At 72.3% G+C, this 111484-nt stretch carries 106 protein-coding genes, 7 tRNA genes and 1 pseudogene (1 of these 114 running past the window's edge); 35 read left to right on the top strand and 79 right to left on the bottom strand.

Annotated elements, in window-relative coordinates:
- Positions 1–1345, bottom strand: the 5' portion of a protein-coding gene (thrS, locus tag RIU97_RS32150; protein ID WP_404961041.1) for a threonine--tRNA ligase. Its footprint begins 632 nt before the window's first position; 1345 of the gene's 1977 nt are visible here — the first part of the coding sequence; the start codon lies at positions 1343–1345; its stop codon lies off the left edge, out of view.
- Positions 1346–1629: 284 nt separating this feature from the next.
- On the opposite strand from thrS, the gene RIU97_RS32145 reads away from it, so the two are divergent.
- Complete coding sequence (locus tag RIU97_RS32145) at positions 1630–2127, top strand: GNAT family N-acetyltransferase (protein WP_404961040.1); 498 nt, start codon at positions 1630–1632, stop codon at positions 2125–2127.
- A 44-nt stretch (positions 2128–2171) separates the two neighbouring features.
- Here RIU97_RS32145 and RIU97_RS32140 read toward each other — a convergent pair whose 3' ends face one another.
- Together RIU97_RS32140 and RIU97_RS32135 are read right to left on the bottom strand one after the other, a co-directional pair.
- The gene (locus RIU97_RS32140; RefSeq protein ID WP_404961039.1) at positions 2172–3413 is read right to left on the bottom strand and encodes a hypothetical protein; all 1242 of its coding nucleotides are present in this window, start codon (positions 3411–3413) and stop codon (positions 2172–2174) included.
- A complete protein-coding gene (locus RIU97_RS32135; RefSeq protein WP_404961038.1) occupies positions 3413–4015 on the bottom strand; it encodes a DUF4365 domain-containing protein in 603 nt (200 codons plus the stop codon). Before RIU97_RS32135 ends, RIU97_RS32140 begins: the two co-directional genes overlap by 1 nt.
- Before the next feature lie 207 nt (positions 4016–4222).
- Here RIU97_RS32135 and RIU97_RS32130 point away from each other — a divergent pair, with 207 nt between their 5' ends.
- Positions 4223–4948, top strand: a complete 726-nt coding sequence (locus RIU97_RS32130; protein WP_327412935.1) for a 3'-5' exonuclease — start codon at positions 4223–4225, stop codon at positions 4946–4948.
- 61 nt (positions 4949–5009) lie between these two features.
- Here the strand turns inward: RIU97_RS32130 and RIU97_RS32125 are convergent.
- Positions 5010–5081, bottom strand: a tRNA-Val gene (locus RIU97_RS32125).
- Between the two features lie 128 nt (positions 5082–5209).
- On the opposite strand from RIU97_RS32125, the gene RIU97_RS32120 reads away from it, so the two are divergent.
- Positions 5210–7555: an SCO7613 C-terminal domain-containing membrane protein gene (locus RIU97_RS32120; RefSeq protein ID WP_404961037.1), complete on the top strand. Its 2346-nt coding sequence runs from the start codon at positions 5210–5212 to the stop codon at positions 7553–7555.
- Between the two features lie 47 nt (positions 7556–7602).
- Here RIU97_RS32120 and RIU97_RS32115 read toward each other — a convergent pair.
- Together RIU97_RS32115 and RIU97_RS32110 are read right to left on the bottom strand one after the other, a co-directional pair.
- A tRNA-Val gene (locus RIU97_RS32115) sits at positions 7603–7674 on the bottom strand.
- Between the two features lie 46 nt (positions 7675–7720).
- Complete coding sequence (locus tag RIU97_RS32110; protein ID WP_404961036.1) at positions 7721–8257, bottom strand: TIGR02611 family protein; 537 nt, start codon at positions 8255–8257, stop codon at positions 7721–7723.
- A gap of 177 nt (positions 8258–8434) precedes the next feature.
- Between RIU97_RS32110 and RIU97_RS32105 the strand changes: the two genes are divergently transcribed.
- Positions 8435–8848, top strand: a complete 414-nt coding sequence (locus tag RIU97_RS32105; protein WP_030011909.1) for an SsgA family sporulation/cell division regulator — start codon at positions 8435–8437, stop codon at positions 8846–8848.
- Between the two features lie 197 nt (positions 8849–9045).
- Entirely contained in the window at positions 9046–9666 is a 621-nt protein-coding gene (locus RIU97_RS32100; protein WP_361765792.1) for a CGNR zinc finger domain-containing protein, read from the top strand.
- On the opposite strand, the gene RIU97_RS32095 is transcribed toward RIU97_RS32100, so the two are convergent.
- Entirely contained in the window at positions 9607–9780 is a 174-nt protein-coding gene (locus RIU97_RS32095) for a hypothetical protein (protein WP_327412940.1), read from the bottom strand. The two genes, RIU97_RS32100 and RIU97_RS32095, sit on opposite strands and share 60 nt — an antisense overlap.
- A gap of 135 nt (positions 9781–9915) precedes the next feature.
- The gene (locus RIU97_RS32090) at positions 9916–10374 is read right to left on the bottom strand and encodes a hypothetical protein (RefSeq protein ID WP_404961035.1); all 459 of its coding nucleotides are present in this window, start codon (positions 10372–10374) and stop codon (positions 9916–9918) included.
- 176 nt (positions 10375–10550) lie between these two features.
- Here RIU97_RS32090 and RIU97_RS32085 point away from each other — a divergent pair, with 176 nt between their 5' ends.
- The gene (locus RIU97_RS32085) at positions 10551–11045 is read left to right on the top strand and encodes a DsbA family protein (RefSeq protein ID WP_404961034.1); all 495 of its coding nucleotides are present in this window, start codon (positions 10551–10553) and stop codon (positions 11043–11045) included.
- 3 nt (positions 11046–11048) lie between these two features.
- Here the strand turns inward: RIU97_RS32085 and RIU97_RS32080 are convergent, their stop codons facing one another.
- The 3 genes from RIU97_RS32080 to RIU97_RS32070 are packed head-to-tail and all read right to left on the bottom strand — an operon-like array spanning position 11049 to position 13835.
- The gene (locus RIU97_RS32080; protein WP_404961033.1) at positions 11049–11891 is read right to left on the bottom strand and encodes a GNAT family N-acetyltransferase; all 843 of its coding nucleotides are present in this window, start codon (positions 11889–11891) and stop codon (positions 11049–11051) included.
- A gap of 43 nt (positions 11892–11934) precedes the next feature.
- A complete protein-coding gene (locus RIU97_RS32075; protein WP_404961032.1) occupies positions 11935–12756 on the bottom strand; it encodes an aminotransferase class IV in 822 nt (273 codons plus the stop codon).
- The gene (locus tag RIU97_RS32070; RefSeq protein WP_404961031.1) at positions 12753–13835 is read right to left on the bottom strand and encodes a chorismate-binding protein; all 1083 of its coding nucleotides are present in this window, start codon (positions 13833–13835) and stop codon (positions 12753–12755) included. The genes RIU97_RS32075 and RIU97_RS32070 overlap by 4 nt, the downstream gene beginning before the upstream one ends.
- A 180-nt stretch (positions 13836–14015) precedes the next feature.
- On the opposite strand from RIU97_RS32070, the gene RIU97_RS32065 reads away from it, so the two are divergent.
- From RIU97_RS32065 to RIU97_RS32045, 5 genes are all read left to right on the top strand, one after another.
- Positions 14016–14088: transfer RNA gene (locus RIU97_RS32065), tRNA-Gly, on the top strand.
- Positions 14089–14127: 39 nt separating this feature from the next.
- A tRNA-Cys gene (locus tag RIU97_RS32060) sits at positions 14128–14201 on the top strand.
- Position 14202: 1 nt separating this feature from the next.
- Positions 14203–14274: transfer RNA gene (locus RIU97_RS32055), tRNA-Val, on the top strand.
- A 19-nt stretch (positions 14275–14293) separates the two neighbouring features.
- A tRNA-Val gene (locus RIU97_RS32050) sits at positions 14294–14365 on the top strand.
- A gap of 52 nt (positions 14366–14417) precedes the next feature.
- Positions 14418–14489: transfer RNA gene (locus tag RIU97_RS32045), tRNA-Val, on the top strand.
- 203 nt (positions 14490–14692) lie between these two features.
- Here RIU97_RS32045 and RIU97_RS32040 read toward each other — a convergent pair.
- Positions 14693–14878, bottom strand: coding sequence for a hypothetical protein (locus RIU97_RS32040; protein ID WP_327412946.1), 186 nt, complete (start codon positions 14876–14878; stop codon positions 14693–14695).
- A gap of 551 nt (positions 14879–15429) precedes the next feature.
- Here RIU97_RS32040 and RIU97_RS32035 point away from each other — a divergent pair.
- Together RIU97_RS32035 and RIU97_RS32030 are read left to right on the top strand one after the other, a co-directional pair.
- On the top strand, positions 15430–16608 hold the full coding sequence (locus RIU97_RS32035; protein ID WP_404961030.1) for a protein kinase domain-containing protein: 1179 nt from the start codon (positions 15430–15432) through the stop codon (positions 16606–16608).
- A gap of 170 nt (positions 16609–16778) precedes the next feature.
- On the top strand, positions 16779–17732 hold the full coding sequence (locus RIU97_RS32030; protein ID WP_404961029.1) for an IS481 family transposase: 954 nt from the start codon (positions 16779–16781) through the stop codon (positions 17730–17732).
- 174 nt (positions 17733–17906) lie between these two features.
- Here the strand turns inward: RIU97_RS32030 and RIU97_RS32025 are convergent, their stop codons facing one another.
- From RIU97_RS32025 to RIU97_RS31990, 8 genes are all read right to left on the bottom strand, one after another.
- The gene (locus RIU97_RS32025) at positions 17907–18716 is read right to left on the bottom strand and encodes a TrmH family RNA methyltransferase (RefSeq protein ID WP_404961028.1); all 810 of its coding nucleotides are present in this window, start codon (positions 18714–18716) and stop codon (positions 17907–17909) included.
- Between the two features lie 42 nt (positions 18717–18758).
- A complete protein-coding gene (cobA, locus tag RIU97_RS32020; protein WP_404961027.1) occupies positions 18759–19976 on the bottom strand; it encodes a uroporphyrinogen-III C-methyltransferase in 1218 nt (405 codons plus the stop codon).
- Positions 19977–20319: 343 nt separating this feature from the next.
- Positions 20320–23484, bottom strand: coding sequence for a nicotinate-nucleotide--dimethylbenzimidazole phosphoribosyltransferase (gene cobT / locus RIU97_RS32015; protein WP_404961026.1), 3165 nt, complete (start codon positions 23482–23484; stop codon positions 20320–20322).
- Positions 23485–23758: 274 nt separating this feature from the next.
- Positions 23759–24961 carry a precorrin-6y C5,15-methyltransferase (decarboxylating) subunit CbiE gene (cbiE, locus tag RIU97_RS32010; RefSeq protein WP_404961025.1) on the bottom strand — a complete coding sequence of 401 codons (1203 nt, stop codon included), beginning with the start codon at positions 24959–24961 and terminating at the stop codon, positions 23759–23761.
- 76 nt (positions 24962–25037) lie between these two features.
- Positions 25038–25727, bottom strand: a complete 690-nt coding sequence (locus tag RIU97_RS32005; RefSeq protein ID WP_404961024.1) for a GNAT family N-acetyltransferase — start codon at positions 25725–25727, stop codon at positions 25038–25040.
- A 298-nt stretch (positions 25728–26025) separates the two neighbouring features.
- The gene (locus RIU97_RS32000) at positions 26026–26889 is read right to left on the bottom strand and encodes a MetQ/NlpA family ABC transporter substrate-binding protein (protein ID WP_404961023.1); all 864 of its coding nucleotides are present in this window, start codon (positions 26887–26889) and stop codon (positions 26026–26028) included.
- A gap of 110 nt (positions 26890–26999) precedes the next feature.
- On the bottom strand, positions 27000–27668 hold the full coding sequence (locus tag RIU97_RS31995; RefSeq protein ID WP_404961022.1) for a methionine ABC transporter permease: 669 nt from the start codon (positions 27666–27668) through the stop codon (positions 27000–27002).
- A complete protein-coding gene (locus tag RIU97_RS31990) occupies positions 27665–28720 on the bottom strand; it encodes a methionine ABC transporter ATP-binding protein (RefSeq protein WP_404961021.1) in 1056 nt (351 codons plus the stop codon). Before RIU97_RS31990 ends, RIU97_RS31995 begins: the two co-directional genes overlap by 4 nt.
- Positions 28721–29301: 581 nt before the next feature.
- On the opposite strand from RIU97_RS31990, the gene RIU97_RS31985 reads away from it, so the two are divergent.
- Both RIU97_RS31985 and RIU97_RS31980 read left to right on the top strand, forming a co-directional pair.
- On the top strand, positions 29302–29670 hold the full coding sequence (locus RIU97_RS31985) for a hypothetical protein (RefSeq protein WP_404961020.1): 369 nt from the start codon (positions 29302–29304) through the stop codon (positions 29668–29670).
- Positions 29663–30085: a hypothetical protein gene (locus RIU97_RS31980; protein WP_404961019.1), complete on the top strand. Its 423-nt coding sequence runs from the start codon at positions 29663–29665 to the stop codon at positions 30083–30085. Before RIU97_RS31985 ends, RIU97_RS31980 begins: the two co-directional genes overlap by 8 nt.
- A gap of 50 nt (positions 30086–30135) precedes the next feature.
- Here RIU97_RS31980 and RIU97_RS31975 read toward each other — a convergent pair whose 3' ends face one another.
- The 3 genes from RIU97_RS31975 to RIU97_RS31965 all read right to left on the bottom strand — a co-directional run bounded on the left by RIU97_RS31975 (position 30136) and on the right by RIU97_RS31965 (position 32487).
- Positions 30136–30642, bottom strand: coding sequence for a GNAT family N-acetyltransferase (locus RIU97_RS31975; RefSeq protein ID WP_319723282.1), 507 nt, complete (start codon positions 30640–30642; stop codon positions 30136–30138).
- Positions 30643–30679: 37 nt separating this feature from the next.
- Positions 30680–31252 carry an RNA polymerase sigma factor gene (locus tag RIU97_RS31970; protein ID WP_404961018.1) on the bottom strand — a complete coding sequence of 191 codons (573 nt, stop codon included), beginning with the start codon at positions 31250–31252 and terminating at the stop codon, positions 30680–30682.
- 71 nt (positions 31253–31323) lie between these two features.
- Positions 31324–32487: a glycerophosphodiester phosphodiesterase gene (locus tag RIU97_RS31965; RefSeq protein ID WP_404961017.1), complete on the bottom strand. Its 1164-nt coding sequence runs from the start codon at positions 32485–32487 to the stop codon at positions 31324–31326.
- 327 nt (positions 32488–32814) lie between these two features.
- Here RIU97_RS31965 and RIU97_RS31960 point away from each other — a divergent pair, with 327 nt between their 5' ends.
- Positions 32815–33444, top strand: coding sequence for a lysophospholipid acyltransferase family protein (locus RIU97_RS31960; RefSeq protein WP_319723276.1), 630 nt, complete (start codon positions 32815–32817; stop codon positions 33442–33444).
- A gap of 3 nt (positions 33445–33447) precedes the next feature.
- Here RIU97_RS31960 and RIU97_RS31955 read toward each other — a convergent pair whose 3' ends face one another.
- The 3 genes from RIU97_RS31955 to RIU97_RS31945 form a co-directional block, all read right to left on the bottom strand.
- Entirely contained in the window at positions 33448–34923 is a 1476-nt protein-coding gene (locus RIU97_RS31955) for a membrane-associated oxidoreductase (RefSeq protein WP_404961016.1), read from the bottom strand.
- Positions 34924–34992: 69 nt separating this feature from the next.
- The gene (locus RIU97_RS31950) at positions 34993–36537 is read right to left on the bottom strand and encodes an MFS transporter (RefSeq protein ID WP_404961015.1); all 1545 of its coding nucleotides are present in this window, start codon (positions 36535–36537) and stop codon (positions 34993–34995) included.
- Positions 36534–37085: a TetR/AcrR family transcriptional regulator gene (locus RIU97_RS31945; protein ID WP_404961014.1), complete on the bottom strand. Its 552-nt coding sequence runs from the start codon at positions 37083–37085 to the stop codon at positions 36534–36536. The genes RIU97_RS31950 and RIU97_RS31945 overlap by 4 nt, the downstream gene beginning before the upstream one ends.
- Before the next feature lie 89 nt (positions 37086–37174).
- Here RIU97_RS31945 and RIU97_RS31940 point away from each other — a divergent pair, with 89 nt between their 5' ends.
- Positions 37175–37690: an HAD domain-containing protein gene (locus RIU97_RS31940; RefSeq protein ID WP_404961013.1), complete on the top strand. Its 516-nt coding sequence runs from the start codon at positions 37175–37177 to the stop codon at positions 37688–37690.
- A gap of 122 nt (positions 37691–37812) precedes the next feature.
- Here RIU97_RS31940 and argH read toward each other — a convergent pair whose 3' ends face one another.
- Together argH and RIU97_RS31930 are read right to left on the bottom strand one after the other, a co-directional pair.
- Positions 37813–39240, bottom strand: coding sequence for an argininosuccinate lyase (argH, locus tag RIU97_RS31935; RefSeq protein WP_404961012.1), 1428 nt, complete (start codon positions 39238–39240; stop codon positions 37813–37815).
- A 125-nt stretch (positions 39241–39365) separates the two neighbouring features.
- Positions 39366–40559 carry an argininosuccinate synthase gene (locus RIU97_RS31930; protein ID WP_404961011.1) on the bottom strand — a complete coding sequence of 398 codons (1194 nt, stop codon included), beginning with the start codon at positions 40557–40559 and terminating at the stop codon, positions 39366–39368.
- A gap of 166 nt (positions 40560–40725) precedes the next feature.
- Here RIU97_RS31930 and RIU97_RS31925 point away from each other — a divergent pair, with 166 nt between their 5' ends.
- The 3 genes from RIU97_RS31925 to RIU97_RS31915 are packed head-to-tail and all read left to right on the top strand — an operon-like array spanning position 40726 to position 43547.
- Positions 40726–42267: a hypothetical protein gene (locus RIU97_RS31925; protein WP_404961010.1), complete on the top strand. Its 1542-nt coding sequence runs from the start codon at positions 40726–40728 to the stop codon at positions 42265–42267.
- Positions 42268–42272: 5 nt separating this feature from the next.
- Positions 42273–42854, top strand: coding sequence for a pyridoxamine 5'-phosphate oxidase family protein (locus RIU97_RS31920; protein ID WP_404961009.1), 582 nt, complete (start codon positions 42273–42275; stop codon positions 42852–42854).
- 6 nt (positions 42855–42860) lie between these two features.
- Positions 42861–43547 carry a L,D-transpeptidase gene (locus RIU97_RS31915; RefSeq protein WP_404963026.1) on the top strand — a complete coding sequence of 229 codons (687 nt, stop codon included), beginning with the start codon at positions 42861–42863 and terminating at the stop codon, positions 43545–43547.
- Here RIU97_RS31915 and RIU97_RS31910 read toward each other — a convergent pair.
- From RIU97_RS31910 to RIU97_RS31875, 8 genes are all read right to left on the bottom strand, one after another.
- A complete protein-coding gene (locus tag RIU97_RS31910) occupies positions 43534–44439 on the bottom strand; it encodes a hypothetical protein (RefSeq protein WP_404961008.1) in 906 nt (301 codons plus the stop codon). The genes RIU97_RS31915 and RIU97_RS31910 overlap by 14 nt on opposite strands.
- A 65-nt stretch (positions 44440–44504) precedes the next feature.
- Positions 44505–45041: an arginine repressor gene (locus RIU97_RS31905; RefSeq protein WP_383572968.1), complete on the bottom strand. Its 537-nt coding sequence runs from the start codon at positions 45039–45041 to the stop codon at positions 44505–44507.
- A 7-nt stretch (positions 45042–45048) separates the two neighbouring features.
- Entirely contained in the window at positions 45049–46254 is a 1206-nt protein-coding gene (locus RIU97_RS31900; RefSeq protein ID WP_404961007.1) for an acetylornithine transaminase, read from the bottom strand.
- Positions 46251–47207, bottom strand: coding sequence for an acetylglutamate kinase (gene argB / locus RIU97_RS31895; protein ID WP_404961006.1), 957 nt, complete (start codon positions 47205–47207; stop codon positions 46251–46253). The genes RIU97_RS31900 and argB overlap by 4 nt, the downstream gene beginning before the upstream one ends.
- On the bottom strand, positions 47204–48376 hold the full coding sequence (gene argJ, locus RIU97_RS31890; RefSeq protein ID WP_404961005.1) for a bifunctional glutamate N-acetyltransferase/amino-acid acetyltransferase ArgJ: 1173 nt from the start codon (positions 48374–48376) through the stop codon (positions 47204–47206). Before argJ ends, argB begins: the two co-directional genes overlap by 4 nt.
- Positions 48373–49401, bottom strand: a complete 1029-nt coding sequence (argC, locus tag RIU97_RS31885; RefSeq protein ID WP_404961004.1) for an N-acetyl-gamma-glutamyl-phosphate reductase — start codon at positions 49399–49401, stop codon at positions 48373–48375. Before argC ends, argJ begins: the two co-directional genes overlap by 4 nt.
- 271 nt (positions 49402–49672) lie before the next feature.
- A complete protein-coding gene (locus RIU97_RS31880) occupies positions 49673–50248 on the bottom strand; it encodes a histidine phosphatase family protein (RefSeq protein WP_404961003.1) in 576 nt (191 codons plus the stop codon).
- Positions 50249–50322: 74 nt separating this feature from the next.
- Positions 50323–51750: a PLP-dependent aminotransferase family protein gene (locus RIU97_RS31875; RefSeq protein ID WP_404961002.1), complete on the bottom strand. Its 1428-nt coding sequence runs from the start codon at positions 51748–51750 to the stop codon at positions 50323–50325.
- Here RIU97_RS31875 and RIU97_RS31870 point away from each other — a divergent pair.
- Both RIU97_RS31870 and RIU97_RS31865 read left to right on the top strand, forming a co-directional pair.
- Complete coding sequence (locus RIU97_RS31870; protein WP_404961001.1) at positions 51749–52654, top strand: DMT family transporter; 906 nt, start codon at positions 51749–51751, stop codon at positions 52652–52654. The genes RIU97_RS31875 and RIU97_RS31870 overlap by 2 nt on opposite strands.
- A gap of 57 nt (positions 52655–52711) precedes the next feature.
- Entirely contained in the window at positions 52712–52909 is a 198-nt protein-coding gene (locus RIU97_RS31865) for a DUF1918 domain-containing protein (RefSeq protein ID WP_327412978.1), read from the top strand.
- 1 nt (position 52910) lies between these two features.
- Here the strand turns inward: RIU97_RS31865 and RIU97_RS31860 are convergent, their stop codons facing one another.
- Positions 52911–54158 (bottom strand): glycoside hydrolase family 10 protein, encoded by a 1248-nt coding sequence (locus RIU97_RS31860; RefSeq protein ID WP_404961000.1) that lies wholly within the window; start codon positions 54156–54158, stop codon positions 52911–52913.
- 159 nt (positions 54159–54317) lie between these two features.
- On the opposite strand from RIU97_RS31860, the gene RIU97_RS31855 reads away from it, so the two are divergent.
- A complete protein-coding gene (locus RIU97_RS31855) occupies positions 54318–55190 on the top strand; it encodes a 3-hydroxybutyryl-CoA dehydrogenase (RefSeq protein ID WP_404960999.1) in 873 nt (290 codons plus the stop codon).
- A gap of 84 nt (positions 55191–55274) precedes the next feature.
- On the opposite strand, the gene RIU97_RS31850 is transcribed toward RIU97_RS31855, so the two are convergent.
- From RIU97_RS31850 to infC, 10 genes are all read right to left on the bottom strand, one after another.
- Complete coding sequence (locus RIU97_RS31850; RefSeq protein WP_404963025.1) at positions 55275–55802, bottom strand: NUDIX hydrolase; 528 nt, start codon at positions 55800–55802, stop codon at positions 55275–55277.
- Between the two features lie 62 nt (positions 55803–55864).
- Positions 55865–57205 (bottom strand): transcriptional regulator, encoded by a 1341-nt coding sequence (locus RIU97_RS31845; protein WP_404960998.1) that lies wholly within the window; start codon positions 57203–57205, stop codon positions 55865–55867.
- Positions 57206–57522: 317 nt separating this feature from the next.
- Positions 57523–58551, bottom strand: a complete 1029-nt coding sequence (locus tag RIU97_RS31840; protein WP_404960997.1) for a PP2C family protein-serine/threonine phosphatase — start codon at positions 58549–58551, stop codon at positions 57523–57525.
- 151 nt (positions 58552–58702) lie between these two features.
- Complete coding sequence (gene pheT / locus RIU97_RS31835; RefSeq protein WP_404960996.1) at positions 58703–61231, bottom strand: phenylalanine--tRNA ligase subunit beta; 2529 nt, start codon at positions 61229–61231, stop codon at positions 58703–58705.
- Entirely contained in the window at positions 61231–62358 is a 1128-nt protein-coding gene (gene pheS / locus RIU97_RS31830; protein WP_030706150.1) for a phenylalanine--tRNA ligase subunit alpha, read from the bottom strand. The genes pheT and pheS overlap by 1 nt, the downstream gene beginning before the upstream one ends.
- Before the next feature lie 151 nt (positions 62359–62509).
- On the bottom strand, positions 62510–63769 hold the full coding sequence (locus tag RIU97_RS31825; RefSeq protein ID WP_404960995.1) for an ATP-binding protein: 1260 nt from the start codon (positions 63767–63769) through the stop codon (positions 62510–62512).
- Positions 63770–63824: 55 nt separating this feature from the next.
- Positions 63825–64685 carry a TrmH family RNA methyltransferase gene (locus tag RIU97_RS31820; protein WP_404960994.1) on the bottom strand — a complete coding sequence of 287 codons (861 nt, stop codon included), beginning with the start codon at positions 64683–64685 and terminating at the stop codon, positions 63825–63827.
- Between the two features lie 283 nt (positions 64686–64968).
- Positions 64969–65355: a 50S ribosomal protein L20 gene (gene rplT, locus RIU97_RS31815; RefSeq protein ID WP_007263143.1), complete on the bottom strand. Its 387-nt coding sequence runs from the start codon at positions 65353–65355 to the stop codon at positions 64969–64971.
- 102 nt (positions 65356–65457) lie between these two features.
- Entirely contained in the window at positions 65458–65652 is a 195-nt protein-coding gene (gene rpmI / locus RIU97_RS31810) for a 50S ribosomal protein L35 (RefSeq protein WP_030012385.1), read from the bottom strand.
- A 104-nt stretch (positions 65653–65756) separates the two neighbouring features.
- Entirely contained in the window at positions 65757–66476 is a 720-nt protein-coding gene (gene infC, locus RIU97_RS31805) for a translation initiation factor IF-3 (protein WP_404960993.1), read from the bottom strand.
- Positions 66477–66801: 325 nt separating this feature from the next.
- Between infC and RIU97_RS31800 the strand changes: the two genes are divergently transcribed.
- Positions 66802–67179 carry a DUF1844 domain-containing protein gene (locus RIU97_RS31800; RefSeq protein WP_351303530.1) on the top strand — a complete coding sequence of 126 codons (378 nt, stop codon included), beginning with the start codon at positions 66802–66804 and terminating at the stop codon, positions 67177–67179.
- Positions 67180–67301: 122 nt separating this feature from the next.
- On the opposite strand, the gene RIU97_RS31795 is transcribed toward RIU97_RS31800, so the two are convergent.
- Genes RIU97_RS31795 through RIU97_RS31785 form a run of 3 tightly spaced genes read right to left on the bottom strand, consistent with a single transcriptional unit; the run spans position 67302 to position 70087 of the window.
- Positions 67302–68042 carry an SseB family protein gene (locus tag RIU97_RS31795; protein ID WP_404960992.1) on the bottom strand — a complete coding sequence of 247 codons (741 nt, stop codon included), beginning with the start codon at positions 68040–68042 and terminating at the stop codon, positions 67302–67304.
- Between the two features lie 21 nt (positions 68043–68063).
- A complete protein-coding gene (mycP, locus tag RIU97_RS31790; RefSeq protein ID WP_404960991.1) occupies positions 68064–69287 on the bottom strand; it encodes a type VII secretion-associated serine protease mycosin in 1224 nt (407 codons plus the stop codon).
- Positions 69284–70087, bottom strand: a complete 804-nt coding sequence (locus tag RIU97_RS31785) for a hypothetical protein (RefSeq protein ID WP_404960990.1) — start codon at positions 70085–70087, stop codon at positions 69284–69286. The genes mycP and RIU97_RS31785 overlap by 4 nt, the downstream gene beginning before the upstream one ends.
- 143 nt (positions 70088–70230) lie before the next feature.
- Between RIU97_RS31785 and RIU97_RS31780 the strand changes: the two genes are divergently transcribed.
- Positions 70231–71433 carry an amino acid deaminase/aldolase gene (locus RIU97_RS31780; protein ID WP_404960989.1) on the top strand — a complete coding sequence of 401 codons (1203 nt, stop codon included), beginning with the start codon at positions 70231–70233 and terminating at the stop codon, positions 71431–71433.
- Here the strand turns inward: RIU97_RS31780 and RIU97_RS31775 are convergent.
- The 4 genes from RIU97_RS31775 to RIU97_RS31760 all read right to left on the bottom strand — a co-directional run bounded on the left by RIU97_RS31775 (position 71430) and on the right by RIU97_RS31760 (position 76382).
- Positions 71430–72713 (bottom strand): haloacid dehalogenase-like hydrolase, encoded by a 1284-nt coding sequence (locus RIU97_RS31775; protein ID WP_404960988.1) that lies wholly within the window; start codon positions 72711–72713, stop codon positions 71430–71432. The genes RIU97_RS31780 and RIU97_RS31775 overlap by 4 nt on opposite strands.
- Before the next feature lie 85 nt (positions 72714–72798).
- On the bottom strand, positions 72799–73593 hold the full coding sequence (locus tag RIU97_RS31770; protein WP_351302849.1) for a 3-oxoacyl-ACP reductase: 795 nt from the start codon (positions 73591–73593) through the stop codon (positions 72799–72801).
- A gap of 5 nt (positions 73594–73598) precedes the next feature.
- On the bottom strand, positions 73599–74990 hold the full coding sequence (locus RIU97_RS31765) for an aldehyde dehydrogenase family protein (protein WP_404960987.1): 1392 nt from the start codon (positions 74988–74990) through the stop codon (positions 73599–73601).
- A 27-nt stretch (positions 74991–75017) separates the two neighbouring features.
- Positions 75018–76382, bottom strand: a complete 1365-nt coding sequence (locus tag RIU97_RS31760) for a glutamine synthetase family protein (RefSeq protein WP_404960986.1) — start codon at positions 76380–76382, stop codon at positions 75018–75020.
- A 77-nt stretch (positions 76383–76459) separates the two neighbouring features.
- On the opposite strand from RIU97_RS31760, the gene RIU97_RS31755 reads away from it, so the two are divergent.
- The 3 genes from RIU97_RS31755 (at position 76460) to RIU97_RS31745 (ending at position 79595) form a co-directional block, all read left to right on the top strand.
- A complete protein-coding gene (locus tag RIU97_RS31755) occupies positions 76460–77206 on the top strand; it encodes an FCD domain-containing protein (protein WP_319730251.1) in 747 nt (248 codons plus the stop codon).
- Between the two features lie 147 nt (positions 77207–77353).
- Positions 77354–78835: an ethanolamine permease gene (eat, locus tag RIU97_RS31750; protein ID WP_404960985.1), complete on the top strand. Its 1482-nt coding sequence runs from the start codon at positions 77354–77356 to the stop codon at positions 78833–78835.
- A gap of 52 nt (positions 78836–78887) precedes the next feature.
- The gene (locus RIU97_RS31745) at positions 78888–79595 is read left to right on the top strand and encodes a gamma-glutamyl-gamma-aminobutyrate hydrolase family protein (RefSeq protein WP_404960984.1); all 708 of its coding nucleotides are present in this window, start codon (positions 78888–78890) and stop codon (positions 79593–79595) included.
- Positions 79596–79725: 130 nt separating this feature from the next.
- Here the strand turns inward: RIU97_RS31745 and RIU97_RS31740 are convergent, their stop codons facing one another.
- Positions 79726–80649: a LysR family transcriptional regulator gene (locus RIU97_RS31740; protein ID WP_404960983.1), complete on the bottom strand. Its 924-nt coding sequence runs from the start codon at positions 80647–80649 to the stop codon at positions 79726–79728.
- Positions 80650–80719: 70 nt separating this feature from the next.
- On the opposite strand from RIU97_RS31740, the gene RIU97_RS31735 reads away from it, so the two are divergent.
- Positions 80720–81844: a TDT family transporter gene (locus RIU97_RS31735; protein ID WP_404960982.1), complete on the top strand. Its 1125-nt coding sequence runs from the start codon at positions 80720–80722 to the stop codon at positions 81842–81844.
- 39 nt (positions 81845–81883) lie between these two features.
- Here the strand turns inward: RIU97_RS31735 and RIU97_RS31730 are convergent, their stop codons facing one another.
- Both RIU97_RS31730 and RIU97_RS31725 read right to left on the bottom strand, forming a co-directional pair.
- The gene (locus RIU97_RS31730) at positions 81884–82609 is read right to left on the bottom strand and encodes a helical backbone metal receptor (RefSeq protein WP_404960981.1); all 726 of its coding nucleotides are present in this window, start codon (positions 82607–82609) and stop codon (positions 81884–81886) included.
- Between the two features lie 4 nt (positions 82610–82613).
- A complete protein-coding gene (locus tag RIU97_RS31725) occupies positions 82614–83162 on the bottom strand; it encodes a helix-turn-helix domain-containing protein (protein WP_404963024.1) in 549 nt (182 codons plus the stop codon).
- 274 nt (positions 83163–83436) lie between these two features.
- Between RIU97_RS31725 and RIU97_RS31720 the strand changes: the two genes are divergently transcribed.
- The 4 genes from RIU97_RS31720 to RIU97_RS31705 all read left to right on the top strand — a co-directional run bounded on the left by RIU97_RS31720 (position 83437) and on the right by RIU97_RS31705 (position 88191).
- A complete protein-coding gene (locus RIU97_RS31720) occupies positions 83437–84342 on the top strand; it encodes a 5'-3' exonuclease H3TH domain-containing protein (RefSeq protein WP_404963023.1) in 906 nt (301 codons plus the stop codon).
- A gap of 49 nt (positions 84343–84391) precedes the next feature.
- The gene (locus RIU97_RS31715) at positions 84392–85231 is read left to right on the top strand and encodes a siderophore-interacting protein (RefSeq protein WP_404960980.1); all 840 of its coding nucleotides are present in this window, start codon (positions 84392–84394) and stop codon (positions 85229–85231) included.
- A gap of 406 nt (positions 85232–85637) precedes the next feature.
- A complete protein-coding gene (locus RIU97_RS31710) occupies positions 85638–87173 on the top strand; it encodes a serine hydrolase (RefSeq protein WP_404960979.1) in 1536 nt (511 codons plus the stop codon).
- A 19-nt stretch (positions 87174–87192) separates the two neighbouring features.
- Entirely contained in the window at positions 87193–88191 is a 999-nt protein-coding gene (locus tag RIU97_RS31705; RefSeq protein ID WP_404960978.1) for a pseudouridine synthase, read from the top strand.
- A 128-nt stretch (positions 88192–88319) separates the two neighbouring features.
- On the opposite strand, the gene RIU97_RS31700 is transcribed toward RIU97_RS31705, so the two are convergent.
- The 13 genes and pseudogenes from RIU97_RS31700 to RIU97_RS31640 all read right to left on the bottom strand — a co-directional run bounded on the left by RIU97_RS31700 (position 88320) and on the right by RIU97_RS31640 (position 100562).
- Complete coding sequence (locus RIU97_RS31700; protein WP_404960977.1) at positions 88320–88982, bottom strand: TetR/AcrR family transcriptional regulator; 663 nt, start codon at positions 88980–88982, stop codon at positions 88320–88322.
- A gap of 90 nt (positions 88983–89072) precedes the next feature.
- Entirely contained in the window at positions 89073–91913 is a 2841-nt protein-coding gene (locus RIU97_RS31695) for a DEAD/DEAH box helicase (RefSeq protein WP_404960976.1), read from the bottom strand.
- Positions 91914–91968: 55 nt separating this feature from the next.
- A pseudogene (locus tag RIU97_RS31690) lies at positions 91969–92187 on the bottom strand (diacylglycerol kinase family protein); the annotation flags it as partial.
- 15 nt (positions 92188–92202) lie between these two features.
- Positions 92203–93159, bottom strand: a complete 957-nt coding sequence (gene tatC / locus RIU97_RS31685; protein WP_404960975.1) for a twin-arginine translocase subunit TatC — start codon at positions 93157–93159, stop codon at positions 92203–92205.
- A 48-nt stretch (positions 93160–93207) separates the two neighbouring features.
- On the bottom strand, positions 93208–93501 hold the full coding sequence (tatA, locus tag RIU97_RS31680; protein ID WP_404960974.1) for a Sec-independent protein translocase subunit TatA: 294 nt from the start codon (positions 93499–93501) through the stop codon (positions 93208–93210).
- 168 nt (positions 93502–93669) lie between these two features.
- Complete coding sequence (locus RIU97_RS31675) at positions 93670–93870, bottom strand: hypothetical protein (protein WP_327413008.1); 201 nt, start codon at positions 93868–93870, stop codon at positions 93670–93672.
- Positions 93871–93896: 26 nt separating this feature from the next.
- Complete coding sequence (locus RIU97_RS31670; RefSeq protein ID WP_327413009.1) at positions 93897–94124, bottom strand: hypothetical protein; 228 nt, start codon at positions 94122–94124, stop codon at positions 93897–93899.
- A gap of 14 nt (positions 94125–94138) precedes the next feature.
- Positions 94139–95107, bottom strand: coding sequence for a WYL domain-containing protein (locus tag RIU97_RS31665; protein ID WP_327413010.1), 969 nt, complete (start codon positions 95105–95107; stop codon positions 94139–94141).
- Between the two features lie 136 nt (positions 95108–95243).
- A complete protein-coding gene (locus RIU97_RS31660) occupies positions 95244–96200 on the bottom strand; it encodes a helix-turn-helix transcriptional regulator (RefSeq protein WP_404960973.1) in 957 nt (318 codons plus the stop codon).
- 120 nt (positions 96201–96320) lie between these two features.
- Positions 96321–96713, bottom strand: a complete 393-nt coding sequence (locus RIU97_RS31655; RefSeq protein ID WP_319730908.1) for an FKBP-type peptidyl-prolyl cis-trans isomerase — start codon at positions 96711–96713, stop codon at positions 96321–96323.
- Positions 96714–96741: 28 nt separating this feature from the next.
- A complete protein-coding gene (locus tag RIU97_RS31650) occupies positions 96742–97683 on the bottom strand; it encodes an FKBP-type peptidyl-prolyl cis-trans isomerase (RefSeq protein WP_404960972.1) in 942 nt (313 codons plus the stop codon).
- 115 nt (positions 97684–97798) lie between these two features.
- Positions 97799–99160, bottom strand: coding sequence for a Pup--protein ligase (gene pafA, locus RIU97_RS31645; RefSeq protein WP_030016332.1), 1362 nt, complete (start codon positions 99158–99160; stop codon positions 97799–97801).
- Between the two features lie 139 nt (positions 99161–99299).
- Positions 99300–100562, bottom strand: coding sequence for an MFS transporter (locus tag RIU97_RS31640; RefSeq protein WP_404960971.1), 1263 nt, complete (start codon positions 100560–100562; stop codon positions 99300–99302).
- A gap of 135 nt (positions 100563–100697) precedes the next feature.
- On the opposite strand from RIU97_RS31640, the gene RIU97_RS31635 reads away from it, so the two are divergent.
- Complete coding sequence (locus RIU97_RS31635) at positions 100698–101696, top strand: LacI family DNA-binding transcriptional regulator (RefSeq protein ID WP_404960970.1); 999 nt, start codon at positions 100698–100700, stop codon at positions 101694–101696.
- An 81-nt stretch (positions 101697–101777) separates the two neighbouring features.
- Here RIU97_RS31635 and prcA read toward each other — a convergent pair whose 3' ends face one another.
- From prcA to arc, 6 genes are all read right to left on the bottom strand, one after another.
- Entirely contained in the window at positions 101778–102542 is a 765-nt protein-coding gene (prcA, locus tag RIU97_RS31630) for a proteasome subunit alpha (protein ID WP_351295700.1), read from the bottom strand.
- A gap of 46 nt (positions 102543–102588) precedes the next feature.
- The gene (prcB, locus tag RIU97_RS31625) at positions 102589–103428 is read right to left on the bottom strand and encodes a proteasome subunit beta (RefSeq protein WP_030016344.1); all 840 of its coding nucleotides are present in this window, start codon (positions 103426–103428) and stop codon (positions 102589–102591) included.
- Entirely contained in the window at positions 103380–103613 is a 234-nt protein-coding gene (locus tag RIU97_RS31620) for an endonuclease VII domain-containing protein (protein ID WP_404963022.1), read from the bottom strand. Before RIU97_RS31620 ends, prcB begins: the two co-directional genes overlap by 49 nt.
- Before the next feature lie 393 nt (positions 103614–104006).
- Positions 104007–104219 (bottom strand): ubiquitin-like protein Pup, encoded by a 213-nt coding sequence (locus RIU97_RS31615; protein ID WP_030016348.1) that lies wholly within the window; start codon positions 104217–104219, stop codon positions 104007–104009.
- A 184-nt stretch (positions 104220–104403) separates the two neighbouring features.
- The gene (gene dop / locus RIU97_RS31610; RefSeq protein WP_404960969.1) at positions 104404–105915 is read right to left on the bottom strand and encodes a depupylase/deamidase Dop; all 1512 of its coding nucleotides are present in this window, start codon (positions 105913–105915) and stop codon (positions 104404–104406) included.
- Positions 105916–106177: 262 nt separating this feature from the next.
- Positions 106178–107944 (bottom strand): proteasome ATPase, encoded by a 1767-nt coding sequence (gene arc, locus RIU97_RS31605; RefSeq protein WP_319730019.1) that lies wholly within the window; start codon positions 107942–107944, stop codon positions 106178–106180.
- A 264-nt stretch (positions 107945–108208) separates the two neighbouring features.
- Here arc and RIU97_RS31600 point away from each other — a divergent pair, with 264 nt between their 5' ends.
- The gene (locus RIU97_RS31600) at positions 108209–108529 is read left to right on the top strand and encodes a ferredoxin (protein WP_404960968.1); all 321 of its coding nucleotides are present in this window, start codon (positions 108209–108211) and stop codon (positions 108527–108529) included.
- A 4-nt stretch (positions 108530–108533) separates the two neighbouring features.
- Here RIU97_RS31600 and RIU97_RS31595 read toward each other — a convergent pair whose 3' ends face one another.
- From RIU97_RS31595 to RIU97_RS31585, 3 genes are all read right to left on the bottom strand, one after another.
- The gene (locus tag RIU97_RS31595; RefSeq protein ID WP_404963021.1) at positions 108534–109076 is read right to left on the bottom strand and encodes a hypothetical protein; all 543 of its coding nucleotides are present in this window, start codon (positions 109074–109076) and stop codon (positions 108534–108536) included.
- Positions 109077–109356: 280 nt separating this feature from the next.
- Positions 109357–110253 carry a tRNA (adenine-N1)-methyltransferase gene (locus RIU97_RS31590; protein WP_030016358.1) on the bottom strand — a complete coding sequence of 299 codons (897 nt, stop codon included), beginning with the start codon at positions 110251–110253 and terminating at the stop codon, positions 109357–109359.
- Positions 110254–110271: 18 nt separating this feature from the next.
- Positions 110272–111471: a site-2 protease family protein gene (locus RIU97_RS31585; RefSeq protein ID WP_404960967.1), complete on the bottom strand. Its 1200-nt coding sequence runs from the start codon at positions 111469–111471 to the stop codon at positions 110272–110274.
- Between the last annotated feature and the right edge of the window lie 13 nt (positions 111472–111484).

The following is a 111484-nucleotide window of genomic DNA, read 5'->3' as shown; positions in this document are numbered from 1 at the left end:
CGACGAACTTCTCCGGGTCCTTGGTCGACAGCTCCAGGTAGAAGTCGGTCAGACCGTAGTCGCGGAGCAGGTTCAGCACGAAGGTGAGGGTGCGGTCGAGCTCCTCCGCCATCTGCTCACGGGTGCAGTAGATGTGCGCGTCGTCCTGGGTGAAGCCCCGGGCGCGGGTCAGGCCGTGCACCACGCCCGACTTCTCGTACCGGTACACGGTGCCGAACTCGAACAGGCGCAGCGGCAGTTCGCGGTAGGAGCGGCCGCGCGCGTCGAAGATCAGGTTGTGCATCGGGCAGTTCATGGGCTTGAGGTAGTAGTCGGTACCACCGTCGAGCTGCATGGGGGGGTACATGCCCTCCGCGTACCAGTCCAGGTGGCCGCTCTTCTCGAAGAGCGCGCCCTTGGTGGCGTGCGGGGAGTAGACGAACTCGTAGCCCTCCTCCTCGTGCCGGCGGCGCGAGTAGTCCTCCATGGTCCGGCGGATGATGCCGCCGCGCGGGTGGAAGACGGCGAGGCCGGAGCCGATCTCGTCCGGGATGGAGAAGAGGTCCAGCTCGTTGCCGAGCTTGCGGTGGTCGCGCTTCTCGGCCTCGGCGAGGAAGTCGAGGTGGGCCTTCAGCTCCTCCTTCGACGGCCACGCGGTGCCGTAGATGCGCTGAAGCATCGGGTTCTTCTCGCTGCCGCGCCAGTAGGCGGCGGCGTTGCGCATGAGCTTGAAGGCCGGGATGTTGCGGGTGGTGGGCAGGTGGGGACCGCGGCAGAGGTCCTTCCAGCACAGCTCGCCGGTCTTCGCGTCCAGGTTGTCGTAGATGGTCAGCTCGCCGCCGCCCACCTCGACGTTCGCGCCGTCGTCGGTCGACGCGGAGCCCTTGATGCCGATGAGCTCCAGCTTGTACGGCTCGTCGGCGAGCTCCTCGCGGGCCGCCTCGTCGGTGACGACGCGGCGGGAGAAGCGCTGGCCGCGCTTCTGGATCTCCTGCATCTTCTTCTCGACGGCCTTCAGGTCCTCCGGGGTGAAGGGCCGGGCCACGTCGAAGTCGTAGTAGAAGCCGTTCTGGACCGGCGGGCCGATGCCCAGCTTGGCCTCGGGGAAGAGCTCCTGCACGGCCTGCGCCATGACGTGCGCGGTCGAGTGGCGCAGGATGTTGAGGCCGTCCTCGGAGGAGATCTCCACCGGCTCGACGGTCTCGCCGTCCTTCACCTCGTACGCGAGGTCCTTGAGCTCGCCGGCGACACGCGCGGCGACGATGGTGCGCTCGCCGGCGAAGAGCTCCGCCGCCGTAGTGCCCGTGGCCACCACGCGCTCGTCCCGCTCGGAATCGCGTTGGATGATCACACGGACGTCTGACACCGGTCTCTCCTGAACTCTGGGGGTGCGCGAGCGAACACTGCGCGCCTGAATCGTACCGAGCGGAGTGGCTGCGCCGCTAAACGGTTACGGCGCGGGCCCGCCGGGCCCGCCTCCCCCGGCCGGCCCGGGGCCCGCGCGACCGCCCCGGGCTCCGCCCCGGGCTCCGCCCCCAACCCTCCCCCAGACTCCGTCCGGGGGGACCCCCACGCCTCAGACGCCGGCTGGGCTGGATCGTGCGGGCCACCCCGGAGTGTCCCGCACCCGCCCGAAGTAGCCTGGGCGGCATGCCGAACCCACGGATCCGCCCGCTGGACCTGACCGACGACGCCGCCGCGGCGGCCGTGCACCGGATCGGGCGGGCGGCGTACGCGGTGGAGGCGGAGCTGATCGGCTTCGACGGCATCCCGGCGCTGGGCGAGAGCCTCGCGGAGATGCGTGCGCAGGAGCTGAACTGGGTCGGCGCCGTCTCCGAAGCCGGGGAGCTCGCCGGTTTCCTCGCCTGGGAGGAGGAGGCCGACGGCGGCATCTCGATCGACCGTCTCTGCGTGGCCCCTGCCTGGTTCCGCCGGGGCGTCGCCTCCCTCCTGCTCCGCCACGCCCTGACCGGCCTCTTCCCCGGCCGCCCCGTCACGGTCACCACCGGCGCCGCCAACACCCCCGCGGTCTCCCTCTACGCACACCTGGGCTTCACCCGCGGCCCCGACTTCTCCCCCGCCCCGAACCTGACGATGGCCGCTTTCTGTTTCAACCCGGCCGCACAGTCCAGCCCCGCCGGCGTTTGAGGCGCGGGGGTCTGGGGCGGAGCCCCAGCAGCAGCGCCGCACGCCTACTCGTCGGCCTCGAGCACATCCGCAGGATCGAACGCATCGTCCAGCGCCTTCATCAGCCGGTCCCGCTCGACCTCGTCCAACGGCACCGGCGTCACATCCGTCGCATCCGTCAGGCGACGGAAGCCGCCCCGCCGCTGCAACCGCCCGCTGACGCGGATCGGCAGGCCCACCAGGTGCGCGTGCCCCGCCACCCGGTACGCCTCCTCGTCCAGCGCGGCGCGTACGTACGGGACCTCCGCTCCCGCGAGGACCCGCAGCCGGACCGTGCCCCCGCCCCCCGGAGCGGAGCGCCGCATCCGGACCACCGCCCCCGCGATGCGGACCTGGACGGCCGGCTCGTCCCGGGTGTACCGCGCCGCCGCCTCCCGCAGCACCGGCAGGTCGCCCGGCGAGAACTCCACCGGCTCCGGCCGGGCCGCGCAGCCCGCCGGGACCCCGGCCGCCGGCGCCCAGGCGAGCGCGATCCGTGCCCCCTCCGTGCCCCGGACCAGCGCGATCAGTGCCTCGGCCAGTTCCCGGCTGACCCCGGCCCGTACCGCGGCGTCGAAGGCCTCCATGCCACCGGTGGCCCGCTGGTAGTCCACGGCTTCGCGTGCCGCGTGCAGGGCGTGGTGGAGCCGGGCCACGGTGCCCCGGCCGCCGTCCACCGGTACGTACGCGGTCAGGCGCCGGCCGCCCGGGTGCGGGCCCACCAGGACCCCGTCCAGGGCCCGTTCGGCCTTGGCCCGGTGCCGGGCCCCGTAGTACCCGGCCCGGCCCCGTTCGGCCAGGGCCCCGGCGAGGAGGAGCTGCCGGGCGGCCGAGCGCAGCTGTTCCTGCACCGTCCACGCGGCGTCGCCCTGGAGTCCGTACGCCCCCTGCGGGATCTCCCGGTCCCAGTGGATCTCGTCGCTGGGCACGCTCAGCCCGTAGAGCACCTCCCGCGCGGAGGGCAGGCCGCTGCGCGAGAGGGCGGTGATCGCCTCTTCGAGCAGGTCGGCGCAGTCGGGGAAGGTGCGGCTCTCGGGGACGAGCAGGCTGGTGGCGGCGCGGGCCGTCGGGTGCGTGGCGGGCGGGGTCCAGCGCCCGTACCGGCCGGCGGCCCCGCCCCGGCGCAGCCAGCCGTGGCGGTGCAGCAGCGCGCCGAGCACGGCCGGATCGACCTGTGCGGGGTCGGGGGCGGCGGGGTGCGCGGAGTCCGTGAATCCGCCGTAGTCCGGGGACGGCAGCGGTTCCAGGTTCGGCGAGTGCCAGTGCATCAGGGTGTCCCTCCCGACCCGACCCGGGTCATGATCTCGCACAGCGCCCGGTCGTCGAAGATCCGCGTGGTCGGGATCCGTACGGTGGTCCGGCGGCGGCCGGTCACCGGGTGTCCGGCGAGATTGGTCCAGTAGCAGCAGTGCCGCAGGTCGAGGCGGTCGTGCCCGGCGGCGAGCCACTGGTCGCGCTCCCGCGGGACGAGCATCACGACGAGGATCTTGTGGACGGCGACCGGGGTGCGGGCCAGTTTCACCAGGTGCTCGTTCTCGAGGGTGAAGGCGAAGGTGGGCCCGGCCGGCCGGGGCGGTATCTGGTAGGTCGCCTTCAACTGCACCTTGATGGTGACCTCGTCGTCGACGACGTGCTCGGGGGCGCCGTGGCTGACGTGCCAGTCGATGCCGTTGTCCGGAAAGGGCTGGGAGAGCGAGCAGCCGGCCGCGGCGGCCACGGCGTGCAGGTATCCCACCTGAAGGGTTTCCATGCAGGCGGTGGTGGCGAGTGTGCCGCGCAGCGGTCCGGTCCGCGCGTCGTCCGGTGTTCCGGTCCGCGGATCGATCTGCCCCGCCAGCACCCCGCCCGGTTCGGGCTGCGCGAGCGCCATGGCCGGCTCCCCATGCCTTACGGGCTCTGCCGTCGGTGGTGGGTGGGGTGACGACCGGTCATGTGTACGGCCCCCCATGGATGTTGTCTCCGCACCCGGGTCCCCGCAAACGGCGTACGGGGCAAACAGCCCGGGTATCACCGATGCGGGCGAAGGTGGCGTGATCCAGGTGCGCCCCATCTGCCGACCGGGGACGAGGAGTTCGCCATGACACGCTGGTACGAGGGCCCGCTGGCCGCATTCGACACGGAGACCACCGGGGTGGACGTCGAGCAGGACCGGATCGTGTCCGCCGCGCTCATCGTGCAGGAGTGTGCGGGGGGCCGGGTCCGCACCACGCGCTGGCTGGTCAATCCCGGCGTTCCGGTGCCCCCGGGGGCGACGGAAGTGCACGGGCTGACCGACGAGCACCTGCAGCGTCACGGGCGCTGGCCGGCGCCCGTGGTGGAGGAGATAGCCCGTGCGCTCGGGGAGCAGCAGGTGGCCGGCCGGCCGGTGGTGGTGATGAACGCGCCGTTCGATCTGACGCTGCTGGACCGGGAGTTGCGCCGGCACCGGGCCTCGTCGCTGGCCCGGTACCTGGACAACCGGCCGCTGACGGTGCTGGATCCGCGGGTGCTGGACAAGCACCTGGACCGCTACCGCAAGGGACGGCGGACACTGACGGACCTGTGCGCGCACTACGGGATCGAGCTGGAGGGCGCGCACGACGCGGCGGCGGACGCGATGGCCTCGCTGGAGCTCGTACGGGCGGTGGGGCGCCGGTTCGCGGCCCGGCTGGAGCGGCTGTCGCCGGCGGAGCTGCACACGCTGCAGGCGGTCTGGCACGCGGCGCAGGCGCGGGGCCTGCAGGCGTGGTTCGCGCGGCAGGGGACGCCGGAGCCGGTCGATCCGCACTGGCCGCTGCGGCCGGACCTGTCGACGGCGGCCTAGGGCGCACGGTCCCGTACATGCGGAAGGCCGGTCCGTCTTTCGACGGACCGGCCTGTCCCGGTGGGCGATACTGGGATCGAACCAGTGACCCCTTCGGTGTGAACGAAGTGCTCTCCCGCTGAGCTAATCGCCCGGGAACGCACCGAATAATACAGAAGCCTCGGGGCTGGTTCAAACCGCTTCCCTCCCGCTGCGTACTCAGAGCGGATCTGAGTACGTACGCCCATGTCTTGACGGCGTGACCGGCGCCACACTCCCGGTATGAACAACCCTCTGCCGCCGGCCGAAGAGCTGGCGCTCATCGACCGTGAGCTGGTGCAACTCGACGCCCGGCGGCTCCACTTGCTGACCCGCCGGGACTGGCTGCTGCGCATCCTCCAGCAGCCGGGGCCCGCCCCCGCCCCCGCCGGCTGGGGTTCCGCCCTGCCCGCCGGGCGGCCGAAGGAGACCTCGGCCCCGAGCGCGCAGAACGTGCTGCTCACCCTGGGCGCCGTGCTGCTGGCCGTGGCCGCGCTGGCGTTCACGCTGGTCAGCTGGGGGTCCATGGGGATCGCCGGGCGCTCGGCGGTACTGGCCGCGGTGACGGCGGCGGCGCTGGCCGCACCCGTGCCGCTGCTGCGCCGGGGGCTGCGGTCGACGGCTGAGTCGGTCGCCGCGGTGGGGCTGCTGCTGACGGTGCTGGACGCGTACGCGCTGTACGCGGTCGGCATGCCGGACGCCGACGGCACCGGGTACGCGGCGGGTGCGGCCGCGGTGCTGGCGGCGGTGTGGGCCGGGTACGGCTCGGCCCTGCGGAAGCTGCGGCTCCCGCTGCCGGCTGCGGTGCTGGCGGCGCAGTTCCCGCTGCCGCTGGCGGCGCTGGCCGCGCAGGCGGGCCCGCTGGAGCTCGGCTGGGCGCTGCTGGCGACGGCGGTGCTGGACGCGGCGCTCGCCCTGCGGGTGCGGGCGGCGGCGGTCCCGGCGGCCGTGCTGGCGGCGGTGGCGCTGCTGATCGGGGTGGCCGAGTCGTGGTCGGCGGCCTCGGTGGCGCAGGCGCTGGTTCCGGGGGCGCTGCTGCTGGCGGGCGCGGCCCTGGGCACGGCGGCGGCCTGGCGGGAGCCGCGCGCCTGGGTCGCCGCGCTGGCGGCCGGCCTGGCCGCGGTGGTGGCGCTGGGCGGGCTCGCCCGGCCGGCTCTGACGGATTCGGTCCGGGACGGCGCGTGGGTGGCGCTGGTGCACCTGCTGGTGGCGCTGCCGCTGCTGGCGGCGGTACGGGCCTCCGCGCTCCCGGCGGCGGTGCGGCGCGGCCTGGCGCGGGCGGGGGTGGCGGTGGCCGCCCTGGTGGCGCTGTCGGCCGGCGCCGCGGTGGTTCCGACGCTGCTGGCCCGGCTGCGGGTGCTGGAGGAGGTGTGGGCGGTGACCACTCCGGCCCCGGCTCCGTACGCGCCGGGTGCGGCGGGTGTGCTGATCCTGCTGACGACGGCGGGGGCGGCCTGGTGGCTGTCCCGGGTGCTGGCGCGGCCGGAGCCCGGGGTGGTGGCGGTGGTCCTGGCCTGGGCGGGGCTGTTCACGGCTCCGGTGCTGCTCGGGTTCCCGGCGGCGGCGGTGTTCGCCGCCCAGCTGGCGGTCACGGGCGCGGCCGGGGTGTTCGCCCTGCGCTCCCCCGCGCGCGGCGCCGGGATCGCGGCGGCCGTGTGCGCGCTGGCCGGGGCCGCGAACGTGTCCCTGGGCGCGCTGGACGGCCGGGTGGCGACCTTCGCGGTGTGGGGGCTGCTGGGCGCGGCCTGCGCGGCGGGAGCGGCGTACGGGACCGCTCCGCGCCGGGTCCGCTCCGCGGCGGCGGTGTGCGCCGTCGGGTACGCCACGGCGCTGCTGGTGGCGGCGGCCGCGGTGACGGACCTGGCGGTGGTCTGGTGGGCGCTGCCGGTGCTCGCGGTCCCGGCGCTGGCGGCGGCTTCCGGGCCGCGGCTGGGCGGCGTACGGGTGCCCGTGGAGATCGCGGCGGCCGTGGCCGGCGTCCTCGCGGTGGCCCTGTCGGCCGGGCGTCCGGGGACGCTGGCGCTGGTCCTGGCGCTGGCCGGGACGGTCTGTGCGGGGGCCGCGGTGCGCCCGGAGCGGCGCGCGGTGGGCTGGGCGGCGGGGGCGCTGTTCGCGGCGGCCACCTGGGTCCGGCTGGCCGACGCCGGGGTCACGACGCCGGAGGCCTACACGCTGCCGGTGACGGTGCCGGCCCTCGTGGTGGGCTTCCTGCGGCGCCGCAGGGACCCGCAGGCCTCGTCCTGGACGGCGTACGGCCCGGGGCTGGCGGCGACCCTGCTGCCGAGCCTGCTGGTGGCCCTGGACGACCGGAGCTGGGTGCGCCCGCTGCTGCTGGGGCTGGCCGCGCTGGCCCTGACCCTGATCGGCGCCCAGCGGCGGCTGCAGGCCCCGCTGCTGCTCGGCGGCGCGGTGCTGGCGGTGGTGGCGGTGCACGAGCTGGCCCCGTACGTGGTGCAGGTCGCGGGGGCGCTGCCGCGCTGGGTGCCGCCGGCCCTGGCGGGCCTGCTGCTGCTGGCGGTGGGGGCGACGTACGAGAAGCGGCTGCGCGACGCCCGGCGGCTGCGGGACGCGATCGGACGGCTGCGGTAACGCCAGAGGCCCGGAGACTGTGAAAGTCTCCGGGCCTCTGGTCCGGGTGGGCGATACTGGGTTCGAACCAGTGACCCCTTCGGTGTGAACGAAGTGCTCTCCCACTGAGCTAATCGCCCGGACGCACCGCAAACATTACCGCATGTCAGCGGTGCTCCCTGACCATCACTGGTCCTTGAGGTTCCAGGGCAGGACGAGCCCGTACTTCCACAGGTAGAAGCCGATCAGCGCGCCCGCGATGACGAGGCCCGCGCTGGTCAGGATGATGTTGCGGCGGCGGACCTTCGGGTCGAGCGCCTTCTGTGCCGCTTCGGTGACCTTGCGCTTGGTCCAGCGCAGCACGAGGTGGGCCCAGGCGAACTCGGTCGCCCAGATCGCCAGGCCCGCGAAGATCGCGACCCAGCCGGGGCCGGGCAGGACGAGCATGGCCACACCGGCCGCGATCACGGCGAGGCCGACGACGAAGACGCCGACCTGCCAGCTGAGGTGCAGGCCCTTGCGGGCCTTGATGAAGGCGGGCGCCTTCGAGACGTGCGGCGCCTCCGCCGCGGCCCCCTCGGCTTCCGCGGCCTCGGCGGCTGCCGGGCCCTCGGCGGCTCCCGGGCCCTCGGCGGCTGCCGGGCCCTCGGTGGCTCCCGTGGCGTGCACGGCGGATTCCTCGGCGGCGGACTCGTTGGCTCCGCGGTCACTCCCCGTATTCATGAGGTCGAATCTACCGGAGCCGGAAGCACACGTGAATGGTGGTTTGGATCCGCCGTCCGAGGGACCCAGAGGTCCGCAAAACGGTCAGAGGGGTTTACAACGGCACCGTAGGTGGCATGTCGATTTCGCCGACGTGCGAATCCCCGAGCGCACACTGAGCGAAAGGCCCTGGCGCTTATGAACACCACGGTCAGCTGCGAGCTGCACCTGCGCCTCGTTGTGTCGAGCGAGTCCTCACTGCCTGTTCCCGCGGGCCTGCGGTATGACACGGCCGACCCCTACGCCGTGCACGCCACCTTCCACACCGGCGCCGAGGAGACGGTCGAATGGGTATTCGCCCGCGACCTCCTCGCGGAGGGTCTCCACCGGCCCACCGGTACCGGCGACGTCCGCGTCTGGCCGTCCCGCAGCCACGGTCAGGGCGTCGTCTGCATCGCCCTGAGCTCACCGGAGGGAGAAGCACTGCTCGAAGCACCCGCCCGAGCACTCGAGTCGTTCCTCAAGCGGACGGACGCCGCGGTTCCACCCGGGACCGAACACCGGCACTTCGACCTCGACAAGGAGCTCTCCCACATCCTGGCCGAAAGCTGAGCCAGGCCTACAGCCGCTCGACACCGTCCGACTCGGGGCGACGGTGCGGGTCGGACAACCACATACGGCAGTGCCGGCGCTGTTCCCGCGGGATCCACCCGCGAGGACGGCGCCGGTGTGCGTGGGGGGACCCGCTATTGTCGGGCGGCAGCGGCGGCGCCTCCCGTCGCCGCAGGCCCGGCCCCTAGGGAGACCCCGTGCAGATCCCCCACGACACCCGTCGCGCGCTCGACGTCGTCGTCGCGCTGGTGAACACCGCGGCCGAGGCGGACCAGCCCGACGGACTCTCGGACGTCGGCTCGCTGCGCGGCTTCGTCCAGGAGTACGCGATCAGCGACGTCGGCGAGCTCGGCGCCCGCGACCTGGCCGGCGTCCGGACCGTGCGCGCCAAGTTCGCCCAGGTCTTCGCCGCACCGAACCCCCGTGCGGCCGCCGCGTTGATCAACGAGCTCGTGGACACCGCGGGCACCACCCCGCAGCTGACCGACCACGACGGCTACGACTGGCACGTCCACTACTTCGCGCCGGGCGCGTCGGTGGACGACCACCTGGCGGCCGACGGCGGCATGGCCCTGGCCTTCATCGTGGTCTCCGGCGAACAGGAACGGCTGCGCCGCTGCGAGGCCCCGGACTGCCGGCGCGCCTTCGTGGACCTGTCCCGCAACCGCTCCCGGCGCTACTGCGACAGCCGGACCTGCGGGAACCGGCTGCACGTGGCGGCGTACCGGGCCCGGCGCAAGGAGGCCGACGCGGGCCTGTCAGAGCATGAAGAGGTCGTGCACGGCGGCGAGCAGCAGCAGGATGCCGATCACCGCTAGGAAGATCATCAGGGGTGGCTGGGAGAGCGCGAAGAGGCAGCCTCGCGGCTCCTCCACGACGGGGGCGGGTACCGGCACGGGCACCGAGGGCTCACTCTGCGATGTCTCGAGCATGTCGGGGCGATGATGACGCAGCGGGCCGCCGTCCGCCCCCCAACACGCCAACAACCGCGCGGCAGTTCGCCCGAACTCGTGGACCGGGCGCCCTGTGACCCCTCCCGGGGGCGTCCTCCGGATCGGTCCCGGGAGTCAGATGCCGTGCTTCTTGAGGATGGCCTCGATGTCGGAGAAGTCTTCGGCGGGAGCCGCGGCCGCCGGCTTGCGGCTGGGCGCGGGCGCGCTCTGCGCACCGGCTCCGGCGCCGAGGGACGGCGCGGAGGCGGCCGGGGCCACGGCCTCCGGGGCCCGGCTCCCCTTGACCTTCTTCTTCGCGGGCTCCCCGGACTCGCCGAGGCGGCGGCGCTCGACGGCCCGGGTGGTGACGAGGAGCAGCCAGGCCAGCGCCAGCAGCCCGAAGCCGGCCCAGACGGACGGCTTGAAGACCATCGAGGACACCCACTCCACGACGCCGGTCAGGACGAGGCCGATGGGCACCAGCGCGTACGCGGTGATCCGCGCGGCGGCCAGGAAGCGCTTGCGGTAGGCGGTGAGCGCGGCGATGCCCAGGCCCGCCGCGGACACCGCGGAGCAAATGGTCTCGGCGAGCATGCGGTCCTCCGGACTGTCGGCGGCAAGGCGATCTGTCCCTATCCATCCTGCACCGCCGGTCGCCGCGGGGGCCAGGTCCGCAGCCTCCCCCGGACGGATCTCCGGGACATCTCCGGGTCGCGCCTCCTCCCTGGGTCCCGGTCGGTGGGCGCGGCGGGGGCTGGGAGACTGTCCGTATGACCGATTCCGTGATCCTCGACGTCTGGTGCGAGCTCCAGTGCTCGGACTGCCACCGCGCCCTGGACGACGTACGCGCCCTGCGGGCCCGCTACGGCGACCGGCTGGACATCCGGCTGCGCCACTTCCCCCTGGAGAAGCACAAGCACTCCTTCGCCGCGGCGCAGGCCGCCGAGGAGGCCGCCGAGCAGGGGCAGGGCTGGCCCTACGCGGAGGCCGTCCTGGCGCGCACCGCCGAGCTGGCCGAGCGCGGCGAGCCGGTGCTGCTGGACGTGGCGCGCGAACTGGGTCTGGACGCCGAAGAGTTCGACACCGCCCTGATCGACGGACGGCACATCCTGATCGTCGACGCGGACCAGGCCGAGGGCAAGGCGATCGGCGTGACCGGCACCCCGACGTACGTGATCGACGGCGAGCGCCTCGACGGCGGCAAGAGCCAGGACGGCCTGCGCGCCCGCATCGAGGAGATCACCGACCGCCTGCTCGGCGCCTAGGTTCTAGATCAGTTCCTTGACGGCGTTCACGGTGGTGTCCCGGTACCCGAGCGACTCGTAGAGCCGCCGGGCCGGGGTGTTGCCCTCGACCACGTACAGCCCCAGGTGGTGGGCGCCCGCGGCCAGTGCGCTGTGTTCGGCGAGCAGCATGAGGGTCCGGCCGTGCCCCTGGCCGCGGTGCTCGGGCTCGACCCGGACGTCGTACACGTACGGGACGGAGCCGAGGCCGGGCAGTTCGCGCTCCCCCACCCACACACTGCCCAAGATCGCGCCCTGCGGGGTCTCCACCACGTGGAAGGCCGTGCCGGGGGTCTCCCGGCCGGCCGGCAGCATCCGGGCGTGATCGGCGCGGGACGCGGCCACGCCCTGTTCCGTGGTCATGCCGGGCGCGACGAGGCGGGGGGCGTACTCCACGATCGCCACCTCCAGCCAGGCGTCGAACTCCGCCCGGGTCATGGGGCGGCCCGAGCTGCCGGCCGGGAGCGCGGGCGGTTCGGCCGGCAGCTCCTTGACCATGACCCGGCCGGTCTCCCGGTAGCCGAGGGCCGTGGCCATCCGCAGCGCCGGCCCGGCGTCGGCGGGCACCGACACGGCGACGCCGGTGCAGCGCCAGGAGCGCAGCACCTCCTCGGCGGCGAGCGCGGCGACCGTGCCGCGCCCGCGCCGGCGGTCCTGTTCGTCGATCCACAGGTCCCGGATCACACCGATCCGGGGCTGGGCGGCGGACCGGGTGGCCAGTTCGAGGGCGCCGACGTGCCGGCTGTTGACGCGCACCTCGTAGGTCCGCGAGCGGGTTCCGTCACTGTTCTGCTGGAGCGGCTGTGCGGGCCGCAGGGTGGTGGTCATCACTTCGAGTTCTACCTGCCCTGCGGCCCCGCGTCACCAGGGTTCACGGATCGATGTCCGAACCGGCCTTCACCTCGAAGATCCGCATCACCTCCGCCGTGACGGGCCCGGGGCCCGTGCCCAGCTCGCGGTCGTCGACCCGTACGACCGCCTGGGCGTCGCGCAGGGAGGAGGTCACGAAGATCTCCTCGGCGTGTTCCAGCGCCTCGAAGGGCAGGTCGGTCTCCTTGGCGCCGGCCCAGTCGACGATGAGGGCCCGGGTGATGCCCGCCAGGCAGCCGGAGCTCAGGGGCGGGGTGTGCAGTTCCCCGTCGAGGACGACGAAGACGTTGGAGCCGGTGCCCTCGCAGAGCCGGCCGACGGTGTTGGCGAGGAGCGCCTCGGAGGCCCCGGCCCGGTGCGCGGCGGCGAGCGCGACCACGTTCTCGGCGTACGAGGTGGTCTTCAGGCCGGCCACGGCGGAGCGTTCGTTGCGCACCCAGGGGACGGTGATGACGGCGGTGGTGTCCGGTCGGCGGGCGGACGACGCGACGGCGGCGATCAGGGTGGTGCCGGCGTCTCCGCGGTCGGAGCCGAGCGGGGAGATTCCGCCGGTGTAGGTGACGCGCAGCCTCCCGTGCTCCATCGGGTTGGCCTCCAGGACGGCGGCGCAGGCCCGGCGCACCTCGTCGAGGTCGGGGTCGGGCAGGCCGAGGCCCCGGGCGGAGCGGGTCAGCCGCTCCAGGTGACGGGTGAGCGCGAAGGCCTGGCCGCGCTCCGCCTTCAGCGTCTCGAAGACGCCGTCTCCCACGGTGAGCCCGTGGTCGAGGACGGACACCTGCGCGCTGCCGACGTCCTTCAGCACTCCGTCGAGCCAGATTCTCATGGTGCGGTCCTTCCGATCGTCCCGTTCGTGCCCTGGCCGCCGGTGGTTTCGAGGCCCGACGCCACCCGGAGCAGGCGGGCGGCCTTCAGCTCGGTCTCCGCCCATTCGCGGTCGGGGTCCGAGCCCCAGGTGATGCCGGCGCCGGTACCGAAGAGCAGGCTGGGGCCACCGGGTGTCTCGCGGTCGATCCAGAAGGTACGGATGCCGACGGCGAGCTCGGCGGTGCCCCGGTCGGCGTCGACCCAGCCGATGCCTCCGCAGTAGGGGCCGCGCGGGGCGGTCTCCAGCGCCTCGATGATCCGCAGGGCGGAGGACTTGGGGGCACCGGTGACGGAACCGGGCGGGAAGGTGGCGGCGAGCAGCTCGGGCCAGCCGGCGCCGTCGGCGAGTTCGCCGCTGACGGTGGAGACGAGGTGGACCAGACCGGGGTGCTCCTCGACGGCGCACAGCTCGGGGACGGTGACGGAGCCCGTCGCGCAGACCCGGCCGAGGTCGTTGCGGACGAGGTCCACGATCATCACGTTCTCGGCGTGGTCCTTGGGGAGCAGGTCGGCGGCGGTGCGGCCGGTGCCCTTGATGGGGCCGGACTCGATGTGGCGGCCGGTCCGGCGCAGGAAGAGCTCCGGGGAGGCGGTGGCGATCTCCACGCCGCGGGCGGCCAGCCGAATCGTTCCTGCAAAGGGTGCGGGGTTGCCGCGGGCGAGGAGCGCCGTGAGGGCGTCGACGTCGGCGCGGTCCGGGTGGGGCAGCGGCGCGGACATCACCCGGCAGAGATTGGCCTGATAGACCTCACCTGCGGCGATGTGCTCGCGGATGCGGCGCACTCCGGCGACGTACGCGGCCCGGTCGAGCGAGGAGGTCCATTCGTCGGCGTCGGGCCCGCGCCAGGCGCCGGGGACCGGCGCGGGGACCGGGTCGGGGCGCACGTCACCGAAGCGCGCGCAGACCAGCCGCCCTTCGAAGCCGGCGGCCACCGCCCAGAAGCCGGTGGAGTCGAGGGCGGCGGGATCACTGGTGACGTCCCGGAGGTCGGTCGCGAGGAGGCCGCCGAAGCGGGCCATGGGGGGCAGGTCGTGCACGGCTGCGAGTCTATGACCGGTGACGACGCGGCGCCGGTGGGGTGAAGAAGAGGTGACCTGTGGTGATCGGGTGGCAGCACGCTGCGGAAACGCGTTTTTGAGCTGGCCCGGGAATCCGCTAGAGTTCAACTCGTCGCCAGGGAGCGAAGGGGGAAAGCCCCGGAGTGAACACGGCGACCTGCGGACGTAGCTCAGTTGGTAGAGCACCACCTTGCCAAGGTGGATGTCGCGAGTTCGAGTCTCGTCGTCCGCTCGAAGTGGGGGATCTTCCCGAGAACCCCTGCAGCTCCATGGTGGAGTGGCCGAGAGGCGAGGCAACGGCCTGCAAAGCCGTCTACACGGGTTCAAATCCCGTCTCCACCTCCAAGGACGATTAGCTCAGCGGGAGAGCGCTTCCCTGACACGGAAGAGGTCACTGGTTCAATCCCAGTATCGTCCACTGATCCGCAAGGATCCCCGCGCGATTAGCTCAGCGGGAGAGCGCTTCCCTGACACGGAAGAGGTCACTGGTTCAATCCCAGTATCGCGCACGCAGCACCTGGCACCACTTGCCTGACCTGCGGCTTCCGAGCCGTGGTTCCCGCGCGATTAGCTCAGCGGGAGAGCGCTTCCCTGACACGGAAGAGGTCACTGGTTCAATCCCAGTATCGCGCACCGATCGAAAGCCCCGGCCGTCTCTTCGGCCGGGGCTTTCGCGTTCCCCTGTGCGCAGGGCATGAAAAGGGTGCTGCCCGTCCGACTCCCCAGCCGTACGGGCAGCACCCTTCACCTGCCGTCCGTCCGTCGCTCCCCCGTCCCCACGGGGTTCGACAGCCGATGTCCCGGCCCGGACCGCTCTCCCGGGCCCGGGGCGCCGCTCAGCGCCCCGGCATCAGACCCACGGACGACGCCTGTGCCACCAGCTGGTCGAAGCCTCCGAAGAGGAAGAGCAGCAGGGCGGCCAGGGGGAGCACCATGGCCGCGGCCACCAGTGGGTGGCGGGTACCGGACTCGTGGCCGTTGAACGCGAATGCCTTGCGTCCCTGCCGTGCGATGTCCGCCATGGCCCTCTCCCTGTCGTTTGGCAGCGGCGGGCTTGTGACCTCGGGGGACGAGTGCGCCACCCGCCGCTTGTCTTCAACACTAGGCGGGCGGACGGCCCCTGGCCTCATGCCTTCGTACCCATTGCCGGGCCTCCGGGAGGATGACGGGACCTCCTCCGTGTACTCCCCTGGGTGGAGGCCGCTCCCCCGGTGTCGGGGTCTTCCCGGAGGGGATGACCGGAGGGTAGTGACTTCTCTCACTTCCGTCACTCCCTGTTGATACGTGTCCGCCCGCCACCCCTCGACAAGATCCACTCGCGCGTGGGCGGCGTACGTCTGCACCTGGAAGGCCCCGGACCCGCGCCGATGCCTCAATCCCCTTGAACCGAGGGGTGCTTGGGCGTGCGGAGCAGCCGCGCCGCGCTGCCGTCCGGCATCCCTGAGGCTCCCTCAAGTGTGCTGTGCCGCACTGACAATCGAATCCCACGGCGAGGGCGCGGCCTCTGAGCACGCATGCCGGATGGTCCGTAAGCTGTGGCACATCAACAGGACGACCGGTCAGCGGGGTGGACATGGCGATGATGCGGCTCCGGCGCGAGGACCCGCGTGTCGTCGGCTCGTTCAGGCTGCACCGGCGGCTCGGTGCCGGCGGCATGGGCGTGGTCTACCTGGGATCGGACCGGCGCGGGCAGCGCGTCGCGCTCAAGGTCATCCGGCCGGACCTGGCCGAGGACCAGGAGTTCCGCTCGCGGTTCGCCCGCGAGGTGTCCGCCGCGCGGCGGATCCGGGGCGGATGCACCGCACGGCTGGTGGCGGCGGACCTGGAGGCCGAGCGGCCGTGGTTCGCCACCCAGTACGTGCCCGGGCCCTCACTGCACGACAAGGTGGCCGAGGAGGGCCCCCTGACGGCTGCGCAGATCGCCGCCGTCGGCGCCGCGCTCTCCGAGGGGCTGGTCGCCGTACACGAGGCGGGGGTCGTCCACCGGGACCTCAAGCCCTCGAACATCCTGCTCTCCCCCAAGGGCCCGCGGATCATCGACTTCGGGATCGCCTGGGCCACCGGGGCCAGCACGCTCACCCACGTGGGTACGGCCGTCGGCTCCCCCGGGTTCCTCGCGCCCGAGCAGGTGCGCGGCGCGGCCGTCACCCCCGCCACGGACGTCTTCGCCCTCGGCGCCACCCTCGCCTACGCGGCGACCGCCGACTCGCCCTTCGGGCACGGCAGTTCCGAGGTCATGCTCTACCGCGTGGTGCACGAGGAGCCGCACCTGCAGGGGGTCCCGGACGCGCTGGCGCCCCTCGTACGGGCCTGCCTGGCCAAGGATCCCGAGGAGCGGCCCAGCACGCTCCAGCTGTCGATGCGGCTCAAGGAGATCGCGGCCCGCGAGGCACAGGGGCTGTCGGAGTCCCGCCCGCCGGCGCAGCGGGCCCGGACCGAGCGGCCGACGGGGCGGCTCCCCGAGGACTACGCGGAGCAGCGCACGGAGCGTCGTACCGGCGGCTCCACCACGCCCCGGGCCCCGGGCGGGCCGCACTCGCGGCCCTCGTCCTCCCGCAACCCGCGCAACCCCGGCGGTCCGTCCTCACGGCCGACCGCCGGCCGTACGGGCGGCCGCCCGGCGCCCAGGACGACGGGGACCGGACGGCGCCCCTCGCGGCCGGACCCGCGGATGATGCGGCAGCGGCTGATCGTGTTCGTCCTGGTGACGCTGATCGTGGCGCTGGGCATCGCCGCGGCCCAGAAGCTCTAGGGCGCGTCTTCCGGATCCTGTCGGCCCCGCGTGCCCGGCGAGATCCGAGGAGAGGGCCTAGGTGTGTTGTCCCGGGACGTTGGTGACACGCGTACTGGGTTCTTGAAATGAGTGAGGGCCTCCGGGTTCGGTGTGGATTGCGACATCTCCACCGATCCGAGGAGGCCCTCGTGGTCCACCGTAATGCCCCGCTGACCGAGACCGGACGACTTCGGCTGGCCCGCTGTGTCGTGGACGACGGCTGGCCCGTGCGCCGGGCAGCAGAACGCTTCCAGGTCAGCCACACCACCGCGGCCCGCTGGGCCACCCGCTACCGCACGCTGGGCGTCGCCGGAATGAGTGACCGGACCAGCCGCCCCCACCACCAGCCGCGACGGACCCCGGCCGCAGTCGAGGAACATGTGCTGCGGCTCAGGCGCGAATACCGGATCGGACCCCTGCGACTGGCCGCCCGCGCGGGAATCGCGCCCTCGACCGCCCACCGCATCCTCACCCGCCACGGTCAGCCGGCCCTGGCCACCCTGGACCGGGCCACCGGCGAACCCATCCGCCGCTACGAACGCTCCCGGCCGGGCGAACTGATCCACGTCGACGTCAAAAAGCTCGGCAGGATCCCCGACGGCGGCGGCCACAAGACCCTCGGCCGGGCCGAAGGCCGGCGCAACAAGACCGGCACCGGCTGGGCCTACCTTCACACCGCCCTCGACGACCACACCCGCCTCGCCTACACCGAAGACCTGCCCGACGAGACCGCCCCCACCTGCGCAGCCTTCCTGACCCGCGCCGTCGCCTGGTTCGCAGAACGAGGCGTCACCGTCGAACGCGTCCTGACCGACAACGCCTGGGCCTACAGCAAGAACACCTGGCGCGACACCTGCCGTGATCTGGGCATCAGCCCGCGATGGACCAGGCCCTGGCGGCCGCAGACCAACGGCAAGGTCGAACGCTTCCACCGCACCCTGCTCGAGGAATGGGCCTACCAGCAGCCCTACACCTCAGACGCCGAACGACAGACCGCGTTCACCGACTGGATCGACTGGTACAACTACCACCGACCCCACACCGGCATCCAAGGCCAAACACCCGCCAGCCGCGTCACCAACCTGTCCGGACAACACACCTAGGTTGTCTCTTTTGGATCTTGTCGGTTAAGCCCGCGTCGTCTGGTGCCGTGCATCGCAAGGCGGAGGGGCGCCCGAGTACTGGACGTACTTATGTGCCCCGACAACGCGGCGAGGTGCGGTGCCTGGGGGTCCCTCCCAGCGGTAGCTGGGGGAGCAAGATCCGAAAGAGACGGCCTAGCGGCCCTGGGCCACCGCGTAGAAGGCGACGGCGGCCGCCGCGCCCACGTTCAGCGAGTCCACGCCGTGCGCCATCGGGATCCGTACCCACTCGTCGGCGGCGACCAGCGCCGGCGTGGACAGGCCGTCCCCCTCGGCGCCCAGCATGAGCGCGACCCGTTCCAGGGACTGCGGGGCGGCCACGTCGATCGGCGAGGCCTTCTCGTGCGGGGTGAGGGCGAGCAGCCTGAAGCCCGCCTCCCGCACCGAGTCCAGGCTCTTGGGCCAGGCCTCCAGGCGGGCGTACGGGACGGAGAACACCGCGCCCATGGAGACCTTCACCGAGCGGCGGTAGAGCGGGTCCGCGCAGTCGGGCGACAGCAGCACCGCGTCCATGCCGAGGGCGGCGGCGCTGCGGAAGATGGCCCCGATGTTGGTGTGGTCGTTGACCGCTTCCATGACGACCACGCGGCGGGTCGTGGCGAGGAGTTCCTCGGCCGTGGGCAGCGGCTTGCGCTGCATGGAGGCGAGGGCGCCGCGGTGCACGTGGTAGCCGGTGACGCGTTCGGCGAGCTCGGGGCTGACGGCGTAGACCGGCGCCGGGAGTTCGTCGATGACGTCGCGCATGACGTCGACCCACTTGGCCGAGAGCAGCATCGAGCGCATCTCGTACCCGGCGTCCTTGGCGCGTCTGATGACCTTCTCGCCCTCGGCGATGAAGAGCCCTTCGGCGGGCTCGCGCCTGCGCCGCAGTTCGACGTCGGTCAGACCCGTGTAGTCGCGCAGGCGCGGGTCGTCGGGGTCCTCGACGGTGATGAGATCAGCCACAGGGTGATACTGCCTTGTCCTGGGTGCGGTGCCAACGGCCTGTCAGGCGCTGGTGATGGGGGCGTTGACGCGGACGACCTCGCCGATGACGATGACGGCCGGCGGGCGGACCTCCTCCGCCCGGACCCGCTCGCCGACCGTGGCGAGGGTCGCGTCCACCCGGCGCTGGGTGGCGGTGGTGCCCTCCTGGACGACCGCGACCGGGGTGTCGGCCGCGCGCCCGTGCCGTACGAGCGCCTCGGCGATCAGGCCGATCTTGTCGACGCCCATCAGGATCACCAGCGTGCCGGTGAGCTTGGCGAGGGCGGCCCAGTCCACGAGGGAGCGCGGGTCTTCGGGCCCGACGTGCCCGCTGACCACGGTGAACTCGTGGGCCACACCGCGGTGGGTGACCGGGATGCCGACGGCGCCGGGCACCGAGATGGAGCTGGAGATGCCGGGCACGACGGTGCAGGGGATGCCCTGTTCGGCGAGAGCCTGGAGCTCCTCCATGCCGCGGCCGAAGACGTACGGGTCCCCGCCCTTGAGCCGCACCACGGCCTTGCCGGCCTTGGCGTGCTCGATCAGCGCGTTGTTGATGGCCTCCTGGGCCATGAACCGGCCGTACGGGATCTTCGCGGCATCGATGACCTCGACGTGCGGCGGAAGCTCGTCGAGCAGGTCACGGGGGCCGAGGCGGTCGGCGATGACGACGTCGGCCTCGGCGAGGAGGCGGCGGCCGCGCACGGTGATGAGGTCCGGGTCGCCGGGCCCGCCGCCGACGAGGGAGACGCCGGGGGTGCGGGGGCGGGCGGCCGTGAGGGTGCCGTCGCGCAGCCCCTCGACGACCGCGTCCCGGACGGCGGCGGAGCGGCGCGGGTCGTTGCCGCTCAGCACGGCGACGGTGACGCCCTCCACGCGGCCGGTGGCCGGGGTCCAGGCGGTGGCGGCCCCGGCGTCGTCGGCCCGGACGCACCAGACGCGCTCGCGCTCCGCCTCGGCGGAGGCACGGTCGTTGGCCTCGCGGTCCCGGGTGGCGATGAGGGCGTACCAGGCGCCGGCCAGGTCGCCGTCCTCGTAGCGGCGGCGCTCCCAGCGGATCTCGCCGGTCTCGGCCATGGCGTCCACGGAGGGGGTGGCGGAGGGCGAGACGAGCAGGACGTCGGCGCCGGACGCGATGAGCGCGGGGAGGCGGCGCTGGGCGACCTGGCCGCCGCCGATGACGACGACGCGGCGGCCGGCGAGTCGGAGTCCTACGGGGTAGGCGGGGGTGTCAGCCATGGCGGATGCGGCTCCTGATGCGGCGATCGTTCTGTCTTGCCGCTGCGGCTCTGGAGCGGCGGGGGTACTGACGTGCGGGTTCTGGGTGCGGGTCCACCATACGGCGCGGGCCGTCCCATAGCGCGGACGGGGGCTGCGCGGTCGGCTCCCCCGGGGCCCCGCCCCGGACCCCGCGCCTCAAACGCCGGCGGGGCTGTTCTTGCCCGGTGGTGCCGAAGCGGTCTGACGGGCCGGTCCGCCCCACCGGAACCACCCCGGCCCGGGGCGGCCGGGCCCTGGCCGAAGCTTCCGAGGGACCCGGGAGGACGGCCCGAGCCCGCCGAGCCACCCCGCAGGGGCCCCGCTACTTCTCCGTGACGCCCGCCGAGTCGAAGGTGGCTACCTCGTGCATCGCGCGGGCCGCGCTCTGGACCAGGGGGAGGGCCAGCAGGGCGCCCGTGCCTTCGCCGAGGCGGAGGTCCAGGTCGACCAGGGGCCGCAGGCCGAGCTTGTTCAGGGCCGCCACGTGGCCCGGCTCCGCGCTGCGGTGGCCCGCGATGCACGCCGACAGGGACTCGGGGGCGATGGCGCGGGCCACCAGGGCGGCGGCGCCGGCGCTGACGCCGTCCAGGATGACCGGCGTGCGCAGGGAGGCTCCGCCCAGGAGGAGGCCGACGATCGCCGCGTGCTCCAGGCCGCCAATGGCGGCCAGGACGCCGATCGGGTCCGCCGGGTCGGGCTGGTGGAGCTCCAGGGCCCGGCGTACGACCTCGACCTTGCGGGCGTGCGTCTCGTCGTTGATGCCCGTGCCCCGGCCGGTGACCTCGGCGGGGTCGACCCCGGTGAAGACCGAGATGAGGGCCGCCGACACCGTGGTGTTGGCGATGCCCATCTCGCCGGTGAGGAGGGCCTTGTTGCCGGCCGCCACCAGGTCGCGGGCCGTCTCGATGCCGACCTCGATCGCCGCGATCGCTTCCTCGCGGGTCATCGCCGGGCCGGTGGAGAGGTCGGCCGTGCCGGGGCGGACCTTGCGCGGGAGCAGGCCCGGCGTGGCCGGGAGGTCGCCCGCGACGCCGACGTCGATGACGCAGACCTCGGCGCCCACCTGGTTGGCGAACGCGTTGCAGACCGCGCCGCCGCCGAGGAAGTTGGCGACCATCTGGGTCGTCACCTCCTGGGGCCACGGGGTGACGCCCTGGGCGTGGACGCCGTGGTCACCGGCGAAGATCGCGACGGCGGCCGGCTCCGGGATCGGCGGCGGGCAGACCCGGGAGAGGCCGCTGAGCTGCGCGGAGATGATTTCGAGCATGCCCAGGGCCCCGGCGGGCTTGGTCATGCGCTTCTGCCGCTCCCAGGCCTCGCCGAGCGCCTTCGCGTCGAGCGGGCGGATGCTGGCGACCGTCTCGGAGAGCAGGTCGTGCGGCTCCTCGCCGGGCAGCGCGCGGCGGCCGTAGGTCTCCTCGTGGACGACCCAGGACAGCGGGCGGCGCTGGGACCAGCCGGCCTGCGCGAGCTCGGGCTCCTCGGGGAACTCGTCGACGTAGCCGACGCAGAGGTAGGCGACGACTTCGAGGTGCTCGGGCAGGCCGAGCTCGCGGACCATCTCGCGCTCGTCGAAGAAGCTGACCCAGCCGACGCCGAGGCCCTCGGCGCGGGCGGCGAGCCAGAGGTTCTCGACGGCGAGGGCCGAGGAGTACGGGGCCATCTGCGGCTGGGTGTGCCGGCCGAGGGTGTGGCGGCCGCCGCGGGTGGGGTCGGCGGTGACGACGATGTTCACCGGGGTGTCGAGGATGGCCTCGATCTTGAGTTCCTTGAACTGCTTGGCCCGGCCCTTGGGCAGCGACTTCGCGTAGGCCTCGCGCTGGCGCTGGGCGAGCTCGTGCATCGTCCGGCGGGTCTCGGCCGACTTGATGACGACGAAGTCCCAGGGCTGGGAGTGGCCGACGCTGGGCGCGGTGTGAGCCGCCTCCAGGACGCGGAGCAGCACCTCGTGCGGGATCGGGTCGGTACGGAAGCCCTTGCGGATGTCGCGGCGCTCGCGCATGACGCGCAGGACGGCCTCGCGCTCGGCGTCGTCGTAGGCGGGGGCCGGGTCACCCGGGTGCTGGCTTGCCGGCTCGCCTGCCGGCTCGCCTGCGGCGGGCTCGACCGGGGCGAGTGCCTCGGGCTCGGCCGCGGCCGGAGCGACCGGCTCGGGCTGCGCCTCTACGGGCTCCTGCTGGACCGGCTCGGCCACGACCGGGGCGACCGGCTCCGGCGCCACCTCGATCAGCTCCGGCTCGGCGGGCTCGTCCTGGGCGACCGGCTCGGGCTGCGCCTCGACCGGCTCCGGCTGGACCGGCTCGGCCACTACGGCCTCGACCGGGGCGACGGGTTCCGGCGCGACCTCGATCGGCTCCGGGGTGACGGGCTCGACGGGCTCGGGCTGGACGGGCTCGACCGCGGCGGCCTCGACCGGGACGACCGGCTCCGGCTGCGCCTCTACGGGCTCGGGCTGGACCGGCTCGGCGACGACCGCCTCGACAGGGACGACAGGGACGGGCTCGACCGCGACCGGCTCCGGCGCGACGGGCTCGGGGGCCCCGGGGACCACGGGCTCCTGCTCGGGCTGCTCGGGCTGTCCCGGCTGCTCGGTCTGGACCACCGTTTCTGCGGGTACGGCGAGCGGCTCCGGCTCCACCGGCGGCTGTGCGGGCTCGGCGGCCTGCGCGGGCGCGGCCTCCGGCACGGCGACCGGCTCGGGCGAGGCGACCGGCTCCGCCGCCCAGGGCGCACCGGCCTGCGGCGGGATCTCGCCCTGCTGCGGGACGGGCGCCGCGACGGCCTCCGCGCGCGGGACGTCCAGGTACTCCGGGCCCGTGGTCGGGGGCCCCGCCTGGCGGAGCGGCGCCGGTACCACCGGGGTGCTCAGCACGGCGGCCATCGGCGCGGTCGGAGCGGGGGCCGCGGCCGGGCCGCGGTCGGCGAGGGAGCGTACGACTCCGCCGTTGGCCTCGGGCACGGGCGGGCCCATGTGCAGCGGGCGCCGGACGGGGGCCGCGGGGGCCACCGGTGCGGCGGGCGGCGGGACGACGAGCCCGCCGAGGTCGAGCGCGCCGGAGTCACGGCCGCCCGCCTCGTGCGCGCCCGCGCTGTAGCCGGTGTCGGGGAAGGAGGGCTGGGGGAACCCGGGGTACGCGGCGGGCTCGGGGTACGCGGCCGGCTCGGTGTACGCCGCCGGGGCCCCGGGGTACGCGGGCTCGGCGCCGTAGGACGCGTCGGCGTACATCTGCGGCTCGGGGAGCTGGGGGTCCACGGGGAAGACGGGGGCCGGCGGGACGACCTGCGGGTCGCTCCACGCGCCCTGGCCGCTCGGCATCAGCAGCAGTTCCTCGTCCTCCGGCTCGGCCGGGTTGTCCATGAGGTCCTGGAAGGCGTAGCCGCCGGGAATCGGTGCCGGGATCTGGACCGGAGCCGGGATGCCCTGCTGATCCACCATGCCCGCGCTGTCCGGGAGACCCTCGCCCGGTACCTGGCCGGTGTCAGTCATGCTTACCCCTCGCCCATCGGTTCTGCCTCGTCGGTCGCCCGGTCGCCCACGAGGCCTCCAAGCGGAGTTGCCGTGCGGGGCCGGCGTGCGACGAGTCCGTCTCACATACGCCTGCACGACAACCACTAAGCATTGTCGCGCCCGTTAGCCATCGTGGCGGCCATAACCGCCACGGTCCTCTGTGGACTGCGCCACGTCGCGCGTTCCGGCGGTGTCGCGATGCCCGGAACGCCGGGGCAGTACGACGATCGGCCAGCCTACCCCGGCCCTCGTCTCAGCGGGTCACAGGGCGTTCTGCCGACAGGAGGAACACCACGGAACGGTCCTGTTCGGCCCAGGTGCGGGGGTCCAGGGCGACGGACTGGAGCAGCGCGCACTCGACGGCGTACCCGTGTTCGGTGAGGGTGCGGCCGATGGCCTCCGCCTCGTCGCGGGTGGAGGCGTGGCTGACGATCCGTTCGGGGCGGCGGTCGGCGACGGCCGCGACGACCTCGGCCCCGCCGCCGCCGACGCGGACGACGTCGGGCTCGGGCAGGCTCTCCAGTACGTGCGGTGCGCGCCCGGCGACGACCTGGAGCTGCACTCCGCGCTTGCGGGCGGCGGCAGTTACGCGTTCGCAGGCGCGCGGGTCGGCGTCGACCGCGATGACGGCGGCGCCGAGGGCGGCGGCGTCCACGGCCACGCCGCCGGAGCCGGCGCCGATGTCCCAGACGAGGTCGCCGGTGCGCGGGCCGAGCCGGGCGAGCTGGGCCGCGCGGAGCTGCGCCGACTCCCCTTCGCCCGCGTCGGGCTGCGGGCGGGCCCAGCCGCGGTCGCCGGAGTGGGCGGCGCCCTGGCCGAGCAGCCAGCCCGGTTCGGCGGCCGGGGTCTGTCCTGCGCCGCCGATGACGATGACGACGTTGGGGTCGCGCCAGCTGTGGTCGGCGGCCTTGTCGGAGGTGAGGACGCTCACCTGCTCCCGCTCCGTGCCGACTTCCTCGCAGACGACGAAGGTGCGGTGGACTCCGTCGAGGAGCAGGGCGAGTTCGGCGGGGCCGGCGCCGGGCGAGGTGAGGACGGCGACCTTGGCGTGGGCGCGGCAGACGTTGACGGCGCGGCGCAGGGTGCGGGGGTGGGCGACGACGACCTGGGCGTCGTCCCAGGGCATGCCGGCGCGGGCGAAGGCGGCGGCCACGGAGGAGACGGCCGGGACGACCTCGACCTCCAGGCCGTGCTCGGGGGCGCGCAGGGTGCGTACGACGCCGAAGAAGCCGGGGTCCCCGTCGGCGAAGACGACCGCGGTGCCGCGGTGGCCGGCGATGCGGCGGGCGGCGAGGCCGAGGCTGCCGAGGCGGACGCGTTCGGCGGTGGGCGGTACCTCGGGGAGGGCGAGGTGGTGGGCGGCGCCCGCCACGAGGGTGGCGGCGGAGAGCGCGGACCGGGCGGCCGCGGTCAGGGGCGAACCGTCCCAGCCGATCACCGTGACCCGGTCGGCCATCGTCGTCAGTCTCCTGGTGTGGGGGCGGGCGAAGCTTCGTCGGGGGCGGGCACGGTGAGACTACCCGGTCATCGGTTCAGTTCCAGTCGGCGCCGACGGCGCGGCCGTGCGCGTCGGCCCGCTGCCCGAAGGCGGTGCTGACCGCGTATCCGTCGTAGGAGTCGTAGCCGTCGTATCCGTCGCCTTCGTCGAGGTCCTCGGGGACGAGGCTCCAGACGATGAGGTCGGTGCGGGTGTCGGTCCAGCCTCCGTCGGGCGTCTGCGTGCGCACTATCCACGCGTTGCGGAGCACGCCTTCGCTGATGCAGCCGATCTTCTGCGCCACCTGCTGGGAGGCGGTGTTGTCGGCGGCGGTTCGCAGTTCGAGGCGCTCGAACCCCTGGTCGCGCAAGAGCCATTGGGCGACGGCCAGGACGGACTCGCTGGCGTAGCCCTCGCCGCGGGCCCAGGGGGCGGTGACGTAACCGACCTCGGTGGCGCGGGTGCGCCAGTTGGTGTTCTGGAGGTGGACGATGCCGACGAGGCGCTGGGTGAGGAACTCGGTGACGGCGAAGACGATGCCGCGGCCCTCGGTGCGTTCGGCGTGGGAGTCGCGGGTGGCCCACCCGTGCGCGTCGGCGTGGGTGTAGGGGTGTGCCACGGTGGTCCAGGCGGTGACGTACTCGTCGTTCATCATCTCGGTGAGCGCGGTGACGTCCTCTTCCTCGAAGGGGCGCAGCACCAGCCGGTCCGTGCTGATGGTGACGTCCGGGAAGGTGGTAGTCATGCGCAGCTCCATGCCTGAGAAACGTGGTGCGACCGTGGTGCGATGCGACCGTGGTGAGGGACCGTTCGTGCGGGGCCGCCTCCACGGGTCGTAGGCCACAGCATGCAGCATCGACCGGGGGATGTGCAGGGCCGGGTTGCCCGGAAGCGGGCAGAGCTCGGCCCCGCGCGCCGTCAGGGGCGTGCGGGGCCGAGATTCCTGACTGCGGGGCCGGGCCCGGGGGCCGGCCCGCCGGGTCAGGAGGCCGGGGTGCCGGGTCAGGAGGCCGGGTGCCGGGTCAGGAGGCCGGGGTGCCGGGTCAGGAGGCCGGGGTGCCGAAGGCCGGGATGACCGAGCCCTGGTACTTCTCCTCGATGAACTTCTTGACCTCGTCGGAGTTCAGCAGCTTGGCGAGCTTCTGGATCCGCGGGTCGTTCTGGTTGCCTTCCTTGACCGCGAGGAAGTTGGCGTAGGGGTTGCCCTCGGCCTTCTCCAGGATCAGCGCGTCCTTGGCGGGCGACAGCTTGGCCTCGATGGCGTAGTTGCCGTTGATGACGGCGGCGTCCACGTCGTTCAGGGCGCGCGGGACCGTGGCGGCCTCCAGCTCCTTGAACTCCAGGCCCTTCTTGTCGGTGATGTCGGACAGCTTGGCGCTGGTGCCGACACCCTCCTTGAGGGTGATCAGGTTGTTCGCGGCGAGCAGATGGAGCGCGCGGCCCTCGTTGGTGGTGTCGTTGGGGACGGCGATGGTCTGGCCGGCCTTGATGTCGGCTATCGCCTTGACCTTCTTGGAGTAGAGGCCGAGGGGCTCCAGGTGCACGTTCGCGACGGGCACGACGTGCGTGTTGTTCTTCTTGTTGAAGTCGTCGAGGTACGGCTTGTGCTGGAAGAAGTTGCCGGCGACCTGGCCCTGCTCGGTGGCGGTGTTCGGCAGGACGTAGTCCGTGAACTCCTTGACGTCGAGCTTGAGGCCTTCCTTCGCCGCGAGGTTGTCCTTGACGAAGTTCAGGATGTCGGCGTGCGGGCTCGGGGAGGCCGCGATGACGAGCGGCTTGCTCTCGTCGGTCTTGCCGCCGTCGGCCTTGCTGGAGGACGGGTCCGAGGAGCTGCCGCAGGCGGTGAGGCCGAGGGCGAGCGCGGTGGCCGTGGCGGCGAGGGCGGTGAGCTTGATGTTCTTACGCACGAAGAGTGCCTTTCTTGCTGAACAAGTTCCGAAGACTTGCTGGTGGTGGCCCAAGCACGACAAGTGCGGGCTCTGCGGGGTGGGAAAGCCGGGGGTGGCCCGTGGGCCGGTCAGGCGGTGCGGCCGCGGCGGGCCAGGAGGCGGACCACGCCGTCGCCGAGCAGCTGGATCACCGTGACGAGGACGATCAGGACCGCGACGGTGGCGACCATGAAGCCGGTCTCGAAGCGCTGGAAGCCGTACGTGATGGCCTTGGAGCCGAGTCCTTCGCCGCCGACGGCGCCGGCCATGGCGGAGTAGCCGACCAGGGTGATGACGGTGGTGGTGACGCCGGCGACCAGCGAGGGCAGGGCCTGCGGCAGGAGCACCTTGCCGACGAGGGTGGGGATGCCGCCGCCCATGGACTCGACGGCCTCGATCAGGCCGTGGTCCACCTCGCGGACGGCGGTCTCGACGAGCCGGGCGAAGAAGGGGACGGCGCCGATGGCCAGCGGGACGATCATGGCGGTGGGACCGATGAAGGTGCCCACGATCGCGGTGGTGACCGGGATCAGGAAGATCAGCAGGATGATGAACGGCAGCGAGCGGCCTATGTTCACGATCACGCCGAGGACCTTGTTGAGCGGCTGGTTCTGCAGCAGGCCGCCCTTGTCGGTGAGTACCAGCAGGATGCCGATGGGCAGTCCGCCGAGCACGGTCACCAGGGTGGACCACAGCACCATGTAGAGGGTGTCGTAGGTGCCCTGGGTGAGCAGGGGCTGCATTTCGGACCAGGTCACTTCGCACCATCCTTGACCAGCGCGGCCAGTTCGTCGTCGATCTCGTCGGCCTCGTCGATCACGTCGACCTGGAGGCCCTGCTCGCGCAGGAAGCCCACCGGCACGACGTTGTCCTCGTAGCGGCCGGGCAGTTCGATGCGCATGCGGCCGATCAGCCGGCCGACGACGGTGTCCATCGCGGCGCCGAGGATCGAGATGTCGATGTTGTACGTGCGCGAGAGCTGCGAGATGACCGGCTGGGCGGCGGCCTCACCGTGGAAGGTGACGTCGACGACGGTGCGGTCGGGGCCGGTGGCCGCGCCGGTGACCGGGAAGAGCTCGCCCGCCAGCTCGGAGCCGGGGGTCGCGAGCAGTTCGGCGACGGTGCCGGACTCGACGATCCGGCCGTTCTTCATCAGGGCGGCCGAGTCGCAGACGGTCTTGACCACGTCCATCTCGTGCGTGATGAGCAGCACGGTGAGGCCGAGCTGCTGGTTGAGGTCGCGCAGCAGCTTGAGGATGGAGCGGGTGGTCTCGGGGTCCAGGGCGCTGGTGGCCTCGTCGGAGAGCAGCACCTTGGGGTCGCCGGCCAGGGCGCGGGCGATGCCGACGCGCTGCTTCTGGCCGCCGGAGAGCTGGGTGGGGTAGGCCTTGGCCTTGTCGGCGAGGCCGACCAGGTCGAGGAGTTCGAGTGCCTTGCGGGAGCGCTCGCGTCCTGAGACGCCGAGGATCTCCAGGGGCAGTTCGACGTTGGCCTGGACGGTGCGCGAGGACAGCAGGTTGAAGTGCTGGAAGACCATGCCGATGCGGCTGCGGGCCTCGCGGAGCTCCTTGCCGGCTCGCCGGCCGCGGCCGGCGAGCGCGGTGAGGTCGACTCCGTCGACGCTCACGGTGCCGGTGGTGGGTCGCTCCAGCAGGTTCACGCAGCGGATCAGGGAGGACTTGCCGGCGCCGCTCTGGCCGATGACTCCGTACACCTCGCCCTCACGGACGTGGAGATCGACGCCGTCCAGGGCGGTGACCTCGCGGCCACGGGACTGGTAGACCTTCGTGAGGCCCGATGTGGTGATCACAGGATTTCCGTCGCTGTCGAGTGCACGGCGCAGCGGGGGTGCCGGGCACGGGGCAAACATCTGGGGACGCGATACGGGACGAACCGTCAGAAAACGATGGCTTGGTCGCATGCGCGGGGCAGGAGTGAGCCGTGCCGTTCATCAGCTGGTGACGCTCTGGCGCGGCTGGTCTCGCTTCGGGGCGCGAGGCTCAGGAAGGGGCCCTCAGAAGGCGCACATTCGACACATACAACGAGCACCGGGCGTCATCGTCGCCTCGGTCGCAAGGGTGCGGCTGCTCGTCGTGGTCATGGGCCCAAGTAAAGCAGACGTCCCCCCTGACCGATCAACGATGTCCGGATAGCGGACGCATTCCGCCCGAATACCGGACGGCACCCTTGCGTGCCGCTTGCCGAGATCTCACCCCTGACCTGCGCCGACGCGGCCCACGGGCGCGTACGTCCGCACCGGCACGGAGCCCGCCGGGACGGGCCTTTGTGGTCAAGACCACGGTCCGCGCACCGCGGCCGGGCGGGCGGAGCGCGCGGCCGGCCGGAAGGGGCGCGCGCATCGGGTCTTTCGGCCCGTAATACCCTCGCTGCATGCTCGACGCCCTGACGGTCGCCATAGGCGTGGCCGCACTCGCCCTCGCCGCCTGGTGCGGCCACGCCGCATGGCGCGACCAGCCGACCAAGGACTGGCACTTCATCGGGATGGCCGTCGTGACCGTGCTGGTCCTGGTCCAGCTGGTGATCGGCCTGGTCAAGCTGGGCCAGGGCGAGAAGCCCGACGAGGGCACGGTGATCTTCGTGTCGTACCTGCTGGGCGCGTTCGCCGCGGTGCCGGCGGCCGGCATGCTCTCGCTGACCGAGCGGACCAGATGGGGATCGGTGACGGTGGCCGCCGGCGCGGTCGTCCTCGCCGTCCTCGAAGTGCGGCTCTACGACATCTGGGGAACCACCGGTGCCTGACGCTGAGACGACGACCGCCACTCCCGCCGGGCGCAAGCGACTGGTCTCCGGGCCCGGGCTGCTGCTGGTGTGGCTCTACGGGGTGATGGTGGTGGGCGCGGTCTCGCGCTCCGCCTTCCAGATCTCCACCGAGTTCGGCAAGGCGCCGCTCGCGTACTCGCTGTCCGCCGTGGCGGCGCTGGCCTACGCCTTCATCACGTACTCGCTGGTGCGCGGCGGGGAGACGGCCCGCAAGGCGGCGCTGGTCTGCTGCGCCGCCGAGCTGGCCGGCGTACTGGCCGTGGGCACCTGGACCCTCGTGAACCCCGACGCCTTCCCCGACACGACCGTGTGGTCGGCCTTCGGGATGGGATACCTGTTCATCCCGGTGATCCTGCCGATCACCGGGATGCTCTGGCTGCGCACGAAGCGCTGAGCGAGCGGGCGCCGCCGGCGGCGGGCGCCGACCGACTGCGGACCGAACGGCTACGCGCTGACCGTGAAGTCGGTCGGGTCCTTGGCCTCCTTCTCCAGGATCACCAGCTGGACCCCGTCGGAGGCCGTGCGGCCGCCGACCTTGACGTAGCCGGCCTTGCGGTAGAGGCGCAGGTTGGACTCGCTCTTGTGCCCGGTGTGCAGGCGGAAGCGGGTGGTGGTGCCGGGGCTCGCGAGGGCCTCCTCGACCGCGCGCAGCAGGCGCGCGCCGAGTCCGTGTCCCTGCAGGCGCGGGTGGACGCACAGCTTGGCGATCTTGCCGGTGCCGTCCTCGTCCACGCTGCCGCGCACCGTGCCGACGATCTCGTCGCCGAGCCGGGCCACGAGGACCGTGTCCGCCGCCAGCTCTCCCTTGAGGGAGTCCAGGGACTGGGTGAGCGGCTGGATGAGGTAGTTGCCGTACAGCTCGGCCTCGCGCTGGAAGGCCAGGTACTGCAGTTTGAAGATCTGCTCAGCGTCCTCGGCAGCCGCCGCCGAAATGGTCACGCTCATGCCCATGTGCGCATGCCTCCAGCTCACCTGGTAGCCCGTTGGTCTACCGCTCCTTTCCCCGAAGGCCAGGAGCCGCAACCTCTGCCGCCAGCATTCTGCGCAGACATCCCAGGCATCGGGAACGGACGGGCCCCAAACTTCCTTGTGAGATACCCAACTCTCCTGCGATTTCACGGTAAGTGAGGTCTCTGGGCGAAAGAAGTGCCTTCATCAGCTCGGGGCAGCGTCCGGGCAACCGGGCGACCGCCGATCGGAGTGCGCGGTTCACCTCCCCGTGCAGAAGGGCGTCTTCCGGTTCGGCCCCCGCGGCGGGTTCACGCCCGGCGGCGGGCTCGTCTCCCGCGCCGCCGCCGGCCGTCGGGCCGTCGTACGGGATCTCCCGGCGGGCCCGGCGCCGGGCCAGGCGGGCCTCCGCGCGTACCGCGCGGCGCAGCCAGCGCGCCGGCTCCGCCGGCTCGTCGGGGTCGGGTGCGCGCCGGCCGCTCTCCAGCAGCCTGACCCAGACGGCTTGTTCCAGGTCGGCCGCGTCCACTCCGGTGCCCGCGGCCTCCGCGGCCGCCTCCGCGGAGAGCAGCGGGCCGAGCTTCTCAAAGAGGTCAGCCTTCAGCAGGTCCATGCCGGGCGGGACGAGTGGGCCGGGCCCGGCGGTTTCCCCCGGGCCCGGCCCACTCGTTCGGGAAGGCGCGCTCAGCCGTTGACGGGGCGTCGGCCGGGGCGGAAGGCCTCGGCCGCGAGCAGTCCGGTGTCCGGGTTGTCGGTGAAGATCCCGTCGATGCCCTGTTCGAAGTACGTCCGGAAGGCGGCGAGGGCATCGCCGTAGGCGGCCGGATCCGTGCCCTTGCGGTACTCGGCCGGCAGGAAGCTGTTCTCGTTGCGCGCGGTGTAGGGGTGCAGCACCAGCCCGCGGGCGTGGGCGTCCTTCACCAGGGTGGTCGGGGCTCCGAGCCTGCCGTCCGCCGTGCGCGGGAGGATCAGGTCCATGGTCGGGCCGATGCCCTGGGCGAAGCCGGCGATCCACTTCAGGCCCTCGGGCTTGACCAGGTCCGCGACCGTCCGCGGGTCCTTGGCCTGTTCGAAGTCCCAAGGACGCGTGTTCGCCGCGGAGAGCAGCACCACGCGGGGCGCGGAGACCAGCCGGGAGAGCCGCTGGATGCTGGAGGGCTCGAAGGACTGGAGGAAGACGGCCGAATCGCGACGGTCTCGTCCGTAGCGGCGCAGCAGCTGGGCCAGCGGCTCCTCCAGGCCGAGGCCGAGCGCCCGGAAGTAGCTGGGGTGCTTGGTCTCCACGTGCAGCCAGACCTGCTTGTCGCGGCGGCGGCCCTCCCGGTTGGCCCAGCGCAGGACCTCCTCGAAGGTGGGCACCGCCCACTGGCCGTCGTAGAGGGTGTTGCGCTGGCGGACGGCGGGGATACGTTCCTTCGCGCGCAGGGTCTTCAGCTCGGCGAGGGTGAAGTCCTCGGTGAACCAGCCGGTGACGGAGACCCCGTCGACGGACTTGGTGGTCCGGCGCGCCGCGAACTCCGGGTGGTCGGCGACGTCCGTGGTGCCGCCGATCTCGTTCTCGTGGCGGCACACCAGATGCCCGTCCTTGGTGGGGACGAGGTCCTGCTCGATGACGTCGGCGCCCATGTCGAGCGCGAGCTGGTAGGAACCGAGCGTGTGCTCGGGCCGGTAGCCGCTGGCTCCGCGGTGGCCGATGACCGTCGGGTGGGGGAGGTCCCGGTGGCCTCCGTCGCCGTGCCCGCCGCTCGTGGCGGACGCCGGTCCCGCCGCGAGTCCGCTGATGCCGCCCCCGGCCGCCAGGACGGCCGCCCCCAGGACCGTGCGCCGCGCTGCCCCACCCTGTGTCATGCGTGCCACTCCTCGTCGTCGCGAAGGTCCGCGGGCCCGGGATCTCCGATGTCCCGGCATTTCGCGGCCCCTGATCGGCGTGCCGATGGTAGGCAAAGGGGGGTGGCCGCAGGGGGTGCGGCGACGTCACATCCGGGGAACTTGGCGCGAACGTGTGTCAACACTGCGTATCCGACACGTGAACCCGATGTGCGCTCGGACGTGACCCGCGAGTATCGTCCTCACCTGCACCACCGCCGTGTGGTGAGTGCGAGAACCCCGCTTTTCGATGCCGGAGGGCCCACGTTGTTCCGTACGCGCCTCATCAAAGCCACTGTCGGACCGGTCATGCGCATGATGTTCCGCACCCGCGTGGAGGGCGTCGAGAACATCCCCGGCGACGGACCGGTGATCCTGGCGGGCAACCACCTCACCTTCATCGACTCCATGATCCTTCCGCTGGTCTGCGACCGTACGGTCCACTTCATCGGCAAGGACGAGTACGTGACGGGCAAGGGCATCAAGGGGCGCGCCATGGCCTGGTTCTTCACCGGGGCCGGCATGATCCCCGTCGACCGTGACGGGGCCAACGGCGGAGTCGCGGCCCTGATGACCGGCCGCCGGATCCTCGAAGAGGGCAAGATCTTCGGCATCTACCCCGAGGGCACCCGCTCCCCCGACGGCCGCCTCTACCGCGGCCGCACCGGCATCGCCCGCCTGACCCTGATGACCGGCGCCCCCGTGGTCCCGTTCGCGATGATCGGCACCGACAAGCTCCAGCCCGGCGGCGCCGGCATGCCGCGCCCGGGCCGTGTCACCGTCCGCTTCGGCGAGCCGATGGAGTTCTCCCGCTACGAGGGCATGGACCGCGACCGCTACGTGCTGCGCGCCGTCACCGACTCGGTGATGGCCGAGGTCATGCGGCTCTCGGGCCAGGAGTACGTGGACATGTACGCGACGAAGGCCAAGGCCGCGTAGCGGTCACTGCCTGCGCAGGGACCGGCTGACGCCCGCCGCCGTGGTGGTGGCGAGGATCCAGCCGGTCACGATCAGCAGGTACGAAAGCCACTGGTACCAGCCGCTCGGCGCGTAGGCGGACTCCTGCCCGAAGCCGATGATCGGCAGCATCAGGTCGATCGTGTAGAAGACCGCGTTGAAGTCGGGGGCCTCCCCCGTCTTGAGCGGCCGGGGCGGGGCGAGTCCGTAGGCGATCGTCCCGGTCAGCAGGAGCGCCAGCAGCCAGCCCGTGGCCCGCAGCGGCCGGAAGCCGTAGCCGACGGTGCCGTCCTGGAGCAGCCCCCAGAGCCGGGCGTGCCGCGGCAGGGTGCGCCGGTGCCGGCGCAGCTTCGCGAGCTGGACGGTCCGGGCCGCGGCCTCGTCGCCCGCCGTGCGGTACGCGGCCGTGAGCTGTTCGTAGGCGTACGGGAGGTATCCGGACTCCTCCCGCTCCAGTGCGGGCAGTCGCTGCTCGGCCGGCAGGTGGGGGGCGAGGGTGCGGTAGGTGAGGCCGTCGACGGCGATCCGTGCGGGCCAGGCCTGCGGATCGATGTGGAGCAGGTCGATGGTGGAGCGGCGCAGGTTCACATCGCCCCGGATCTGATCGCACCGGCGCAGCCACAGCTCGCCGATGGCGCAGCTGGAGGCGCGCAGGGCGGTCCCGCCGGTGTTGTCGAGATCGGCCCGGGTCAGGTTGGCCTGGCCCGGTATGCGGGAGCCGGTGAGGTTGACCATTCCCTCGGCCTTGAGCCGGTGCCCGCGCAGGTCGGTACCGACGGTCAGGTTCTCGGCGTGCAGGGCGATGGCGCCGGGCGCGAGCAGCCGGGCGCGGTCGAGCTGGATCTGGCCGCCGACCGTGGCGCCGTTGAGGCGGAGCTGGCCGTGCACGGTCAGGTCGTTCGCGATGATGTCGGTGTCGACCTCGACGTGATTGAGCTGGAGCGGGGGCTCGTCCGCCTCCTCGCCGCTCGTGGGGCCGATCACGGCTCCCTGGAGGAAGAGCCCCCCGGATATCTTCGAGCCCTGCAGGCGGACCGGGCCCGTGATCCGGCAGCAGGAGAGCCGCAGGACCACGTCGACGCGCACGGTGGCCGCGGTGAGGCCGGGGAGGGTGGAGTAGCCGAGCACGAGGGCGCGCAGCTGGGCCCCGTACAGCAGGGGTTTGCGCTCGAACCAGCAGTCGCGCAGCCGGATGGGATGGTCGACGACCGCATACCGGAGGTCGAGCTTCCCGACGATCTTCGCGCCCTTGACCTTGAGTCCGGCGACCCGGCCCTCCTCGGCGCGGCCGACGCCCAGCAGCAGGGCCCGCAGCACCTCCGCCCGGACGGTGCGTTCCGGCCCCCAGCCGGCTCCGTCCACGGAGCTGTCGTCGGCGTGCTCGCGGAAGTCGACGCCCTCACCGCGCGGGAAGGCGTCCCAGATGCGGCGCTCCGCCGGGGTCAGGTCGTTGATCTCCATCGCCGGGATGGTGTCCCGCGGTTCGACGGACTGTCAACTCCGCTCGGGACACCACCCTCTGGCGGGACGTCAGTGCTCGATGCCGTCCTGGAGCCGCTGGCCCTTCAGCAGGAACCAGGCGGCCGCGGCGGTGGCCAGCAGCACGGCCGCCCCGACGCCGGAGGCGAGGCGCAGGCCGTCGACGAAGGCGTCCTGGGCGGCGCCCACCATCTGCGTGGCGGTGGCCGGGTCCAGTGACCTGGCGGCCTCGACCGCCCCGCCCAGGGACTCGTGCGCGGCGTCGGCCACCGGTCCGCTGACGGAAGCCGGGGCGGTGAAGCCCTGGTAGACGCCGGTGACGATGGAGCCGAGCAGGGCGATGCCGAGGGCGGCGCCGAGTTCGTAGGCGGTCTCGGAGACGGCGGAGGCCGAACCGGCCTGCTCCTTGGGCACGCTGGACAGGATCACGTCGGCCGTGACGGTGAAGGAGAAGCCCGCGCCGAGGCCGACGGCGAGCAGGGCCGCGCCGAGCAGCGGGTAGCCCGTCTCCTTGTGGATCACGGTCAGGACGGCCAGGGCCAGGCCGATGGCGCCGAGGCCGCCGGCCACGATGGACCGTACGGAGTACTTGCGGGCGTAGTTGCCCGCGATCAGGCCGGTGACCACCGCGCCGACGGCGGCGGGCAGTTCCGCGAGGCCGGCCTCCAGCGGCCCGCGGCCCTGCACGAGCTGCAGGAACTGCGAGAGGAAGAAGACCAGTCCGGAGAGGCCGAAAACGGTGAGCAGGTCGGCGAGGACCGCGCCGGAGAAGCCGCGGTGCTTGAAGAGCCGCATGTCGAGCAGCGGGGACGGCAGGGTGAACTGGCGGCGGACGAAGGCGTACAGGGCGCCCGCGCCGAGCCCTGCGGTGGCCACGACCTCCCAGGTCAGGCCGTGGGTGGCGACTTCCTTGACGGCGTAGACCACGGCGATGACGCCGACGAGGGAGAGGCCGACGCTGACCAGGTCCCAGGGGCCCGCGACCGGGTTCTTGGACTCGGGCAGCAGCTTGATGCCGACGAGGACCAGGGCGACCATCACGGGGAGGTTGATGAGGAAGACCGAGCCCCACCAGAAGTGCTGGAGCAGGGCTCCGCCGACGACGGGGCCGACGGCCGCACCGGCCGAGGCGGTGGCGCCCCAGATGCCGATGGCGAGGCTGCGCTCCTTGGGGTCGTGGAAGATGTTGCGGATCAGCGCGAGGGTGGACGGCATCAGGGTGGCGCCCGCCACGCCGAGCAGGGCCCGGGCGACGATCATCATCTCGGGGCTGGTCGCGTAGGCGTTGAGGACCGAGACGGCGCCGAAGGCGGTGGCGCCGACGAGGAGCAGCTTCTTGCGGCCGATGCGGTCGCCGAGGCTGCCCATCGACACCAGGAGTCCGGCGATGACGAAGGAGTAGATGTCGCCTATCCACAGCAGCTGGGTGCCGGACGGCTTGAGGTCCTCGCTGAGGGAAGGGGTGGCGAGGCCGAGTACGGTGGCGTCCACCGCGACCAGCAGCACGGCCAGGACGAGCACGGAGAGCGCGAGCCAGCGCCCCTTGCTCTTCCCCTCCGTCCCCGTCTGCCTGCTCAGCTGTTCGGTACGGCTCATTTCTCCACACTCCGTCTGGCGCCACCGAGCAGCAGCTCGATGATCATGTACTGAAAGTCCTTGGCGGCGACCCGGCCGTCCATGACGGCCCAGGCGCAGCTGCCGATGAGGCCGTAGAGGGCCTCGGTGAGCCAGGCCGGGCTCAGGTCGATGCGGATGTCGCCCTCTTCCTGGCCGCGCCGGAACAGGGCGGTGACGCGGGCGTCGAGCCGCGCCCATCCCTCGTGGATCTCCTCGCCTTCGAACAGCTGGTTCTCGGTGACGAGGAAGGCCAGCAGTTCGGCGTTGGGCTCGGCTTCTGCGACGAGGCGTCTGAGCGCCTCCACGGCCGTGCCCTCGTCGAGACGGGCGTGGTCGAACGCCACCTCGAACTCCCGGATGCCGAGTTCTTCGAGGGCCCGTACGAGGGCGTCGCGCCCGGCGAAGTGCCGGTGGAGGGTCGCGCGGCCGATCCCTGCGGCGCGGGCGACCTCGTCCATCGTGGCGGTCGATTTGCGGGAGAGCAGGGCGGCGGCGTCGCGGAGCACCTGGTCACGGTCCATGGCCATGAGACAAGCATACCCCGAATGAGACGTCACTGTCTCATTCTCGCGAAAAATGGGCTGCTGTACGGGCAACCGGAAGGGAATCTGTGCCGATGAAGCCACTGCTGCTGATCGATGTCGACGGACCGCTGAACCCCTACGCGGCCAAGGCCCAGCGCCGCCCCGAGGGCTACACCACCCACCGGATGCGACCCACGGGCTGGCGGGAGGCGGAGAGCGTGAAGCCGTTGCGGGTCTGGCTGAATCCCGCCCACGGGGAGGAGCTGCTCGCACTCGCGAACGCGTACGAACTGGTCTGGGCCACCACTTGGAAGGACGAGGCGAACGACTGGATAGGCCCCCATCTCGGCCTGCCCCGGCTCCCCTTCATCGACTGGCCGTCGATGCACGGCCGCGCACCGCGCGGCACGTTCTGGAAGACCCAGTACGTCCTGGAGTACGCGGGCGGCCGCCCCTTCGCCTGGATCGACGACGACATCGGGGCCATGGACCACGAGTACGTCGAGCAGCACCACCCGGCGCACGCGCTGCTCCTGCGGATCGACGAGCAGATCGGCCTGACCGGGGAGGACTTCGACACCCTGACGAACTGGGCGGACTCACTGTGATGCGGCGACCACTACCCGTGTTCGCGCGAACGATGCGCGGTCGTCAACGGATCGCGCTCCGCCCGTAACGCCGAAGGGGCGGGGGAGCCCATCGGCTCCCCCGCCCCCGGCCACGCTCGGGCCTACCGCTTGTGGACCGCCCAGGCGTGCTGGATGACCAGGTCGGCCTTCAGCTCGGTCAGCTGGACCGCGACCGCCGACGGGGCGGTGCCGCCGCGGCCGTTGCGGGAGGCGAGGGCGCCCTTGACGTTGAGGACGGTCCGGACCTCGGGGGTCAGGTGCTCCGAGATCTTCGCGAACTGCTCGTCCGTGAGCTCGTCCAGCTCGATGCCGAGCGCCTCGCACTCCTTGACGCACTCGCCGGCCACCTCGTGCGCCACCCGGAACGGTACGCCCTGCTTGACCAGCCACTCCGCGATGTCGGTGGCGAGCGAGAACCCCGCGGGGGCCAGCTCCTCCATCCGCTCCCGGTTGACCGTGAGGGTGGCCATCATGCCGGTGAACGCCGGCAGCAGGACCTCGAGGGTGTCGCAGGAGTCGAAGACCGGCTCCTTGTCCTCCTGGAGGTCCCGGTTGTACGCCAGGGGCAGCGCCTTGAGCGTGGCGAGCAGACCGGTCAGGTTGCCGATGAGGCGGCCCGACTTGCCGCGCGCCAGCTCCGCGATGTCCGGGTTCTTCTTCTGCGGCATGATCGACGAGCCGGTGGAGAAGGCGTCGTGCAGCGTCACGAAGGAGAACTCCTTCGTGTTCCAGATGATGATCTCCTCCGCGATCCGGGACAGGTTGATCCCGATCATCGCGGTGACGAAGGCGAACTCGGCGACGAAGTCACGCGAGGCCGTGCCGTCGATGGAGTTGCCGACCGAGCCCCGTTCGAAGCCCAGGTCGGCGGCGACCGCCTCCGGGTCCAGGCCCAGCGAGGAGCCGGCGAGGGCGCCCGATCCGTAGGGGGAGACCGCGGTCCGGGTGTCCCACTGCCGCAGCCGCTCCGCGTCCCGGGACAGGGACTGCACGTGGGCCAGTACGTGGTGGGCGAAGAGCACCGGCTGCGCGTGCTGGAGGTGGGTCCTGCCCGGCATCGCCACGTCCGCGTGGCTCTCGGCGAGGCCGACCAGCGCGTCCTGGAGGTCCGCGACCAGACCGCCGATGGTCCGGGCGTGGTCGCGCAGGTACATCCGGAAGAGGGTGGCCACCTGGTCGTTGCGGGAGCGGCCGGCGCGCAGCTTGCCGCCGAGGTCGGCGCCGAGCCGCTCCAGCAGGCCGCGCTCCAGGGCGGTGTGCACGTCCTCGTCGGCGATGGTGCCGGTGAAGGAGCCGTCGGCCACGTCGGCCTCCAGCTGGTCCAGCCCGGCGATCATGCGGTCGAGTTCTTCGGCCGTGAGCAGGCCCGCCTTGTGGAGCACGCGGGCGTGGGCGCGCGAGCCGGCGATGTCGTAGGGCGCGAGGCGCCAGTCGAAGTGGACCGACGCGGACAGCTTCGCGAGGGCCTCGGCGGGACCGTCGGCGAACCGGCCGCCCCAGAGCCGGACGTCACCCTTGTTGCTGCTCACAGCTACTGCTCCTCAGGACTGCATGGCCTGTACGGCCTGTACGGCCTGTACGGCATGCTTTTCGGATGTGAAACCGCCTCCCCGCCGCGGAGGAAACGGGGAGGCGGTCACGTACTGCTGATCGGTCAGGCGAGGTCGCGCCGCGCCGCGATCTTCGAGGACAGGCCGAAGATCTCGATGAAGCCCTGGGCCTTGGACTGGTCGAAGGTGTCGCCCGAGTCGTAGGTCGCGAGGTTGAAGTCGTACAGCGACTCGTCCGACTTCCGGCCGGTGACGACGGCGCGGCCGCCGTGCAGCGTCATCCGGATGTCACCGGTGACGTGCTGGTTGGCCTCGTTGATGAAGCCGTCCAGCGCCCGCTTGAGCGGGGAGAACCACAGGCCGTCGTAGACCATCTCGCCCCAGCGCTGCTCGACCTGCCGCTTGTAGCGGGCCAGCTCGCGCTCGACGGTGACGTTCTCGAGCTCCTGGTGGGCGGTGATCAGCGCGATCGCGCCCGGAGCCTCGTACACCTCACGGGACTTGATGCCCACGAGACGGTCCTCGACGATGTCGATCCGGCCGATGCCCTGGGCACCGGCGCGGTCGTTGAGCTGCTGGATCGCCTGGAGCACGGTGACGGGCTTGCCGTCGATGGCGACCGGGACGCCCTCCTTGAAGGAGATGACGACCTCGTCGGCCTCGCGCTGCAGGGCCGGGTTCGAGGTGTACTCGTAGATGTCCTCGATCGGGGCGTTCCAGATGTCCTCCAGGAAGCCCGTCTCGACGGCGCGCCCGAAGACGTTCTGGTCGATGGAGTACGGGGACTTCTTGGTGGTCGCGATCGGGAGCTGCTTCTCCTCGCAGAAGGCGATCGCCTTGTCGCGGGTCATCGCGTAGTCACGGACCGGGGCGATGCACTTGAGGTCCGGGGCGAGGGCGACGATGCCCGCCTCGAAGCGGACCTGGTCGTTGCCCTTGCCGGTGCAGCCGTGGGCGACGGTCGTGGCGCCGTGCTTCTTGGCGGCGGCGACCAGGTGCTTGACGATGGCCGGCCGGGAGAGCGCCGAGACCAGCGGGTACCGGTCCATGTAGAGGGCGTTCGCCTTGATCGCCGGGAGGCAGTACTCGTTGGCGAACTCGTCGGAGGCGTCGGCGACCTCGGCCTCGACCGCACCGCAGTCGAGCGCGCGCTTGCGGATGACGTCCAGGTCCTCGCCGCCCTGGCCGACGTCCACGGCAACGGCGATGACCTCGGCGCCCGTCTCCTCGGCGATCCAGCCGATGGCGACGGAGGTGTCCAGGCCGCCCGAGTAGGCGAGTACGACGCGCTCGGTCACGGGTTTCTCCTTACGGTGCATTCAACGACAGGCATAACTATGCACTACTCCGTATGTTTCGTCAATCGACTCCACCGCGAGGCTCCTGACCAGGGGGAATATGGGGCGCGCCATCCCCCGGACACCGCCTAGGCTCGCCGGGTACGCGTGGACAGGGGGAGGGCACATGAGCGCCTGGGAGCGACAGGACGCGGAGAACGGGCGGGCCGCGGCGGCGGGACTGCTCGGCGGCAGGCGCGTCGGGATCGGCGGAGTCCGGCTCCCCGACCGGCCGGCGGCCTGGACCGCGTTCGACGAGGAGGTCCGGCAGGCCCGCGCGCACGGCACCTCGCTGCCGTGCTTCGACCGCCTGGAGACCCGCCTGTGCCACCGCGACGGCCGGATCCGCGCGGCCGCGCTCGACGAGCCGGACCCGGTGCTCCCGCTCGTCGCCATCCGGTGTGCCGACTGGGTCCCGGCGGTGCGGCGACGTGCCCGCCGGGTCCTCGGCGAGGCCCTGGCCGCCGACCCCGCGCGGACGCTGACCGACCTGACCCCGCTGGTCCTGCGGCTGGGGCGGCGGGAACAGGGCGCCTGGGCACTGGAGCACTTCGAGGCGGCCCTGCGCGCCGAGGACCCCGTCCTCGCCCCGTGGTGGCGCCCGGCCCGGCCCGCGACCTGGTGGCGGGCCGAGCGGCCCGCGCACACCCGCACCGGCGAGCAGCCCGACACCGTACTGGCGTGGCTGCGGTGGAACCCGGACCTGGCGACCCGGCGCTTCGCCACCCGGATCACCCTCGACCGCGGGCTGTTCGGCGTACGGGAACTGGCCCGGCGGGCCGCCGTCGAGCAGGACCCGGTGACGAGCACGCTGTGGACCGACGCCGCGCTGGCGGCGCTGGCCGCCGGGGCTCCGGGCGACGGGCCGGACCGGGCCGACGCGGACGCGGACGTGGACGCGGCCGTCGACGCCCTGCTGGGCGGCCACCTCCCGATGGTCCGGGCCGCCGGGGTCACCGCCCTGCGCCGGGCTGGGCGGGCCACTGAGGCCGTGCACCACCTCACCGACCGCTCCGGAACGGTCCGGGCCTGTGCCCGCTGGCTCCTGCGCCAGGGCGGGGGCGACCCGTACGCGTACCTCCGCGAGCTGGTCGAGGACCCGGACCGGATCACCCGGTACACGGTGACCGGCTTCGCCGAGTGCGCCGGCCGCGCGGACGCCCCGCTGCTGCGCGCCCTGCTGGACCACCCCGCCGGGGCGGTCCGGGCGGCGGCCGTCGCGGGGCTGCGCCTCCTCGACGTCACCGACCTCGCGCTGCTGCGGCCGCTGCTGGACGACCCCTCGCCGGGCGTGGCCCGGGAGGCCTCGGTGAGCCTGCGCGCCTCGGCAGGGCAGCTGCCCGCCGACTGGCTGCTGACCCGCATCGCGCCCGAGCGGCCGCTGCACACCCGCCGGGCCGCCTACCGGCTGCTGTTCGCGCGCGGCGGTGTCGCCGGGCTGCGGGCCTCCGTGGACCTGCTGTCGGACGAGGACGCGGGGCTGCGCGTGGTCGCCGGGCAACGCCTCGGGAGCCTGTGGTCCCCCTACCGTCCGCCCGCCCTTCCGGTCCGGGATCCGGAGGTCGGCGCCCTGCTGGACCGCTGCACCGGAGTGTTCAGCGACTACGTCCTGCAGCGGATGCGCTCACAGCTCGGACTCCCCCGCACCACCACGACGGACGGATACTGATCACCATGGGAAAACTCCACGAACGCATAGACGGCCGCCTGCGCAAGTTCATCGAAGAGCAGCCGGTCTTCTTCACCGCGACCGCACCCCTGGCGGGTGACGGTCACGTCAACCTGTCCCCCAAGGGCCGTGCCGGGACCCTCGTCGTCATCGACGAACAGACGCTCGCCTACCTGGACTTCGGCGGCAGTGGCGCCGAGACCATCGCGCACGTCCGCGAGAACGGCCGGATCACCCTCATGTGGTGTGCGTTCAGCGGCCCGCCGAACATCGTGCGCATCCACGGCGAGGGCGAGGCGGTCTTCCGCGACGACCCGCGCTGGGCCGGGCTGATCGCACTGTTCGGCGAGGCCGACGGACCCGCGGCGCGGGCGATCATCCTCGTCCGCGCCTGCCGGATCGCCGATGTCTGCGGGTACGCCGTCCCCCTGATGGAGTACCAGGGCGAGCGCACCCTCCATTCGGAGTACTTCGGCCGCAAGACGGACGAGGAGTTCGCCGCGTACTGCGAGAAGAAGGAGTTCATCGGGACGAGCGTCGACGGCCTGCCTGCGCTGCCCCTGCCCCTTCCGCCCCGTACCGTCTGACATGTGCTGCGTACCGCTCTCGTCATCGGCGTGACCGTCCTCACCAGCCTGCTCCCGCAGGGCCCCGCGCCCCTGCCGTCCCGGCTCGCCGACACCGGCGGCGGCAGTCAGCTGATCATCGCCGTCGCGTCCGCGCCCGGATCCACCACCGGCCGGTTGACCTGGTGGGACCGGTGGTCCGGGGGCTGGCACGAGGCCGGGAGCGCGCCCGCCCGCTTCGGGTCGAACGGCCTCACCGAGGGCGCGACCCGTACGCAGGGCACCAGCACCACGCCGACAGGGCTGTACGCACTCCCGTACGCCTTCGGGATCCGGCGGGCGCCGGCCGGCACGGAGTACCGCTACCGGCGGGTGCGGGGCGACTCCTGGTGGTGCCAGGACAACGCCTCCGCGCACTACAACCGCTGGGTGGAGCCGCTGCCCGCGGACTGCGCGCCGGGCGAGGCCGAGCACCTGGTGACGTACGAGAAGCAGTACGCGCACGCCCTGCTCATCGCCTTCAACTACGAGCGGCCCGTACGCGGCCGGGGCGCCGGGATCTTCCTGCACGTCAACGGCAAGGGCGCGACGGCCGGTTGCGTGTCGGTGCCGGAGCGGGCCATGCGGGCGATCCTGCGCTGGGCGGACCCGCGCCGGCGCCCGCACATCGCGATCGGCACGGAGGAGGGCCCGCTCGCCGTCACCCGCTACTAGGTCCCGTGCCCTCGGGCTCGTCCTCGGGCTCGTCCTCGGGCTCGTCCTCGTCGGTGGCCCGGTATTCGTACGCGTCCTCCCACCAGACCTTGTCGTCCAGCCACTCGTCGTCCTCGTCGGCCTGGTCGGCTCCGCGCCACCTGTCGCGGTCACCGATGCTCCGCACCACGTGGCGCCGTTGGTCTTCGTCGAGGGCCGCGAGGGCCGGATGCGGCTCGGCGCGGATCCGGTCCCCCAGCGGGTCGCCGCACTCCGTCCGGGCCCGGACCGCCTTGCCGGCTCTTTCGGCGAACACCAGCGCCGCCAGGCCGAGGGCGGCCACCGCGGCGCACGCCCATTCCCGTACGCCGTGCGGACGCTCGGCCAGCAGCAGCACGCCCGCCAGGCACCAGAAGAACATCACCAGGACGATGCCCACGCAGCCGCAGCAGGCCAGCAGGCGGTTCCCCTCGCCGTCCGGCATCCGCGGGAGATCGGGCAGCAGGCCGTCCCGTTCGCTCCCGTACGCGCTGCGCCGCTCGGCGTACCCCTCGTCGCACCGGTCGATCCAGCCGATCGACACGGGCTCGGGATCGTGCCGGCGTACGGCTTCCAGCAGGGCGGCGGGCAGCGGGTGGGCGGGCGTCCGGGCGGGGTCGCGGCCCTCCTCGGTCAGGAACGCCGCTCCTTCCCCGTCGATCCGCAGGTACCCGCCGAGGACGAGTTCGGCGGCCGCCGCCTCGGTCGCCTTGTTGCGCAGCAGGGCGGCGTGGTACGGCTCGACGTCGAGGGCGGCGACGAGCCGGAGGATCTCGCGCCGGATCCGGGCCCGGCGCCGCCACCGCAGGCCGATGGGCCCGTACACGGCGGCGGTCACGACGGACACCGATAGGGCGAGGACGAGTTGGAGCACGCCCCGAGGTTATGTCGGCGGGCACCGGTCCGGCACCGGATTTCCGGCGCCCCGGACTTCCCCGCTCAGCTCTCCTTCTGCGCCAGCCGCAGGAGGTGATCGGCGAGGGCCTGGCCGCCCGCCGGGTCGCGGCTGATCAGCATCAGGGTGTCGTCGCCCGCGATCGTGCCGAGGATCGCGCGGAGTTCGGCCTGGTCGATCGCCGAGGCGAGGAACTGCGCCGCGCCCGGCGGGGTGCGCAGGACCACGAGGTTCGCGGAGGCCTCCGCCGAGATCAGCAGCTCCCCGGAGAGGCGCCGCATGCGCTCCTCCTTCGCGGACTCGCCGAGCGGGGCCTGCGGGGTGCGGAACCCGCCCTCGCTGGGCACCGCGTAGATCAGCTCGCCACCGGTGTTGCGGATCTTCACCGCGCCCAGCTCGTCGAGGTCGCGGGAGAGCGTCGCCTGGGTGACGCTCAGCCCGTCGTCGGCGAGCAGCTTGGCCAGCTGGCTCTGGGAGCGGACCGGCTGCCGGTTGAGGATGTCCACGATCCGGCGGTGGCGCGCGGTGCGGGTCTGCGGGACGGCCTGTCCGCCTTGCTCGTTGTCCTGCGGCTGGCTCATCGTCGTCTCATTCTCCGGATCCGTCCCCGTTGGCTGCGTCGAGGATGCCGGGCAGGGCCCGGAGGAACGCGTCCGCCTCGGCCTCGGTGAGTACGTACGGGGGCATGAGCCGTACGACGTCGGGGGCGGGCGCGTTGACCAGGAAGCCGGCATCCTGAGCCGCCTGCTGCACCTGGGGTGCGAGCGGCTCGGTCAGCACGATACCCAGCAGCAGGCCGGCGCCCCGGACGTGGGAGACCAGCGGGTGCCCCGAGGCCTCGATCCCGGCGCGCAGCCGCTCGCTCCGGGCCTTGACCTGGTCGAGCAGGCCCTCGGAGTCGATGGTGTCGATCACGGCGAGGCCGGCGGCGCAGGCGACCGGGTTCCCGCCGAAGGTGGTGCCGTGCTGGCCGGGCTGGAACAGGTCGGCCGCGGCGCCGAAGAGGGCCACCGCGCCGATCGGCAGACCGCCGCCCAGCCCCTTGGCGAGGGTGACGATGTCGGGCTCGACGTCCTCGTGGGCCTGGTGCTCGAACCACTGGCCGCACCGGCCGATGCCGGTCTGGACCTCGTCGAGGACGAGCAGGGTGCCGGTGGCGCGGGTGATCTCGCGGGCGGCCGTCAGGTACCCGGCCGGGGGCACGACCACGCCGTTCTCGCCCTGGATCGGCTCGATGACGACGAGCGCGGTCTCCTCGGTGACGGCGGCCCGCAGGGCCTCGACGTCGCCGAACGGGACGTGCGTGACGTCACCCGGCAGCGGCAGGAACGGGGCCTGCTTCGTCGGCTGGCCGGTGAGGGCGAGGGCGCCCATGGTCCGGCCGTGGAAGCCGCCGTCGGTGGCGACCATGTGGGTCCGCCCGGTCAGCCGGCCGATCTTGAAGGCGGCTTCGATCGACTCGGCCCCGGAGTTGCAGAAGAAGACCTTGCCGGGGCGGCCGAAGAGCTGCAGCAGCCGCTCGCCGAGCGCGACGACCGGCTCGGAGATGAAGAGGTTGGAGACGTGGCCGAGGGTGGAGACCTGCTCGGTCACGGCCGCCACGATCGCCGGGTGGGCGTGGCCCAGCGCGTTGACCGCGATGCCGCCGACGAAGTCGGTGTACTGCTTGCCGTCGGCGTCCCACACCTGGGCGCCCTCGCCGCGCACCAGGGCGACCGCGGGGGTTCCGTAGTTGTTGGTCAGCGCACCCTGCCAGCGCGTGCCGAATTCCTGGTTGCCGGTGCCCTTCGTCATTCCGCTCCCCCTGGCTGTTGTCCGGGCTGTGCGTCGGGCACGACCATCGTGCCGATGCCCGAGTCCGTGAAGATCTCCAGCAGGATCGAGTGCTGGACCCGCCCGTCGAGCACGCGGGCGGTGTTCACGCCGTTGCGCACGGCGTGCAGGCACCCCTCCATCTTGGGCACCATGCCGCTGGACAGCTCGGGCAGCAGCTTCTCCAGCTCGCTGACGGTGAGCTTGCTGATGACCTCGTCGCTGTTCGGCCAGTCCGCGTAGAGCCCCTCGACGTCGGTGAGGACCATCAACGTCTCGGCGCCCAGCGAGGCGGCGAGCGCCGCGGCCGCCGTGTCGGCGTTGACGTTGTAGACGTGGTGGTCGTCGGCGCTGCGCGCGATGGAGGAGATGACCGGGATCCGGCCGTCCGACAGCAGGGCCTCGATCGCGCCGGTGTCGATGGCGGTGATCTCGCCGACCCGCCCGATGTCGATGGTTTCGCCGCCGACCTGCGGGGTGTGCTTGGTCGCCGTGATGGTGTGGGCGTCCTCGCCGGTCATGCCGACGGCGAGCGGCCCGTGCTGGTTGAGCAGTCCGACCAGCTCGCGCTGGACCTGGCCCGCCAGGACCATCCGTACGACGTCCATGGCCTCCGGGGTCGTGACGCGCAGGCCGGCCTTGAACTCGCTGACCAGGCCCTGCTTGTCGAGCTGGGCGTTGATCTGGGGGCCGCCGCCGTGCACGACGACCGGCTTGAGGCCGGCCTGGCGCAGGAAGACCACGTCCTGGGCGAAGGCGGCCTTGAGGTCCTCGTCGATCATGGCGTTGCCGCCGAACTTGATGACGACGATCTTGCCGTTGTGGCGGGTGAGCCAGGGCAGGGCCTCGATGAGGATCTGCGCCTTGGGCAGGGCGGTGTGCTTGCGGGCGGTGCCGCCGGAGGTGCCGGGCTGGCCGGCCTTCTCGTCGCTCATGAGGAGTAGGCGCTGTTCTCGTGGACGTAGTCGGCGGTCAGGTCGTTGGCCCAGATGACGGCCGACTCGGCACCGGTGGACAGATCGGCGGTGATGCGGACCTCGCGGTCCTTCATCGAGACCAGGTCGCGGTCCTCGCCGACCGATCCGTTCTTGCAGACCCAGACGTCGTTGATGGCGACGTTGAGGCGGTCCGGGTCGAAGGCGGCCTGGGTGGTGCCGATCGCGGAGAGCACCCGGCCCCAGTTCGGGTCCTCGCCGTGGATGGCGCACTTGAGCAGGTTGTTCCGGGCGATGGACCGGCCGACCTCGACCGCGTCGTCCTCGCTGGCCGCGCCGATGACCTCGATGCGGATGTCCTTGCTGGCGCCCTCGGCGTCGCCGATCAGCTGGCGGGCCAGGTCGTCGCAGACCGTGCGCACGGCCTCCGCGAACTCCTCGTACACGGGCACCTGGCCGGATGCGCCGGAGGCGAGCAGCAGCACCGTGTCGTTGGTGGACATGCAGCCGTCGGAGTCGACCCGGTCGAAGGTGGTGCGGGTGGCGGCGCGCAGCGCCTTGTCGAGGGTGGCGCTGTCCAGGTCGGCGTCGGTGGTGAGGACGACGAGCATGGTGGCCAGGCCCGGGGCGAGCATGCCCGCGCCCTTGGCCATGCCGCCGACGGTCCAGCCGCCCTGGGAGACGGTGGCCGTCTTGTGCACGGTGTCGGTGGTCTTGATGGCGACGGCCGCGGCCTCGCCGCCGTCCTCGGACAGGGCGGCGGCCGCCGTCTCGATGCCGGGGAGCAGCTTGTCCATGGGGAGCAGGACGCCGATCAGGCCGGTGGACGCGACGGCGACCTCCCCGGCGTTGAACTCCGCGCCGGAACCGAGCCCGTTCAGGACGTCGGCGACTTTCTCGGCGGTGGCGTGGGTGTCCTGGAAGCCCTTGGGGCCGGTGCAGGCGTTGGCGCCGCCGGAGTTGAGGACGACCGCGCTGACGGCGGCGCCGCGCAGGACCTGCTCGGACCAGTGCACGGGGGCGGCCTTGACGCGGTTGGAGGTGAAGACGCCCGCGGCGGCGAGACGCGGACCGTTGTTGACCACGAGGGCCAGGTCCGGGTTGCCGTTGGCCTTGATCCCGGCGGCGATGCCCGCTGCCGTGAATCCCTGTGCAGCCGTAACGCTCACGGCGCGACTCCAATCGTGGAAAGCCCGAGCTGCTCGGGGAGCCCGAGGGCGATGTTCATGCTCTGCACCGCGCCGCCGGCGGTGCCCTTGGTCAGGTTGTCGATGGCGCTGACGGCGATGATCCGCTGGGCGGCCGCGTCGTAGGCGACCTGGACGTGGACGGCGTTGGAGCCGTGGACGGACTTGGTGGACGGCATCCGGCCCTCGGGCAGCAGGTGCACGAAGGGCTCGTCGGCGTACGCCTTCTCGTAGGCGGCGCGGAGCGATTCGGCGGTGGTGCCGGGGAGGGCCTTGGCCGAGCAGGTGGCGAGGATGCCGCGCGCCATGGGCACGAGGGTCGGCGTGAAGGAGACGGAGACGCGCTGCCCGGCGAGCGGGCTCAGGTTCTGCACCATCTCGGGGGTGTGCCGGTGGCCGCCGCCGACGCCGTACGGGGTCACCGATCCCATCACCTCGGCGCCGAGCAGGTGCGGCTTGAGGGCCTTGCCCGCGCCGGAGGTTCCGGTGGCGGCGACGATCACGGCCTCGGGCTCGGCGAGCTGCGCCTGGTAGGCGGGGAAGAGTGCGAGGGAGACGGCGGTGGGGAAGCAGCCGGGGACGGCGATGCGCTTGGTTCCCTCCAGCGCGGCGCGGCCGCCCGGCAGTTCGGGGAGCCCGTAGGGCCAGGTCCCGGCGTGCGGAGCGCCGTAGAAGGCGTCCCAGTCGGCGGAGTCCTTCAGCCGGTGGTCGGCGCCCATGTCGACGACGAGGACGTCCTCGCCGAGCTCGGCGGCGACGGCGGCGGACTGGCCGTGCGGGAGTGCGAGGAAGACGACGTCGTGGCCGGCGAGGGCCTGCGGGGTGGTCGCCTCCAGGGTGCGCCCGGCGAGCGGCACGAGGTGCGGCTGCAGGGAGCCGAGGAGCTGTCCGGCGTTGGAGTTGCCGGTCAGCGCGCCGATCTCCACTTCGGGGTGCGAGAGCAGGAGGCGCAGGACTTCTCCACCCGCGTACCCGCTCGCTCCGGCCACCGCTACACGTACCACCATCGGACCCTCCTCATCGATGGCATGACTATACGTACGTCCGCACGTTTATGCAATGTTTTGGATCTCGGCGGGAGGGATGGACGGGAGGATCCGGCGCCTGCGGCGCCCTAGGGAAGATGTCTAGCAGGAAAGGCCCCGTTCCGGCGGCGATTCCGTCATCGCGTCAGTCGGCAGCGCCCGGCCGCCCGAGAGGCCGTCCCGTCGACGAGACGGTGCCCGACCCGTGCGTTCGGCTCCACGTGGACCGCGTAAACGGGGGTCTCGATCGCGTTTACGCCGGGGCCTGCAGGGAGAGGTACCAGCGCCCCGACCAGCCCGTCAGGGTGAGCGTGGACAGCGGCCGGACGTCCACGTGCCAGTAGGTCAGCGGGGGCGCCTGCAGCGCGTAGACCAGGGCCGCCCGGACCACCGAGGGCTCGGCCACCGCAACGATCTCGCCGCCGTCGTCGGCGGGACGGGTGTCGAGCCAGCCGCCGATCCGGGAGATGAAGGCGAGCAGGGACTCGCCTCCGTGCGGGGCGGCCCGCGGATCGGCGAGCCACAGGTCCACCGCCCCGGGCTCGCGGGCGGTCACCTCGGCCAGGGTCAGCCCCCGCCAGCGGCCCATGTCGCACTCGCGCAGCGCGGGCTGCGCGAGGGGCGCGTACCCGAGGGCGTCGCCCGTGGCCCGGCTGCGCGGGGTCGGAGAGCAGTAGCGCAGCTCGGCCGAGCCCAGGGGCACGAGGCCCCGGGCGGCGGACTCCACCGACCGCCAGCCCGCTCCGTCCAGCGGTCGGTCGTCATCGAAGCGCTCGGTGAGCAGCGAGGAACTACGGGCTGCGGCAACCAGCGAAACCCGAACATGCATGCGGTGATGGTGAGCCGCGAACGGCCGGGGGTCAAGCTTTCCGGAATGAGGCCCTCGGCGGCGCCGCACGCGTCCTAGCCGCCCAGGCCCGCCCGCAGCCGCTGGACCGCCTCCACCAGTTCCCCCGGCCCCGACACCCCGGCAAAGCTCAGCCGGACGTACGGGCCGGGCGGTTCGGCGCAGAAGTACGGGCGGCCGGGGGCCACCGCCACCCCGGCGCGCAGGGCCGCCGCCGCGAAGGCCGCGTCGTCGCCGCCGTCGGCCATCCGGACCCACAACTGGTATCCGCCCGAAGGCAGGTGCGGCAGCGTCAGCCCGGGCAGTTCGCGCCGCAGGGCCCCCGCGAGCACGTCCCGCCGGTGCCGCAGCTCGGCCGCCACGGTGCGCAGGTGGCGCGGCCAGGCGGGCGCGCCGACCAGTTCGAGGGCGGCCTCCTGGAGCGGCCGGGGAACGAAGAAGCTGTCCACGACCTGGATGGCGCGCAGCCGGTCCACGACCGGGCCCCGGGCGGCGAGCGCGCCCACCCGCAGGCTGGGCGAGGTGGCCTTGGTCAGGGACCGGACGTGCACGACCACCCCGTCGTGGTCCTCGGCGGCCAGCGTCGCGGGCAGCGGACCGGCGTCGTCGTGGCCCAGGGCGCGGGCGTAGTCGTCCTCCACCACGAAGGCCCCGGCGGCCCGCGCGATCCTCAGCACCTCGGCCCGCCGCGCGGGAGCCAGTACCGCCCCCGTCGGGTTCTGGAACAGCGGCTGGCATACGAACACCCGCGCCCCGGTCGCTTCGAAGGCGGCGGCCAGCAGCTCCGGCCGCACCCCCTCGGCGTCCACCGGGACGGGCACGGGCCGGCATCCGGAGGCGCGGGCGATGGCCAGCAGTCCGGGATAGGTCGGGGACTCCACCAGGATCGGCGCGCCGGGCGGGGCCAGCGCCCGCAGGGCGGTGGTCAGTGCGCTCTGCCCGCCCGCGGTGATCAGTACGTCGGCGGCCGCGACGGCCCCGCCGATCTCGCGGGCGAACCAGTCGCGGAGCTCGGGCAGCCCCTCCATGGGCGGCCGGTCCCAGGCCCCGGGGCGCCGCCCGGCCCGGGCGAGCGCGGCGGCCATGGCCCGCTCGGGCTGGATGGAGGCGTGCAGGTAGCCGCTGTTGAGCCCGATCACCCCGGTCGGCGGTGCGGCCAGACAGGCCAGCACCCCGGAGGCGTCCACCGAGCGCGGCACGATCTCGCCGGAAGCCTCCGCGCTGAGGGCGACCTCCTGCCAGGAGGTGTCCCCGGGCGCGGCGGGCGCCGTGCGGGGGGAGGCGCGGAAGACGCCGGCGCCGGGCCGGGTGACGACGAGGCCCTCGGCGGCGAGCTGCGCCAGGGCCCGGGAGACTGTGACGGGGCTGACCCGGTAGCGCTCGACCAGGGCCCGGCTCGACGGGAGCTTCCCACCCACCGAGTAGCGGTTCAACTCCGACCGCAGAGATTCCGCCAGCTCTGCCACACTGCTACGCTCATACATGACAGCACAGAATAGCGCTACTCTCCCGAAGCCGATAGCGGTCAAGAGTCCGGTGGGCCGGGGCACCGCCCTCGCCTCGCTCGGCGTCCTCGCCTTCTCGCTGACCTTCCCCGCCACCGCCTGGGGTCTGGAGAGCTTCGGCCCGTGGTCCCTCGTCGCCCTGCGCAGCGTGCTCGCCGCCGTCATCGCCGGAGCCTTCCTGCTGGCCCGCCGGGTCCCGCTGCCCGCCCGCGAGCACTGGGCCGGTCTCGCCGTGGTCGCCGCCGGGGTGGTCGTCGGCTTCCCCCTGCTGACCACCCTCGCGCTGACGACCTCCACCACCTCGCACGCCGCCGTCGTGGTCGGCCTGCTGCCGCTCACCACCGCGGCACTGTCCGCCCTGCGCACCGGCACCCGCCCCTCGCGCACCTTCTGGGCCGCGGCCGTCGCCGGGGCCGCGGTCGTCATGGGCTTCACGCTGGCGCAGAGCGGCGGCGCCCTCTCGGCCGGCGACGCCTACCTCTTCGCCGCCCTGCTGGTCTGCGCCGCCGGGTACACCGAGGGCGGGCGCCTCGCGCGGACCCTGCCCGGCTGGCAGGTGATCGGCTGGGCGCTGGTCCTGTGCCTGCCGCTCACCCTGGCCGGGTCCGCGCTCGGGCTCGCGTACGAGCCGGTCCACCTCAGTGCACACGGACTGGCCGGCCTGCTCTGGGCGGCGGCCGGCTCCACCTTCCTGGGCCTGTACGTCTGGTACCGGGGCATGGCCGAGATCGGCGCGCCGCGGGCGAGCCAGCTCCAGCTCGCCCAGCCGCTGCTGACCCTGGTCTGGTCGGTGGCGCTGCTGGGCGAGCACCTCACCCCCGCCGCACCGGCCGCCGCCTGCGCGGTCCTCGTCTGCATCGCGGTGACTCAACGGGTCAAATAGCCCCGGAACGACCTAAACTGCTAGCACCGGATCGGACCGCCACCGAGGAGGTCAGTTATGCGCGCGACCGAGGGCGACCAGCTGGTGCAGCACGGCAGGATCGTCGGACAGCACGACAAGGTGGGCGAGATCACCCAGGTGCTGGGCGAGAACGGAACCCCCCCGTACCGGGTCCGCTTCCAGGACGGGCACGAGGCCCTGATGGCCCCCGGGCCCGACTGCGTGGTCCGTCACCCCGTAGAACCCGAACACTGAATCAGCGCGGGGGCGCCGCCGAGCCGTAGTGCTCGGCGACCACCCGGGCCATCGCTCCATTGGGGTCCGCGGCCACCTGCTTCGCCGAGAAGTAGACGTGGCCGCGGACTTCCGGGTGTCCGGCGGCGAGCCGTACGTGCTTCGACAGCTCCCCCGGATCGCGCCAGGCCGCGGTCGTGCTGTCCGCGTCGCAGCGGTAGAGCCCCTCCCCCACGTACAGGTCCACGCCCGTGCCCGCGACGGTCCGCGCCCACCAGGGGACGATGTCGGCGTAGTCGGCGGTCGGATGGCCGATGTGCCAGTACGCCTGCGGCACGATGTAGTCGATCCAGCCCTCCCGGACCCACTTGCGGGTGTCCGCGTACAGGTCGTCGTACGTTCCCAGGCCCGCCCGCGTCGGGGAGCCGAGCGGGTCGCGGTCGGAGTTGCGCCAGACCGCGAAGGGGCTGATGCCGAACCGGACCGCCGGGCGCAGCGCCCGCAGCCGCGCGGACATCTCCTGGACCAGGGTGTCGGTGTTGTGGCGGCGCCAGGCGGCGCGGGAGGGGAAGGCGCCCCCGTGTTCCTCGTACGCCTCGTCGTCGTCGAAGTACTCGCCGTCGGCCGGGTAGGGGTAGAAGTAGTCGTCCCAGTGCACCGCGTCCACCGGGTAGCGGGTGATGGCGTCGAACATGGCGTCCTGGACGAAGCGCCGCACCTCGGGCAGGCCGGGGTTGTAGTAGAGCTTGCCGCCGTACTCCACGGTCCAGCCCGGATTGCGCCGGGCCGGGTGGGCGGGCGCCAGCCGGTCGGGGTCGGTGTGGTTGGCCACCCGGTACGGGTTGAACCAGGCGTGCAGCTCCAGCCCGCGGGCGTGCGCCTCGGCGACGGCCGTGCCCAGCGGGTCCCAGCCGGGATCGACCCCCTGCTCCCCGGTCAGCCACTGCGACCAGGGCTCCAGCTTCGAGGGCCAGAACGCGTCGGCCGCCGGCCGGACCTGGAGGACCACGGCATTGAGCCGTCGCGCGACCGCCGCATCGAGGAGCCGGAGCAGTTCCGTACGCTGCCGTGCGGCGGAGAGCCCGCTCTCGGAGGGCCAGTCCACGTTGGACACGGAGGCGATCCACATCCCCCTGAAATCGGCGGCGGCTGCCCGTGCGGAAGGCCCGGAGGAGGTCCGCCGCGCCGCCGCGGCGGCCGGTCCGGACGTGGCGGCCGCGATCACCCCCGCGGCTCCGGCCAGCAGCGCCCGTCGACCGATGTACGTCATGTGACGTCTCCGTTTCACTGAGTGACATTGCACGATGTCCGCTCAGCATGCCCGCCCCGGCCCGCCGCCCGGCGCAAGGTCGGGAGTAACGTCGGGGGGCGTGGCGGGCGCCGGAATCGTACGGGGGACCCGCCGACGGAGAGCTGCGAAAGGCACGAAGTGACTGACCTCCCTTCCGACATCACACGAGTCGGCGTAGTGGGCTGTGGCCAGATGGGCGCGGGTATCGCCGAGGTGTGCGCCCGCAGTGGCCTTGAGGTCAAGGTCGCCGAGACCACCGGCGAAGCCCTGGAGATCGGCCGGACCCGGCTTCACAACTCCCTGACCAAGGCCGCCGAACGCGGCAAGATCACGGAGGAGGAGCGCGACGCCGCCCTCGCCCGCCTCACCTTCACCACCGACCTCGGCGAGTTCGCCGACCGTGACCTCGTCATCGAGGCGGTCGTCGAGAACGAGCAGGTCAAGACGGAGATCTTCCAGGTCCTCGACCAGGTGATCACCCGCCCGGACGCGATCCTGGCCTCCAACACCTCCTCGATCCCGCTGGTCAAGCTGGCCGTCGCGACCTCGCGGCCCGACCAGGTCATCGGCATCCACTTCTTCAACCCGGCGCCGGTGCAGAAGCTCGTCGAGCTGATCCCCGCGCTGACCACGGGCGAGGAGACCGTCAAGCGGGCCGAGGCCCTGGTGCGGAACGTGCTGGGCAAGCACGCGGTCCGCGCCCAGGACCGCTCGGGCTTCGTCGTCAACGCGCTCCTCGTCCCGTACCTGCTCTCCGCGATCCGGATGTTCGAGTCCGGCATCGCGAGCCGCGAGGACATCGACAACGGCATGGAGCTGGGCTGCGCCCACCCGATGGGCCCGCTCAAGCTGTCGGACCTGATCGGCCTGGACACCATCGCCTCGATCGCCGACTCGATGTACGCCGAGTACAAGGAGCCGCTGTACGCCGCTCCCCCGCTGCTCCAGCGGATGGTCGACGCGGGCCGCCTGGGCCGCAAGACGGGCGCGGGCTTCTACCCGTACAGCTGACCCCGTACGGCCGATCCGGTACCCGGCCGTTCCCGTACGGCCGGTCCCTGCGGCGATCCCTGTGGTGATCCCTGCGGCTGATGCCTACGGCTGGCCGAGCCGCAGGTGGTGCAGCAGGAGCAGCCCGGCCGCCATGTTGGCGGCCGGGATCTCCCCGCGCGCGATCATGTCCGGCACGAGTTTGAGCGGGACCCATTCCCGGCGCGAGGACTCGAAGTCGTCCTCGGGATGGCCGATGTAGGTGGCTCCGTCCGCCCAGTAGAGGTGGTGGCGGGCGTCGGTCAGCCCGTTGGACGGCTCGACGGTCATCAGGTGGTGGAGCGGGCCGGGCCGCCAGCCCGACTCCTCCTCCATCTCCCGCGCCGCCGCGACCGCGATGTCCTCGCCGTCCTCAACCACCCCGGCGGGCAGTTCCCAGCCCCAGCTGTCGGTGATGAAGCGGTGCCGCCAGAGCAGCAGCACCTCGTTGGCCTCGTTGACGGCCGTGGCCACCGCGACCGGACGCAGCCGGATCACGAAGTGGTCCAGGTGCCGGCCGTCGGGAAGTTCCACATCGGCGAGGTTCACGTCGAACCAGCGGTTCTTGTACACGGTCTGCTCACTCAGGTTCATCCACTGCACGGCTGTGCCACCTTCCGTTCGAGTAGGTGGCAAACATGGCAGCAGCTGACCCGTCACAGCGGAACGCGCAGCGCCCCGTCGATGAGCTGTGCGGTCTGGGCCGCGTCCGGACAACCGCTGGTCAGCAGCTGTTCGCGGACCGTCCGCAGCCGGTCGCGCAGCCTCAGCGACTCCATCCCCCTGGCCCGCTCGGCCATTTCCGCCGCGGACGCCGCGGCCCGGTCCGCCTCGCCCTGGCACAGCTGGATCTCGCACAGCATCGCCAGCCGGTGCACCCGGCCGCGGTCGTGGGCCGGGGTGTCGACGGCGGCGGCCGCCTGCATCCGGGCCGCCTCCAGATCCCCCAGGCTGAGCAGCGCCTCGGCGACCTGGACGTTGACGAGCCCCGGCTGCACGTAGCCGGTCTCGTCGGGTTCGGTGCCCGGGTGGATCCGCTCGGCGGCGGCCTCGGCGTTGCGGATGCAGGCCAGCGCGGCCTGGGTGTCGCCGAGTTGGGCGTACGCCTTGGCCTGCATCGCGTACAGGTCGGCGGCCAGCGCCGGAGTGGTGTGCGGGCCGGCGGCGCGCAGCGCGGCCTCGGCGAAGGCGACGGCCTGGCGGTACTCGCGCAGGTGCAGGGACTGGTTGACGATCAGCGCGATCACGTACGCCCCGAGCCCCCGGTCCCCGGACGCCTTGGCCAGGCGCAGCGCCTGGTGGAAGTAGCGCTGGGCGAGCCCGTGGGCGTCCGAGTCGTACGCGCAGATCCCCGCCACCGCCACGAGGGACCCGGTAGCCCGGTGCAGCTGGCGGCCGAGGCCGTCGGAGTAACTGCCGCGCAGCATGGGTGCCGTCTCGCTGCCTAGGAAGCGGACGATCCGGTCCCGGGTGGCCACCCCGCCGGCCCGGCGGTACATCAGCTCGTAGTGCGCGCGGGCGGCCTTCAGGATCTCGATGTGCTCGGGACCGATCCGGTTCGGCCCCTCGCGGGAGACGTCCGCGTCCTCGGGCGGGTTCTCCCACTCCCAGACCGGGATGACGGCGGGCGTCCCGGTGACCGCCTCGGCGGCGAGCAGCTGGGGCCGGGCCTGGCCGTCGGACCGCCACAGGGCGGCGGCCCGGTCCACGAACCCGCTCAGCGGGGAGGCGTGCAGGGAGACGGGCCGGTCGGCCGCCCCGAGCCCGATGTCGTCCAGCCCGACGGAGCGCCGCAGCCGGCCGCCGAGCACCTCGCAGATCAGGTCGGGGACCTGGCCCCTGGGCCGCTGGCCCTTCAGCCACCGGGCCACGGCGGTGTGTTCGTAGCGGAGGGCGAGTCCGCGGGTGCGGCCTGCCTGGTTCACGTAGGCGGCGAGTCCGGCATGGGACATGCCCGCCTCGGCGAGGAGGGCGTCGAGCAGGACATTGGGCTGCATGGGCCGCTCCAAGGGCTCGTCGGTCTCAGGCTAGTGGGTGCGCGGTTCACACGGGGTGTGAACCGTGTACGCGCATAAATGCGATGCGCACTCTGCCGCACGGGCCCCCGTGGGCGCTTCACTTAAGGGCCTCGCCAAGAGGCGGCTCGGGTCGTCCGCTCCCCCTCGTACAGTGCGACGACCCGCACCGCGCCGCCCGTCCTGCTGTCTGCCCGACACTCCACGGCAGGCGGGCGGCGTGTTCCGGCTCCGCCGGCGCCCGGTTGGTCGCCGGGCCCCGGCGGAGCCGGCCCCCCGGCCCCCCGGCAGCCGGCCGGTCAGGACCGGTCGTTGCGGAGCACCAGCAGGGCGACATCGTCGGCGAGTCGCCCGCCGGTGTGCCGGAGCAGGGCCGCGTGCACGCCCGCGACCAGCCGCGCGGGCGTTCGCGGTGCCGGGGTCTCTGCGAGGACGCTCCGCAGGGGGAAGAACACGCCGACGGCGTTCCGGGCCTCCTCGGCGCCGTCGGTGTGCAGGAACAGGGTCTCCCCGGGCCGCAGTTCCCGCACGGGGTGCGGCTCGGCTCCCACCGGCAGGGGCACCACCCCGAGCGGGGGCAGGGTCTCACCGTCCAGAGCCTGCACGTCCGCTTTCCCGGGCTCCGCCCGGACCCGGTCCTCAAACGCCGGACGGGCTGGAAAATCCAGCCCAGGGCGCATGCGGTACGGCCAGGGGTGGCCGCAGTTCAGGGCCAGGAGGGTGCCGTCCGGGGCGATCTGGAGGAGCAGGACCGTCACGAACTCCTCCGCCGAGGGCGACTCCGGCTCACCGGTGCAGGCGGCCGGATGCTCCGCGCGCGCCCGGTCGCGCAGGTGCCGGCCGAGCGCCCGCTCCATCCGCCGCAGGACGCCGCCCAGCGACACCTCGTCGTACGCCGCTTCGCGGAAGGCCCCGAGCACGGCCGCCGCCGCCCCGAGCGCCGGCAGCCCGTGCCCCCGTACGTCCCCGATCACCACCCGCACGCCGTACGCCGTCGGCACGGCCTCGTACAGGTCCCCGCCCACCGCCGCGCCCCGGCTCGCCGAGAGCTGCGCCGCGGCCAGCGTCAGGCCGTCGATCCGCCCCGGCAGCGGCCGCAGCAGCGCCCGCTGCGCGGCGCCCGCGATCTCCTGCGAGCGGCGCAGTTCGCTCAGCAGCCCGCGCCGGATGTGCAGGGCGCACCCGGTGGCCAGCAGCAGGAAGGCCGCACAGGTCGCCAGGCTCGGCACCAGTCGCCCCGGGGTGGCCAGCTCCCAGGACACCGCGGCGCCGCCCCAGGCCACGACGCACACCCGGCGCAGCTGGGGCATCTCCCCGCGCGTGATCATCCGTAGGCTCCCCTCCGGCCGGATCGATTGTGTCGACCGACCGGTGCCCCGGACACGGGCCTCCGCTCTTCTCACCCGAACGAGTGAGGGCGCATCCGGTGGTCCGGATGCGCCCTCAACTGGCCTTACGTGGTGCGGCTACGCGGTGCGGCTACGCGCCCCGGAGCACCGCCCCGGTCCGCTCGCCCGCCAGCGCCACCGCCGCGTCGCGCGCGGCCGTGGACTCCTCGGCGGTCAGCGTCCGGTCGGCCGCGCGGAAGCGCAGCGCGTACGCCAGGGACTTCTTGCCCTCGCCGACCTGCTCACCGGTGAACACGTCGAACAGCCGGAGCGACTCCAGGAGTTCGCCCGCGCCCTTGCGCAGGGCGGCCTCCACCGAGGACGCCGGGACCGACGCGTCCACAATCAGCGCGACGTCCTGGGTCGCCACCGGGAAGGTGGAGATCCGGGGCGCATGCAGGGCCTCGCCGCCGACCGCCGCGAGGCGGTCCAGGTCGAGCTCCATGGCACTGGTGCGGGCCGGCAGGCCCATCGCCTTGACCACGCGCGGGTGCAGCTCGCCGGCGTGGCCGATGACCTGCTCGACGCCGTCGATGGTGACGACGAGCTCGGCGCAGCGGCCCGGGTGCCAGGGGCCGTACTGGCCCTGGCGGACGACGAGCTCCGCGCCGGCCTCGACGGCCAGCGAGCGGGCGGCCTGGACCGCGTCCGCCCAGTCGGCCGGGCGGCCCTTGCCCCACCAGCCGGCCTGCTCGCGCGCACCGGCGAGCACGACCGCGGCGTACCGCGGCTGCGCGGGCAGGGCCGCGTTCAGGGTGGCGATCTCCTCGTCCGTGGGACGCCGGTCCACGGGCAGCCGTACGGCGACGCCCGGCTGCGCGGCGGCCCGGAAGACCGAACCGGTCTCGAAGAGCGCGAGGTCGTGGCTGCCCCGGCTGTCGTTGCGGCGCAGTGCGCCGAGCAGACCCGGCAGCAGCGTGGTGCGCAGCGCCGGCTCCTCGTCGGAGATCGGGTTGACGAGCTTGACCACCTGGCGGGTGGCGTCGTGCGCCGGGAGCTGGAGCTGGTCGAAGACGCCCTCGCCGATGAAGGGGTAGCTCAGCGCCTCGACGTAGCCCGCGCCGGCCAGCGCGCGGCCGACCCGGCGGTGCAGCTGCTGCCGGGCGGTCAGACCGCGGCCGGAGGGCACCTGCGGGAGGGTCGACGGGAGGTTCCCGTAGCCCTCGAGCCGGATGACCTCTTCGGCGAGGTCGTTGGGCGCGGCGAGGTCGGGCCGCCACGAGGGGACGGTGACGACGAGCTCGTCCTGGCCGTAGACGTCGCAGCCGATCTCCTGGAGGCGGCGCACGACGGTCTCGCGGCCGTACTCCATGCCCGCCACCCGGTCCGGGTGGTCCGCGGGCATGGCGATGGTGCGCGGCGCGCCCGGGGCGAGGACCTCGGTGACGCCCGCCTCGGCGGTGCCGCCCGCGAGCAGCACGAGCAGGTCGACGGTCCGCTGCGCGGCCGCGGCGGCGGCCTGCGGGTCGACGCCCCGCTCGAAGCGCTTGGAGGCCTCGGAGGAGAGCTTCATGCGGCGGGCGGTGCGGGAGATCGACACGGAGTCGAAGTGCGCGGCCTCGATGACGACGTCCGTGGTCCCCGTGACCTGTCCGGTCTCGGGGTCGGTGACGGAGTCGGCGATCTCGGTGTTGGCGCCGCCCATGACACCGGCGAGCCCGATCGGGCCGCTGTTGTCGGTGATCACCAGGTCCTCGGCGTCGAGCGTGCGCTTGACCCCGTCGAGGGTGGTGAACTTCTCGCCCTGCTCGGCACGGCGGACGCCGATGGTGCCGTCGATGCTGGAGCGGTCGTAGGCGTGCAGCGGCTGGCCGAGCTCGAGCATCACGTAGTTGGTGATGTCGACGGCGAGCGAGATCGGGCGCATGCCCGCCTTCTGCAGGCGGCGGGTCAGCCAGATCGGGGAGCGCGCGTCGGGGTCGAGGCCGGTCACCGTGCGGGCGGTGAAGCGGTCGCAGCCGGCCGGGTCGTCGATCTTGACGGGGTAGCCGTACGAGTTCGGCTGGGGCACGTCGAGCAGCGCCGGGTCGCGCAGCGGCAGGCCGTAGGCGGTGGCGGCCTCGCGGGCGACACCGCGCATGGACATGCAGTAGCCGCGGTCCGGGGTGATGTCGATGTCGAGGACCTCGTCGACGAGCTGGAGCAGCTCGATCGCGTCGGTGCCGACCTCGTGCTCGTGCGGCAGCACGATGATGCCGTGGGTGCCGTCGTCGCCCATGCCCAGCTCGTCGCCGGAGCAGATCATGCCGTGCGAAGTGCGGCCGTACGTCTTGCGCGAGGCGATCGCGAAGTCGCCGGGCAGCACCGCGCCGGGCAGGACCACGACGACCTTGTCGCCGACGGAGAAGTTCCGGGCGCCGCAGACGATCTCCTGCGGTTCGCCGGTGCCGTTGGCCTGGCCGACGTCGACCGTGCAGAAGCGGATCGGCTTGCGGAAGCCCTCGAGCTCCTCGATGGTCAGCACCTGGCCGACGACGAGCGGGCCCTTGAGCCCGCCGCCGAGCTGCTCGACGGTTTCGACCTCGAGGCCGGCGTCGACCAGCTTGGCGGCCACGTCACGACCGGTCTCGCCCGCGGGCAGGTCGACGTACTCCCGCAGCCAGGAAAGCGGGACGCGCATCAGATCTCACTCCCGAACGGCCGGGTGAAGCGAACGTCACCCTCGACCATGTCTCGCATGTCTTCAACGTTGTGACGGAACATCAGCATCCGCTCGATGCCGAACCCGAAGGCGAACCCGCTGTACTTCTCGGGGTCCACACCGCAGGCGACGAGCACCTTGGGGTTGACCATGCCGCAGCCGCCGAGCTCGATCCAGCCCTCGCTGGAGCAGGTGCGGCACGGGCGGTCGGGGTTGCCCACCGACTCGCCGCGGCACACGTAGCACTGCATGTCCATTTCGGCGGACGGCTCGGTGAAGGGGAAGAAGTGCGGACGCAGGCGCGTGGTGGTGCCCTCGCCGAACAGCTCCTGGACCATGTGGTCCATGGTGCCCTTGAGGTCCGCCATGGTCAGGCCCTCGTCCACGGCGAGCAGCTCGACCTGGTGGAAGACCGGGGTGTGCGTCGCGTCGAGCTCGTCGGTGCGGTACACCCGGCCCGGGCAGACGATGTAGACGGGGGGCTTGCGCTCCAGCAGCGAGCGCGCCTGCACCGGGGAGGTGTGGGTGCGCAGGACGACACCGGACTCGTCGCCTTCGGTGCCCTCGGGGCCCCGGACGAAGAAGGTGTCCTGCATCTGGCGCGCCGGGTGGTCGGGCGTGAAGTTGAGGGCGTCGAAGTTGAACCACTCCGCCTCGACCTCGGGCCCCTCGGCGACCTCGTACCCCATGGCCACGAAGATGTCCGCGATGCGGTCCATCAGCGTGGTCAGGGGGTGCCGGGCGCCGGCGGGGACGCGGTCGTAGGGCAGCGTGACGTCCACGGCCTCCTCGACCAGCACCCGCTCGTCGCGCTCGGCTTCGAGCTCGACCGTGCGGGCCCCGAAGGCCTTGTTCACGGCGCCGCGGGCCTGGCCCACGCGCTTGCCCGCCTCGGCCTTGGCCTGCGGGGGCAGCGCGCCGATCTCGCGGTTGGCGAGCGCCAGGGGCGAGCGGTCGCCCATGTGCGCGGTCTTCGCCTCACGCAGCGCGTCGAGGTCGCCGGCGGACGCGAAGGCGGCGAGCGCCTCGTCCCGCATGCGCTCGATCTCTTCCGGTTTCAGTGCCTCGACCTCGACAGGGTCGTACGACTTGTTCGGTGCCGACATCTCTTCCCGTACTTCCGATGGCTGGCTGGTGGGTCCCCGTACGGCACGATCAGACCGATCGACACAGAGACACAAGGGTGCCAAAGGACGAGTCTAAAGGTCGCTGGGGGTGAAGGAGCCCGTGGGCCGTCTGGCGAGATGCTCAGCAGGGCTACTGCGTGAGGTACGCCGGGGCGCTCACGGGCAGGATAAATCGGAACTCGGCGCCGCCGCCGGGGCCGCGGCCGACCGTGATGGTGCCGCCGTGGGCCTCCACGATGCCCTTGACGATGTAGAGGCCCAGGCCGGTGCCGCCGCGCTTGCTCCCCCGCCAGAAGCGGGTGAAGACGCGGCCCATCGACTCCTCGGGGATCCCGGGGCCTTCGTCGGACACGGTGACGGCGGTTCCCTTCTCATGCGGCGATACCCCGATGGTGACCGTTCCCTCTCCGTGGCGCACCGCATTTTCGAGGAGGTTGCCGAGGATCTGGTCGATCTTGTCCGGATCGGCCCACAGATCGGGGAGCGGACGGCTGACGCTCACGAGGAACCGCTCGGGGGCCTGGCCGTTCGCCGTGAGCGCCTGTACGTGGCGGCCGACGGCGGTGGCGATGTCGACGGGCTGGCGACGCACCTCCAGGCGGCCGGAGTCGATGCGGGAGATGTCGAGGAGTTCGGCGATGAGCCTGGTGACGCGGTTGGCATCGGCGTCGACGGTCTCCAGCATCAGCCGCTTCTGGTCGTCGGTGAACCGCTCCCACTTGGCGAGCAGGGTGGCGGTGAACCCCTTGACCGAGGTCAGCGGGGAGCGCAGCTCGTGGGCGACGGTGGCGATCAGCTCGGCGTGGCTGCGCTCGGTACGGCGGCGGGCCTCGGTGCCCCGCAGGGTGACCACGAGGCGCCGCAGGGGGCCGGTGGGGTGGGTGCGGACGTAGCTGGCGGAGACCAGCACCTCGCGGCCGCCGGGGAGCAGCAGGTTCCGCTCGGGCTGTCCGCGGCGGGTGGCGAGGCCCCCGTAGGGGTCGGTCATCGCCCACCAGCGGCGGCCTTCGAGGTCCTCCAGCGGGAGCGCCCGGTCGATGCGCGTGCCGAGGGCCTGGGCGGGGTCGGTGGCGGTCATCCGGGCGGCGGCCCGGTTGAAGCAGATGACGCGCCCGGTGTGGTCGGCGACGACGAGCCCGTCGGGGAGGCTGTCGGGGTCGATCCCGAAGCCGAGCCCCTCACCGGGGGCGGACCCCGGGGGTACGGCGTCGGCGCGGGTGCCGTGGACGGAGTCCGCGGGCCCGCCCGCACGGGCGCCGGCCGGAGCCTGCGGCGGAACGCCGGCCAGGCCGTCGACCTGCGGCGGGACCTGGGCGGGGCCGGGTGCGGCCGGCACCGGTGTGCCGGCCGTCGTGCCGGCCCCCGGTGAGCTGTTCGTACCGACGGTCATGTCCCCGTACCCCACATCTCCGAGTAGCGCAGTGGGCCCCCGGGCCGCCACATTACTAGCTGGGGGTCACGGAGCGGCACCCTCCGGGCGCCCGCTGTGCACGCGCGGACGCGTAGAGACACACGGCGGCGGCCGTCGCGAGGTTCAGGCTCTCCGCCTTTCCGTGGATCGGGACCCGCACCACGGCGTCCGCCAGGGCCCTGGTCTCCTCCGGCAGGCCCCAGGCCTCGTTGCCGAAGACCCAGGCGGAGGGCCCGCCCATGGTGCCCGCGTCCAGCTCGGCGTCGAGGTCGTCCTCGCCCGCTCCGTCGGCCGCGAGGATCCGTACGCCGGCCGCCCGGAAGCCCTCGACGGCCTGCTCCACCGGGACGCCGACCGCGACCGGCAGGTGGAAGAGGGAGCCCACGGAGGCCCGTACGGACTTGGGGTTGTAGAGGTCCACGGAGGCGTCGGTCAGCACCACCGCGTCGGCGCCGGCGGCGTCGGCGCAGCGCAGCACCGTACCGGCGTTGCCGGGGTCGCGGACGTGCGCGAGGACGGCGACGAGCTTGGGGCCGGACGCCAGGATCTCCTCGAACGGGGAGTCCAGGAAGTGGCAGACGCCGACGAGGCCCTGCGGGGTGACGGTCTGCGAGACCTCGGCGAGCACCTCGTCGGAGGCGTAGTGCACGCGGGCACCCGCGTCCAGGGCGGCGGCGATGATCTCGGTGTAGCGCTCGGCCGCCTCGACGGTGGCGAACAGCTCGATCAGGGTCGACGCGCCGGTGGGCCCGCGGTGCTCGACGGCCTCGCGGACCGCCTGCGGGCCCTCGGCGATGAACCGGCGCTCCTTGGTGCGGAAGTTGCGCCGCGCCAGTCGCCTGGCGGCGGCCACCCGCGGGGATCGGGGGGAGATCAGCTCGGCGGGGGTACCCATGGTCTCAGCGGTTCTCTCTCGGGGTTCCGATGCGCGCGGGGCGCGGGGAAGCGGGGGCGCGGGGGCGAGGGCCGGCCGCGGGTGCGAGGACGCCGCGGGCAGGAGGGGCGCGGGCGCGGCGGTGCGCGGAACGTACGGGCCTCGCGGTGCTCGCAGGGCTCGCGGGCTCTCGGGCTCTCGGGCTCTCGGGCTCTCGGGCTCTCGGGACGAAAGCACACGGACCCGCAGGCGAATGCCTGCGGGTCCGTGGGGGCCGGCCGCGTGAAGCTGGGCCGGCTAGCCCTTAGGCAGCGGCCTTGGGGGCGTTGACGTCGGCCGGAAGCGCCTTCTGCGCGACCTCGACCAGCGCGGCGAACGCGTTGGCGTCGTTGACGGCCAGCTCGGCGAGGATCTTGCGGTCCACCTCGATGTTGGCGGCCTTCAGACCCTGGATGAGGCGGTTGTACGTCATGCCGTTCTGGCGGGCAGCAGCGTTGATGCGCTGGATCCACAGCTGACGGAAGTCGCCCTTGCGCTTCTTGCGGTCGTTGAAGTTGTAGACCAGCGAGTGGGTGACCTGCTCCTTGGCCTTGCGGTACAGGCGCGAACGCTGACCGCGGTAGCCGGAGGCCGCCTCGAGGATTGCCCGGCGCTTCTTGTGGGCGTTTACTGCCCGCTTGACGCGTGCCACTTTTTAACTCCTTGTAGCGGGGCCGTGGGTGTCTTCACACGGCCCGAATTCGATGGGGTCCCGGTCTTGACGTCCCGCTCCCGGCAGGGGGAGCGGAGGACATCAGATGCCGAGAAGCTTCTTGATCTTCGCGGCGTCGCCGGGGGCCATCTCCGCGTTGCCGGTGAGGCGGCGGGTGACACGGGACGACTTGTGCTCGAGCAGGTGGCGCTTGCCGGCGCGCTCGCGGAGCACCTTGCCGGAGCCGGTGACCTTGAAGCGCTTCTTGGTACCGCTGTGCGTCTTGTTCTTCGGCATGGCGCCGTTATCTCCTCGTCGGTGGCGCTCCCACCGGTCCGTTGCGGGACCGGCTCACGGGAGCGTCATGTTGTGTCGGTGATCCGAGACGGGCTGTCTCGGGATCAGGCCTCGGCGTTCGTCCCGTCGGCGGGGGCCTCGGTGACGTCGGCGGAGGCGACCTCGGTGGTGTCCTCGACCTCGACGGCGGCTTCCTCGGAAGCAGCCTCGTCGTCGGTGTGGGCGACACCCTGGCGCTCGGCCTTGCGGGCGGCCTGCGCCTCGCGGGCTTCGGCCATCGCCTCGGTCTTCTTCTTGTGCGGACCGAGGACCATGATCATGTTTCGGCCGTCCTGCTTCGGGTTCGACTCGATGAACCCGAGGTCCTCGACGTCGGCCGCGAGGCGCTGCAGCAGTCGGAAGCCGAGTTCCGGCCTGGACTGCTCGCGACCACGGAACATGATCGTGATCTTGACCTTGTCGCCCTGCTTGAGGAACCGAACGACGTGACCCTTCTTGGTGTCATAGTCGTGCGGGTCGATCTTCGGCCGGAGCTTCATTTCCTTGATGACCGTGTGCGCCTGGTTCTTGCGCGCCTCACGGGCCTTCATGGCCGACTCGTACTTGAACTTGCCGTAGTCCATGAGCTTGCAGACCGGCGGGCGTGCGGACGCCGCGACCTCGACCAGGTCGAGGTCGTACTCCTGCGCGAGCTCAAGCGCCTTGGCAAGCGGCACGATGCCGACCTGCTCGCCGCTGGGACCGACAAGCCGTACCTCGGGAACGCGAATCCGGTCGTTGATGCGGGGCTCGGTGCTGATGGATCCTCCTCGGTAGCACCACACGACTGCCTGGCAGACAGCCGCTGACGTGTATTTCCGTCAGACCGACCACAGCGGGAAACCAAAAAAGCCCCGCCGGGCACAGGCAGGGGCTCCAATACAACCGGAACACCGTCGCGTGCGAACCGCGGGGCGTAGAATCGGGCAGCTTTCCATCGTCCGTACGGAACGATGGATGCCGCCTGACCGGTGACCCGCCGCCCCGGAGGACGGTCAGGTGGGAGAAACGGAGCCTCCACTTGTGGGCCGGGCACAGAAGTGTCCGGCCGGTCGAAGTACATACTAGCACCCGCGTTGCAAGCCCGCCGCACGGCATATCGTGGGGTTCATGACTGACGCGACACCCTCCACCGACCCCGCTGCCGACGGCGCCCCCGACTACGACGCCATGACCCGCGACATCGCGGACGTGCCCGCCGTCGAGGTGATCACCACGGTGGCCGTGCACCTGCTGAGCGCCGCGGCCGTCAACCTGGGCCTGGACAAGCCGGACTCCGAGCACAAGGACCTCGACGAGGCCCGCAAGCTGATCACGGCCCTGGCCGGCCTGGTCACCGCGAGCGCCACCGAGATCAGCTCCTTCCACGCCGCCCCGCTGCGCGACGGCCTGAAGTCGCTCCAGCTGGCCTTCCGCGAGGCGTCGATCGTCCCGGACGAGCCGGGCCAGGGTCCGGGCGAGAAGTTCACGGGTCCCGTCTTCGCCTGATCGCGCGCCGGCGACGCACATACGAAGAGGAGAGGCGGGTCACACGGGAGATTCCCGTGTGACCCGCCTCTCCTCTTTCCTTACGGCTCTTACGGCTCTTACGGCTGTTCCGGCACTTCCGGTCAGCGGGTGAAGAGCGGTTCGCCGGGCGGAGCCGGCGCGTCCGGCGGCAGCAGCGCCAGGTCCAGCCCGCGCACCAGCCGGGCCCGCAGGGTGGTGTCCGCCGCGAGGGCCTCGGCGACGCGGCGGGCCGCCGCGGGCGCCTGCGCCCCGCCGGCCAGCACGATCGCAAGGGTGCCGTCGGCGTCCGCGCCGCCCGGGCCGAGGTGGGCGCGGAGCACGGCCGGCTCCGCGGACACGGCGGCCCGTACGGCCTCCCGTACGGCGGGGTCCGCCAGCGGGCCCGCGTCCGTACGGCCTTCGGCGAGGGCGAGCAGCGCGGGCCCGGTCAGCTGGTAGGTGACGGGCCCGGCCAGGTCCAGGACCACGGTGTCGGCCTTCTCGTGGGCGGCCGCGGCCAGGGCCTGGTGCAGCGGGACCGCCACCGGGCGGGCCGCCGGGTCCCAGAGCGCGAGCGAGGCGGTCGAGGTGAAGGCCGGCAGCGCCCGCCGGTCGCCCGCCCGCAGGGTCGGGACGGCCATGTCGCTGGTCTTCTCGCGCTTCAGGCCCGTCTCCGGGTCGGTCTCCACATCGCCGAGGACGGCGACCACGGGGACCAGCAGCCGTGCGCCCTTGAGGGCCGCCAGCACCTCGGGCTCCTTGGCCCGGTCCTCGGACCAGGCGGCCAGGGCCGCGGTCAGCCGGGGATCGGCCGAGCCGTCGTCGTCGGAGAAGCCCGGGTCGGGAATGTTCTTGTTCGCCATGTTCGCCACAGTTACCCGACCCTACTGTGCCGGGTGCGACGGCGCCGTGAGGGGTTGGCGGTCCCGGCCCCGGGTGCCCCGCCGCGGGCGCCGGCCCAGTACGGCGGCCAGTACGAGCAGCACCGCCCCCGCGAGCGCGGCCGCCGGGGCACCGAGCCGGGCGCTCCGCTCGGGCGGCCGGACCGGCTCGGGGCCGGTGCCGAAGTACGGGCGCTCGGCCGCGGCGGGCGCGGGCACCGCGGCCTCGGGCTGCATCGCCGCCGCGACCTGGAGGGCCGCGGCGGGGTCCACCGTCCCGTGGCCGCGGGCGTCGTCGCGGCCGCCGGCCGGGGAGTCGGAGGCGGTGTCCTCCAGCAGCTTCTTGATCTGGGCGGGGGACAGGTCCGGGTGCGCGGCCTTGACGAGGGCCGCGGCGCCGGAGACGAAGGCCGCGGCGGCGCTGGTGCCCCAGCCCTCGTAGTACGAGCGGTCGGGGTCGGCGATGACCACGTCGACGCCGGGGGCGCTGACGGTGGCGTACCAGTTGCGGGTGGAGAACTTGGCCTTCTTGCCGCGGCGGTCGACGGCGGTGACGGCGATCACCCCCGGGTAGGCGGCCGGGTAGGACACGCGGTCGCCCGTTTCGCCGCCGTTGCCGGCGGAGGCGACGACGACCACGCCCTTGGCGAGCGCGTACTGGACGGCCTCGTCCTCGCCCGCCTCGTGGTGGGCGGAGTCGCTGTCGTCGCCGAGGGACAGGTTGATCACGTCGGCGCCGTGGTCGGTGGCCCAGCGGATGCCCTCGGCGAGGGCTCCGCCCTTGCTCTCGCGGGCCTTGCCGCGGCCCGGATCGCCCTCTTCGAGGATCACCCGGACCGGCAGGATCCGCGCCTGCGGGGCGATCCCGAGGACGCCCTGGCCGCGGCTGGGGCCGTGGCCGTGCCCGGCGATGATGCTCGCCATGGCGGTGCCGTGGCGGGCCCATGAGCGGTCGCCGCGGCCGGCGCCCATGCCGACGAGGTCGGTGCCTTCGAGGACCTGCCCCGCGAGGTCGGGGTGGGAGTCGTCGACCCCGGTGTCGAGGACGGCGACGGTCACCCCGTCGCCGCGGGTGGTGCCCCAGGCCTCCTCGGCGCGCAGCGCGAGCAGGCCCCACTGGCGGTCGCGGATGGTGTCGGCGGCCGCCGGGAACGCGGTGGCGGCCGTGAGGAGGGCGGCGGCGGTCAGGGCGGCGGCGGCCTGCCCGAGCGCCCGGTGCGGGGTCATCGGCGGGCCTTCGGGGCGGGTGTGACGGGCGGTGCGGCGAGGAGCGCCACGGTGTGCCCGATCCGGTCGGCGACCGCCTTGGCCTCGTGGCCGAGTCCGGCCTGGGCGGCGGCTCCGGTGGCGTCCTTCTTCATCAGGTCCCCGGCGGGGCGGGGCGCGTCCAGGGCGCGGCCGTCGGCGAAGGCGGAGACGGCGTAGACGACGACGGGGGCCTCGTCGAGTACGGACGCGGCCCAAGCGGCGCGCTGGGCGTCGGTGAATCCGTACGCGGGCGGGGCGGCGATCCGTCCGGTGAGGGCGGTCATCGCGGGGGCGTCGGCGGGGGTGAAGACCAGGCCGACGGTGATCAGGGAGCTGCGGGTGGCGTCGGTGTAGGTGGCGCGGAGCACGCGGGTGCAGCCGGTGGAGGCCAGCAGGCCCTGCCAGTCGGCGGCGAGGCCGGACGCGCAGTCGGCGTCGGGTGCGAGCGCGATGCGGGTCCAGCTCCGGTCGGAGCCGCCGGGGCCGGCCGCGGGGCCGGTGACGACGGGCGGCAGGAGGTGGTCCACGGGCGCGGACCGCCACAGCGACTCGGCCTTGCGGTAGGCGGCGTCGGCGGGCAACGGGCGGTTCGCGGCGCGGTGTTCGGCCCAGGTGGTGACGGCGGCTCCGCCGACGAGGCCGCCCCCGAGGAGGAGGCAGAGCGCGGCGGCGAGGACGCGTCCGGGGTGGCGGCGCGGCGGGGTGTGCGCGGGCTGGGGCGGCTGGGACCAGAGGCCGGGCTCGCCCGGGATCGTGGTCCGCGGTGTCGTCGTGGTCATCCGGCGGCTCCGCCCCCCGTTCCGTACGGCTGCCTGCCCGTACTCTACGGGGTCCCCGGCGGGGCTCCGCGGGGCCGGTGTCCCCGCCTCCGGGCGCCGCCGACCCCTACCCACCGGTAGAGACCTCTGGCAAGCTGCCGCCCATGAACTCCCCCGCCGCCGACCGCGCCCGGTACGACCGGGCGACCGCGCACCTGGACGCGCCGCTGGCTCTCGTGGACCTCGAAGCGTTCGACGCCAATGCCGACGACCTCGTGCGCCGGGCCGGCGGGAAGCCGGTCCGGGTCGCGAGCAAGTCGGTCCGCTGCCGCGCGCTGCTCGAACGCGTGCTGGCCCGGCCCGGGTTCGCCGGGATCATGTCGTACACCCTGGCCGAGTCCCTGTGGCTGGCCCGGTCCGGGTTCGAGGACGTGCTCCTCGCGTATCCCTCCGCCGACCGGGCCGGCTTCGGCGAGCTGGCGAACGACGCCAAGCTGGCCGGTGCGGTCACGGTGATGGTGGACGATCCCGCGCAGCTGGAGCTGATGGACGGGGCCCGTGACGGGGGCGCCGAGGAGATCCGCGTCTGCCTGGAACTGGACACCGCCCTGCAGCTGTTCGGCGGCCGGGTACGGGTCGGGGCCCGCCGGTCCCCGCTGCGCGAGCCCGCGGAGCTGGCCGCGCTGGCCCGTACGGTCGCCGCCCGGCCGGGGTTCCGGGTGGTGGGCCTGATGGCGTACGAGGGCCACGTCGCCGGGGTCGGGGACGCGCTGGCCGGCCGCCCGCTGCGCTCCCGGGCCATCCGGCTGATGCAGGGCGCGGCCCGCAGGGAGCTCGCGGCGCGGAGGGCCGAGGTGGTGCGGGCCGTGCGGGCCGTCGTACCGGACCTGGAGTTCGTCAACGGGGGCGGGACGGGCAGCGTGCAGCAGACCGCCGCCGAGGACGCGGTGACGGAGGTGGCAGCCGGGTCGGGGCTGTACCTGCCGCGGCTCTTCGACAACTACACCTCCTTCAAAGGGCGTCCGGCGGCGCTGTTCGCCCAGCCGGTGGTGCGCAGGCCCGGTGTGGGCGTGGTGACGGTGCTCGGGGGCGGCTACCCGGCCTCGGGTGCGGCCGGCGCCGACCGGCTGCCGGCTCCGTACCTGCCGCAGGGGCTGCGCTACGACCCCCAGGAGGGGGCCGGTGAGGTGCAGACCCCGCTGCTGGGCGGCCCGGCCGACGATCTGCTGATCGGCGACCGGGTCTGGTTCCGGCACGCGAAGGCGGGCGAGCTGTGCGAGCGCTTCGACACGCTGCACCTGATAGAGGGCGACCGGGTGACGGCCACCGCCCCGACCTACCGGGGTGAGGGCCGCACCTTCCTCTAGCGGACCGGGGCCTGGAAGACGGAGTCCGTCTGGTCCGGGATGACGCTGGTGTCGCCGCGCAGGACCGGTCCCTTGGTGCCGTCGTGGCCGACGTGGCCCGTCGTCGCGCACGGGTAGGGGCCGGTCTTCTGCGGCTTGGGCTCGATGAACATGGGGTTGACGATCCAGCGGCCGTCGCTGTTGTCGTACGCCCGGCACATCAGCTCGTTCTTGTTGCGGTTGACGACGAGCCGCAGGGCGGTGGCGTCGCGCAGGAAGGAGATGTCGGTGTCGGAGTCGCCGGCGGCGAACACCTGGCGGCGGGCGGCGGGCTGGACCTTCTCGGCGGCCGCTCCGCGCACGCCGAAGACCTCCTTGTTGATCCAGCAGCGCTTGCCGTCGATATAGGTGATCATCGTGTCGGCGCCGTCCCGGACGGATCCGCAGCCCTGCAGGTGGGAGGTGAACTTCCTGCCGTGGGTGGTGGTGTTGCGGATGCCGATCACGTGGTCCGCGTCGATGCCGGCGCCCTCGGCCCACACCTCGACGACCGGCTGGGGCGAGGCCGAGCTGATCCAGACGTCGAAGCCGGACTTCTGCAGCGCGCCGATCAGGTCCTTCTGCTGGTCGTAGTAGCGCACCCAGCCGGTGGCGGTGCCGCTGCCGACCCGCTGCGCGGCGCCGACGGGCGCGGCGAGGTTCTCGGCGCGGGCGGCGGCGGCGAAGCCGCGGATCTCGCGGGCGGTCCAGCCCTGCATCAGCTGGGGCAGCCAGGCGTACGAGGGTTCGGTGGTGCGGCGGTCCCAGCCGGCGAAGGCGGCGGCTCCGGTGCGGGTGGCGGCGGTCCCGTAGACGGCGTTGATCTCGTCCGCGCAGCCGGCTCCCGCGGGGGTCCCGGTGGGCAGCGGGGCGCCGGGGCGGGCGAGTGCGTCGCAGGCGTCGGCGAGGGCCCTGGCCCCGGCGGGGGTCAGGTGGCGGCTGGTGGCGGCCCAGTCGGCGGGGCGGCGGATCTTCCCGTTGCGCAGCAGCCAGAACATGGTGGCGTCGCCGACGTCGTTCTTGACGACGGTGTTGTCCCAGTCGAAGACGGCGACGGGCCTGGTGCGGCGGGGACGGTACGGGTTGCAGCCGCCGTACCGGTCGATCAGCTGCTGGAGGCGGGCCTGGTTGTCCCCGTACCAGCCGGAACCGACCGTCACCGGGCGGCAGTGGCTCTGGTCCGCCTCGGCGGGCGGGGCCAGCAGGAGTCCGGAGCCGGCGGCCGCCACGAGGGCGAGGGTGGCGGTTCTGTTTCTGCGCATGCTGCTCCTCGGGGTTTCGGGCACGGAACGGCCGGGCGCCTCGCGGCGCCCGGCCGGCTCGGAACGGGGGCTGCGGCGGGATGGTCTACAGCGGGGTGACGTACGCGCCGGAGATGCCGCCGTCGACGAGGAAGTCGGTGGCGTTGATGAAGGAGGAGTCGTCGCTGGCGAGGAAGGCGACGGCGGCGGCGATCTCGGTGGGCTCGGCGAAGCGGCCCAGCGGGATGTGCACGAGGCGGCGGGCGGCGCGCTCGGGGTCCTTCGCGAACAGCTCCTGGAGCAGCGGTGTGTTGACCGGCCCCGGGCACAGGGCGTTGACGCGGATGCCCTCGCGGGCGAACTGCACGCCGAGCTCGCGGGACATGGCCAGCACGCCGCCCTTGGAGGCGGTGTAGGAGATCTGGGAGGTGGCGGCGCCCATGATGGCCACGAAGGAGGCGGTGTTGATGATGGAGCCGCGGCCCTGGCGCTGCATGTAGGGCAGGGCGGCCTTGCAGCACAGGTAGACGGAGGTGAGGTTGACGTCCTGGACGCGCCGCCAGGCGTCGAGCTCCGTGGTGAGGATGGAGTCGTCGTCCGGCGGCGAGATGCCCGCGTTGTTGAAGGCGATGTCGACGGAGCCGTAGGTGTCGAAGGCCGTCTTGAACAGGGCGTCGACCTGCTCCTTGTCGGTGACGTCGACCTTCACGTAGGTCCCGCCGACCTCCTCGGCGGCGGCCTTGCCGGCCGTCTCGTCGATGTCGCCGCAGACGATGCTGGCGCCCTCGGACGCGAGGCGGCGGGCGGTGGCGAGGCCGATGCCGCTGCCGGCTCCGGTGATGACGGCGGTACGGCCGACCAGGCGGCGGCAGACGATCTCTTCAGGGGTCTGGCTGGTCATGTTCTTCAGGCCTCCGTGCTGATGAAGACGTTCTTGGTCTCGGTGAAAGCGGTGAGGGCGTCGGGTCCGAGCTCGCGGCCGAGGCCGGACTGCTTGTAGCCGCCGAAGGGGGTCCAGTAGCGGACGCTGCTGTGGGAGTTGACGGACAGGTTCCCCGCGGCGACGGCGCGCGAGACGCGCAGGGCGCGGCCGATGTCGCGGGTCCAGAGGGAGCCGGAGAGCCCGTACTCGGTCGCGTTGGCCAGGCGTACGGCGTCCTCCTCGTCCTCGAAGGGCAGGACGACGGCGACCGGGCCGAAGACCTCCTCGGCGGCCACGGGCGCGGTGGGGGCGACGTCCGTGACGAGGGTCGGCGGGTACCAGAAGCCGGGGCCCTCGGGGGCGGTGCCGCGGATCGCGGTGAGGTCGTCGGTGACGAAGGACCGTACGCGGTCCAGCTGGGTCCGCGAGATCAGCGGGCCCATCTGCGTCTTCTCGTCGAGCGGGTCGCCGACGGACACCGCGGCGATGCCGGGGGCGACGAGCTCCAGGAAGCGGTCGTAGACGGAGCGCTGTACGAGGATCCGGGTGCGGGCGCAGCAGTCCTGGCCGGTGTTGTCGAGGAAGGACATCGGCGCGGCGGCCGCGGCGGCCTCCAGGTCCGCGTCGGCGAAGACGATGTTGGGGCTCTTGCCGCCGAGTTCGAGGGTGACGCGCTTCACCCGGTCGGCGCACTTGGCCATGATCTGCTTGCCGACGCGGGTGGAGCCGGTGAAGACGATCTTGGCGACGCCGGGGTGTTCGACGAGCGCGTCGCCCGCGACCGCCCCGTGGCCGGGGAGCACCTGGAAGAGGTGCTCGGGGATCCCGGCTTCGAGGGCGAGTTCGGCCAGGCGCAGCGCGGTCAGCGGGGTGGTCTCGGCGGGCTTGAGGATGACGGCGTTGCCGGCGGCGAGGGCCGGGGCCAGGCCCCAGGCGGCGATCGGCATGGGGAAGTTCCAGGGGGCGATCACGCCGATGACGCCGAGGGGTTCGAGGAAGGTGACGTCGATGCCGCCGGCGACGGGGATCTGGCGGCCGGAGAGCCGTTCCACTCCCCCGGCGGCGAAGTCGAGGAGGTCGCGTACGTTGCCGGCTTCCCAGCGGGCGTTGCCGATGGTGTGGCCGGCTTCGCGGACCTCCAGCCGGGCCAGTTCCTCGATGTGGCCGTCGACGACCGCGGCGAAGCGGCGCAGCAGCCGGGCCCGGTCGGCGGGGGCGGCGGCCGCCCAGGCGCGCTGGGCCGTGGCGGCCCGGGCGACGGCGGCGTCGACATCGTCCCGTGTGGCGGCCGGGACGATGGCGACGGTTTCCTCGGTGGCCGGATTCAGCACTCGCAGATTGAGTGGGGCCAGCTCATCGGACACGTGTTGCCTCACAGACTTTCGGTGGTTCGGCGGGGCGGGTTACAGGCGTTCGAAGGAGCGGCGCAGCTCCCAGTCGGTCACCGCGGAGTCGTACGCGTCGAGTTCCACGCGGGCCATGTTCCGGTAGTGGGCGACCACTTCGGGGCCGAAGGCCGCCTTGGCGATCTCGCTGTTCTCCCAGAGCTCCGCGGCCTCGCGCAGGGTGGCGGGCACGTGCGCGTAGTCGGCCGTGTAGGCGTTGCCGCCGCACGCCTCGGGCAGCTCCAGCCGGTTCTCGATGCCGTAGAGCCCGGCCGCGACCAGGCCGGAGACGGCGAGGTACGGGTTGACGTCGCCGCCGGGGAGGCGGTTCTCGAAGCGCATGGAGCGGCCGTGGCCGACGACCCGGAGCGCGCAGGTCCGGTTGTCCACGCCCCAGGCGACGGCGGTCGGCGCGAAGGATCCCGGCCGGAAACGCTTGTACGAATTGATGTTGGGGGCGTAGAGAAGGGAGAAGTCGCGCAGCGCGGCCAGCTGGCCGGCCAGGAAGTGCCGCATCACCGGTGACATTCCGCCTGGTCCGTCCCCGGCCATCGCGTTGCGTCCGTCGGTATCAGCGAGCGAGAGGTGGATGTGACAGGAGTTGCCCTCGCGCTCGTCGAACTTCGCCATGAAGGTCAGCGAGACGCCTTCCTGGGAAGCGATCTCCTTCGCCCCGGTCTTGTAGACGGAGTGCTGGTCGCAGGTGGTCAGCGCCTCGTCGTAGCGGAAGGCGATCTCGTGCTGGCCGAGGTTGCACTCCCCCTTGGCCGACTCGACGATCAGTCCCGCGGCCTGCATCTCGTTGCGGATGCGGCGCAGCAGGGGTTCGACGCGGCCGGTCCCGAGGACGGAGTAGTCGATGTTGTACTGGTTGGCGGGGGTCAGGCCGCGGTAGTTGGCGTTCCAGGCCTGCTCGTAGGTGTCCTGGAAGACCATGAACTCCAGCTCGGTGCCGACCATCGCCGTGTACCCGTGCTCGGCGAGGCGCTCCAGCTGGCGGCGCAGGATCTGCCGGGGCGCGGCGACGACGGGCGAGCCGTCGTTCCAGGCGAGGTCGGCGATGAGGAAGGCGCTGCCGGGGTTCCAGGGGATGCGGCGCAGGGTGGCGAGATCGGGGTGCATGGCGAAGTCGCCGTAGCCCCGGTCCCAGGAAGACATCTCGTACCCGTCGACGGTGTTCATGTCGGTGTCGACGGCGAGAAGGTAGTTGCAGCCCTCGGTGCCGTGCTCGAGGACCTCGTCGAGGAAGAACTGTGCGGCGAACCGCTTGCCCTGGAGCCGCCCCTGCATGTCGGGGAAGGCCAGGACCACTGTGTCGATCTCGCCGCTGGCGACGAGGGAGCGGAGCTCCTCGGGCGCGAGCGGCGGCGTGCGGTCTACCACGGGAATCTCTCCTTCGGTGAGCCGAGTGCGCCTAAGGTATTGAATAGAACCATTGCTTGGGAAGGGGAGGAGCCGAGATGACCGATACGGCGAGTGAAGGCGACGCGATCGCGCGGCTGAATCCCGTACTGCGGCAGGTGCGGGCGGGCAACGGCTTCGAGGAGGCGCTGGAGCAGATCCTCCAGGTGGTCCGGCTGGGTCTGGTGCCGGGCGGCGAACGGCTTCCGCCCGAGCGCGAACTGGCCGAGCGGATGGGAATCAGCCGGGTCACCCTGCGCGAGGTGCTGAAGGTCCTCCAGGACCAGGGCCTGGTGGAGGCCCGGCGCGGACGGTACGGCGGAACGTTCGTGCTGCCCCGCCCCGACACCCCGGCGGGCGGCGCCGAGGAGGAGCTCCGCCGGCGCGTCGCGGGGGTGGACATCGAGGACGCGCTGCGCTTCCGCGAGGTGCTGGAGGTGGGGGCGGCCGGGCTGTGCGCCTCCCAGGGGCTGACCGAGGAGGGCGCCGAACGGCTGCTCGCCGCACTGGGGGCCACGCACGACGCCCCGCTCGCCGACTACCGCCGCCAGGACACCCTCTTCCACCTGACCCTGTGCGAGCTCGCCGGATCCGCCACCCTCACGGCCCAGTACGCGGCCGTCCGCGCCACCGTCAACGACCTGCTGGACTGCATCCCGCTGCTCGTGCGCAACCTGGAGCACTCGCAGCAGCAGCACACCGCGCTGGTGGAGTCGGTCCTGGCGCGGGACGCGCCCGGGGCGCGCGAGACCATGCGCGAGCACTGCTGCGGCACGGCTGCGCTGCTGCGGGGCTTCCTGGCCTGAGCGGAACCGGAACGGGGCCGGGAAACGGAACCGGAGCGGGGCCCGGGAGGTTTTCGTAACTTCTGTTTAACGCAGAGGTCTTGCGCTCCCCACTCCACTAGAGCAAAGGTACGCCCCACAACCATTGCCCTGAGGCAGGAGCGCACGATGGCCGACGACATCGAGGCACGGCTGACAGCCGTACCCGCACCCACCAAGTCCGCCGAGGGCGGCGGCGCAGGCACGGACGACTACCTGGAGCGCCGCACACTGCGCCGGGGCAGCGCCGGCTGGCTGCTCCTGACCGGTCTCGGCGTCGCCTACGTCGTCTCCGGCGACTTCTCCGGCTGGAACGTCGGCCTCGACAAGGGCGGCTTCGGCGGCCTCGCCATCGCCACCGTCCTCATGGGCGCGATGTACGCCTGCCTGGTCTTCTCCCTCGCGGAGCTCTCCACCATCCTGCCGACAGCGGGCGGCGGCTACGGTTTCGCCCGCCGCGCGCTGGGCCCCTGGGGCGGCTTCCTCACCGGCACCGCCATCCTCATCGAGTACATCCTGGCCCCGGCCGCGATCGTCATCTTCATCGGCGACTACGTCGAATCCCTCGGCCTCTTCGGCCTGACCTCCAGCTGGCCGGTCTACCTCGGCTGCTTCGTCGTCTTCATCGGCGTCCACCTCTGGGGCGTGGGCGAAGCCCTCCGCTTCAGCCTCGTCGTGACCGCGATCGCCGTCGCCGCGCTGCTCATCTTCGCCGTGGGCGCCTTCACCGAGTTCAGCGCCGACGGCCTCAACGACATCCCCGTGGACCCGGAGGCCTTCGGCTCGAACTCCTGGCTGCCGCTCGGCGTCCTCGGCATCTGGGCCGCCTTCCCCTTCGGCATGTGGTTCTTCCTCGGCGTGGAAGGCGTACCGCTGGCGGCCGAAGAGGCCAAGGACCCGGTCCGCTCGATGCCCAAGGCCCTGGCCATCTCCATGGGCATCCTCGCCCTGCTGGCGCTGATCACCTTCTTCGCCGCCACCGGCGCCCAGGGCGCCGACGCCGTCAAGGCGGCCGGCAACCCGCTGGTCGTCGCCCTGGAGGGGGACGACGGCCCGACCGCGCTCAGCCGCTTCGTGAACTACGCGGGCCTCGCCGGCCTCGTGGCCTCCTTCTTCTCCCTCATCTACGCGGGCTCGCGCCAGCTCTTCGCCCTCTCCCGGGCCGGCTACCTGCCCCGCTTCCTCTCGCTCACCTCGAAGCGCAAGGCCCCGTACCTGGGTCTCGTCATCCCCGGCGCGATCGGCTTCGCCCTGGCCGCCGCCACCGGGAACGGCGCGCGCATGCTGAACATCGCGGTGTTCGGCGCCACCATCTCCTACGCCCTGATGGCCCTCTCGCACATCGTGCTGCGCCGCCGGGAGCCCGACCTGGAGCGCCCGTACCGCACCCCCGGCGGGATCCTGACCTCCTCGGTGGCCTTCGTACTCGCCCTGTCGGCCCTGGTCGCCACCTTCCTGGTGGACAAGGACGCGGCATTCATCGCCCTGGCCGTGTACGCCGTCGCCCTCGCCTACTTCGCGTTCTACAGTCGGCACCACCTCGTGGCCTCGGCGCCCGAGGAGGAGTTCGCGGCGCTGGCGGAAGCCGAGGCGGAACTGACCCGCGACTGACACCCTGTTGCTGCACTTGCCCTTGCCCTTGCCCTTGATGGAGGTAGAGAACGTGCCCAGGCCGCTCATCGGCATCACCACCTACGTCGAGGAGTCCACCCGCTACGGCGTGTGGGACCTCCCGACGTCCCTCGTACCGACCGGGTACTACGAACTCGTCCAGGCGGCGGGCGGCGCGGCCGTGCTGCTCCCGCCGGACGAACCCGGGTCGGCGGCGGAGGTGCTGAGCCGGGTGGACGGCCTGGTGGTCGCGGGCGGCCCGGACGTGGACCCGTTCCACTACGGGGCCGCACGCGACCCCCGTACGGGTGCCCCCGCGACGGTCCGCGATCACTGGGAACTGGCCCTGATCGCCGCCGCACTCGAGTCCGACACCCCCGTACTCGGCATCTGCCGGGGCATGCAGGCGCTGAACGTGGCCCTGGGCGGCACCCTGATCCAGCACATCGACGGCCACGTCGACGCACCGGGCGGCACCTCCTGGCACCCGGTCCGCCCGGTCGCGGGCACCCGGTACGCGGAGCTGGTCCCGGAGGAGGCGCAGGTCCCGACCTACCACCACCAGGCCGTCGACCGCCTGGGCCGCGGCCTGGTCGTCTCGGCCCACGCGCTGGACGGCACGGTGGAGGCGATCGAGGTCCCCGACCCGGAGCGGTGGATCCTGGGCGTCCAGTGGCACCCGGAGCGGGACAAGGACACCCGGGTGATGGAGTCGCTGATCTCCGCCGCCCATGCCCGCGCGGCGGTCCCGGTCCCATAATGGCTGCGCGGCACTCCAGCCCCGCCGGGCGGACGGCATCGGCCAGATCCAGTCCCTCCGGCATTTGAGGAGGGGGGTCTGGGGCGGAGCCCCAGATCTTCTCGGCCCCGCCAGGCCGCGCGGCCCCCGGCTAGGACAGGCGGCGGGTCAGCGACAGCAGGTCGCGCGCCGGGCCGGCCGGGCGGGAGCCGGACGGCCAGACGGCGCGCAGGGCCCGGCCGAGCCCCGCGCCCGACACCGGCACCTCCACCAGCCGCCGCGACGCCAGCTCGTCCCCCACCGCCAGCTCCGACAGGACACACGGCCCCGCACCGCTCAGCGCCGCCGCCTTCACCGCGGTGGTCGAGGCCAGTTCCAGCAGCGGCGCCGCCAGCCCCCCGCACCCGGCCAGCGCAGCGTCCAGCACCTGCCGCGTCCCCGAGCCCCGCTCCCGCAGGATCAGCGGCATCGCCGCCAGTTCCGCCGCCTCGACCCCCCGCGTGCGCCGTGCCCACGCGTGCCCCGGCGCCACCGCGACCACCAGCCGGTCCTGTGCGATCACCGCCGAGTCCAGCCCGTCCGGCACCGTCAGCCCCTCCACGAAGCCGAGGTCGGCCTCGTGCATGAGGACCCGTTCGGCGACGACCGCCGAGTTCCCGGCGTGCAGCGACACCGCCGTGTCCGGCCGCTCCCCGCGCAGCGCGATCAGCCACCCCGGCAGCAGGTACTCCGCGATCGTCATGCTGGCCGCCACCCGCAGCCGCGAGTCCCGTCGGCCCCGCAGGGCCTGCGCGCCCGCGTCGAAGGCCTCCGCCGCCTCCACCACCCGCCGGGCCCAGTCCGTGACCAGCGCGCCCTCGGCCGTCAGCGTCGACCCGCGCGGCGAACGGTCCACCAGGGCCACGCCGAGCCGCGTCTCCATCGACCGGATCCGGCTGCTCGCCGCGGGCTGGGTGATGCCCAGCCGCCGGGCCGCGCCGCTCAGGCTGCCGACCCGCGCGACCGCGAGCAGCAGTTCCAGCGCGCCCAGGTCCGGCACCCGGTGCGCCAGCGGAACCCACTCCTCATTACCCATAACATCAGTTTATGACCTCATAGAGGGATGGCCTCTGCCGCCCCGTCCGCCCCGTCGCGAGGCTGGACCCATGGCCACCACCCTCGTGCGACCCCGCACCACGATCTCCCGGCTGCCCGCCGCCCACAAGGCTCCCGCGCTCCGGCACCTCGGCCCCAACTGGTACGCGTCCGTCATGGGCACGGCGATCATCGCCAACGCCGGCGCGACCCTCCCGTACCAGCTGCCCGGGCAGCGCGTGGCCTGCCAGCTCCTCTGGGCGCTGTCCGCCGCCGTCCTCGCCGTCCTGCTCACCGCCCGCGCCGGCCACTGGATCCACCACCGCGACCAGGCCCGCGCCCACCTCCTCGACCCCGCCGTCGCCCCCTTCTACGGCTGTCTCTCGATGGCACTGCTGGCCGTCGGCGGCGGCACCCTCATCGTCGGCAAGGACCTCATCGGGACCGGCGCGGCCGTCGCCGTGGACGCCGTCCTCTTCACCGCCGGTACCGCGGCAGGCCTGGTCATGGCCGTGGCCGTGCCCTACCTGATGGTGGTGCGCCACGAGGTCGAGCCCCGCCAGGCCACTCCCGTCTGGCTGCTCCCCCTGGTCGCCCCGATGGTCTCCGCGGCCCTCGGCCCCCTGCTGGTCCCCCACCTGCCCGCCGGCCAGCCCCGCGAGGCCCTGCTGCTCGCCTGCTACGCCATGTTCGGCATCAGCCTGCTGGCCACCCTGCTGATGCTCCCCCTGATCTTCGGCCGGCTGATCGTCGGCGGGCCCCTGCCCCTGGCCCTGACCCCCACCCTCTTCCTGGTCCTCGGCCCCCTCGGCCAGTCCACCACCGCCGTGAACCAGCTCGCCGACGTCGCCCACCAGTCGATCGGCGCCCCCTACGCCGGCGCGCTGTCGGCCTTCGCCGTGGTCTACGGGGTCCCCGTGATGGGGTTCGCGCTGCTGTGGCTGGCCCTCGCCACGGCCATGCTGGTCCGCGCCGCCCGGAACGGCATGGGCTTCGCCATGACCTGGTGGGCCCTGACCTTCCCCGTCGGCACCTGCGTCACCGGCGCCGCCGGCCTGGCCCACCACACGGGCCTGACCGCCTTCGCCTGGCTCGCCACCGCGCTGTTCCTCGCCCTGCTGACCGCCTGGCTCCTGGCCGCCGCCCACACCCTGCGCGGCCTGTTCACCGGCCGCCTGCTCGCCGCCCCCCGCTAGGCCGTCTCTTTCGGATCTTGCCTGACCCGAAAGAGAGGCCTAAGCTCTGCGCCCAGCCCTCCGCAGGGCCCGCGCCAGTACCGCCGGCGCCGTGGCCAGCGAGGGTCCGTACCAGGTCAGGTGCCGGCCGTCGACGAGGGCGGCCGGCAGGCCGGGGAAGGCCTCCGGGCCGTCCTCGGCCGTGAAGCGGTACGGCTCGTCGGGGAGCACCACCAGATCGCAGCCACTGGCCGCCAGTTCCTCCACCGGCACCCGGGGATACCGCTCCGGGTGCCCGGCGTACACGTTGCGGACCCCGAGCCGCGCCAGCAGGTCCCCCGCGAAGGTGTCCCGGCCCAGCACCATCCACGGCCGCCGCCAGATCGGCACGAAAGCGGTGAGCGCGCCGACCGGTTCCACCCGGGCCCAGGCGCGCTCCGCGTCCGCCAGCCACCCCGGCCTCGTCAGCCCCAGCGCCCCCACCAGCACCCGGTCCAGCTCCCGCAGCGCCTGCGGAAGGTCCCGTACCTCGGTGACCAGCACCTCCAGCCCGGCCGCCCGCAGCGCCGCGAGGTCCGGGGCCCGGTTCTCCTCCTCGTTGGCGATCACCAGGTCGGGGCGCAGCTCCGCGATCCTCCGTACGTCGGGGTTCTTCGTGCCCCCGATCCGCACCGCGCCCCCCAGGTCCGCGGGGTGCGTGCACCAGTCCGTGACCCCGGCCAGCAGGCCGGGGGCGCTCACGGCCACCGCCTCCGTCAGCGAGGGCACCAGCGAGACGACGCGCACCGGCTCAGTGCCCGGGCGAAGGCGGCTCGGAGGTGGCGTGGATGTGCTCGCCCACCGCGACCACCAGGATCCGGGTGTCCTCGGTGACGGCCCGCCAGCGGTGGCGCACGCCGCCCGACAGGAACAGGGCGTCGCCGCTCTCCAGCCGGTAGGCCCGGCCTTCCGCCTCCACCTGGCAGGCGCCCTCGACCACGTACATGAGCTCGTCGTTGCGGTGCTGGTACTCGCGGCCGGCGTCCTGGTCCCCGGTGAACTCCAGCGCGTGCAGCTGGTGGTGCCCGCGCACGAGGGGCCGTACGCCGTGGACCGGGCCCAGCCCGGACTCGTCGCCGGCCCGTACGAGGTCCACCGTGCGCGCGGTGTCGGACGCGGCCAGCAGTTCGACGGCCGTGGTCTCGAGCGCGTCCGCGACCCGCTCCAGGGACCGCATGCTGGGCCGGGCCCGCTCGTTCTCTATCTGGCTGAGGAAGGGCACCGACAGGCCGCTGCGCGCCGACACGGCGGCCAGCGTGAGGTGCAGCGCGCGGCGCCGCTTGCGCACGGCGACTCCCACCCGCAGCGGCTCCTTGCCGTCCTTGTCCTTGCTCTTCTCGTCCCTGTCGGTCAGCTTGTCGCGCAGGCCGTCCGTACCGTCGGTGCCGTCGGTGCCGTCCCTGTCGTTCATGTCGGGGCTGCCCTCCCCATGTCTGTCGCACATCGGTGTGCTGTAAGCACCTTACGCAGCAACCGCCCCCGGTTTCGCGTGCACGGGCCTTCCCGTACCCGACCGCTCACGGTCCGTGCCGGGGCGTTGCGGCATCATCGTCTCCGTGACGACACGACGCCTGATGCTCCTGGACACCGCCTCCCTCTACTACCGCGCCTATTTCGGTGTGCCGGACTCCGTGAAGGCCCCCGACGGCACCCCGGTCAACGCCGTGCGCGGCCTGCTCGACTTCATTGGCCGGCTCGTGCAGGACCACCGCCCGGACGATCTGGTGGCGTGCATGGACGCCGACTGGCGCCCGCACTGGCGGGTGGAACTGATCCCCTCGTACAAGGCCCACCGGGTCGCCGAGGAGACCGAGAGCGGACCCGACGTCGAGGAGACCCCGGACACCCTCGCCCCCCAGGTCCCCATCATCGAGGCCGCGCTGGACGCCTTCGGCATCGCCCGGGTGGGCGTCGCCGGGTACGAGGCGGACGACGTGATCGGCACGCTAACGGCCCGCGCTAGTGGCCCGGTGGACATCGTCACGGGCGACCGCGACCTCTACCAGCTGGTGGACGACGCCCGCCGGCGCCGGGTCCTGTACCCCCTGAAGGGCGTCGGCAGCCTCCAGGTGACCGACGAGGCCTGGCTGCGCGAGAAGTACGGGGTCGACGGCACCGGCTACGCGGACCTGGCACTGCTGCGCGGGGACCCGAGCGACGGCCTGCCGGGCGTCCCCGGCATCGGCGAGAAGACGGCGGCGAAGCTCCTCGACGCGTACGGCAGCCTGGCCGGGATCATCGCCGCGGTCGACGACCCGAAGTCGAAGCTGACCCCCACTCAGCGCAAGCGGCTGGACGAGTCCCGGCCGTATCTGGCCGTGGCCCCGAAGGTGGTCCAGGTGGCTTCGGACGTGCCGCTGCCGCCGTTCGATCCGGCCCTTCCGGCGGCCCCCGCGCAGCCCGAACTCGTCGAGGCGCTAGCCCATCGGTGGGGTCTCGGTGGAGCAGTCTCCCGCCTGAGCAGTGCGCTGCTCCACTGAGGTGCTAACTTAGGTAAGGCTAAGTTTCAGGGGAGTCAGGGGAGACACCGTGGCAGAAGGACGCGCCCGCACCGTCGGCACCGCCGTCGTCGTACGCACCGAGCGGCTCTCGCCGCACATGGTGCGGCTCGTGCTGGGCGGTGAGGGCCTGGCCGAATTCGGCGCGGGCGGGTACACCGACCACTACGTCAAGATCCTGTTTCCCCCGGCAGGCGTCGTCTATCCCGATCCCTGGGACCTCGAGGAGATCCGCGCGCACTTCCCGCGGGCGCAGTGGCCGCGCCAGCGCGCGTACACCGTCCGGAGCTGGGACCAGGCGCACCTGGAGCTGACCCTCGACTTCGTCGTCCACGGCGACGAGGGCGTGGCCGGCCCCTGGGCGGCGCGGGCGCAGCCGGGCGAGCGCGTGCACTTCCTCGGCCCCGGCGGCGCCTACGCCCCGGACCCGACCGCCGCCTGGCACCTGCTGGTCGGCGACGAGAGCGCACTGCCGGCGATCGCCGCGGCGATGGAGCGGATGCCGGTGGGCGCGCGGGTCCACGCCTTCGTGGAGATCGAGGGCCCGGAGGACGAGCTGAAGGTCGCCACCCCGGACGGCGTCGTCCCGGTCTGGCTGCACCGCGCCGGCCGCCCGATCGGCGAGGCCCTGGTGGAGGCGGTCACCGCCCTGGAGTTCCCCTCCACGGACGTCCACGCCTTCGTCCACGGCGAGGCCGGCTTCGTCAAGGACCTCCGCCGCCACCTCCGCCTGGAACGCGGCATCCCCCGCGAACGCCTCTCGATCTCGGGCTACTGGCGCCTGGGCGAAACGGACGAGGGCTGGCGCGCGATCAAGCGCGACTGGAACGCCACGATCGAAGCCGAACAGGACCACGCCGCAGCGGCGTAACCTTCCTCCCACCAGCACCCCCCAGCCCCGCCGGCGCTTGAAGCGCGGGGCCGGGGGCGGAGCCCCGATCTTCCGGCCCGGCCGCACCTTTCAGCCCGGCCGCGCCTCAGCCCCGCCGGCGCTTGAGGCGCGGGCTCCGGGGCGGAGCCCCGATCTTCCGGCCCCGCCGCACCTTTCAGCCCCGCCGGCGCTTGAGGCGCGGGCTCCGGGGCGGAGCCCCGATCTTCCGGCCCGGCCGCCCCTTTCAGCCCCGCCGGCGCTTGAGGCGCGGGGTCCGGGGCGGAGCCCCAGCAGCGGCGCCGCACCTGCGCACGCACTCGCGGCCACGCACCCGCACCCCCCGGCGGGAGCCGCCCGGCGGGAGCCACCCCGCGCGCCCCCACCCGTCCGGCAGGACAATGGCGGCATGCGTACGCTCCGCGCACTAGGGGCAGCCGCCGCCGCGACCCTCCTCACCGCCGCGGCGGCAACGGGCGCGCCCAGCCCGCCTCCCCCACCCCGGCCCCTGATCAGCGACGACGCAGTCGACAAGGCCGTCGCCCGCCTCGACCGCACCGTCACGGACATGATGCGCCGCACCGGCGTCCCCGGCGTGTCCGTGGCCGTCGTCCACGACGACAAGGTCGTCCACATCAAGGGCTACGGGCTGCGCAGAACCGGCGAGAGCGCCGAGGTCTCCCCCGACACCGTCTTCCAGATCGCGTCCCTCTCCAAGCCCGTCTCCTCCACGGTCGTGGCCGGCGCCCTCACCGGCCCCGACGAGTGGGACAGCCGCACCACCCTCCCCGGGTTCTCCCTCAAGGACCCCTGGGTGACCGACCACGTCACCACCACCGACCTGTTCTCGCACCGCAGCGGCCTGCCCGACCACGCCGGCGACCTCCTCGAAGACCTCGGCTACGACCAGGCGTACATCCTCGACCACCTGCGTCTCGAAGCCCTCGCCCCCTTCCGCGCGAGCTACGCCTACACCAACTTCGGTTTCACCGCGGCCGCCGAGGCCGTGGCCCGCGCCAAGGGGAGCAGCTGGCAGAAGCTCAGCGCGGACACCCTCTTCAAGCCCGCCGGCATGACCCGTACGAGCACCGAGTTCTCCGCCTTCGTCAACTCCCCCGACCACGCCTCCACCCACGTCAAGAACCCGGACGGCACCTGGAGCCCCCGCTACGTCCGCGACCCGGACGCGCAGGCTCCGGCCGGCGGTGTCAGCTCCACCGCCACCGACATGGCCCGCTGGCTGCGGCTGCAGCTGGCCGGCGGCACCCTCGACGGGAAGCGGATCGTCCCCGCCGACACCCTCGCCCGCACCCACCTGCCCGAGATCGTGTCGCAGCCGGCCAACGCGGTCGGCACCACCAGCTTCTACGGGCTCGGCTGGAACGTCAGCTACGACAGCGCCGGCCGCCTGCGCCTGAGCCACTCCGGCGCCTTCGAACTCGGTGCCAACACCAACGTGACGATGCTCCCCCTGGAGAAGCTCGGCATCGTCGTCCTGACCAACGGCGCCCCGGTCGGCCTCCCCGACGCCGTGGCCCTGGACTTCTTCGACTTCGCCGAGCACGGCAAGGTCAGCACCGACTGGCTCGCCCTGGCCGCGTCCGCCTACGCGCAGGCGCTCGAGGACCCGGGCCGCTCCACCACCGACTACGCCCACCCGCCCGCCGGCGCGAAGCCCGCCCGGGACAGCGCCGCGTACACCGGCACCTACGACAACCCCTACTACGGCAAGGCGACCGTGACCGCCGACGACACCGGCGCGCTCACCCTGGCCCTCGGCCCGAAGCCGCTGCGCTTCCCGCTGACCCACTACGACGGGGACACCTTCAGCTTCGAGACCACGGGCGAGAACGCGGTCGGCCGCACCGGGGTGACCTTCGCCGACGGCACGCTCCGCGTCGAATACCTCGACGTCAACCACCTGGGCACCTTCACCCAGCAGTAGCCGCATAGCCTGTCCCCCGATGAGACGCAGAGCCCAGCCACCCCCCTCGCCCCTCCCCCAGCGGGCCGGCATCGACCCGGTCCGGCTGCGGCTGCCGCCCGACCCGGACGGGATCTGGCCGGACCTCGGCGCCTACCTCACCGCCCGCTACGCCGGCACCCGAGGCGCCGATTCCATCGCGCGCCTGCTGGCCGCCGGCCGGGTGCTCGGCCCCGGCGGGCGCATCCTGCACGCGCGGGACCCGTACGAGCCGGGCGGCTACCTGTGGTTCCACCGGGACATGGAGCCCGAGCCGCGGGTGCCCTTCGCGGTCCGCGTCGTCCACCGGGACCCGCACCTGCTGGTCGTGGACAAGCCGCACTTCCTGGCGACCACCCCGCGCGGCAGCCACATCACCGAGACCGCTCTGGCCCGGCTCCGCGAGGAGCTGGACCTGCCCGCGCTCAGCCCGGCGCACCGGCTGGACCGGCTGACGGCGGGGCTGGTGATGTTCAGCATCCGGCCCGAGGACCGCGGCGCGTACCAGCTGCTCTTCCAGCGGCGCGAGGTCCACAAGGAGTACGAGGCCCTCGCACTCCACGACCCCGCGCTCGCCGCCACCCTCCCGCGCACGGTCCGCAGCCGCATCGAGAAGGCCCGCGGGGTGATCGCGGCGACCGAGGTGCCCGGCGCCGAGCCCAACGCCGAGAGCCTGATCGAACTGACCGGCACCCGGGGGGACCTGGGCCGCTACCGGCTGACCCCGCACACCGGCCGCACCCACCAGCTGCGGGTGCACATGAACGGCCTGGGCCTGCCCATCCTCGGCGACCCGGTGTATCCGCGGGTCACCGACCCGGCCCCGGACGACTACCGCAGGCCGCTGCAGCTCCTGGCGCGGGTCCTGGAGTTCACCGACCCGGTCACCGGGGCCGTCCACCGGTTCGAGACCGGCCGCACCCTCCAGGCCTGGCACGACCGCTCCGGCTGGGAGGCCGGTACCGAGCCGGCCAGCGGGATCCGGCGCGAGTCTCCTTGATCCGCTCGACGACCGCGCGGGTCAGGACGGCGCCGGCGGACACGACCGTGCCGGGCTTGACCAGGGGCTCGTGACGGAGATGCGCTGCCGGTCGTCGAGCCGGCCGGCCGGAAGGCCTGCCGGACGGGTCACCGGCTCCCGGGCAGGCCGACCCCCGCGATCCGCAGCGCGGCATCGGCGGTGGCCTCCGCGAAGGCTCCCACCGGCCGTGCCGGATCGGCCCGGTGGATCAGCATGACACCCTCGATGAGCCCGAAGACCAGGTCGTTGCGGAGCGCGAGTCCCGCCCCGTCCCCGGCCAGTTCGGCGCCGGCGCAGGTCCCGCCGAGCAACACCCGGTAGGCGTACTTGAGTTCCGCGCGCATCCGGCGGAACTGCGCGAAGCGCGCGCCGCCCACCTCGGGCAGCAGATAGAGCGCCCCCAGGTTGTACGGGCCCCCGCACAGCAGCAGCACATCGGAGCGGCACAGCTCCCACAGCCGCCGCGCGGCCGGCCGGCCGTCTTCGGCGAGCAGCCGGCGGGCCAGGACCAGTGAGGGCGCGACCGTGGACTCCAGCAGTTCGGCGAGGAGGTCCTCCTTGCCGCCGAAGTAGTGGTACATCGTGGCCTGGCGCATTCCGGCCCGCCCGGCGACCGCCCGCGTGGTGGTCGCCGCGTACCCCTGGACGGTGAACAACTCGGCCGCCGCGCAGAGGAGTTCCTCGCGCGGCGGCCGGCCGCTCTCCGGTCTCAGCCGGTCGGCGCGTGGCCGACCGACCCGTCTCGGGCCCTCGTCTGCTCCCCCGCTCATGGATCGATCGTCGCACAGGGCACGAGGATTCGATCATGGCAAGAGATCAGATCAGGCCAGCCCCGCCCTCGGAGGAAGCCCCAAAACCGGCTAGCCGACCGAGCTGTAGGCCACTACGCCCCGCAGCAGCGCGTCCACGGCCTTGCGGGCGTTGCGCGCCACCGTGCTCCCGCTCTCGCCGGAGGCCGAGGGGGCCGCCGCCGCGACCTGTCCGAGCACGTCGATGACCTGCTTGCACCAGCGCACGAAGTCACCGGCCGGCATCTCCGCCTCGCGCAGCACCTCGTCCAGGCTCTTGTCGGAGGCCCACTGGTACGCCGCCCACGCGAAGCCGAGATCCGGCTCCCGCTGGCCCACGCCCTCCGCCTGGTTGATGCGGTGCTCCTCCTCCAGCGCGTCGAGCCGGCCCCAGATGCGGACCATCTCGCCCAGCGCCTCCTTCGCCGCGCCGCCCGGCACCTTCGGCGCGACCGCGTCGTCGGACTGCCGCGCCTCGAAGACCAGCGCCGAGACGCAGGCGGCCAGTTCGGCCGGGCTCAGGCCCTCCCACACCTTGGCCCGCAGGCACTCGGAGGCCAGCAGGTCGAGCTCCCCGTACAGCCGGGCGAGCCGCTTGCCGTGCACGGTGACCTCGTCCTCGCGCAGGTAGTCCAGCTCGGTCAGCAGTGCGTGGATCCGGTCGAAGGTGCGGGCGATGGTGTTCGTCCGGCCCTCGATCCGCCGCTCCAGCTGCAGGGTGTCCCGCTTGAGCCGGTGGTAGCGCTCCGCCCAGCGGGCGTGGTCCTCGCGCTCGTCACACCCGTGGCAGGGGTGCGCCCGCAGCTCGGAACGCAGCCGGGCGATCTCACGGTCGTCGGCGGCCTCGGCCCGGCCGCGGGCACGCCGCTCCGGCGTGATGTGCCCGGCCTTGCTCCGCAGCTGCGAGGCCAGGTCCCGACGGGACTGCGGCGAGCGCGCGTTGAAGGTCTTGGGGATCCGCATCCGGTCGAGCGCCTCCACCGGGACCGGGAAGTCGATCGCGGCGAGCCGCTTGACCTGCCGCTCGGCGGTGAGCACCAGGGGGCGCGGGCCCTCCGCGTACTCGTACCCGCGGTGCCCGTTGACCCGCCCGGCCGGCACGCCCGGATCCAGGACCAGCGCGAGCCCGGCGAACTTGCCCGTCGGCACGTGGATGATGTCGCCCGGCTTGAGCTTCTCCAGCGAACTGGCCGCCTGCACCCGGCGCTGGGCGGCGCCCTGCTTGGCCAGCTCCGTCTCACGGTCCTTCAGGTCGCGGCGCAGCTGCGCGTACTCCTCGAAGTTCCCCAGGTGGCAGGTCATGCCCTCCTGGTAGCCCTCCAGGCCCTCCTCGTTGCGCTGCACCTGCCGGGAGATCCCGACGACCGAGCGGTCGGCCTGGAACTGTGCGAAGGAGGTCTCCAGCAGCTCGCGCGAGCGGTGCCGCCCGAACTGGCTGACCAGGTTCACGGCCATGTTGTACGAGGGCTTGAAGCTGGAGCGCAGCGGATACGTACGGGTACCCGCGAGCCCGGCGAGCCCGGCCGGGTCCATGCCCCGCTGCCACAGCACCACCGCGTGGCCCTCGACGTCGATGCCGCGCCGCCCGGCCCGGCCGGTCAGCTGCGTGTACTCGCCGGGGGTGATGTCGGCGTGCTGCTCGCCGTTCCACTTGACCAGCTTCTCCAGGATCACCGTGCGCGCGGGCATGTTGATGCCCAGCGCCAGGGTCTCGGTGGCGAAGACGGCCTTCACCAGACCGCGGACGAACAGTTCCTCCACGACCTCCTTGAAGGTGGGCAGCATGCCCGCGTGGTGCGCGGCGATGCCCCGCTCCAGCCCTTCGAGCCACTCGTAGTACCCCAGGACGTGCAGGTCCTCGGTGGGGATGGAGGCGGTCCGCGCCTCGACGATCTCGCGGACCCTGAGCCGCGCGGACTCGTCGTTGAGCCGCAGTCCCGCGTACAGGCACTGCTGGACCGCGGCCTCGCAGCCGGCCCGGCTGAAGATGAAGTTGATGGCGGGCAGCAGCCCGTCACCGTCGAGGCGGGCGATGACCTCGGGGCGGGAGGGGGTCCAGATCCGGCCGCGGGAGCGCCGCTCGCGCTCGCGGTCGGCCTCGCGGACCATCTTGCCGCGCCGCCGGTCCTTCGGGTTGTAGGTGCGGCTGTTCTCCTCGCGCGCCATGCGCAGCAGGTCGGGATTGACCTCCCGGCGCGCGGAGCCGCGGCCGCCGTGGTCGGACTCCTCCTCGAAGAGGTCGTAGATCCGGCGGCCGGCCATGACGTGCTGCCACAGCGGAACGGGCCGCTCCTCGGAGACGATCACCGCGGTGTCGCCGCGGACGGTGTCCAGCCAGTCGCCGAACTCCTCGGCGTTCGACACGGTGGCCGAGAGGGACACCAGGGTCACCGACTCGGGGAGGTGGATGATCACTTCCTCCCAGACCGCCCCGCGGAACCGGTCGGAGAGGTAGTGGACCTCGTCCATCACGACGTAGCCGAGGCCGAGCAGCGACTGGGAGCCCGCGTACAGCATGTTGCGGAGCACCTCGGTGGTCATCACGACCACCGGCGCCTCGGAGTTGACGCTGTTGTCGCCCGTCAGCAGGCCCACCTTGTCGGCGCCGTAGCGCTTGACGAGGTCGGCGTACTTCTGGTTGGACAGCGCCTTGATCGGCGTCGTGTAGAAGCACTTGCGGCCCTGCTGGAGGGCCAGGTGCACGGCGAACTCGCCGACGATGGTCTTGCCCGAGCCTGTCGGGGCGGCGACGAGGACGCCCTTGCCGGCCTCCAGTGCCTTGCAGGCCTCGACCTGGTACGGGTCCAGATCGAAGTCGTACATCTCGCGGAAGGGGGCCAGGGCGGAGGCCTCTTCGGCGGCGCGGATCCGGGCAGCGGCGTACCGCTCGGCGGGTGAGAGTTCTTCGGTCATCTTGCTGTCGAGCCTACCCGCCACCCCTGACAACAGTCGCGATCATTTAAGCGAGCAGCCGCACCGCCCCGGGGACGCCTACCGCGGTCACCGTGCCGGTGCCCTCGCGGACGGCGGCGGTCAGGCGGGCCAGCGCGTCCTCGGCGTCGGCGCCCACCACCGTCCGTACGGAGAAGCCGGCCGCCCGCAACGCGGAAGCGGCCGGCTGCGCGGCGTGCGCGCCCCGGCCGCGGCCCGCGGTGGGATGGACGAAGAGGGTGATCTCAGAGCCCACCCGGCGGAATCTACGTCAGGTCGCGTCGTCGTAACCGTTGATCCGCTGGCGTCCGCCGGCGGCCTGGCCGGGCAGCGCGGCGGGGGCCGACACCGACTCCAGCTCACCGATCGGCGCCGGGGTCAGGTCCAGCTCCGAGGCCTCGTCGTCGCTCAGACCCGCGTCGGGGTCGTTGCGCCGGCGCCTGCGGTCGTTGAGGAGACAGATACCGAGGGCCAGGAAGTAGAGGGCCACGATGGGCAGCGCCAGCGCGAGCATGGTCGGCGGGTCACCCGTGGGGGTCGCGAACGCGGCGAAGACCGTGATGCCGAGGACCATGCCCCGCCACCAGCCGCCCAGCCGCTTGCCCGTGAGCACGCCCGTGAAGTTCAGCAGGATCAGCAGCAGCGGCAGCTCGAAGGCCAGGCCGAACACGATCACCATGCGGGTGACCAGGTCGAGGTAGTCGTCGACCGGCAGCAGGTTGCGCGCGTGATCGGGAGTGAACTCCAGCATGATCGTCGCGGTCTGCGGAAGGATCTTGTACGCGAGCACGGCGCCGGCCGCGAACAGCGGCGCGCCGACCGCGACGAAACTCCGCGCGTACTTCTTCTCGTGGCTGTGCAGGCCCGGCGCGGCGAACGCCCACAGCTGGTACAGCCACACCGGCGCGGACAGCACCACACCGGCCGTCAGCGAGACCTTCAGGGCGATCGAGAACGCCGAGATGAGACCGTTCACGGTCATGTCGGCGCAGGGGTGGCCGTTGCGCTGGGTCACCACACCGTTCCTGCAGCCGACGGAGTCCAGCATCGGCTTCAACAGGAAGTTGATGATGTCCCGGTAGAAGAAGGCCGAGATGACGGTGATCACCAGGACCGCCAGGACCGACTTCAGCAGACGGTTTCGCAGCTCACGCAGGTGCTCGACAAGAGGCATCCGCCCTTCGGCGTCCTTGTCCGCTTTCTCCTGCTTGCGGGCAGACTTGAGCAACCCACGTCCCTTGTCTCGTTGCAGATGACTGGCGCGTTACGGCGTGCGTCAGCCCTGGGCGGCGCGGTTCGTCTCGCTGACCGGGCGGGAGCTGGTGACGTCACCGGGCGCGGCCTGGATGGTGCGCGGGGCGACGGGCTGCTGCGCGGACGGGTCCGCGACGGTGGTGGCGGTGGCCGCGTCCTCGGCCTCGCCGTCCTTCTTCATGGCCTTGGCCTCGCTCTTGAGGATGCGGGCCGACTTGCCGAGGGAGCGGGCCATGTCAGGAAGCTTCTTGGCGCCGAACAGCAGGATGATGACGCCGACGATGACGAGGATTTCCCAACCCCTGAGGTTGCCCATAGAAATCTTCCTTTTCTCCGAGGTTGACAGCGCACCGGCACGGGCGCCTGGGACTGTCTCTACCGAGGATCGTAACCCCAGGGGGTTAACGCCCGGCAATCCCCCGGCGTCCCCCGTCTTGCGTCCTGGCCGGATGTCAATCCCCCGGTCACACGCCCGTCTCATTCGCTACGGTCGCACGTCGCGGCCCGCCCTGGCCAGGTCCGCGGCCGCCCGCTCGAGATCGCCCGAGGCATCGGTGATCCGGCGGCTGGCCTGCGCGACCTGCACGGAAAGTCTGCGCACCTCCGCGTAGACCCGCACCGCCAGTACGGCGAGCACGGCGACTCCGAGGAAGCCCAGGGCAATTGCGAACATCGGCCACAGCATGGGCCGAGCCTAGGCCACCACCCGCCTCAGATACTGCGCAGGGTGCTCACGCCACCGCCCGTCAGCAGCTCCACGATGCGCTCACCAGCAGGTTTACGCACGGAGGCACCGCATTCAGGACACGTGAAGGAGTAGAAGGTGGCCCGCCGGCTGCCGCCGATGGCCAGCCGCAGAGCGCCCGCGTCCAGCTCGAAGCGAGCCCGGCAGTCGGGACAGGAGGCCTTGAAGGCGACGGGCCCTGACGTTGGCGACATCGACCGCGCTCCCCTCAGACCTGTTCCCCGTACCCCGCGAGTGCTTCTCGAGCGGCGCTCCGCGCGCTCTCCGCCAGCTCTGCGGGGGCGACGATCCGCCCCTCGCGCCCGAGCCGCAGCGCGAGCCGGCGCAGCGAAGCCGGATCCGGGCTGCGCAGCGTGATCCGCAGGCCCCCGTCGGCCAGCTCCTCCGCGCTGTCGTGCGGGTAGTACTCGGCGACCCAGCGGCCGCCCGGCCCCACCTCGACGACGACCTCCGGGTCCTCGGCGGCCGGCTGGACCAGTCCCTCGGACAGATCGCGCGGCTCGATCGCCGGCGGCTCGGCCCGCTCGTCCAGCAGCCTGATCTCCGCCACCCGGTCGAGGCGGAAGGTGCGCCGGGCCTCGGAGAGGTGGCACCACCCCTCCATGTACGTGTGCCCGACCGCGAACAGCCGGATCGGGTCGACCTTGCGCTCGGTGAGCTCGTCGCGCGCGGGCGAGTAGTAGCGCAGCCACAGCCGCCGGCGCTCCGCGATGGCCCGGTCCACGTCCGCGAAGACCCCGCCCTCCGACTCGAAGGTCACCGACAGCCGGGAGCTGGCCCCGGCCGCCTCGCCCGCGGCCGCCTCCAGCTTGGCGGTGGCCCGCAGCAGGGCCTCCCGGTCGCTCTCGCGCAGCCCGGGCAGGGTCGCCACGGCCCGCGCGGCGACCAGCAGCGCGGTCGCCTCGTCGGCGGCCAGCCGCAGCGGCTCGGCGGTGGACTCCCCCGAGGCGTCGGGGTTGCGCCACCAGATGCGCTCCCCGTCGGTGTCGATGTCGAGCAGGTCCCCGCCCCGGAAGCTGGTCCCGCACATGGGCAGCACGTCGAGGTCCGAGATCAGCTCGTCCTCGGTGATCCCGAACGCGCGGGCGACGTCGGCGACGTGCGCCCCGGGGCGCTCGCGCAGGTAGGTCACCAGGGACAGCATCCGGCGGGTCTGGTCGATGGCGTTGGCAGCCATGCTGGTACGTCTCCCCCTCAGGGCACGTCTTGGAATGTGGCGGTCTCGAAGCTGGCGGATCTCGGATCGGGCTCTCGGATGTGGCGGAGCCCGGACGGCGCGGCGGCGGACGCGGGCGCCGCCCCCGCGCACCGGGTCAGGCCTTGGCCACGGCCCGCAGGCGGTCCACCACGTCGGCCCGCAGATCGGCGGGCCCGACCACGACGACGTCGGGCCCGAACTCCACCAGCCAGGCGTCCAGCCCGTGCCCGTACGGAATTTCCAGCTCGTCCCAGCCGTCCGCGCCCTCGCGCACCCCGGTGGCCTTGGCCCGCAGCGGGTAGCCCGCACCCGCGCGCAGCCGGATCAGCGCGGAGCGGTCCGCGCTCTCCCCGGCCCAGCTCGCCACGGTCTCCCGCACGGTCACCACGTCGGGAACCTCCGCCGTGTACCTGGCCGCCCGGGAGCGGACCTTGCCGGTGATCCGGGACAGCCGGAACACCCGCTCCGCCCCGCGGTCCCGGTCGTAGCCGGCCAGGTACCAGTGACCGCGCCAGCACTCCAGCGCCCAGGGCTCCACCTGCCGGGTCTCGGGCCGGGCCGCGGTGGACTTGCGGTAGTCGAAGACCACCGGCCGGCGGTCCCGGCAGGCCAGCATCAGCGGCTCGAAGGCCGCCTCGTGGACCGGGATGCGCGGCTCGATGGCACTGTGCTGGCCCTCGTACGGGTCGCCCGCCTCGGGCATCCCGCCCGCGCGCAGCTTCTGCAGGGCCCCGCTGGCGGCCCCCGCCAGGCGGGCCTGCTGCCAGACCTTGGCCGCCAGCCCCAGGGCGGCGGCCTCCTCGGCGTCCAGCGAGACGGGGGGCAGCCGGTTGCTGTCCCGGCGGGCCAGGTAGCCGGTCTCGCCCTCCAGGTTCTCCACCGTCTCGATGACCAGGCCGAGTTCCCGCAGATCGTCCTTGTCCCGCTCGAACATGCGGTTGAAGGACTCGTCGTTGCCGGCCTCCATGTAGGCCTCGATGGAGCCGCGCAACTCGCGCTTGCTCAGCGGCCGGCGGGTCCCCAGCAGACACAGCGCCAGATTCATCAGCCGCTCGGCCTTGGCAATCGCCATCGACGCCCTTCCCCCGTTCTCGACACACTCGTGACCGTTGACCGTACCGCCCCGGCGGTCCCGGACAAAAGCGAGGGCCCCCGCCTCACGGCGGGGGCCCTCGGAGTGACTGCCGGTGTATCAGGCGGCCATCAGGTCACAGACGAAGATCAGCGTCTCGCCCGGGGCGATCGCACCGCCCGCGCCGCGGTCACCGTAGGCGAGGTGGGCCGGGATCGTCAGCTTGCGACGGCCGCCGACCTTCATGCCCGCGATGCCCTGGTCCCAGCCCGCGATGACGCGGCCGGCACCGAGCGGGAACTGCAGCGCGGAACCGCGGTTCCACGAAGCGTCGAACTCCTCGCCGGTGGAGAAGGCCACGCCCACGTAGTGGACGGAGACCATGGCACCGGCCTTGGCCTCGGCGCCGTCGCCCTCCCAGATGTCCTCGATGACGAGGTCCTTCGGGGCTTCGCCCTCGGGGAAGTCGATCTCGGGCTTCTCGAGCTTGTCGCTCACGGAACTGCTCCTCATACGTACGAAACGGTCAACCGGAACAGTCTTACATCACGGCGAGGATGTCGAGGCTGAAGACCAGCGTCGACTTCGCCGGGATGGTGCCCTGCTCCTTGTCACCGAAGGCCTGGTCCGGCGGGATGACCAGCAGGATGCGGCTGCCGACCTTCTTGCCGATCAGGCCGTCCTTCAGGCCCGCGACCGAAAGCTCCTTCAGCGGCCACGTGACCGTCTGGCCGGAGGTGTACGTGCTTTCGAAGGACTTGTCGTCCTTCCACGTCTTGCCGTTGAACTTCACGACGACGGAGTCGGTGTCCTTGACCACCGCGCCGTCACCCTCCAGGACGTAGTTCGAGACCAGCTTGGCCGGCTCGGCGGTGTCCTTCGGGACGGTCACGGAGACCTCGTTGCCGTCCGTGTTCGTGCCGACCTTGGGCAGGTCCTTGTTCTCCTGGGCGACTTCCTTGCCCGTGGCCGAGGCCGGGACGGTGGCGCCCTTGACGATGTCCACGACGAAGACCAGCGTGGCGTTCGGCTTGATCTTCGGCTCCGAGCCCTGGGCCCCGTAACCGAGGTCCGGCGGGATCACGAGCTCGACACGGCTGCCGACCTTCTGACCCTCCAGGCCCTGGTCCCAGCCCTTGATGACGGCGCCGGCACCGATGGTCAGGTCGAACGGCGCGGGCCGGCCGAAGCTCTGGTCGAACGGCTCCTTGCCGTCCCACACCTGGCCGAGGTAGTTGACCTGCGCGATGTCGTTCTTCTTCAGCACCTGCCCGGTGCCCTCGCTGATGGTCACCACCTTCAGCTCCTTGGGCGGCGCGCCCTTCCCCTGCGACAGGGTGGGCGTCTCCCCGAACTTGGCACCCTTGGTGATCGCGGGCGCCCCGTTCTTCATCTGGGCGGAGTCGGAGCCGCTGTCGTCGCCACACGCTGCTGTCGTCAGCAGCAGAAGGGGTACGACAAGCAGGCCGGCAAGTCGGCGCACGGGTTCCTCAGATCTCAGACGGCAAGGCGGTCGCCCGCCACTCTAAGCCGTGCGCAGGGCCCCGTACGAGAGACGTACGGGGCCCCGGTAAGGAGTGCGATGTCACATTGCGGGCCTACATGCCGGCGATCAGCTTCTCCACCCGGTCGTCCACCGACCGGAACGGGTCCTTGCACAGCACCGTCCGCTGCGCCTGGTCATTGAGCTTCAGGTGCACCCAGTCGACCGTGAAGTCCCGCCGCTGCTCCTGCGCCCGCCGGATGAAGTCCCCGCGCAGCCGCGCCCTCGTCGTCTGCGGGGGCACCGACTTGCCCTCGAAGATCTTGAGGTCGTTGCAGATCCGCGCCGCCTGCCCCTTGCGCTCCAGCAGGTAGTACAGCCCGCGCCGGCGGTGGATGTCGTGATACGCGAGGTCTATCTGAGCCACCCGCGGATTCGACATGGTCATGTTGTGCTTGGCCCGGTACCGCTCGATCAGCTGGTACTTCATGACCCAGTCGATCTCGGTCCCGATCCGGTCCAGATCCTCCGCGTCGATCGCGTCCAGCGTGCGGCCCCACAGCTCCAGCACCTGGTCCACCACACCGGTACGGATCCCCCGCCGCTCGGCGAAGTCCACCGCCTTGTCGTAGTACTCCCGCTGGATCTCCAGCGCCGAGGCCTCCCGGCCGCTCGCCAGACGCACCTTGCGCTGACCCGTGATGTCGTGACTGACCTCGCGGATCGCCCGGATCGGGTTCTCCAGGGTCAGGTCCCGCATCACCGTGCCCGCCTCGATCATGCGCAGCACGAGATCGGTGGCCCCGACCTTGAGCAGCATGGTCGTCTCGGACATGTTCGAGTCACCCACGATGACGTGCAGCCGGCGGTAGCGCTCGGCATCCGCGTGCGGCTCGTCCCGGGTGTTGATGATCGGCCGCGAACGGGTCGTGGCGGAACTGACACCCTCCCAGATGTGCTCGGCCCGCTGGCTCACGCAGTAGACCGCGCCCCGGGGCGTCTGCAGCACCTTGCCGGCGCCGCAGATCAGCTGCCGCGTGACAAGGAACGGAATGAGAATGTCCGCCAGGCGGGAGAATTCCCCGTGCCGGGCCACCAGGTAGTTCTCGTGGCAGCCGTACGAGTTGCCCGCCGAGTCGGTGTTGTTCTTGAAGAGATAGACGTCGCCCGCGATTCCCTCCTCGTGCAGGCGGCGTTCGGCGTCGACGAGCAGTCCTTCGAGAATGCGCTCGCCTGCTTTGTCGTGGGTGACCAGTTCGGTCACGTTGTCGCATTCGGGAGTTGCATATTCCGGATGCGAACCCACATCGAGGTACAGGCGGGCGCCGTTCCGCAGGAAGACATTGCTGCTGCGGCCCCATGACACAACACGGCGGAAGAGGTAGCGCGCCACTTCGTCAGGAGACAGTCGGCGCTGTCCCCTGAACGTGCACGTGACGCCGTACTCGTTCTCCAGCCCGAAAATGCGGCGGTCCATGACTGAACATTACGCCTTCTGCCCTCTTCTGAAACCGGGTTCGGGAGCGCCGTTTCGATCAGTTCCCCGCAGCGGGCCCGCCGACTCGCCGTCGAACAGGCCCCCGCACCGGCTCGCCGACCGGTGTGGCGCCCCCGGATCACCCCGCCGAGGAGGCCTCTGACGCCCCCTCGCGCACGCCACCGGACACCCCGTCAGGCGAACCCGCCACCGCGCGGCTCGGCCCGGCAGTTGCCATCACCCGCTGAGTGGCCATCAGCACCAGCAGCGCAGCCGCACCCGCCACGGACGCCACCCCGAAGCTCGCCGCCGTACCGCCCAGTTCCACCGCCGGCCCCGCCGCCGCCGTACCGATCGCCGCACCCACCCCGAAGAAGGTCACCAGCCACGAGAACGCCTCCGTCACCGTGCCCGCCGGCGCATGCCGGTCCACCACGATGAACGCACACGCCAGCGCAGGCGCCAGGAACACCCCCGACAGCGCCGCCAGCGCCGTCATCGCCACCGGCCCCGGGGTCAGCATCAGCGGCAGATAGCCCAGCGCCAGCAGCGCCAGCAGCATCAGCAGCCGGCGCTCCGGCGCACCCGCCCACTGACGCGCCCCGTACGTCACCCCGCCGATCAGCGCACCCAGCCCGAGCGCAGCCATCAGCCACCCGTACACCGCCTGGTTCCCGTGATCGTCCGCGTACGCCACACCCGCCACCGTGATCGAACCCAGCGCCGTCCCCACGAAGAAGAAGGCACCCAGCAGCGCCAGCAGCCCCCGCGAACGCAGCGCACCCAGCCAGTGGGCCTCCCGCGGCGCCGAACGCCACCTGCGCGAAGGCTCGCTCACCACCACCGACAGCGCACCCAGCACCCCGATCGCATTGAGCGCCAGCAGCGCCCCGGCCGGCGACCACAGCGCCACGAACAGCGTCACCAGGAGCGGACCGACCGTGAACATGACCTCCTGGGCCACCGCGTCCATCGCGTACGCCGCGTGCACCTTCTCCTCACGGCCCCCCAGTACGCCCGGCCACAGCGCCCGCAGCCCGCCCTCCAGGGGCGGCGTGAAGAGCCCCGCGACGACCACCGCGGGATACGCGGCCACCGCCGACCCCGTGCCCGCCAGCGCCAGCCACACCACGCCCAGCGCCGAGACCACGGCGGCCGGCAGCTGCACCCGCGGCTGCCCGAACAGGTCCACCGCCCGGCCCAGCAACGGCTGGCCCACCGCGTTGGCCACCCCGTACGCGGCGGCGAGGGCTCCCGCGAGGCTGTAGCTGCCACCCTCGGCGCGCGTGAACAGCACGATCGCGATCGGCGCCGTCGCGTTCGGCAGCCGCCCTATGAGCGTGCCCACCAGCAGCCTCGCGGCGTGCCGGGTCCGCAGCAGCTCCGCGTATCCCGCGGCCATGTCGGCCCCCTTCTGCCCGGATCCCGCCGGGGTAATACGTATAACGTGACCCGTCATACGTACCATGGCCGCAGTCCGCGGGTCCACCCCACGGACCCCGACACCACCCCCGACCTCGCACTTCAGGAGCCACCTGTGACGAGACCCACCAGCCGCGACGTGGCCACCGCCGCCGGGGTCTCCCAGGCCACCGTCTCCCTCGTCCTCGGCGACAAATGGCCCGGCCGCGTCTCCGAACGCACCGCCGCCCTCGTCCGCGAAACCGCCACCCGCCTCGGCTACCGCCCCAACCTCGCCGCCCGCAACCTCCGCCTCGGCTCCACCCGCACCGCCCTCCTCGTCGTCCCCGCCCTCACCAACGAATTCTTCGCCCGCGTCTACACCGGCGCCGCCCGCATCGCCGCCGAACACGGCTTCGGCGTCGTCCTCTACCCCTCCCCCGACGGCACCGGCCCCGCCCGCGACCCCTTCGCCTCCGCCCGCGCCGCCCTCGACGGAGTCATCGCCTCCTCCATGGCCGCCGACGCCCTCGACGCCATCGGCGGCGACACCCTCCCCCTCGTCATGCTCGACAGCGACCCCGCCGCCGGCACCGCCGCCGCCCACGTCAACCTCGCCATGGCCGACGGCATGCGCCAGATCACCGAACACCTCCTCACCCACGGCCACCGCCGCTTCCTCCACCTCGCCTCAGCCGTCGACTCCTGGACCTTCGACACCCGCGCCGAAGCCCTGGCCACCCTCCTGGGCCCCGGAACCGAACTGCGCACCGTACGGTCCCCCCTCACCGTCGACGGCGCCCGCACCGCCATGGAGACCGCCCTCGCCACCCCCCAGGGCAGGCCCACCGCCATCGTCTGCGACGACGACATCCTCGCCGCCGGCGCCTGCAAGGCCGCCCGCCGCCTCGGCCTGCGCATCCCCGAGGACCTCTCCGTCACCGGCTTCGACGACCTGGCCCTCGCCACCGCCGTCGAACCCGAACTCACCACCGTCCACCTCCCCGCCGAACGCGTCGGCGAGCAGGGCATGACCGCCCTCCTCGCCGTCCTCGAAGGCACCCCCTGGACCGCCCCCGACATCCCCGTCCGCCTCGTCGTCCGCGACTCCACCGGACCCGCCCCCACCTCCTGACCCGACGGGAGCCGGGCGGGGCCGGACACGACGAAGCCCCGGCCCACCGAAACGGTGAACCGGGGCCCTCGCACCACCGGACTACTCGGCGTCGTCCTCCGGCGCCTCGTCGTTCGACACGGCATCCGCCTGCGCGGCCGCCGGCACATCCGCCTCCAGCAGCCGCGACAGCTGCCGGCCCCGGATCCGCTTGAACTTGCGCTGCTGCGCCCGCGTACGGTCCAGCACGGCCACCTCCAGCCGCTCGGCCGGAATCGCCTTGTCCGCACCGTTCGCCTGGCTGGACAGCGCCTGCACCGCCAGCTTCAACGCCTCGGACAGGGTCATCCCGTCCTGGTGACGCTGATCGAGGAAGGTACTGATCTGCTCGGCGTTGCCACCGACCGCGACCGAACCGTGCTCGTCCACGATCGACCCGTCGTGCGGCAGCCGGTAGATCTGGTCCCCGGCCGCAGTCGCACCGACCTCGGCGACCACCAGCTCCACCTCGTACGGCTTCTCACCCGCACTGGAGAAGATCGTGCCGAGCGTCTGCGCGTACACGTTCGCCAGCCCACGGGCCGTCACATCGTCGCGGTCATAGGTGTACCCGCGCAGATCCGCGTACCGCACACCACCGATCCGCAGGTTCTCGTACTCGTTGTACTTGCCGGCGGCCGCGAAGCCGATCCGGTCGTAGATCTCGCTGAACTTGTGCAGCGCACGGGACGGGTTCTCGCCGACGAACACGATGCCGTCGGCGTACTGCAGCACGACAAGGCTGCGACCGCGGGCGATGCCCTTCCGGGCGTATTCCGCCCGGTCGGCCATGGCCTGCTGGGGTGACACATAGAACGGAGTCGACACCGGCTTTCCGTCCCTTTCTTCTGGGCTCCTGAGGGGCGACGGATGGTCAGAGCAGGGCGGCGCGCGGGCCGTCGGGCTGCTCCAGACGACGGTTGGTGACCGTACGGGCGAGCTCCTGCGACTCGTCGTCGGTCAGCCTCCGGAAGCCCTCGTCGGTGATGACGGTGACGATCGGATAGATGTGCCGGTACAGGTCCGGGCCACCGGTGGCCGAGTCGTCGTCAGCCGCGTCGTACAACGCCTGCACGACCAGCGTGGTGGCCTGCTCCTCCGTCAGATCGGGGCGGAAGAGCTTCTTCATGGATCCTCGGGCGAAGATCGAACCGGAGCCGGTGGCGGCGTACCCGTGCTCCTCGGAACGGCCGCCGGTCACGTCGTAGGAGAAGATCCGGCCCTTCTCCTTGGCCTCGTCGTACCCCGCGAACAGCGGCACGACCGCCAGCCCCTGCATCGCCATGCCCAGATTGCTCCGGATCATGGTGGAGAGCCGGTTGGCCTTGCCCTCCAGGGACAGGGTCGTCCCCTCCACCTTCTCGAAGTGCTCCAGCTCCAGCTGGAACAGCTTGACCATCTCCACGGCCAGGCCGGCCGTACCGGCGATGCCGACGGCGGAGTACTCGTCCGCCGGGAACACCTTCTCGATGTCCCGCTGCGCGATCATGTTCCCCATGGTCGCCCGCCGGTCACCGGCGAGGACGACCCCGCCGGGGAAGGTGGCGGCCACGATGGTCGTCCCGTGCGGCGCCTCGATCACGCCCTCCGGCAGCTTGCGGTTGCCGGGCAGCATCTCGGGCGAGTGCGCGCCCAGGAAGTCCATGAAGGACGACGACCCCGGCGTCAGGAAGGCTGCCGGTAGACGCCCTGTGCTACGAGTGTTGGGTTCCACAGGTTTCCTTCCACGTAAGCGGCTGCACGCCTCATGACGTCCGGCCGATCCTTGAACTGCCCCAGGGCTGCGTTGCAGCTGAAGCACAGTACGCCTCGGACCTTACCCGTCTGATGATCGTGATCAACATGCTCAGCCGAGCCCACTCTGCAGATCACGCAGACACCGCCTTGAGTCGCGATCATCTCGTCCCGCTGAGCCTCGGTGATGCCGTACTTGCGCTTGAAGTAGCTAGCCCTGTTGCGTTGCGCCCGGCACGAACGGCAGTAACTGGACCATCCGTCCGAGGTGGTTTTGTTCGGCTCCCATTCGGAATGCGGCTTGATCTCCTCGCACTGAGGACACCGTTTGTGGCCGGACGGCACGGCCACCTTCACCCGTACCGTCCGCCCTTTCGCCTCTTGGCGCGCCTTGTAGTACTCCGCCCAGCACGTGGGGCAGTACGCCTGTAAGCCGTCGACCGTAGAACGGTTGCCCGCATATTCCGCCCGCGGCCTGTCCTGCTTGCATCGCGAACACCGCTTCGTACCCTCGGACAACTACCCCGCGCCCGCCTTCGATTCGAAGGTCAAATGGCCTTATTGGCCACCCTTCTGAACGAAGGACCTCACGAAATCCTCGGCGTTCTCTTCGAGTACATCGTCAATCTCGTCAAGTACGGAGTCGACGTCGTCGGAGAGCTTTTCCTGGCGCTCCTTGAGGTCGGTCGATTCTTCGACCGCAGCCTCCTCGACCTCCTCGGTCGAGCGCGTCGCCTTCTGCTGTCCGCCGCCGGTGTCCTTGGTCGCCATGTCTACCTCACCCCGCTCGGTTCGCACGCTCACGTCGAGAGACCCCGGGATTCGGGATCTCTCAAGATCAGACCCTATGTCGGACCTTACTAGGAGGGTCCGACATTCGTCCCCGCACTTTCACAACGTCCGGTTCTCCTCATGATTCCCGGACCGGGGCCCTTTCAGGCCCCCATGGCACCGCTCACTGCCCCGAAAGCACCCGCACCAGGTCCTCCGCCGTGCGACAGCGGTCCAGGAGCTCCTTGACGTGGTTCCGGGTCCCCCGCAGGGGTTCCAGCGTCGGGACCCGCTGCAGCGAGTCCCGGCCGGGGAGGTCGAAGATCACCGAGTCCCAGGAGGCCGCGGCCACGTCGTCCGCGTACTGCTCGAGGCAGCGGCCGCGGAAGTAGGCCCGGGTGTCCTCCGGGGGCTTGCTCTGGGCCCGCTCGACGGCGGGCTCCTCCACCAGGCGCTTCATCTTGCCCCGGGCCACCAGGCGGTTGTAGAGGCCCTTCTCGGGCCGTACGTCCGAGTACTGGAGGTCGACCAGGTGCAGCCGCGCCGCGTCCCAGCCCAGCCCGTCCCGGCGCCGGTAGCCCTCCAGGATCTCCCGCTTGGCGATCCAGTCCAGCTCGCCCGACAGGCTCATCGGGTCGCTCTCCAGCCGGCCCAGCACGTCCTCCCAGCGGACCAGCACGTCCTTGGTCTGCTCGTCCGCGTCGGAGCCGAAACGCTCCTCCACGTGCTTGCGGGCCAGCTCGAAGTACTCCATCTGCAGTTGCACCGCGGTCAGTGTCCGGCCGCTGCGCAGCGTGATGAGGTGCTTCAGGTCGGGGTCGTGGGAGACCTGGTGGAGGGTGCGCACGGGCTGGTCGACGGCGAGGTCGACGTTGATGAACCCGTCTTCGATCATGGACAGGACAAGTGCGGTCGTGCCGAGCTTCAGGTACGTGGAGATCTCGGAGAGGTTCGCGTCGCCGATGATCACGTGCAGGCGGCGGTACTTCTCGGCGTCGGAGTGCGGCTCGTCCCGGGTGTTGATGATGGGCCGCTTCAGGGTGGTCTCCAGGCCGACCTCGACCTCGAAGTAGTCCGCGCGCTGGCTGATCTGGAAGCCGTGTTCGCGGCCGTCCTGGCCGATGCCGACGCGGCCGGCGCCGGTCACGACCTGCCGGGAGACGAAGAAGGGGGTCAGGTGGCGCACGATCTCCGAGAAGGGGGTCTCCCGCTTCATCAGGTAGTTCTCGTGCGTGCCGTAGGAGGCGCCCTTGTTGTCGGTGTTGTTCTTGTAGAGGTGGATCGGCTGGGCGCCGGGCAGCTGGGCGGCCCGTACGGCGGCCTCGGCCATGATCCGCTCGCCGGCCTTGTCCCAGAGCACGGCGTCGAGGGGGTTGGTGATCTCCGGCGAGCTGTATTCGGGGTGCGCGTGGTCGACGTAGAGCCGTGCGCCGTTGGTGAGGATGACGTTGGCGAGGCCGATGTCCTCGTCGGTGAGCTGGCTGTTGTCGGCGGCCTCGCGGGCGAGGTCGAAGCCGCGGGCGTCCCGCAGCGGATTCTCCTCCTCGAAGTCCCAGCGGGCGCGTCGCGCCCGGTGCATCGCCGCCGCGTAGGCGTTGACGATCTGGGACGAGGTGAGCATGGCATTGGCGTTCGGGTGCCCCGGGACGGAGATCCCGTACTCCGTCTCGATCCCCATTACTCGCCGTACGGTCATGCGGCCCTCCTTGCCCGGCGGCGCTCCCCTTCGGGAGCGGCGCTCAAGTACCGCTGGTGCTCCGGTGCGTGTGCCTGTGCGGTGCCCGTCCCCGCACTGCGCGTCCGGCGGTACGGAAGAGCCTAGAACCACTGCGCGCTCGTGGGGAGATCATTTCCGTCATTGAATCCGCCCTTTCACCGGCTGAAAAGCGGCCGGTAAAGCGGTCGGGTAAAGCAGTCGGCTGCGGACGCCCGGGGAGGGCATCCGCAGCCGCTCCGCGTCAGAGGTACTGACCGGTGTTCGCCACCGTGTCGATGGAGCGTCCGGTGTCCGCGCCTTGCTTTCCGGTGACGAGGGTGCGGATGAATACGATCCGCTCTCCCTTCTTTCCGGAGATTCGGGCCCAGTCGTCCGGGTTGGTGGTGTTGGGCAGGTCCTCATTCTCCTTGAACTCGTCCACGCACGCCTGGAGGAGGTGGGAGACCCGGAGGCCCTTCTGGTTGTGCTCGAGGAAGGCCTTGATCGCCATCTTCTTCGCACGGTCCACGATGTTCTGGATCATCGCGCCCGAGTTGAAGTCCTTGAAGTAGAGGACTTCCTTGTCGCCGTTGGCGTACGTGACCTCGAGGAAGCGGTTCTCCTCGGTTTCGGCGTACATCTGCTCGACGACGGTCTGGATCATGCTGTGGACGGTGCCGTCCTTGGAGCCCTGGTGTTCGGACAGGTCGTCCGTGTGCAGGGGCAGCGAGGCCTTGAGGTACTTCGCGAAGATGTCCTTCGCGGCCTCGGCGTCCGGGCGCTCGATCTTGATCTTCACGTCGAGGCGGCCGGGGCGCAGGATGGCCGGGTCGATCATGTCCTCGCGGTTGGAGGCGCCGATGACGATGACGTTCTCCAGGCCTTCCACGCCGTCGATCTCGGCGAGCAGCTGGGGGACGATGGTGTTCTCCACGTCCGAGCTGACTCCGGATCCGCGGGTGCGGAAGAGGGATTCCATCTCGTCGAAGAAGACGATGACGGGGGTGCCCTCGCTCGCCTTCTCCCGGGCACGCTGGAAGACGAGGCGGATGTGCCGCTCGGTCTCGCCGACGTACTTGTTGAGGAGTTCGGGGCCCTTGATGTTCAGGAAGTAGGACTTCCCGGCGGGCTGGCCGGTCACCTCGGCGACCTTCTTGGCAAGGGAGTTGGCCACGGCCTTGGCGATGAGCGTCTTGCCGCAGCCGGGCGGGCCGTAGAGCAGGATGCCCTTGGGCGGGCGCAGTTCGTGTTCCTTGAAGAGGTCCGGGTAGAGGTACGGGAGCTCGACCGCGTCGCGGATCAGCTCGATCTGGTCGCCCAGGCCGCCGATCTTGTCGTAGTCGATGTCGGGGACCTCTTCGAGGACGAGTTCTTCGACCTCGCTCTTGGGGACGACCTCGTAGACGTAGCCGGAGCGGGGTTCGAGCAGGAGGGCGTCGCCGGGGCGGATGGTGATGTCCAGGAGCGGCTCGGCGAGCCTCACCACCCTTTCCTCGTCGGTGTGCCCGACGACCAGGGCGCGCTCGCCGTCCTCGAGGATCTCCTTGAGGGTGACGATGTCCCCGGCCCGCTCGAATTCCATGGCCTCGACCACGTTGAGGGCCTCGTTGAGCATGACCTCCTGGCCGCGCCGGAGGTCTTCCGGGTCGACGCTGGGGCTGACGTTCACGCGGAGCTTTCGGCCTCCGGTGAAGATGTCGACGGTGCCGTCCTCGTTGGCTTGCAGGAAGACACCGAAACCGGCCGGCGGCTGTGCGAGCCGGTCGACTTCTTCCTTGAGGGCCACGATCTGGTCCCGGGCCTCACGGAGGGTATTCGCGAGTCGTTCGTTCTGTGCGGATACGCCGGCAAGATTTGTCTGCAGCTCGACGATCCGCTCTTCGAGAATCCTCGTGTGTCGCGGAGAGTCGGCGAGCTTACGTCGCAGGACGGCGATTTCCTGCTCGAGATAGGCAACCTGGCCGGCGGGGTCCTCAGACCCTCGCCCGGGCCGGATGCCGCGGTTGATGTCGTCGTCGTGGGCTGCCACGGTCCTCACCTCCTCCAAGGGGAGCTGGACGCTTCCTGACCCTACCTGGGCTGGTGGTGATTGAAACCCCTAGATCACAAAGACGGTAGAGGTGTGTCCGATCTTCACCCTTGCGTACTCCCTCACGCCAAGGAAATACCCACCCATCAAACTCGGGAAGCGGCCGGTTGTAAGGTCGAACTGTTCAACACCCGTCAGGGCTCGCGCGACTTGCTGCGGGTTGTGACCGGGATGGATCACTCAGCGCAGGGAACGGCAGGAGATATGACCGTGCAGCACGAGGCTCCGACGGGCGCGGCCGGTGAGGCCGGCGGGCCGCTTGAGGTCTGGATCGACCAGGACCTCTGCACCGGGGACGGCATCTGCGCGCAGTACGCGCCCGAGGTGTTCGAGCTGGACATTGATGGTCTGGCGTACGTGAAGAGCCCCGAGGACGAGCTGCTGCAGGAGGCGGGGGCGAGCACTCCGGTTCCGCTGACGCTGCTCCAGGACGTGGTGGACTCGGCGAAGGAATGTCCGGGGGACTGTATTCACGTAAGGCGCGTTTCGGACAGGGTGGAAGTCTTCGGCCCTGACGCGGAGTGACGCTTCAAACACTTCTGACGGCTGAGTCCGTCAGCTCCTGGCGGAATTTTCCGTCGCTCCAGCGCCACTTGGCGAGCTGCTTCTTGTCGGGGCAGCAGCGCGGCACCTCGGGTGCGGAGTAGCCGAGGAGGCTCGCGGTGACGGCGTGGTCGCGCACGGTGAGTTCCGTGGCGGTCTGGCGTTGTCCGGGGTCGAGGAGCGTGGCGACGACGCGGGGGCGGGCGCCTTCGGTGCGGTCCTGGACGAGGACGTAGATCGCGTGGGGCGGGGTGCCCGAGCCGGCTTCGCAGCGGACGGCGGCCACGGTCTCGGGGCGGCCGTCACCGTCGAGGTCGCCCTGGGCGGTGGCCGTGACGGTCTGCGGGGCGCCCTTGCAGTCGAGGGGGTAGGTGACGGCCGCGGCGTCGGGAGCGGCGGCCCGGGGGCCGTTCGCGGTGGGGTCCGGCGTGGCGGCGGGGGTGCCGGTGGCCGGCTGTACGAGTCCCGCGGTGGCTATGACGGCGGCCATGGCGGTGGCCGTGGCGAGCCAGTGGAGCGGCCTGGCCATGCTGTGCGCCAGGGTGTCCGGGGTCGGCGTCAGCTCGGCGGGGCTGTGCAGCACGCGGGGTGTCTCCTGTGCGAAGGGTGACGGGGAGCCAGCATCGTGCCATACCTCACACGGAGGTGGAACGGCCGGGTCCGGTCCCGTTGGATCCGGTGCGCTGTGACCGCGCGCGGGCAGGACCGGATCGGGTCGGCGGAGGGACAACGAAAAGGCGCTGTGGCGCAGTTCCCGGTCGGCCGGGGGAACTGCGCCACAGCGCCTTCGTGTTGGGTCGGCGGTGCGGTTACGCGGAGCGGTCGCTGCCGGGCCCGTCGTAGTCCTCGCCGTAGGCGCCCTTGGCGGGGCGGCGGCGGCGCATGGGGGGCTCGACGCCGTCCGCGAGGCGGCGGGCGGTGACGAGGAAGCCGGTGTGGCCGATCATGCGGTGGTCCGGGCGGACGGCCAGGCCTTCGACGTGCCAGTTGCGGATCATCGATTCCCAGGGCTGCGGTTCGGCGAAGCAGCCGATCTCGCGGATGGACTCGACGGTCTTGGAGAGCTGGGTGGTGGTGGCCACGTAGCAGCAGAGGATGCCGCCGGGCACCAGGGCCTTGGAGACGGCCTCCAGGCATTCCCAGGGGGCGAGCATGTCGAGGATGACGCGGTCGACGTCCGTGTCGGACAGGTTGTCCTGGAGGTCGCCGACGGTCAGCTGCCAGGCCGGGTGGGGGCCGCCGAAGTAGCGTTCCACGTTGGCGGTGGCGATCTCGGCGAAGTCCGCGCGGCGCTCGTAGCTGTGGAGCATGCCCTGGTCGCCGATGGCGCGCAGCAGGAAGCTGCTCAGGGAGCCGGAGCCGACACCTGCTTCCACGACGCGGGCGCCGGGGAAGATGTCGGCGAAGGCCAGGATCTGGCCGGCGTCCTTCGGGTAGACCACGGCGGCGCCGCGGGGCATGGACAGGACATAGTCGGGGAGCAGGGGACGCAGCGCGAGGTAGGCGACGTTGCCCGTGGTACGGACAACACTGCCCTCGGGGGCACCGATCAGCTCGTCGTGGGGGAAGGAACCCTTGTGGGTGTGGAAATTCTTCCCGGCTTCGAGCGTGAACGTGTAGTGGCGGCCCTTGGGGTCGGTGAGCTGAACCTGGTCCCCGACCTCGAAGGGCCCGCGTCGGCGGGCGGCACCGGTCGGTTCGGACATGTGACCAGTGTATTGGCTTCAGGACTGGGGCCGTGCCATGGCCTTCACGAAGGCCTTTTCGACGTCGAGGGTGGACAGGACGCCGTAGATGGCGCCGCCGGGTTCGAGGACGAGGTACTCGGTGGCGGGGTTGGCGCGGAGGCGCTCGAGGAGTTCTTCGCCGGTGAGTTCCGCGGAAACCTTCATGCCGTCGGTGAGGTCCTGGGCGAGGGTGCTGACGGCGACCCAGGGGCGGCGGTGTTCGGGTACGGAGGCGATGGCGCTCTCGCGGACGATGGCGGTGGGGTCGCCGTGGCCGTCGACGACGACGAGGGCGCGTGCTCCCGCTTCGTTGGCCCGGCGCAGGGCTTCGGAGAGGGGGGTGGCGTTCTCGACGGGGATGGCGCGGCGGGTGAGGGTGCGGGCGCGTAGGTCGGGGAGGTGTTCGCGCAGGCGGGCCATGCGCAGGCTGTTGCCGGCTCCGGTCCAGATGATGGCGGCGAGGATGGCGGCGAGCAGGGCGTCCATGACGGTGTCCATGCCGCCGATCTCCTGGGTGCGGTTGCCGAGGAGTCCGGTGTGGGTGAGCAGGGGCAGGCCGAGGAGGACGGCGATGGCGAGGCCGCGGCCGACCCAGGCGGCGGCGACGGTGCCGGCCATGGGCTTTCCGGTGATGCCCCAGATGACGGCGCGGAGCATGCGGCCGCCGTCGAGGGGGAGGCCGGGGAGCAGGTTGAAGGCGGCGACGAGGAGGTTGGAGATCATCAGGCCGGCGAGGAGGACGCCGGGGACGCTGGCCGGGTCGACGGCTTTCATGCCGAGGTAGAAGGCTCCGGAGAGGAGGAGGGAGAGGAGGGGGCCGACGAAGGCGAGGACGAATTCGCGGCCGGGGGTCTCGGATTCCTTTTCGATCTCGGAGACTCCGCCGAAGAACTGGAGCTGGATGCGGCGCACGGGGAGTTTGAAGCGGAGGGCGGCGACGGTGTGCGCGAGTTCGTGGACCAGGACGGAGGCGTAGAAGGCGACGGCGAAGAAGAGGGAGACGAGGTAGCGGACGGGTCCGAGGTCGGGCAGGACGCGGTCGAGCTGGTCGCCGAAGACCCAGGTGATGAGGGCGGCGACGAGGAACCAGCTGGGCGAGACGTAGACGGGTACGCCGAAGGGGCGGCCCATGAGGATTCCGCCGCCCGGTCCGGAGCGCCGGCCCGGGCGCTCGCCGGTTTCGTCGGTGTCTGCCACGGCTGTCCTTCGT

Source organism: Streptomyces sp. 147326 (genome assembly GCF_045000215.1).
Classification (GTDB): domain Bacteria; phylum Actinomycetota; class Actinomycetes; order Streptomycetales; family Streptomycetaceae; genus Streptomyces.
Note: the sequence above shows the minus strand (reverse complement) of the source record. Positions and strands in the feature narration are given on the sequence as shown.

Bases quoted from the DNA above. Each gene is read 5' to 3' on its own strand.
- RIU97_RS31955 (WP_404961016.1), bottom strand. From the start codon at position 34,923: ATGGAGATCAACGACCTGACCCCGGCGGAGCGCCGCATCTGGGACGCC.
- RIU97_RS31845 (WP_404960998.1), bottom strand. From the start codon at position 57,205: ATGCAGCCCAATGTCCTGCTCGACGCCCTCCTCGCCGAGGCGGGCATG.
- tatA (WP_404960974.1), bottom strand. From the start codon at position 93,501: ATGGGCAACCTCAGGGGTTGGGAAATCCTCGTCATCGTCGGCGTCATC.
- RIU97_RS31700 (WP_404960977.1), bottom strand. From the start codon at position 88,982: ATGAGCGGGGGAGCAGACGAGGGCCCGAGACGGGTCGGTCGGCCACGC.
- argB (WP_404961006.1), bottom strand. From the start codon at position 47,207: ATGAGCGACGAGAAGGCCGGCCAGCCCGGCACCTCCGGCGGCACCGCC.
- eat (WP_404960985.1), top strand. From the start codon at position 77,354: ATGGCCGACGACATCGAGGCACGGCTGACAGCCGTACCCGCACCCACC.
- RIU97_RS32035 (WP_404961030.1), top strand. From the start codon at position 15,430: ATGGCGATGATGCGGCTCCGGCGCGAGGACCCGCGTGTCGTCGGCTCG.
- argC (WP_404961004.1), bottom strand. From the start codon at position 49,401: ATGGTGGTACGTGTAGCGGTGGCCGGAGCGAGCGGGTACGCGGGTGGA.
- pheS (WP_030706150.1), bottom strand. From the start codon at position 62,358: ATGTCGGCACCGAACAAGTCGTACGACCCTGTCGAGGTCGAGGCACTG.
- RIU97_RS31615 (WP_030016348.1), bottom strand. From the start codon at position 104,219: ATGGCGACCAAGGACACCGGCGGCGGACAGCAGAAGGCGACGCGCTCG.
- RIU97_RS31880 (WP_404961003.1), bottom strand. From the start codon at position 50,248: ATGCATGTTCGGGTTTCGCTGGTTGCCGCAGCCCGTAGTTCCTCGCTG.
- RIU97_RS32135 (WP_404961038.1), bottom strand. From the start codon at position 4,015: ATGGCGCTCGCGCAGCCCGAACCGGGCGGGGTGCTGGCGGGGCAGATC.
- RIU97_RS32085 (WP_404961034.1), top strand. From the start codon at position 10,551: ATGACCGATTCCGTGATCCTCGACGTCTGGTGCGAGCTCCAGTGCTCG.
- RIU97_RS32105 (WP_030011909.1), top strand. From the start codon at position 8,435: ATGAACACCACGGTCAGCTGCGAGCTGCACCTGCGCCTCGTTGTGTCG.
- RIU97_RS31970 (WP_404961018.1), bottom strand. From the start codon at position 31,252: ATGGACCTGCTGAAGGCTGACCTCTTTGAGAAGCTCGGCCCGCTGCTC.
- RIU97_RS31875 (WP_404961002.1), bottom strand. From the start codon at position 51,750: ATGTATGAGCGTAGCAGTGTGGCAGAGCTGGCGGAATCTCTGCGGTCG.
- RIU97_RS31860 (WP_404961000.1), bottom strand. From the start codon at position 54,158: ATGACGTACATCGGTCGACGGGCGCTGCTGGCCGGAGCCGCGGGGGTG.
- RIU97_RS31985 (WP_404961020.1), top strand. From the start codon at position 29,302: ATGCTCGACGCCCTGACGGTCGCCATAGGCGTGGCCGCACTCGCCCTC.
- RIU97_RS31865 (WP_327412978.1), top strand. From the start codon at position 52,712: ATGCGCGCGACCGAGGGCGACCAGCTGGTGCAGCACGGCAGGATCGTC.
- RIU97_RS31740 (WP_404960983.1), bottom strand. From the start codon at position 80,649: ATGGGTAATGAGGAGTGGGTTCCGCTGGCGCACCGGGTGCCGGACCTG.
- RIU97_RS31960 (WP_319723276.1), top strand. From the start codon at position 32,815: ATGCGCATGATGTTCCGCACCCGCGTGGAGGGCGTCGAGAACATCCCC.
- RIU97_RS31870 (WP_404961001.1), top strand. From the start codon at position 51,749: ATGACAGCACAGAATAGCGCTACTCTCCCGAAGCCGATAGCGGTCAAG.
- RIU97_RS31945 (WP_404961014.1), bottom strand. From the start codon at position 37,085: ATGGCCATGGACCGTGACCAGGTGCTCCGCGACGCCGCCGCCCTGCTC.
- RIU97_RS31665 (WP_327413010.1), bottom strand. From the start codon at position 95,107: ATGGCTGCCAACGCCATCGACCAGACCCGCCGGATGCTGTCCCTGGTG.
- RIU97_RS31825 (WP_404960995.1), bottom strand. From the start codon at position 63,769: ATGACCGTCGGTACGAACAGCTCACCGGGGGCCGGCACGACGGCCGGC.
- RIU97_RS31735 (WP_404960982.1), top strand. From the start codon at position 80,720: ATGGCCACCACCCTCGTGCGACCCCGCACCACGATCTCCCGGCTGCCC.
- RIU97_RS31720 (WP_404963023.1), top strand. From the start codon at position 83,437: ATGCTCCTGGACACCGCCTCCCTCTACTACCGCGCCTATTTCGGTGTG.
- RIU97_RS32140 (WP_404961039.1), bottom strand. From the start codon at position 3,413: ATGCACTGGCACTCGCCGAACCTGGAACCGCTGCCGTCCCCGGACTAC.
- RIU97_RS31620 (WP_404963022.1), bottom strand. From the start codon at position 103,613: ATGATCGCGACTCAAGGCGGTGTCTGCGTGATCTGCAGAGTGGGCTCG.
- RIU97_RS31940 (WP_404961013.1), top strand. From the start codon at position 37,175: ATGAAGCCACTGCTGCTGATCGATGTCGACGGACCGCTGAACCCCTAC.
- RIU97_RS32090 (WP_404961035.1), bottom strand. From the start codon at position 10,374: ATGCTCGCCGAGACCATTTGCTCCGCGGTGTCCGCGGCGGGCCTGGGC.
- RIU97_RS32130 (WP_327412935.1), top strand. From the start codon at position 4,223: ATGACACGCTGGTACGAGGGCCCGCTGGCCGCATTCGACACGGAGACC.
- RIU97_RS31950 (WP_404961015.1), bottom strand. From the start codon at position 36,537: ATGAGCCGTACCGAACAGCTGAGCAGGCAGACGGGGACGGAGGGGAAG.
- RIU97_RS31800 (WP_351303530.1), top strand. From the start codon at position 66,802: ATGACTGACGCGACACCCTCCACCGACCCCGCTGCCGACGGCGCCCCC.
- cbiE (WP_404961025.1), bottom strand. From the start codon at position 24,961: ATGGCCGACCGGGTCACGGTGATCGGCTGGGACGGTTCGCCCCTGACC.
- RIU97_RS32075 (WP_404961032.1), bottom strand. From the start codon at position 12,756: ATGAGAATCTGGCTCGACGGAGTGCTGAAGGACGTCGGCAGCGCGCAG.
- RIU97_RS31920 (WP_404961009.1), top strand. From the start codon at position 42,273: ATGGGAAAACTCCACGAACGCATAGACGGCCGCCTGCGCAAGTTCATC.
- RIU97_RS31770 (WP_351302849.1), bottom strand. From the start codon at position 73,593: ATGACCAGCCAGACCCCTGAAGAGATCGTCTGCCGCCGCCTGGTCGGC.
- RIU97_RS31705 (WP_404960978.1), top strand. From the start codon at position 87,193: ATGAGACGCAGAGCCCAGCCACCCCCCTCGCCCCTCCCCCAGCGGGCC.
- RIU97_RS31840 (WP_404960997.1), bottom strand. From the start codon at position 58,551: ATGATCACGCGCGGGGAGATGCCCCAGCTGCGCCGGGTGTGCGTCGTG.
- RIU97_RS31595 (WP_404963021.1), bottom strand. From the start codon at position 109,076: ATGGCCAGGCCGCTCCACTGGCTCGCCACGGCCACCGCCATGGCCGCC.
- RIU97_RS31600 (WP_404960968.1), top strand. From the start codon at position 108,209: ATGACCGTGCAGCACGAGGCTCCGACGGGCGCGGCCGGTGAGGCCGGC.
- RIU97_RS31900 (WP_404961007.1), bottom strand. From the start codon at position 46,254: ATGACGAAGGGCACCGGCAACCAGGAATTCGGCACGCGCTGGCAGGGT.
- RIU97_RS31670 (WP_327413009.1), bottom strand. From the start codon at position 94,124: ATGTCGCCAACGTCAGGGCCCGTCGCCTTCAAGGCCTCCTGTCCCGAC.
- RIU97_RS31590 (WP_030016358.1), bottom strand. From the start codon at position 110,253: ATGTCCGAACCGACCGGTGCCGCCCGCCGACGCGGGCCCTTCGAGGTC.
- RIU97_RS32110 (WP_404961036.1), bottom strand. From the start codon at position 8,257: ATGAATACGGGGAGTGACCGCGGAGCCAACGAGTCCGCCGCCGAGGAA.
- RIU97_RS32145 (WP_404961040.1), top strand. From the start codon at position 1,630: ATGCCGAACCCACGGATCCGCCCGCTGGACCTGACCGACGACGCCGCC.
- pafA (WP_030016332.1), bottom strand. From the start codon at position 99,160: ATGGACCGCCGCATTTTCGGGCTGGAGAACGAGTACGGCGTCACGTGC.
- RIU97_RS32040 (WP_327412946.1), bottom strand. From the start codon at position 14,878: ATGGCGGACATCGCACGGCAGGGACGCAAGGCATTCGCGTTCAACGGC.
- RIU97_RS31850 (WP_404963025.1), bottom strand. From the start codon at position 55,802: ATGAACCTGAGTGAGCAGACCGTGTACAAGAACCGCTGGTTCGACGTG.
- RIU97_RS31975 (WP_319723282.1), bottom strand. From the start codon at position 30,642: ATGGGCATGAGCGTGACCATTTCGGCGGCGGCTGCCGAGGACGCTGAG.
- RIU97_RS32120 (WP_404961037.1), top strand. From the start codon at position 5,210: ATGAACAACCCTCTGCCGCCGGCCGAAGAGCTGGCGCTCATCGACCGT.
- RIU97_RS31710 (WP_404960979.1), top strand. From the start codon at position 85,638: ATGCGTACGCTCCGCGCACTAGGGGCAGCCGCCGCCGCGACCCTCCTC.
- RIU97_RS31655 (WP_319730908.1), bottom strand. From the start codon at position 96,713: ATGAGGAGCAGTTCCGTGAGCGACAAGCTCGAGAAGCCCGAGATCGAC.
- cobT (WP_404961026.1), bottom strand. From the start codon at position 23,484: ATGACTGACACCGGCCAGGTACCGGGCGAGGGTCTCCCGGACAGCGCG.
- RIU97_RS31695 (WP_404960976.1), bottom strand. From the start codon at position 91,913: ATGACCGAAGAACTCTCACCCGCCGAGCGGTACGCCGCTGCCCGGATC.
- dop (WP_404960969.1), bottom strand. From the start codon at position 105,915: ATGACCGTACGGCGAGTAATGGGGATCGAGACGGAGTACGGGATCTCC.
- pheT (WP_404960996.1), bottom strand. From the start codon at position 61,231: ATGCGCGTCCCGCTTTCCTGGCTGCGGGAGTACGTCGACCTGCCCGCG.
- RIU97_RS32080 (WP_404961033.1), bottom strand. From the start codon at position 11,891: ATGACCACCACCCTGCGGCCCGCACAGCCGCTCCAGCAGAACAGTGAC.
- cobA (WP_404961027.1), bottom strand. From the start codon at position 19,976: ATGGCTGACACCCCCGCCTACCCCGTAGGACTCCGACTCGCCGGCCGC.
- RIU97_RS31675 (WP_327413008.1), bottom strand. From the start codon at position 93,870: ATGCTGTGGCCGATGTTCGCAATTGCCCTGGGCTTCCTCGGAGTCGCC.
- RIU97_RS31925 (WP_404961010.1), top strand. From the start codon at position 40,726: ATGAGCGCCTGGGAGCGACAGGACGCGGAGAACGGGCGGGCCGCGGCG.
- RIU97_RS31660 (WP_404960973.1), bottom strand. From the start codon at position 96,200: ATGGCGATTGCCAAGGCCGAGCGGCTGATGAATCTGGCGCTGTGTCTG.
- rpmI (WP_030012385.1), bottom strand. From the start codon at position 65,652: ATGCCGAAGAACAAGACGCACAGCGGTACCAAGAAGCGCTTCAAGGTC.
- RIU97_RS31905 (WP_383572968.1), bottom strand. From the start codon at position 45,041: ATGAGCCAGCCGCAGGACAACGAGCAAGGCGGACAGGCCGTCCCGCAG.
- mycP (WP_404960991.1), bottom strand. From the start codon at position 69,287: ATGACCCCGCACCGGGCGCTCGGGCAGGCCGCCGCCGCCCTGACCGCC.
- RIU97_RS31780 (WP_404960989.1), top strand. From the start codon at position 70,231: ATGAACTCCCCCGCCGCCGACCGCGCCCGGTACGACCGGGCGACCGCG.
- RIU97_RS31785 (WP_404960990.1), bottom strand. From the start codon at position 70,087: ATGACCACGACGACACCGCGGACCACGATCCCGGGCGAGCCCGGCCTC.
- RIU97_RS32005 (WP_404961024.1), bottom strand. From the start codon at position 25,727: ATGACTACCACCTTCCCGGACGTCACCATCAGCACGGACCGGCTGGTG.
- RIU97_RS31755 (WP_319730251.1), top strand. From the start codon at position 76,460: ATGACCGATACGGCGAGTGAAGGCGACGCGATCGCGCGGCTGAATCCC.
- RIU97_RS31775 (WP_404960988.1), bottom strand. From the start codon at position 72,713: ATGCGCAGAAACAGAACCGCCACCCTCGCCCTCGTGGCGGCCGCCGGC.
- RIU97_RS31820 (WP_404960994.1), bottom strand. From the start codon at position 64,685: ATGGGTACCCCCGCCGAGCTGATCTCCCCCCGATCCCCGCGGGTGGCC.
- RIU97_RS32095 (WP_327412940.1), bottom strand. From the start codon at position 9,780: ATGCTCGAGACATCGCAGAGTGAGCCCTCGGTGCCCGTGCCGGTACCC.
- RIU97_RS31795 (WP_404960992.1), bottom strand. From the start codon at position 68,042: ATGGCGAACAAGAACATTCCCGACCCGGGCTTCTCCGACGACGACGGC.
- RIU97_RS31965 (WP_404961017.1), bottom strand. From the start codon at position 32,487: ATGACACAGGGTGGGGCAGCGCGGCGCACGGTCCTGGGGGCGGCCGTC.
- RIU97_RS31640 (WP_404960971.1), bottom strand. From the start codon at position 100,562: ATGGCCGCGGGATACGCGGAGCTGCTGCGGACCCGGCACGCCGCGAGG.